Consider the following 115,343-nt stretch of genomic DNA (forward strand, 5'->3'; position numbering starts at 1 on the left):
GGGTATTGAAAGAATTGGCTACAAAATTCTCGCACATGAATGTAATGCAAGCCCCGGAATTTTAACAATGGTTTTGAAGCAAGGGGAATCCTCACAGCATCTGGGCGAAGATTTATTTTTGAATGGGTACAGGACACATTATGAGAGTAAGTATTTACGGGAAAGAAATTGGTTGCAGCTTGCTTCGATGAATGAGATGAACGAAACTGATATAACGCGTTTTTTGGACATACTAAAAGGCCTGACATCGTTTACTAGTGAACTCAAAGGGGAATCCACTATATATAACTAAAAGGAGAGGATTTACATGCAAGAACTTCATACAAGAGAAGACTGGGAAAAGGCAGTGAAACAGTCGGATAATGATCCAGTGCTTATCATCAAGCACAGCACGACATGTCCAATCAGTGCCGCTGGCTATCGAGAGTTTCAATCATTCAATACAGACACGACAAAATACTGCGTGATTGTTCAGACTAGCAAAGAATTATCCCAGCAAATTGCAGCGGATACCTCAGTAAAGCATGAATCTCCACAAGCACTTCTATTGAAAAATGGTAAAGCTGTTTGGCATGCATCTCATTATGATATCCAACAAGCTGCACTTGAAAAAGCAATCAATTCAAATTGAAACTTCCAACAGACACTCGCAAATAGCGGTGTCTGTTTTGTTAAACTATGGTACGATATCAGTAATTATATAGTCTAAAGGAAAGAGGGTGTAGCGCTTGGGAGTGTCTGGAAAAATAGCTGTCATCACTGGTGGAGCTAAAGGTATTGGAGCGACAGCTGCACGATCTTTTTGTGAACAGGGAGCACAAGTTGCAATTATTGACATGGATGAAAAAGCTGGAGAAACACTTGCTGAGAAACTTCATGGAGAGGGATACGATGCAGCTTTCTTTAAAGCGGATGTTTCGAACGAGCAGGATGTTAACGCTGTGGCCTCAACAATTATTGAACAGTTTGGTAAAGTAGATATTCTTATTAACAATGCCGGTATTACGATGGATGCAATGACGTTGAAAATGGAACTGTCTGCATTCCGTAAAGTCCTAGATGTGAATGTAACAGGCGTGTTCAATTGTACAAAAGCATTTGTACCAAGCATGATTGAAAGTGGATCAGGTCGTATTATTAGTACTTCATCTGTAGCAGGAACAGGCGGGAATGTAGGCCAAGCCAATTACGCAGCATCTAAAGCAGCAATCATCGGGATGACGAAGACATGGTCAAAAGAGTTTGGTCCAAAAGGGATTACTGCAAATGCAGTTGCCCCTGGTTTCATTGAAACAGAGTTAACGAAAACAATTCCAGATAAGATTGTGGCTCAACTTCGTCAGCTAACCCCCTTTCCGCGTTTTGGCACAGCCGATGATATAGCAAATGCTTACTTGTTTTTAGCTTCAGATGAAGCATCGTTCATCAATGGTACCGTATTGGAAGTCGATGGTGGAATGCTGAAATAATACAAGGATATTTGTGAAACTATTCACATGATATGACACTTGTCATATGAAACTCATGACATTCATGCCTGTTAAGGAGCTTTCTTTCTTTATAAGATGAATGTACTAAGTAACGGCCGAGCAATCGACCGCTTATCAGGAGGCTGTCATGAGTAAAGAAAAAACAAAACAGCTACACAAAAATGTTGCACCATTTGCAAAGTCAGATTTAAAGAAAAGTGTGATTCAACTTGTCAATACCGTACCACCGCTACTCATTCTATGGTTTGCAGCGTACCAAGCGTTGTCAGTATCCATATGGCTAACACTAGCGATTTGTGTGGTAGCTTCAGGATTTGTCGTGCGGACATTCATTATTTTCCATGATTGCACACACGGTTCTTTCTTTAAAAACAAAAAAGCGAATGATATTGTTGGCACTATTACTGGAGTTCTAACATTGTTTGCTTATGAAAAATGGAAACGCGAACACGCAATTCATCACGCAACAAGTTCCAATCTCGACAAACGCGGCGTTGGTGATATTTGGGTCATGACGATTCAAGAATACCAAGCAGTATCGTTCTGGAGACGTTTAGCTTATCGTATTTATAGAAATCCACTTGTTATGTTTGGGTTTGGACCTCTGTATCTTGTCCTAATTACTAGCAGATTTAATAGAAAAGATGCGCGCAAGAAAGAACGTATGAACACGTATCTCATTAACGCTTGTCTAGTAGTTCTCTACACTGGAATGATTTTGCTTGTAGGATGGAAAGCATTTGTAATTGTTCAAGGTACTACGATGTTTACTGCTGGCGCACTCGGTATTTGGCTATTCTACATTCAGCACACATTTGAGGATTCTTATTTCGAAGAAGAAACTGAATGGGATTATGTGAAAGCTGCTGTTGATGGTAGTTCTTATTACAAATTGCCAAAAGTTCTTCAGTGGGCTACGGGCAACATTGGGTTCCATCATGTACATCATTTGGCACCCCGAGTCCCTAATTACAATTTAGAGATGGCACATGAATTGACGCCGCCACTTCAACAAGCGACGACAATCGATATTAAAAAGAGTTTTGAATCATTACGTTATAAATTGTATGATCCAGAACGTAAGACGTTTGTGACATTTCGCGGGATTGCAAAAGCAGCTAACTTAAAAAATGTGTCTATTGAATTAAAACCTAAAAAGACATCGTTCGATTCAAAATAAGCAAGTTCAGATGCCATCTCATGGGGAGATGGCATTTTTGTTTTTTAACCGGTACACTATAGAGAAATGGAATGGAATGGGAGGGATATCGGTGAATAGTTGGTACAATTTATTACCTCGGAATCCGTGGCTGAGCGTATACATATGGGTGATCTTTTGTGTGTTGCCCTTCTTTTTCATCTTTCGAACTTCAGAACCAATCAATATTGCAATTGGTATCCTAATGGTTTTTCTTTTTTTACTTTGTTATCGTTTTTCTTTCAAGTCCCAAAGCGGACTAGTGTACATGTGGCTTTCGTTTGAGATGGCCATTAACGTTGGGTTGACACTATTATTCGGTTATGTATATTTAGCATTATTCACAGCTTTTTTCATAGGTAATATCCGGCGTCCAGTTGGTTTTTTCATCATGTACGGGATTCATATTGCATTGACTATTGGAGCTATTGTCGCAGGGTTTTTCATTGAAATTAATTTGTTTTTACCACAAGTTCACTTCTTGATTCTTACACTAATTGGCGTTGTTTTGTTGCCTTTCAACTTATACAACCACAACAAACAAGAAAAGTTGGAGGGGCAATTGGTGTATGCGCAAGAACGTATATCAGAACTGACTATTGTGGCAGAACGCCAGCGGATTGCTCGGGATCTTCATGATACACTTGGACAAAAGTTGTCTCTGATCGGATTGAAAAGTGATTTGGTTGGGAAGCTGATTACGCGTGATCCGGAACGCGCAGCTAAAGAGCTGCAAGACATTAGACAAACTGCCAGCGTCGCTCTCAATGAAGTGCGAGAACTCGTTTCGAATATGCGTACAGTTCGTCTGACTGAAGAAATGTCACGTGTTGAACAAGTGTTGCGGGCAGCAGAGATTAACTTGACAGTAGATGGCCACCCTGTCTATCACGACATTCCTCCTATTATTGAAAATGTATTAAGTATGTGCTTGAAGGAAGCTGTTACAAACTTAGTGAAACACAGTTTTGCCACATGCTGTACAATCACTTTCCATCCATCTTCTGAAGTGTATGCCATCACCGTATCAGATGATGGAATTGGTTTACTCGAAGGTGCAGATGCATTACCTGGGAATGGATTGAGTGGAATGAGAGAACGTTTAGACTTCGTAAATGGAACCCTTCAAATCCAACAATTAGCAAGTGGCGGTACTGCACTGACATTTGAAGTGCCTTCTATATTAAAACATATCGTAAAGGAGTGATTGGCCATGATAAGAATTGTATTAGCCGAAGACCAAGGAATGCTATTAGGTGCACTCGGTTCGCTGCTTAGTTTAGAAGATGATATGGAAGTTGTTGGACAAGCAAAGAATGGCGAAGAAGCTGTTCACCTTGTAAAAGACTTGCAACCAGATATTTGTATAATGGATATTGAAATGCCTGTTTTGACAGGACTGGAAGCTGCCGAACAATTACGTGCCGAGGCATGTAAAATTATAATCTTAACTACGTTTGCTCGTGCGGGCTATTTTGAGCGTGCACGAAAAGCGGGTGTCCGAGGATACTTGTTGAAAGACAGCCCTATTGAAGAGCTCGTCAATTCAATTCGAACAATTATGGCTGGACGACGTATTTACGCACCTGAACTTGTAGATATTGCATATGGTGAGGACAGTGAAATCGAGAGCCCATTGACAGATCGGGAAGCAGAAGTGCTCGAACTGATTGCTGAAGGTAGAACGACTAAGCAGATTGCGGGGGTATTACACTTAACACCAGGAACCGTGAGAAACTATATCTCAATTATTTTGGATAAAATGTCAGCAGGAAGCCGAATAGAAGCTGTAACCCGCTATAAAGAAAAAGGGTGGTCTAAAGGGAAGTGAAACCGGGAAATTTAGATAGGGGGATGTATATGCCGAAATTTAACGAATTTAAAACTGATTTCCCGCTCGTCACGCAACTGGCAAATGAGGAAGAGGTTCTGTGGATGAACCCACAATGTACTGACTCTGAAACCGGACTGCATTATTCGGGTATGTCGACTGGAGATGTGAAAGATGCATCTGATCGGTTAAAGCGATTTGCACCGTTTTTTGCTCAAGAATTTCCCGAAACAAAGAAAAACGGAGGGGTAATTGAATCTCCATTGACAGCAATTCCGCATATGCAGGAGCGTCTTAGCCATTCTGCAGGAATTGAACTCAATGGTAAATTGTTCATCAAACAGGATAATGCACTTCCTGTATCAGGTTCAATTAAAGCACGCGGCGGCTTCCACGAAGTACTAAAACACGCCGAGTCGCTTGCTGTCCAGCACAATCTTATAGATCAGGATAAAGACTATACACAATTTGGAGAACCCGCGTTTAAAAGGTTATTTAAAGCACATAAAATTGCGGTTGGATCAACGGGGAATCTAGGGTTAAGTATTGGAATAATAAGCGCTGCATTAGGCTTTAAAGTGACAGTTCATATGTCTGCAGATGCAAAGCTTTGGAAAAAAGATCTGTTGCGTCATAAAGGGGTCAATGTGATCGAATACGAAGATGATTACAGTAAAGCAGTCAAAGAAGGCCGGCAAGAAGCAGAGAAAGATACTTCTTGTCACTTTGTAGACGATGAAAACTCTAAAGACTTGTTCCTGGGATATGCAGTGGCAGGTGAGCGTATTGCAGCGCAGTTTGCTGAACAAGGAATCCTCATCGACACTGAGCACCCTCTGTTTGTCTATTTACCTTGTGGGGTAGGAGGGGGACCAGGCGGGGTAGCATTCGGTTTGAAGTTAGCTTTTGGGGATGCAGTTCATTGTTACTTCGCAGAACCCGTCAGTGCACCATGTATGTTATTAGGAATGATGACAGGCTTGCATGAAAAGATTAGCGTTGAGGAAATTGGACTTACTAACCAAACAGCTGCGGACGGCCTTGCCGTAGGCCGTGCTTCGGGTTTTGTCGGGAAGGTTATGACGCCGTTACTGGAGGGAAGCTATACAGTTAAAGATTCCGCCCTCTTTGGATTGCTCCGCATGTTAGCAGATACTGAATCCATTGCTGCAGAACCATCTGCCCTTGCAGGAATGATGGGACCCATTCACACTATATCGTCAGACGTCGTGGGTTCCCGCTCTTCTGCTTCACGTCATCTTATTTGGTCAACAGGGGGCGGAATGGTGCCTGAAGAAGTCATGAAAGAGTACTATAACCAAGGGTTAAATGTCGAATTATTTCCTGGGAAATCGACAAAAAACGCGAAATAATTTTTTCAGTTAGCGTTCATTTGAAACGTTAACTGTTTTTTTATGCACTAAAATGGATGGTTATTATAGGTGTTTAACCGTTTGAAAGACGATAGCAAAGGGAATAAATAGTTACATACTTATCAACTCTAATTGGAGGATGAACAATTATGAACTCGCCTCTCACTGAAGCATTGGACAATCAAAAAGAACGACACTCGATGATGCCGCCAGCAAAATGTCTAACAGAATACGATACATTGCGCAGAGTCATTTTGTGCGAACCGAAATATATGGCTATTGAAGATATCATTAACGATGTACAAAAGAAATACAAAGATGAAAATATTGATCGTGAAAAAGCTATGAAGCAACATAAAGAATTTGAAAGAAAGTTAAAAGAACACAGCGTAGAAGTCATTAAACTCCCATCTTCTGAGCGTTACCCAGAGCAAGTCTTTACACGCGATGTAGGCTTTACGGTAGGAGACCGACTATTTCTTGCGGACATGGCAAGTGACATTCGTAAAGGGGAAGAAGCCGCTTTGCAGAATTGGTTGTTACAAGAAAATATTCCGTTTCGCATTTCTGAAAGCCGGGTCGAAGGAGGAGATGTAATCGTCGATGGTAATCGGGTATTTGTGGGGATTAGCAGCAGAACGAGTGAAGAGTCTGTACAGCATCTTGAAAAAAGCTTGCCTGACCACAAAGTCATCCGAGTACCATTTAACGAAAAGTATTTACATTTAGATTGTGTTTTTAATGTCTTGTCTGAGGATAAGGGATTATATTTTCCTGAAGCATTTGATGCGGAAACACGCAAAAAACTGGAGTCCATGTATAAACTTATCGAAGTCAATAAACAAGAGCAGTTCACGATGGGGACGAATGTGCTATCTATTGGCGACGGTCAATTATTTAGTTTGCCTCAAAACCCTGAGGTGAATGCTGCAATGCGTAATGAAGGGTTTAATGTAATTGAAGTCGATTTCTCAGAAATTATAAAATCAGGCGGTTCATTCCGCTGTTGCTCGATGCCAGTTGTCCGAAATGATTGATTGTTTAAAACCGCATTGTTATAGGTGCGGTTTTTTTGAATTTCACGAACAGGTGGAACACAATACAAGAAATTTTAATTTGAAGGAGGATGTTAGGTGAAGAAAATTATTTATCTGGTCAATCATGGAGAAGCTGAAGGGTTTACCGCACATGATGGACTAACTGCTAAGGGCATAGTGCACGCATCTCAACTTGCAGAGTTTTTAGAACGGCGTTCAATTGATCGGATCATTACGAGTCCGCTCATGCGTGCACGTCAGACTGCAACTGAAATTGGTGAAAAGCTTGGTATTCATATAGAAGAGGACAGCAGATTAGCAGAACGCCAAATAAGCTCACAAGTATTTGATGATTGGCTGCTGAAAGTTGAGGATACGTTTCTAGATTTGAACTTATCTTATGAAGATGGAGAAACTTCGAATGAAGCGATGCACAGGGCTTGTGATGTCATTGAGGAACTTTCTGACAACAGTCACACCGTATTGGTGACACATAGCCTGCTATTGGTGTTGCTAATGCGCTGTTTTAATGATCGAATCGGTTTTGATGATTGGCAGGCAATCCGGCATCCAGACGTGTATGAGTTGGAAATCACGGATACCGGAACGGAAATTACACAACTGATGGAATCTATATAAACAAAAGCAGCCACAAAATTTCGTGGCTGCTTTTTCATTTAAACGCTTCTAAACCTAAAGAAGTGCTCATAAGAGTATCGTTTATAAGTCCCCATACCCTGAAACTTACAATTGTTGCAGCCGCCTTCCGATTGGATGATGCAGCAAACGGCTTGCTAATATCCCACCGATAACGGCTCCGCTCATACTTGAAACCAAAAAGGGAGGGAGGAAAAAGAAAGCACCTACGGATGTCCCCATTAAAACTGCGGCATAGGGGACCGCGAGTAATGAAGCGATGAGTCCGGTTCCAATCATCTCTCCGACAGCGGCTGTCCAAATCCTGCCCGTTTTTTGAAACAAGATTCCTGCGAAAGCCGCACCAATCATCCCGCCAGGAAAAGCCAGTAATGAGCCAGTCCCTGTCAGTACTCGTATAACTGCCGTTACACCTGCAATCATCATTGCAGGGACTGGGCCAAGAAATACAGCGGCAGCTACGTTCACGGCATGCTGAATCGGATATGCCCGTGCAATTCCTGCAGGGAAAGAGACAAATGTGGATCCTGCAACCGCAATTGAAACGAGCAGCGCCATAATTGCAAGCTTCCGTGTACCCATTAACTACTTACCTTCGTATTCTCAACAGAGTCTAAAATTGAACGAGCAGCTATTTCGGGATTTTCCGCACTTGCAATTGCAGAAATGACTGAAATCCCCGAAGCACCGCTTTTCATCACAACATCCAAATTGTCAGCTGTAATGCCGCCAATCCCAACAATCGGAAGGTCGGGAATAAGTGAAACTACTTCTGAGATTCGAGTTGTACCTGCGACTGGTTTTGCATCTGCTTTGGAGTCGGTCTTGAAAACTGGGCCCATCCCTATATAGTCCGCACCCGCACTAACCGCGGCGGTTGCCTCTCCGACGGAATGTACAGAAACACCTAATAATTTTTGTTTCCCTATTTTGTTGCGCACTTCAGAAGCACATCCGTCATCTTGTCCAACATGTACGCCATCCGCGTCAATTTGAATAGCGAGTTCTACATCATCATTTACAATGAATGGCACTCCAAAAGTCTCACACAATCGCTGACAGCTTTTTGCGAACGCCAGCTTTTCATCTCCTTGCAGCGCATCTGGTCCTTTTTCACGTAATTGAAAGCAAGTGATCCCTCCACGCAATGCCTGTTCTAGCACTTTTAATGGATCTCCATTCTGGACGTTAGAGGAACCCATGATGAAATACACTCGCAAGTCAATTTCTCTCAATGAGTTCTACCTCCTTAGTTTTCAGCTGGCCGCTTTTTCGGTAGGCAGCATGATTAGTAGGTCCATGACCGTTCCCTAATTCAATGCCATCTTCAATGGCAGCGTGAATGAAGTGCTTCGCTGTCACAACCGCATCTTCCAAGGAATGACCTTTCGCCAACTCTGCTGTAATCGCCGCAGCAAATGTACAGCCAGTACCATGAGTATTAGGGGTAGCAATCCGCTTTGACCGCATTAAAAAGTGTTCTCCATCCGCAGTCATGAACAAATCTTCCGCAAAAGGAACGTCTTCGCGATGCCCGCCTTTTAAAAGAATCGCTGAAGGTCCCATGGACAAAAGAGCTTTTGCAGCAACTTCCATGTCTTCCTCTGAATGTATGGATTGCCCTGTTAATACTTCCGCTTCAGGAATGTTGGGTGTGATTAACGTAGCAATAGGAAGCAATTGTTTACATAGCGCTAGAACTGCTTCGTTTTGCAGCAAAGACGCCCCGCCTTTAGCAATCATTACTGGATCAATAACTAGTGGAATAGAAGGGAAGCTTTTTAATTCTTCTGCAACGATTCGAATGATTTCATCAGAAAACAACATTCCAGTTTTAATAGCTGTAACCGGCAAATCATCGAGCACTGCACGTATTTGAGCTGCAACCGTCTTTGGATCTACAGGCTGGACAGCATGAACACCCAGTGTGTTCTGCGCAGTAATGGCTGTGAGGGCGGATGTGCCGAATACGCCAAGCTCCTGGAAAGTTTTCAAATCGGCTTGAATGCCAGCACCGCCACCGCTATCTGAGCCGGCAATCGTTAACGCAACAGATGTCATGAATGCACCTCCTGCACATAGTGGAATTGATCGTCAGTAACGTCTTGAGCTTCTATGGAATGAAGTGTATTTAAAAAATTCATAGAAAAATCACCAGGACCAAATGATTGCTCGGCTGCAATTTCTCCGGACTTCTTATAAGAGGCAAGACACTCAGCTACAGAATGAAGCGCATCACTGCTGTCTGTAGCAAGGAAGGCTCCAGCAACTGCGCTCAGAAGACATCCTGAGCCTGTTATAAGTGACATGAGTTCATGTCCGCCTGAGATTCGAATTACACGTTCTCCATCGGTGACAATATCTGTTTCACCTGTGACTGCAACTAAACAGCTATTCTGTCGGGCAACTTGCTTCGCAGCATCTGTTATATCCGCATCACCACTTCCAACGTCAACGCCTTTAGCTTGCCATGCAACACCTGCAATCGCTGCAATCTCTCCAGCATTTCCACGAATTAGCGTGAAATCTAAACTGTCTAACAAGTGGACTATTGTTTGCTTACGAAACGCCGTGGCTCCCGCGCCAACTGGGTCTAGAATTAGTGGGCGACCGTTTGCTGAAGCACTTTTTCCGGCAGCAATCATGGCATCGACGGTGAGTGGATTCAAAGTACCTATATTCAAAAGGGTGCACGATGAAAGTGCTGCGACGTCCGCTGCTTCTTCCAAGGAATCCGCCATAATCGGAGAGGCGCCGAGAGCCAGCAAACCATTCGCTTGGAAATTCGCCACCACTATATTTGTGATGCAGTGTACTAATGGATTTGCTTGACGCAGTTCTTTAAGTATTGTTTGACGTCGCATCATACTTGAATCTCCGTTTCTGAAACTGCTTGCCATTGTTGTTGAGTCCATGCCATTTCCCAGAATTGAAGCTCATAGTGACTGCTCTTGACGAAGTGTGCTTTTAGCTCTTCACGTCGCTCTGCCGACACAGCTCCTGCCAGTGTATTCATGCGGTCAATTTGTTCACGTGTCGCTTTCTCAAACCATTCGGACCCGTAAGTCGCAATCCATTTATCATAGATTGGATGATCTGGTTTAGCGTTCTTTAACCGCTCACCGATTTCGTAATACAGCCAATAGCAGGGCAGTAGTGCAGCTAATGTATCGGCAAGATCACCGTTCATCGCAGTCCTATATAGATGGGAAGTGTAGGCGTACGCTGTTGGCGCAGCCTCAAATTCTGTAATGTCTGCTTCCTTAACACCAAGTAATTCAAAAAATCCTTCATGCAGTGAAATTTCAGCTCCGCAAGTCTCTTCCGCATGTTGCGCAAAGCGCTGTGTCGTTGCTAAGTCTTTTGCCTGTACAGCGGCCAATGCATGAACTTTTGCGAAATGCTTCAAATAATAAGAATCCTGAAGTACGTAAAACCTGAATATATCTTCAGGCAACGTACCTGCTGCCAAGTGTTGAATAAATGGATGATTGAAACTAGCCTCCCAGCTTTCATTACAAATCGTACGAACTTCTTCACAAAACGTCATCTAAAACCGCCCCTTTCGCTGAATGAACTAAAAAAGCCGCCCCTGTCGACATAACAGTCGAAGGGGCGGCTCGCGTTATAGGAAGTTTTCAAGAATCCATCAGAAAAATAGACTCATCCATTTGCGATCCACTTCCCTCCGCTGGTATGAGCCAGATCAGGTTCCAAGGGTCCGCATATGCATACACGTCTCAGTCTTTTACAAAGACTCCCCCAGTGGGCGATCATTTTCAGTTTTCCATCCAACTATACCATAGTTTTAAAAATTGGCAATAAGGGCAAAATACTAGTATTACGTAAAAGGAGGCAGTGTATATGCCGCAACGATTTGAAATAAAGTCTGTTACACATGAACCGAACAGAATTATGTTTGAATGGAATGACACGGGAGGGATGTATCATGTGTACAAAGATGGGAATCATATCTATGAAGGTACATCGGCTGACTTTCAAGACACTGATTTGACTCCGAACAAACTGTACAACTATACAATCGAACGACATGCTGAAGATGTTGTGAAAGACGTGATTGTCATGCAGACATCCGCTTTGTCTATTGAAAAGAACTTGGAAAATTCATTGCAATCCCTAGTCTTTACAACGATCATTGCAAAGTCACAGATAGCATTGTCATGGGAGTGTTTGAAAGATGTAGAAATGTATACGATTTACCGGGATGGAGAAGAGCTTGCCCAAGTGGAGGCAAACCGATTCATTGACAGGGATTTCCCGACCCATGCTCCAGTAACGTATGCCATATACTGCGAACGCTCTATTGCAGAATCAGAAGAGACATTTAATAACGCCCGATCCCTTGTTGCAAAAGTCCTTGGAGTCTTCTATCCGAAAACAAGTCAGAAAAAATCATCTGTTGAAGGATACACGATGATGAAGACGATTCAAGCTCCTTCAAAGCTATTAATTCCGGTTTCAGATTATAGAAATCCGGATTCAATCAATTCATGGCGCTTCCTTTATAAAACTTTCTTGGAAGACGAAGTTTTGGAAAATCCAAATGTACTTTCTCCGAATCGGTATTTTGAAGGTGATAATCGTAAGTTTGACCCTGAATCAAGAGACTTCCGTACATTTGTTGAAGTTGAAGTAGATTACCGGAACACGAACAATCCGCTGAAATTTACAAAAGAAGTGGGAGAGAGTGTAGCTTTAGGTTTAGATAAGAAAGTCCGCGAAAGACAAACGGCATCTGACGAAGGGATTCAAATAGAACGATTAGAACACGGATCTGACGAAGTCGGTTTTAACTTGAAACATGCTGTAGGCAATCCGCTCACCACCGCTCCTGATATTAATTATGAAGTCCAAGCAGTATTTCGAAAAAATGGGGTATTTGATATTTCAGGTTTCCATGACCAATCTCCTGATCACGAAGTCTATTTGCGTTCAGACAAAGCGTCAGAGTGGGTGCCTGTTCATCAAAGCAGAAGCGAAGGGCTTGCCTATATGGCAGGTGTAACTGCTTATCAGTATTGGCGTTATTCAAATATGTAGAAATTACTGCATCTGAATGTTGAAAGGTTGAGCAAGTGTTTTGACAACGTAACGTGATTCAATTATATTTATCTTGAATTCAAGACAATGAAGGAGAGGGATACACATGACAAAAACGGCAATCGTCTATTATAGTTCAACAGGTACAAACCATCAGTTAGCACAATGGGCAGCAGCTGCTGCAGAGGAAGCAGGATCCGAAGTAAAGTTGTTGAAAGTAAAAGAGACGGCACCTGCTGCTGCAATTGAATCGAATGCTGCTTGGAAAAAGCATCATGAAGCGACCCAAGACATACCGGAAGTAACACCTGAAGATTTGGAATGGGCAGACGCGATTATTTTTAGTATCCCAACCCGCTTCGGTAACATCCCAGGACAAGTACAAAGTTTCATCGACACTGTTGGCGGTCTGTGGGCGCAAGGTAAACTTGCCAACAAAGCAGTCAGTGCGATGTCTTCCGCACAGAACGAACACGGCGGGCAAGAAGCGACGATTTTGTCACTGTACACGACGATGTACCATTGGGGAGCGATTGTTGTCGCACCTGGTTACACCGATCCAGCATTATTTGCAGCCGGAGGAAATCCTTACGGGACGAGTGTAGCAGTTGACCAAGACGGCGAAATGAAGACCGACCGGAAAGCGATTCAAGCGGCAGTGGATTATCAAGCAAAGAGAACCGTTGCCGTGGCCAAAGCGCTTCAGCATATGGAGTAATTTAGATAGTGCAATACTAATAGAAAAACCGCCACCCAATTGTGGGCGGCGGTTTTCTTATTTGATGAGCAGAACAGGACAGTGCAGTCGCTTCATTACTTTATGACTGACGCTTCCCAGAATCATTTCTTGGAATGAATTGAGCCCGCGACTGCCAATGACAACGAGGTCAAACAACTCGGCATGTGCAAAGTCAATCAGTACTGGTGCAGGGTCCCCGTGTAAGATTTTGATTTCGTAAGGCACATCATACTCACGTAAAATCAGTTCGACAGGTTTGAGTTGTTTTCTCCGCTTCAGTTCGAGGGAATCTTTACTTTCTGCATGGAGTACAGATTCCTTTGCTTTGTCAAAGTCTGCGACAAAAGCAATGGTTATTATGGAGTCGTCTGAACAGTTTGCAAGTCGTGCAGCTTCTCTAGCTGCCCGAATAGAGTTTTCGGAACCATCTGCTGCAAGCAAAATCTTCTGATACATCTTTGCCACCCCATTTATCCTTAAAGTCAGGCCATAAGCTCATTGAGCAGCCGCCTGCTGGACTCTCCTAAGCCTATTATCGATACGTCCTTGCCTTTACTCTTGTAAGCTTCCGTCACTTTGGTGACTGCGACCACAGCCGAGTCATCCCAAACTTGAGAATCCGTGAAATCGAGAATGATTATATGGGCTGTTTCATCCATTGAAAATGACTCGTGAAACTTTTCAACAGACGCGAAGAATAATTGTCCCCGTACAGCGTAACGGATTGCATCCTCTTCAATAATTCGATCGACATGAATTTTAGAAATTTTAGCAACGAATAGAACCGCACTCAACACGACTCCTGAAATTACTCCCTTAGACAAGTCATTCGTCGCGACAACAATAATAACGGTTGTCAGCATCACCAATGCGTCTGCTTTAGGTGCTTTTCTAATATATGAGAACGAACCCCAGTCGAATGTCCCAATGGATACCATAATCATAATCCCCACTAGAACTGGCATCGGAATTTGAACAACAAAATCTCCTAATACGATTATCAAAAACATAAGAAATGCGCCTGCGACAAACGTTGATAGTCGCGTTCTGCCTCCTGATTTAACGTTAATAACAGATTGGCCAATCATCGCACAGCCAGCCATGCCTCCGAAAAATCCGTTGATGAAATTAGCAATTCCTTGTCCGCGTGCTTCTCTGTTTTTTTCACTATCCGTAGCAGTCATATCATCTACGATAGTTGCAGTAAGTAACGTCTCCAGTAAGCCTACAATCGCCAAAGCCACTGAATAAGGCAAGATAATCATCAAAGTCTCTAACGTGAATGGGACATCGGGAATTAAGAAATTAGGTAATGATTTAGTAATTGTACCAAGATCCCCGACAGTCCGTAAATTCGCTCCAGAGTAGATTGCAACGATACTTAAGATGACAATCGCAATAAGCGGTGCAGGAATTGCAGTGAAAAATCTAGGTAAAATATAGATAATAAGCAATGTAATCGCAACGAAAACGTAAGTCATGGTTGAAATGCCAAGGAAATGCGGAACTTGTGCCATAAAGATTAGAATCGCTAAGGCATTTACAAATCCAATCATGACTGCATTGGGAATGAATTTCATCAGCTTGGCTACTTTAAAGACGCCAAAGATCACTTGTATCACACCCGTTAGTATCGTCGCAGCGAGTAAGTAATCAAGACCATACTCACGAATGAGCGGTGTCATTAGCAAGGCCATCGATCCAGTGGCTGCTGAAATCATTCCTGGACGTCCTCCTGTAAAAGAAATTACCACAGCAATGATGAAAGAAGCATATAATCCGACCATTGGGTCGACGCCTGCGATAATCGAAAAAGCAATGGCTTCAGGAATGAGTGCGAGGGCTACAACAATTCCAGCCAGCACATCGGCGCGCACGTTCGAGAACCAATTTTGTTTTAAATATGATGCCATTTTTATAGACTCCCTTAGAGAAAAAGTTGCAGGTTCGTTTCGACGTACTGCATCGCTTTAGTGTATCACGAGGGTCTACTACAATAAATGGCTGGCGCTGAATTAGTTAAAAATCACATCGCAGAATCCTAGAGGTACGATAGGGAGGCGGATTGTGAATAACGCACCGTGACCTTTCTCACTTGCAACCTCTATCGTCCCGCCATGCATGGCCACAAGTTGGCGCACAATGGAAAGACCAAGCCCGAATTCACCATAAGGATTAGAAGTACGTGAATCGATTGCTTTATAAAAACGGCTCCAAATTTTTTCAACTTCTTCAGCGTCCATGCCGATTCCGCTATCTTGGATTTCCAGTATGACGTGTTGGTTATCTGTTTTCGCCAATAACGAAATTTCTCCTCTTTCTGTAAACTGGATACTGTTTTTCGTAATATTGAGTAAGATTTGAGTAAGTCGATCATAGTCAGCATGAACAGTCAATGTGTCGGGCGCTTGGATACGAATTGTTGTCCCGCGCGCTTCAGCTGCAGGTTCCAATTGTTCACGAATGACTTCGAATAATTCCAGAACACGAATCGGCTGCTTGATAAGCGTGATTTGGTTAGATCTGATTTTTTCATAGTCCAAGTTCTCATTGACGAGACGCAACAATCGTTTCGTTTCTCCACTGGCCAGTTGTAATGCTTTACCTTTTTCGTTCTCAGAGATTAAATCACTGCGCAGACCTTCAATCGTTCCTCGGATGGTAGTTAGAGGCGTTCTGAGTTCATGGGAAACATCCGCCATGAACTGGCGTCTGCGATTTTCCAGATTCTCTATTTCTTCGTGTGAACTATCTAAATCATGAACCATCGTATTAAAATCAGATGCGAGTGCATCGATTTCATCCCGGCCGCTTTCAGGAATTCGAACGGAATAGTCCCCTTCAGACACTGCCGCAGTTGCCAATCGTAAACGCTTAATGCGGCGTCCATGATAGATGGAAAGTAAGCCGCTCAAAATGACAGCAACAGCAAGTGCAGTCAATGCAGCGTAAATTAAGTATCGATTCATCTGTGAAATAATTTCACGAGGACCTTCAATAGGGGAGGTAAGCAGAACACCGCCGACAAACTGTGGTCCTTGAAAGTAAGGAAGCAGTACAAACGTAACGGATTGGTCAAAACGGCTTTGTTCTTGCCGTACTGAAACAGTTTTGCCGCTTTGTAGTTGTGTCCATTCCGATTCATTGAGTTCAATTAAGGGAGTTTTTAGCCCAGTTGAATAGATGATTTTCGAGTTTTCATCGAACAAACTATATTGAATATCACGGCTATTGAGCACTTGTCCGAAAGATTGAAGTGTTTGTTGAGAAGGCTTCGGTCCGCGGTCGATGTCAGTGAGCAATGCATGGCCATATTGTGCGAGCTCATCGGTTTTCGTATCGTAAACGTACTGTTCGAAGAAATGTGAAAAGAGTAGCCCAACTAGAAGGACAGCAGCAACAATCACACTGACGTGACTGACTAACTGCTGAGTAAAGTAATTCACTTTCATGAGGAGGCCCCTTCCGATTCGTCAAACTTATAACCGACTCCCCAAACGGTGTGCAGCACTGACGCACCAATACCAGAAACTTTAGTTCGCAACCGTTTAATATGAACATCCACAGTCCGATCATCCCCATAAAAATCGAATCCCCAGACACGTTCAAGTAATTGGTCTCTTGAGAAAACTTGTTTAGGATGGCGGATGAAAAATACGAGCAAGTCATATTCTTTCGGAGTTAAGTTTTCTACAGCAGTACCATCGACAAATACCTCGCGGGCGTTTTCATTCACACGAAAGTGAGCCGTTTGAAGTATTTGATTTGCCTCCGATTCCGATTCCTTTGCAGTTCGTCTGCGGGTAACCGCTTTAATACGCGCCATTAACGCAAGGGGACTGAAAGGCTTCGTCACATAATCATCTGCTCCCATCTCTAAACCAAGCACCTGATCAGATTCGCCGTCTTTTGCAGTAAGCATAATAATTGGTACGTCATTTCCTTCTTTTCGTAGGGCCCTGCATATCGTCACACCATCCATAGAGGGAAGCATCCAATCGATAATTAGGCAGTCCCATGTATGTTGTTGTGCCCGTTCCAGACCCTCTTTCCCGTCCAAGACGAACTCGCCATCAATGCCTTCTTTTTCAAAAAACAACTCGATCATTTGTGACACACTTTCGTTATCTTCAATTACAAGAATCTTCAACGAAGTTCGCCTCCTTTGCTTTAAAGCTATCGGGAAATGTCTGTTCATGCAACACATTTGTCCAATGAAAAAGCTGTCCAGACCCTGAATGGCAGGTATCTGAACAGCGGACCTCAAACTTATTTCTCGACATCGGCATTACTAGAAAGAGTCACACTGATCACTTGTTGTTTGCCGTCACGATAAATCGTGAATTTCGCTTGATCGCCTACTTTTAGATCTGTGTACAGAAGTTTGCGCAAAGCAGTCGAAGAGTTGATTTCTTTACCATTCACTTCAGTAATAACATCTTTTTCTATAAATCCAGCTTTTCCAGCAGGGGAAGCAGAATCGACATTGCCGACCATTACACCGCCTTTTACACTATCCGGTATATCTTGCACGTACATTTCAGGCACTTCAGCAAGATCGATAAGACCAACACCGATATACGGTCGAGTGATTTTACCATCCTCCAACAATTTCTCAGCAAGTGGCTGTACGTCATTGCTTGGAATGGCGAAGCCTAATCCTTCAACGCCATTTTGGGAGATTTTCAAGCTGTTAATCCCAATCAATTCTCCGGCAGAGTTTAATAATGCGCCGCCGCTGTTTCCTGGATTAATGGCTGCATCTGTCTGAATGACATCCATCTCCCATTTACCTGCAGATGTTTCTACATCGATTGAACGCGTCGGTGCGCTCACAATCCCTTGGGTCACTGTACCCGAGAAGTCCAGACCCAGTGGGTTCCCGATTGCAACGACTGCATCACCGGCACGAAGTTTTGAAGAATCTCCGAATGATAATATCCCTTCAGCATACTTTTTGTCCATCTTAAGGACTGCCAGATCCGTAAGTGGGTCTGTTCCAACAAGGGTAGCTTCTGTTTCTTCACCGCTTGCTGTCGTAATCCCTAACTTAGAGGCATCTTCAATTACGTGGTTATTTGTGATGATATAAGCTACTGATCCTTCTGTTTTAAAAACGACACCAGATCCTGTTCCTACTTTTTGAGATTCAGAAGAACCTGCAAAACGATTCCCTGCGGATTGATAATTATCGATACCCACGATAGCCTTCGAAGCATCTGCCACCATATCAGATAACGAAGTTTGAGAAGTTGCGCCTGTAGTTTGGACGTTGTAAGGTGTAGTAGTTTCCGACTGTGAAGCTGCCTGAATCCCGCTGTCTTGTTTTAAAACATCTGTATTCATAACTGTGCCAAGCGTTAACGCTGAACCAAGCACGCCTGCTCCTACTGTAGATAACAACCATTTACTCTTAGATGTATTCATTGTCTCTCGCTCCTTTACGTTTTGTTGATAAAGTAAGTGTAAATCGAAATTATGAACAAATTATTACCGAGCCGTTAACAAGTTATTAATGTTAAGAATAGATTTCTATAGTAGAATAAAATTGTAATAGTCCGATTAGTCAGATATAATTGTAATGACAGAATTTTTTTATTTCCAAATGAAAGCGCATATATCACTCATGCTCGTGAGCACCACGACATAGAGTGTTCTTGTGTGCAATGTACATGCATCGATTTTCTACTAAACTTGCAGAAATGGGAGGAATGGAAATGGTACAACAAGTTGAGAACCAAATTTACGCAAACCCGAATACAGAAGGTGCAAAGGTGAATTTCAAGGAACGATACGATAATTTCATAAATGGTAAATGGACAGCTCCTGTCAACGGACAATACTTTGACAACCCGACACCAGTTACAGGAAAAGTGTTTACGCAAGTAGCACGTTCCACTGCGGAAGATATTGAACTTGCACTCGACGCAGCACATGCTGCAAAGGATGCTTGGGGGAAGTCATCAGTAACGGAACGTTCTAACATTCTATTAAAGATTGCTGACCGGATGGAAGAAAATTTGGAAATGCTTGCGGTAGCAGAAACGTGGGAGAACGGGAAGGCTGTTCGTGAAACGTTAAATGCCGACTTGCCATTGGCGATTGACCACTTCCGTTACTTTGCATCAGCAATCCGTGCTCAAGAAGGCGGCGTCAGCCAGATCGATAATGATACAGTTGCCTATCACTTCCATGAGCCTATTGGCGTTGTTGGGCAAATTATTCCATGGAACTTCCCAATTCTTATGGCGGTTTGGAAGCTTGCACCAGCACTTGCTGCAGGGAACTGTGTCATCCTGAAACCAGCTGAGCAGACACCATCCTCCATTCTCGTACTCGTTGAATTGATAGAGGACTTATTGCCGGCGGGCGTATTGAACGTTGTGAATGGATTCGGTCTGGAGGCAGGAAAGCCGCTGGCGTCTAATCCGCGAATTGGTAAGATCGCATTTACTGGAGAAACGACTACTGGCCGCATGATTATGCAGTATGCTTCACAAAATATCATTCCAGTTACACTTGAGCTGGGTGGAAAATCACCGAATATCTTTTTTGAAGATGTCATGGCAGAAGACGATGACTTCCTCGACAAAGCAGTAGAAGGATTCGTGATGTTTGCATTGAACCAGGGAGAAGTATGTACATGCCCATCGCGTGCGCTTATCCAAGAATCCATTTACGAACAATTCATGGAAAAGGCATTGGCACGGGTCGAGGCAATCAAAGTCGGAAATCCACTTGATCCAACAGTGATGATGGGTGCGCAAGCGTCCACTGAACAGCTGGAGAAGATTTTGTCGTACCTTGACATCGGAAAGCAGGAAGGCGCCGAGTGTCTGACTGGCGGCGAGCAAAATAAGTTGGAGGGCGACTTGGCAGAAGGATATTACGTCAAGCCAACAGTCTTCAAAGGTCACAATAAGATGCGCATCTTCCAAGAGGAAATCTTTGGGCCAGTTGTCGCAGTGACAACGTTCAAGACAAAAGAAGAAGCGCTCGAAATCGCAAACGATACTCTGTACGGACTTGGATCGGGTGTCTGGACACGAGATATGAATACGGCGTACCGTTTTGGACGTGGTATTGAAGCAGGTCGCGTATGGACGAATTGCTACCATGCTTACCCAGCACACTCAGCGTTTGGCGGGTATAAAGCTTCTGGAATCGGACGAGAAAACCACTTGATGATGCTTGAGCATTATCAGCAGACGAAAAATATGCTCGTCAGCTACAGTGAACAAAAGCAAGGATTCTTTTAAGCAAACGAGTGAGGTGAGCAACAAATGACAGAGCGGGTTATTGCGACAGAAGCGACGCTGGCGTTGATCAAGCAGCTTGAACAAAAACACGGTCCGTTGATGTTTCACCAATCAGGAGGCTGCTGTGACGGTTCATCGCCTATGTGTTATCCGGAAGGGGACTTAATCGTAGGGGACCAAGATGTGCTTCTTGGAACGATTGGCGGTGTTCCGTTCTATATGTTGCGGAGTCAATTCGAGTACTGGAAGCATACGCAGCTGATTATAGATGTCGTGGATGGAAGAGGCGGCATGTTTTCACTTGAAAGAGTAGAAGGCAAAAGGTTTCTTACCCGTTCACGTGCGTTTACCGATGAAGAGGTTGCGCAGCTACAAACGTAACAAAGACGGCACCCTGATAATGGGTGCCGCCTTTGTTATGTTAACAGGGAAATCAAATGAACCTTTTCCGCTCAGCAGGTGTTGGAAGCATACAAGCTTCTTCTTTTTTACCGAACCACTTGTATCGATTGCGAGCTACAAAATCATACACAACGTCTCGGATAGGCGAGGGCACGAGGATAAACAAAAACGCAAGATGCCAAAGTCCATCCAGTTTCTTTGCGATCCGAAGCGCTGCCCCTGACTTTGTATAGGCCTTGCCTTTTTCAATAAGAACTAAGCTGTCTACATCTTCGGGGATTCCGAAGTCCTTGGAAAGTTGCTGTCCTGTTTCACTTTGAAGGGAAGTAAACTGGAAGTGCTCGTAGGGATCACGTTTTATGATGAATTGAACACTTGCATCACAAAAGTTACATTCACCATCGAATAACACCGTTCGTTTCATAAATGATCCTCCTTATTATGGTTACTATCCTTACTATAACCGAAATCAAATTAGCTGAAACAAATTCTGAAGTTCTGAATAGATATAGTAAACAGAATAATCTTTACATTCTAGTGCGAACATGATAGAATATAGCTGAGAAAATGTTGTCTGTTTGGCTGTATTACTCTTTTCGCCGTTGATTGTCCCCCTCTGTGATTACATTAAGGGAAGGTGATCGAAGTGGAACGTCACAACATTCATCCAGATGAAATGAACTTACGCACCGACATGGATTACATCGCTATGTTGCACATGATTGGGGAAGGGGCTCCAGACTTTAGCAGATTCCTTGACCATAGTCCGGAACTTCCTTTAGAAAAAGGGTTCGATGAACACGAACTACCAAGAGACTATCAGTAAAAACCTTCCCTCTGGAAGGTTTTTTGTGTTGAAACACCAAACTTCTCCATCAATTTTTCCCTCTTCAAGGCGAGAGCCCGTTCTCTAGATGCTAACTTGCATGTAATGGAGGGAGGAGGTGATGAAGATGATGCAACAAAATCACAACCGCTGCATGAAGCCACAGCCAATGCCGCCGATGCAGCCTTGTAACAATCAGGCACAACCAGTTATCTGCCCAACTCAATACCGTTTCCACGATACGTTCTCGCCACAGGAGTTGCCAGTAGTTCATCCGTTCGTCAACGTAAACCGCCAACATACAGTTCAAATCCCACGCCATTACTACACAGAAGTGAATGAAACAATGGCAGGACAGACGGTTCAAGCAATGCCTGGTTACGGACCAGGAATGGGGCAATGGGGTCCTCAACGACCTCCGATGGGACCTGGACCAATGCCTTGGGGAAGACGATAACGTAAGAAAAGATCCTGCAGCAGAGTAACTTCACTCTGCTGCAGGATCTTTGTAACCTCATTATTCGACATTGAAATAACGGGCATCAGGGTGTGCAAAAACGATTGCGGACACGGATGCTTCCGGTTCCATCATGAACTCTTCTGTTAAGTGGACGCCAATTTCTTCTGGCTTTAATAACCCAAACAGTTTCGCTTGATCTTCCAAGTTTGGACAGGCTGGATACCCGAAAGAGAATCTTTGTCCCTGGTACTTTGCCGCGAATCGATCTTTCATCGTAAAGTCAGTCGCATCCGGGAAGCCCCATTGATCGCGGATTTCTTGATGAACCCGTTCCGCAAAACCTTCTGCAAGTTCTAATGCTGTCGCTTGGAACGCATGACTCTCCAAAAACTTTCCTTCTGCTTTCAACCGTTCCGCTTCAGCACGAACACCATGACCCGCTGTCACTTGCATAAACGCAACATAATCCATTTCTCCGCTATTTACAGGCTTTAAATAGTCAGCCAAGCATAGGAAAGGATGCTGTTGCTGGCGCGGAAACGTAAACCGTTCAATTTCTGTTATCCTATTTTGCGGATCATATAGGATAACATCATCTCCGTCTGCTTGAGCAGGGAAGAATTGATATAAACCAGATGCACCCAATTTTCCGGACTCTAAAAATCCAGTTACCATGTCATGCAGTTCAACTGCTCGCGGCTCTTGCTTTTGCAATGTTGAATCCGTATACCCACGAAGTCCAAGATGATGCCCAATCAGTGTACGCATATTTACGTATGGAGAGAGGTGGGAAATAGAGTAATCCCGCAGCACCCTTTTCCGGAAATCGCTCGGAACAAAAACGGGAGCATCAGTACGAACTGTTTTCACAGGGCGTGTGGCAACTGCAACTGCTGTATCTGTCTTTTCCGCCGCTTTAGCCGCCTTGATGGCATCATTTGCAGCGCGCTTTTCGAGTTGCTGGTCAAGTTCAAGGAGCAAGACATCTTTTTCACTGCCTTGCAGTCTATTTGCTAGATCTAACCCTTGCATCGCGTCTTTGGCATAGATAACGGGCCCATCATACTCAGGGGCGATTTTTGTATCGGTAAAACGGCGAGTAAGTGCAGCACCGCCCACCATGACGGGTAAATCGATTCCCGCCGATTTAAAATCTTGTGCAGTCAACACCATTTGCTGTGCGGATTTTACAAGTAACCCGGAAAGTCCGATAATATCCGGTTTTTCTTTGCGGATGACTTCGATCAATTGCGCGGGGGTTACTTTAATACCAATATCAACTACTTTGAAACCATTGTTGCTTAGTATAATCTCGACTAAGTTTTTTCCAATATCATGGACATCGCCTTTAACTGTGGCGAGGACGATTTTCCCTTTACCGTTATCATCTTCCTTTTTCTCCATGAACTGTTCTAAATAGGAGACGGAAGCTTTCATGACCTCTGCGCTCTGAAGTACTTCAGCTACAATAAGCTGGTTTGTATTGAACAATCGTCCTACTTCAGCCATGCCGGTCATCAGTGGACCGTTAATAATATCTAACGGTTCGTCAAATTGAACCATTGCGGCATCCAAATCAGCAATCAATCCTTCTTTTGTCCCCTCCACAACGTAATAAGCAAGACGTTCAGGCACAGTTTTCGGGATATCATCTTCTGTCTTCTCTTTCTTCTTTCCGCGGTAAAACTCAGTGAATGCTGCCAATGTTTCGTCGGTCGTTGTAAATAATAATGCGTTCGCCATATCGTTTTCTGCCTGGGGAATGGACGCATAACGTTCTAACTTTTCAGTATTCACAATCGCATAGTCGAGTCCAGCTTGTGTGCAGTGATACAAATACACGGCGTTTAATACTTCGCGCCCTACAGGAGGAAGACCAAACGAGACATTACTGACGCCGAGAACCGTTAGAGCCCGAGGAAGGTGCTCTTTAATAAGACGTATTCCTTCTATTGTCTCTACCGCAGATCCAATGTACTGTGCATCTCCTGTACCCACAGGAAAGACAAGGGGATCGAAAATTATATCTTCAGGCGCAAGCCCCCACTTGTTTGTTAACAAATCATACGAACGTTTTGCAATCTCAAGCTTGCGTTCTCGAGTAACAGCCATCCCGATTTCATCGATTGTACCGACAACAACGGCCGCTCCGTACCTTTTCACGATTGGCATCACAGCGTCAAAGCGTTCTTCACCATCTTCTAAATTTATAGAGTTGATAATCGCTTTTCCTTGGGAGTATTTCAATGCTTCTTCAATAACATTCTCATCGGTCGAGTCAATGACCAGTGGCGCTTTAATCTTTTTCACAACTTCTTTCATGAAATCGGTCATATCCTTCAACTCATCACGATCCGGATTAGCGAGACAAACGTCAATAACATGAGCACCGTTTTTCACTTGAGCCCGGGCAATTTCTGCTGCTTCTTCTACTTTTCCATCGACAATAAGCTGTTTGAATTTACGTGATCCAATTACATTTGTACGTTCACCGATCAATATAGGACGCATACTCGGATCATACAACAGGGGTTCAATACCTGAAACAGTATGTCCGTGCGTTTCAGCAGGTAATGGACGAGGAGTTATCCCTTTCACTGCTGTGCGAATCGCTTGAATATGTGCAGGTGTCGTACCACAACAGCCACCGACAATATTCAGCCAGCCTTTCTCGGCAAATCCTTTCAGCTTTTTCGAAAGCGATTCAGGAGATTCATGATAGTGTCCTTCTTCGTCCGGCAAACCGGCGTTTGGATAACAACTGACAAATCCAGTAGCAAGGTCTGACAAAGAACGTAAATGATCTGTCATGAATTCAGGCCCTGTTGCACAATTCAATCCGACTGAAAGTGGTTTAATGTGCTCGATAGAAACGTAAAAGGCTTCAATACTTTGTCCGGCTAACGTCGTTCCCATCGGTTCAATCGTTCCGGAAATCATCACTGGGAGTTCCCGGCCTGTTTCTCTAAAGGCGCGACGTATCCCGACGGAACCCGCTTTGACATTCAGCATGTCTTGGCTAGTTTCCAATAAAAGAAGATCCGAACCTCCGTCGATTAACCCCTTTGCCTGTACATAGAAATCGTCTGCTAACTGGTCGAACGTAATTCCGCCTGTTACAGACAGTGTTTTAGTCGTTGGTCCCATTGCTCCTGCAACGAACCGGGGATAGTCAGCTGTCGAAAACGCATCAGCTGCTGCTCGTGCGAGTTCTGCTCCTCGGCGGTTAATAATGTCTGCTTCACTGCCTAAATCGTAATCATCTAATACGATAGGCGTGCCACCGAACGTATTGGTACAGATGATATCAGCACCGGCCTCTAGATATTCTTTATGGATGCATGTCAGAACTTCTGGCTTGGTGAGATTCAAATACTCATTGCATCCTTCATACGCTTCACCGCCGAAATCTTCTGCCGATAAATTGGCATTTTGAAGCATCGTGCCCATTGCCCCGTCCATAACGAGAATACGCTGTTTGAGTTGTTGTTCAATTTGTGCTTGTGGCATGGTGCACCTCTCTTTCTGCTGTAGCGTCAATCTGGTTAATATAATGCACAAGCTCTACTGTCATGTCGTATCTTAAAAATGGAGTGATCAGGTAAATGCCGTTAAACAGTGAAGCCGCTGTATCAATTAGTTCCTGAGCGATTAGAATGCCTTCCGCAGTGGCTGCTTCCCAATTATCTCCGCAAGCCCGCATCCGTTCGAGCACTTCATCAGACAACTTAATGCCAGGGACCTCGTGGTGGAGGAATTCGGCATTACGAATAGTTGTCAGTGGCATAATGCCGATGAAAATGGGAGTATCCAAATGTTTGACAGCTTCATGGATTTCAATAATTTTCTCTTTCGTATAGACCGGTTGTGTGATGAAATAATCTGCACCGCACTCGATTTTCTTTTCAAGACGCTTAACAGCGCGGTCTATAACTCTAACGTTAGGATTGAATGCACCAGCAACCGAAAAACTCGCTTTTTTACGTAAAGGGCGGCCTGAGAAAGAAATCCCATCATTCAGTTTTTTTATAAGTTGGAAGAGCTCAAGACTAGAAACATCGTAAACATCAGTGGCACCGGGGAAATCACCGATTTTGGTTGGATCTCCTGTAACCGCTAAAACATCATGAATGCCAAGTGCATCAAGACCCATCAAATGAGATTGCAGACCAATCAAATTATGATCCCGGCATGTAATGTGGACGAGTGGTCGAATGTCGTCTTGATGTTTCACGAGAGACGCCATCGCCAGGTTACTAATCCGGGGAGAAGCAAGAGAGTTATCGGCCATCGTTACAGCGTGTGCTCCTGCTTCTTGAAGCTGGCGCGCGCCTTCGAAGTAGTTTTCAGTTTCCAAGTGCCGCGGTGTGTCTAATTCCACAAGTATTGTACGCTCACGTTTTGCTTTTAAGTATAAAGGTTCATAACGAGGCGGTTCTGCATCACGAATAACAATCGGTTTATGTGGAACTACAACTTTTTGTGTAACGGGTGCGAGATCAGCCAATTGAGATTTTACTGCAACAATATGCGCAGGTGTTGTTCCGCAACATCCGCCAATCAGCCGGACACCTTCATCCCGTAATAAGCGGGCAGCCCGCCCGTAATAATCAGTTTCAGATACATAGACAATCCGTCCGTTTTCTACATCTAACAAACTGGCGTTTGGAAAGGCGGATAAAAATGCCTTCTTAGGAAGTTCAACACCTTCAAATGCTTGAATTGTATGATACGGACCAAGGCGGCAATTAACTCCTACAACATCAGCACCTAGGTCTTCCAATCGATGTAATGCATCATTCAATTGCAGTCCATTCTGCAGAACACCAGGATCATGCATTGAAACTTGTGCGATGAGAGGAATGTCGGTCTGTTGTCGCAGGTGCTTAACAACTGCAGTTAGCTCTTCAAAGTCGTAATACGTTTCAAGTAATAAGCCGTCCGGATTCCCCGCGAGTAATGGATCAGCCTGCTGTTGAACAATCGATAAGACTTCATCAATCGTTGCGTCGCTTTTCCGGATACTCCGAATGCCACCAATTGTGCCAAGCACGAATTGACCGCCCGGCGCGGCTGCACGCTTAGCAATTTCAATCCCGGCTTCATTAAATTCTTTAACCCGATGCTCTAATCCATAACGCGCGAGTTTATAAGAATTAGCGCTATACGTATTGGTCTGGATGATATCCGCCCCTGCATGAATATATTGTTCGTGGATTTCCTGAATGGTATCTGGCTTTTCTATATTTAATTGTTCATAACAGAAGTCCAGACCCTCGGCGTAAAGCAGTGTTCCCATGGCGCCGTCAGCAGTCAACACTTCTGTTTTCAATCGATCGAGTAATTTCATTAGACATCATCCTTTCTTACGGCAGAGCAATGAAGTAGAGAAAAATAAAAAAGCCTTCTTTTAAATACGAAGAAGGCTTTGTCATATAAATGATTGTCTCCTTCTCATCTGCCGGACATACGAATCCGCTGGAAGTAGCACCTGACCTAATGGCTGGTTGCTGAAGCATCGACGGGCCAGATCCCTACGCTTCTCTTGATAAGAATGATTTATTGAGTTGTGTGAATAATTTAACATATCATACCGTTGTTTGAGAGTTCCGTCAATACACATTGTGAATAGTGAACTGTGAGTTACCTAACGTATGTGGTAAACTGGGAGGACATGCAAGGAAAGGAGATTGCTATGAGAGCGTTTAAATTTGTCATCCCGATGGTACTATTAGTTGGCGGGATTGCCTGGGTTATGCTTAACAAAAACTTTACAGATGTGCCTGTCATGTCTAGATTTTATATTACACTGGGTGCTATGGTTTTAAGTGGCGTCATCTCATTTTTCTTATTTCCGAAAGATGAAGGAAAAAGACGTTAAACTGACAGAGACCCAAATGTCAGTTTTTTTATAATTAAATTTGAGTTAACTATCTTAAAAAATAAGTTGACACAATGTCAAATACCTTTTAATCTATAACTATATAGTTAAAGGGGTGTTATTAATGGGGACAACGGCAACTATGAAACCGAATCGATCGAAGACTATGACTGGAACTCTGGGGCTTGTCTATTCAGCGATGTTTGCAGCGTTAATGATGATTGGAGCAAATATTACATACTTTTTACCCGCGTTATCAGTAAGTGGCGTGCCAATTACCCTGCAAACGTTCTTTGCGGTGTTAGCAGGACTTTTACTTGGAAGCCGTTATGGAGCTGTCTCAATGACCGTATATATGGCAATTGGATTAGCCGGAGCACCGGTGTTTGCGAAGTTCAGCGGCGGATTCAGTGCAATTGTCAGTCCGACCTTCGGATTTATTCTATCTTTTATTTTTGTAGCATATGTTGTCGGATTAATCATTGAAAGGAACAGCTCAGTGGCAAGCTTTGTGATTGCAGCGTTAGTAGGATGCGCAGTCAATTACGTAATCGGAACTAACTGGATGTATATCGCGTACAAGCTGTGGGCAGCAGCACCGGATGCGTTCACGTACAAAATTGCATGGATTTGGATGTTGCCGCCATTGCCAAAAGATATTATTCTGTCTGTGTTGGCAGGAGTTTTCGGTCATCGTATGGCTAAAATCTTAAGAACAAGACGTTCTATTTAATGTGTTGAACCGATATCCCTTTATGAAGGGGTATCGGTTTTTTCTATGTCAGGATTAAACTAATTGAAACATTTTTATCTTCTTTCCGTATATAGAAATAGATACTCAACAAATGGAAGGAAGGAATACAAATGATTCACTTACTCTTATTTTCTTTGATTGCAGGTATTATCGCTGCTGTATTAGCTGTACCTTTGCACAAACGCAGCTTTGCTGATGAAAAAGAAAGCAGTTCCGGCTTCAGGGGGGTACTTCTGATCACGGCTGCCGTTGTAATCGCGATAGGTATCTCTATATTTTACTATTCAACGAATCTTGACCAGCATTGGTCTTCGTTATGGATTGTGTTGTTAGCTGCCGCTATACTAGGAGCTATTTTAGATGATGGTGCATTTAGAAAAGTGAAAATTGCCGTTGCTGGAATCGCTGTAATGGCAGGTGTTTACATTTTATCTGCACCTTTATGGAATGCGAACACGAAATACCAAGCGGTTGAAATGGATCAGCAAGTAGAAATCGAAGCGTTCGATGAAACGCAGACGCCTGCCAGCGTGCCGCCTAAATTTGCGAGAAACAAAATGAAAAAAGCATTCGGGCAAGTACCGAATACCAGTTACTACGACTTAGGTCATCTGCAAATTCAAAAAGTGAAGGACGATTATGTATATATTGCTCCTGTTGAATTTTCTGGATTCTTCAAATGGTGGAATGGCAAGACGACGCCAGGCTACTTCCGAATGAGCGCAACGGACTCTGCAGACAATCCGAAATTTGTAGCGTCTGAAATGACGTACACGGAGACTTCTTACTTTAACAAACAAGTGGACCGTCATATGCGCTTGCAATTTCCTGAACTGATTTTTTATGGGGATGTTCAGTTAGAAATCGATGATGAAGGAAATCCTCACTATATCCGCTCTTACGGAGAATTCATCACTGCACGAAATGGATTTGATGTGAAAGGGATTGTTATGACGGATCCGATGACGGGAGCGGTTGAGAAATTTGCACTCGCGGATATTCCAGATTATATCGATGGTGCGGTTTCGCCAGAAGCAGTCAGTTTGCAAAACAGTTATTTCGGTAAGTATATCCATGGATTCTGGAACTCCATTGTCGGCAAGAAAGACGTCAAACTTCCATCTGATGAGGGAACAGAAGCAAACGTCAGCCCCATTTTTGATGAAAATGGACATATGTACTACTTTACTGACTTCACAAGTCCGAAAGAAGGCGTCGATTCTATGATCGGCTATGCGCTGACAGATGGACGTACGGGTAAAGCAACCTATTACACGGGCGATTTAGAGGAATCTTATATGGATTCACAAGGGGCACTGCAAATTATCGAAAAGAAATTCATTGAGAAAAAGTGGTCGGGTGAAATGCCTGTCCTCTATAACTTCTATGGGGAAGCAAGCTGGTTAACACCTGTGCTGGATTCCAATGGTTTCCTCCAAAACTACTTCATTGTCTCAGCAGCGAATCCGGAAATTTCGGTATTCGGTAATTCACCGAATGATGCGCTGAAACTATATAAAACTGCGCTGCAGCGCGGCGGCAGTACAGTGGACGGCAGCTCAGGTGCCGAAGAGACGAAAGGAGCAATCACTGTCAAACGTGTCTATAAAGAACCTTCAGGCGACTTTACCTTGGTATCTGTAAAAGCGGATGACGGACGAAACTTCCTGATTTCTACAGAGACAATTCCCGAGGCTGTCTATATCCAAGAAGGTGATAAGTTAACAATAACTTATCTTGAAACAGGCGAGTTGTTCTTACCCGTGAAAGAAATGGCTAATATTTCACTCGCTGAATGAGATATATAAATGAATATAAGAAAAGCAGAAGCTAGGAAAGTCGCTTCTGCTTTTCTTATTTATTAACACGCTGCTGTCTGCATTATGCTCCGACAGATGCGAACGGTTTTAAGATGTTTGTTTTGCCTTCTGTACTGTACGTTAAAACTTTTTCAATAGGGTCGTATGATTCACCGTAGAATTCATCATCCTTATACGTGTGGATCTCTTCATACGTCATCTTCATTGCATCATATACTGACTCTTCATCGGCATCTTCAGGAGACCAGAAAAGGATTTCGAGGTCGGTTTGTTCTCCCGTTGCGAGTGAGCGGCGGCTATAGCCGATGCGAGATGCGTGATGGAAGTTCTCACGGGCATAAAAGCGCAAGCGTTTTTCTGTATCCGTATCTTCATAATTGACGGGTTCAACTTCCAGCAAAATCGGCTTGCCTTTTTCTTTTAACTGCGTTAATAACTTCTTTCCAAGGCCTTCGCCGCGCGAAGCAGATGAAACAAACAAATAATCTACAAAAACAAATGATTCTGTTTCGACGTACATAAGTACGTGTTTAGGACCTTCATCTTTTCTATAGACATTATGCTTGTCTTTCAGTAAAGCATCCATGTGTTCCTTTGACTTCATCTCTTCGATTGGAAAGTATTCGCTTAATTTCTCGTACCAGTTCATTGTGTAAATCTCCTCCGTCGGTATGGGTGTACCCGGAGCTTTTTGTTTGGGGTTCAAACATAGGGAGAGGAAAAAAGAGGTCAGAAAAAAATCCTCGACTTCATTCTATACCTTTAATATAAACATACTAAACCTAAAATGTTCAACTTTTTTATCTTTTTTTATGAATTTGTCTGATTGCAAATTTCTTGCACGCCTTTAGTTTAATGCGGTACAATTAAGTCAAAGATAGTCAAAGTCAGCGAAAAGACTGTGCTGAAAAAGAGGTGAGAAGATGCGTAATATTTCCGACATCATAGAAGGGTATTTGAAATCGATTCTCGAACATGAAGATAATGGAATCGTGGAAATCAAGCGCAATGAAGTGGCGGAAAAGTTTCAATGTGTCCCCTCTCAAATCAACTACGTCATAAAAACACGATTTACACTGGAGCGAGGTTATGCAGTGGAATCTAAACGTGGCGGAGGGGGATATATCCGTATTTACCGGGTCCAAACGAATTCTCGAAAAGAGCTGCTTGACCATGTGTTGGATAGTCTGCAAGAAGGGGCGTCGTATACGATGGCCGAAGATGTAGTCTATAGGCTTTTAGCTGAGCAAGTAATATCTAAAAGAGAGGCTGGCCTTATGCTTTCAGCAGTGGATCGTTCTGTTTTACATTATCCGTTGCCAGAAAGAGATAGAATTCGCGCGCGAATTCTGCAAGCGATGTTATTTTCGTTATTATATGAGCAATCTGAGTAACTAGATTTTAAACGATGGGGTGTTAAAAGATGCTTTGTGAAAACTGTAAAGAACGACAGGCCACCGTCATATTGTCACAGGACACACAAAACGGTCCGATTGAGCGCAATCTTTGTGAGAAGTGCGCATTCAATTTGCAGTCGTTTTCATTTAGTCCGAATCAGGAACCGCTGTCCATTCAGCAATTTCTTTCTCAATGGCTCAGTGGAGAGTCGGTGCAAGCCCAGCCAAGAGAATTTCAAACGATGCCTGAATGCCCTGAATGCGGACTGACGTTTACTCGCTTTCTAGACATTGGGAAATTCGGATGTCCCACTTGCTATGATACCTTCCGAGAACGGCTTCCAAGAGTCTTTGGAAAGCTTCATAACGGAAGTACGGTCCACACGGGCAAAGTTCCGGCATCATTTAATGAAAAGATGACGATTAAAAAGAAAATAGAAGAACTCCGTTCAGATATGCAGGAAGCCATACAAGGTGAGCAGTTTGAGCAAGCAGCCGTTATACGAGATGAAATAAAAGATTGGAAGCAAAAACTCACAATCGAAACAGCGGAAGGGGGCGACGGCAGTGGGCAATAACCGCTATATGCATGATGCCGTGACAGGCTGGATGGTCCCCCATGGTGAACATTCCGATATTGTGATGTCTACACGTATCCGACTTGCCCGGAATCTTCGTGGGTTTAGATTTCCGATAGCGTTCTCTGACGAACAAGCTGACGAGGTAGGACGAATTGTTTCAGATGCATTGCTTAGTGAAGGAAAAAAAGGGTATTCCTTTACGAGAATGAATGATTTGGAATCACTTGAACGACAAACGTTAGTGGAAAAGCATTTAATCAGTCCCCAGCTGGCTAAAGCGGAACAATTTGGGGCAGTATTGCTTTCAGATGATGAAACAATCAGCATTATGGTCAACGAAGAAGACCATTTGCGCATTCAGTGTATCTACCCAGGTATGCAACTTGAAAATGCCTACAATAAGGCGGATGAAACAGACAATTTACTTGAGAATAAGTTACCTTACGCGTTTGATGAGCAGTTTGGATACTTAACGAGCTGTCCTTCGAATACAGGAACGGGATTGCGTGCGTCAGTGATGCTTCATCTTCCTGCCCTTACAATGACGCGGCAAATTAACCGGATCATTCCTGCTATATCTCGATTAGGAATGGTTGTCCGCGGAAGCTATGGAGAAGGAAGTGAGGCGCCGGGGAATGTTTATCAGGTTTCCAATCAATTAACCCTCGGGAAGACCGAGAAAGAAATTTTAGCGGAACTTGCAAATAGTGTCTCGCGACTGATTTCTCTTGAACGAAAGGCTCGGGAACTTCTTGTGGAAAAGTCTCGCATTGCGCTTGAAAATCGGGTGTTTCGAGCACTTGGTACAATTTCGTATGCAAGATTACTGCCTTCTTCAGAAGCCGCGAGATGTTTATCTGATGTACGGCTAGGTATAGACCTAGGGTTAATCGAAGATGTTGATATGAATATATTGAACGAGTTAATGATCTTTATGCAAACAGGATTTTTGCAGCATTATGAAGGAGAAGAACTGACTTCTGAAGAATTAGATATTAGTCGGGCTAAACTATTTAGAGAAAGGCTGGAACGAAGATCATCTGAAACAGAAGCAGAGTCAGATACAGATGATTGCTAAGCGTCTCTTTTGCGTCATTGTCTCTAGTTCGGTAAAATAGTCAAAGATGGTCAAAGTCAATTCTTCAAGAAACCGGTTGTTTGAAGGTCTGGTCGAATATAGATAAGTAGAAGAAGGAAATTATTTTTTTGCAGAAGGAGAGGAATGTTAATGATGTTTAATCGATTCACACAACGAGCACAAAAAGTACTTCAGCTCGCTCAAGAAGAAGCAATTCGTTTGAAACACGAAGCAATCGGAACTGAACATATTTTACTTGGGTTAATCCGTGAAGGTGGCGGCATCGCAGCAAAGGCTCTTGAAGCAATAGGTGTCAGCTTTGAAACGATAGAAACTGGCGTAAATACACTTGTTGGAACGGGGAGTAAAGAAGTGGGGCCAATAGTCCACTATACTCCGCGTGCTAAAAAAGTAATCGAATTGTCTGTAGATGAATCACGTAAGTTGGGACATTCTTATATCGGAACAGAACATATTTTACTTGCTTTGATCCGTGAAGGAGAGGGCGTAGCAGCGCGTGTACTTAATAACGCAGGCGTCAGCTTAAACAAGGCACGTCAACAAGTACTTCAGTTATTAGGCAGCAATGATTCTTCAAGCACTGCTGGTCAAAATGCGTCCGCCACTGCAGCAACACCAACATTAGATGGGTTAGCTCGGGATTTGACGGAAATTGCACGTGAAGGAACGCTGGATCCTGTAATTGGCCGCAGCAAAGAAATTACGCGTGTAATAGAGGTGCTGGCCCGCCGCACGAAAAACAATCCTGTTTTAATCGGCGAACCGGGTGTTGGTAAAACGGCGATTGCGGAAGGGCTTGCGTTGCAAATTGTAAATAACGAAGTCCCGGAAATCTTACGCGATAAGCGGGTTATGACACTAGACATGGGAACAGTTGTAGCAGGAACTAAATATCGCGGTGAATTTGAAGACCGCATGAAAAAGGTTATGGAAGAGATTCGCCAAGCAGGGAATATCATTTTATTCATCGACGAATTGCACACACTTATTGGTGCAGGCGGAGCAGAAGGTGCAATCGATGCATCCAACATTTTGAAGCCGTCACTCGCTCGAGGAGAACTGCAATGTATTGGTGCAACGACACTTGATGAGTATCGTAAGTATATTGAAAAAGATGCGGCACTAGAGCGTCGTTTCCAGCCGATTCAGGTCGATGAGCCTTCTGTTGATGAAACCATTCAAATCATTAGCGGCTTACGTGATCGCTATGAAGCACACCATCGCGTGAAAATTACGAATGAAGCAATTGAGGCAGCGGCAAAAATGTCAGACCGTTACATTTCGGATCGATTCCTACCTGACAAAGCGATCGATTTAATCGACGAGGCAGGTTCAAAAGTTCGTTTACGTTCGTATACAACACCTCCGAATCTTCGCGAGCTTGAGAAAAAGCTTGAAGCGATTCGTTCAGAGAAAAATGCTGCAGTTCAAAGCCAGGAATTTGAGAAAGCAGCATCCTATCGTGACAAAGAGCAAAAGATGAAAGAAGAGCTTGAGAAGACGAAAACAGAGTGGAAAGAAAAACAAGGCAAGACGGAATCTGAAGTAACTGTAAACGACATCGCTGAGGTCGTTGCAATGTGGACTGGAATTCCTGTAGCCCGTATCGCAGAAACAGAGTCATCGAAGCTGTTGAATATGGAAGAAGAGCTGCACAAACGTGTTATCGGTCAAAAAGAGGCGGTTACTGCAATTTCCAAAGCAATTCGTCGTGCGCGTGCTGGACTGAAAGATCCCAAGCGTCCAATCGGTTCATTCATTTTCCTAGGTCCGACGGGTGTCGGTAAGACAGAGTTGGCAAGAGCTCTTGCAGAAACAATGTTCGGCGATGAAGATTCCATGATTCGTATTGACATGTCCGAGTATATGGAGAAACACGCTACGTCGCGACTAGTCGGTTCACCTCCAGGGTACGTGGGATACGAAGAAGGCGGTCAGTTAACGGAGAAAGTTCGCCGCAAACCGTATTCTGTAATCCTTCTCGATGAAATTGAAAAAGCGCATCCAGATGTGTTCAACATCTTATTGCAAGTACTTGAAGATGGACGTCTGACAGACTCTAAAGGCCGGACAGTGGACTTCCGTAATACCGTCATTATTATGACGTCTAACGTAGGTGCGCAAGAGTTGAGAAAGAATAAGTATGTCGGTTTTAATCTTCAAGATGGGGAACAAGATTACGACGATATGAAGAAGAAAATGCTGGAAGAACTGAAAAAAGCATTCCGTCCTGAGTTCCTGAACCGTGTGGACGAAATGATTGTCTTCCACTCACTTGAGAAAGACCAGCTAGAAGAGATTGTAACCTTGATGGCGGATGAGTTAAGCAAACGACTCGCTGAACAAGATATTGAATTGGAACTTACTCATGAAGCGAAGCTCAAAATTGCGGATGAAGGATTCGATCCTGAATACGGGGCACGTCCACTTCGCCGTGCGCTTCAAAAACATGTGGAAGACCGCTTATCTGAAGAGTTGTTAAAAGGAACCGCTCTATCCGGAAGAAAAGTCACAGTTGACTATACAGACGGTGAGTTCACAGTGGAAACTGAACGAGCAGAGATGGTAAAGAATTAATAAGAAACAGACAAAAAGGATAGCCTGCCCCGAAGTGCGAATCTTGGGGAGGGGCTGTCCTCTTCGTCGTTTGGAGGACAAGTATGGCGAAAAAGAAAACGAAATTCATGTGCAGATCCTGCGGATATGAATCTCCGAAGTGGATGGGAAGGTGTCCGGGCTGTGGTGAGTGGAATACAATGGATGAGGAAACAGAAATCGTTCAAAAGGGTCCGAGAGGCGCATTCCAGCATTCTGATGCGGTAAAGCAAAAAGCGATGCCTATCAATTCCGTGAAAATAGAAGATGAGCCCCGTGTCCGTACGGAAATGGAAGAGTTGAATCGTGTATTAGGCGGAGGGATAGTGCCTGGTTCACTTGTATTGATTGGCGGAGACCCCGGGATAGGTAAGTCCACGCTGTTGCTGCAAGTTTCTGCCTTATTAGCGAACCAACAGCAGCGGGTTTTATATATTTCAGGTGAAGAATCCATTCGACAAACAAAACTTCGTGCGCAGCGTCTTGGCGTGTTATCTGATGAGCTGTACATATACGCAGAAACAGATCTTGCGCTAATTCACAATACGATTGATAACGTGAAACCGAAATTCGTTATTGTGGATTCAATTCAAACTATCCATCATCCGGAGGTGGCTTCTGCACCAGGGAGTGTGTCGCAAGTTCGGGAATGTACAGCAGAGCTGATGAAAATAGCAAAGACACAAGGAATTGCAATTTTCCTAGTTGGCCATGTCACGAAAGATGGTCAAATTGCGGGTCCCCGCTTACTTGAACATATGGTAGATACGGTGCTGTATTTTGAGGGGGAACGTCATCATACTTATCGGATTTTACGGAGTGTGAAAAATCGGTTCGGTTCAACGAACGAGATTGCCATATTTGAAATGCTGCAAGCGGGACTGAAGGAAGTTCTGAATCCATCCGAAATGTTTATAGCTGAACGCTCCCAAGGAGGGGCCGGCTCGACAATTGTTGCCTCTATGGAAGGGACACGCCCGATCCTTGTTGAAATTCAAGCGCTCGTTACACCTTCCAGTTTTAATTATCCAAAAAGAATGGCGACAGGACTTGACCAAAATAGAGTGTCGTTACTGATGGCGGTATTGGAAAAAAGAATGGGAATGCTATTACAGGCACAAGATGCGTATATTAAAGTGGCAGGCGGGGTGAAGCTTGACGAACCTGCTATTGACTTGGCGGTATTGATGAGTATTGTTTCCAGTTATCGTGATACAGCTCCTAAAGGCACGGATTGCTATATTGGTGAGGTTGGTCTGACGGGTGAAGTGCGGAGAGTCTCGCGGATTGAACAACGCGTTGGGGAAGCCGCAAAGTTGGGATTTGAGCGTGCTGTTATTCCGGCATCTAATATTGGCGGATGGGAATTTCCGGAAGGTATTCAGGTCGTTGGGGTCGAAACAGTACGGGATGCCCTAGAGTTATGCCTGCCTCAATAAATGCTTTCACTTTAGAAACTTTTACTAGATTTCGGGAGTCCTGTTAAATAGGTACAGGATTCCTTGCTTTTTATGTTCGAAAAAGCTATCAACAGGGAATACAGGTATACTAGACTTACTAAAAGGAGGTGGATCGAATGCTAAAACGAATGGTGCAAATTATGTTTCTGTTAGTTGGCGGGACGCTGGGTGTATTATTTCTTCCGTACTTATTTGACTTATCTTCTTTCACATCATCGCCATTTATAAATAACCCATATGTCGCAGCTGTTTTAGGAGCACTTTTCTTATTTGTGTTCAGTACATTTTTAACAGATCCCATAGTCAACTTTATAAAGTGGTTAGAGGATTTGCTGATGAATGCACCGATATTAGATTTATTATTTGGTTCAATAGGATTGATCGTAGGATTGTTCGTCGCGTTTTTGGCTGGGTGGGGGTTAAGTAATAGTCAAATTCCTGGATTTACTTCAGTTATACCGATTTTGTTATCGGTCTTGCTCGGATATTTGAGTTTCCAAGTCGGCTTCAAAAAACGAGATGAGTTTTTAACAGCAATATTTTCTATGCGGAATCTAGGTAGAAAAAGAGACTCTGAATCCGATGCAGTTGACTCACCTGATGCTGTCTACAAAGTACTGGATACAAGTGTCATTATCGACGGCAGAATTGCAGACATAGTAGATACTGGGTTTCTTGAAGGTGTTTTAGTAGTCTCTCAGTTTGTATTGACGGAATTACAGCATATTGCCGACTCTGCAGATACCTTGAAGAGGACTAAAGGAAGACGAGGGTTAGATGTTTTACGCCGTCTGCAAGAAGGTGACGGGAAAAAGATTTTAATTACTGATGAAGACTTCCCAAATGTAGCTGAAGTAGACTTGAAGTTAGTGAAGCTAGCAAAAAAGATGAACGGCCTCGTTGTAACAAATGATTTCAACTTAAACAAAGTTGCAGATTTACATGGTGTGGATGTGCTGAACATCAACGATCTGGCAAACGCCGTCAAACCTGTTGTTATCCCTGGTGAAGAGATGCACGTAGTAGTTATTAAAGACGGAAAAGAGCACAACCAAGGTGTCGCTTATTTAGATGACGGTACGATGATTGTTATAGAAGATGGCCGTAATTATATCGGGACGGCAATTGAAGTGGTCGTAACAAGTGTCCTTCAAACATCAGCAGGCCGAATGATTTTTGCAAAACCTAAAAACAGCAAACAATCCAAAATCCACTAATTATCGAGAGTGGTAAAGGAGTCAAGATGAATTACACAGTCATGATGCCTGCTGCCGGAAGTGGAACGCGGATGGGGGCAGGGCATAATAAACTTTTCTTAGAGCTTGAGGGACAAACGATTTTAGCTCATACTCTATCCGTATTTGAACGAGACCCATGGTGTGAAGGGATCATTTTAGCGGTCAAAGAATCTGAAAGATCTAAAATTGAACAAATTATTAAGCGCGCACAGATTACCAAAGTTAAATCCCTGCCTGAAGGCGGAACCGAACGACAGCATAGTGTGGCTGCGTGTTTAGCGGCCCATAAAACGAGAGGCATCGTGCTTGTCCACGATGCAGCCCGTCCATTCATCGCACAGCATGTGATTCATAAACTTGCTGACAGTGCCTATGAGTTTGGAGCGGCAGTCGCAGGGGTGAAAGTGAAAGATACGATGAAATACGTTAAAGATGGCATAATAGAGGAAACGGCGGATCGCGAGCGGTTATGGGTGATTCAAACACCACAAGCATTCCGCTATGAACTTCTGGAACAAGCCTCCCGTAATGCTGAACGGGCAGGATTTTTAGGGACTGACGAAGCGATGCTTGTTGAACACGATGGAAAAGAAGTTCGAATTGTAGAAAGCACATACGATAATATAAAAATGACAACGCCAGAAGATCTTGCTTATGGCGGATACTTATTGAAAAAACGGCTTGAGGAGACGGTATGATGATAAGAATAGGACAAGGTTTTGATGTACATGAATTTGCAGAGGGGCGACCGCTCATTATCGGCGGTATTACAATCCCCCATTCAAAAGGGTTAATCGGTCATTCAGATGCTGATGTATTGCTCCACACAGTTACAGACGCAGCGCTTGGCGCAATTGGTAAAGGAGACATCGGCCATCATTTCCCTGATACTGATGAGGCGTTTAAAGATGCAGACTCAGCTGTCCTGCTTCAGAAGGTTTGGGCACTTGTTGAAGAAGAAGGGTATCAATTAGGCAACATCGATTGTACAATCATGGCCCAGCAGCCTAAGATGGCACCACACATTGAAGAGATTAAAAATCGAGTTGCGTCACTATTGAATGCAAAACCAGAGCAGGTCAATATCAAAGCAACGACCACAGAGAAGTTAGGATTTGTCGGCAGAGAAGAAGGAATCGCAACTCTTGCAGCAATCCTATTGGTGAAAGCATAATTTTTTGGTAAACTAACCTATACAATAAAAATTTTTGAACTAACAGAACGGAGATGTCTAGTGATGACAGCAGAAGTACGTGTGCGTTATGCACCGAGCCCGACAGGCCATTTACATATTGGAGGTGCTCGAACTGCATTATTTAACTATTTGTTTGCCCGTCACCATGGCGGGAAATTCATCGTACGAATCGAGGATACAGATACAGTCCGCAACATCGAGGCTGGAGAGTTGTCTCAGTTAGATAATTTGAAATGGCTCGGCATTGAATATGATGAGTCAGTTGATATCGGAGGACCATATAGCCCGTATCGCCAAATGGAACGTCTGGATACGTACAAGAAGTACTCACAGGAGATGCTTGAAAAGGACGCTGCTTACAAGTGTTTCTGTACAACTGAAGAACTTGAAGAAGAGCGTGAAAAGCAAAAAGAAGCTGGAATTGCAGCACCAATGTACAAAGGGACATGCCGTCATTTGAGTGCGGAAGAAGTTGCACAAAAAGAAGAAGCGGGCATGCCGTATACAATCCGTATGCGTGTTCCTGAAAATGTGACATACACAATCGACGATCTCGTTCGTGGCAGTGTTCAATTTGAATCGAAAGATATTGGAGACTGGGTCTTAGTGAAAGCGAATGGTATCCCAACGTATAACTTTGCCGTTGTCATTGATGATCATATGATGAAGATGTCTCACATTTTCCGCGGAGAAGAGCACTTGACGAATACACCGAAACAACTGATGGTATTCGATACTTTTGGATGGGAGTCTCCACGTTACGGTCATATGACACTTATCGTGAACGAGGACCGTAAAAAACTTTCTAAACGTGATGAATCCATCATTCAGTTTATATCCCAGTATAAAGAGCTTGGGTTTTTACCGGATGCGATGTTCAACTTCTTTGCTTTACTCGGCTGGTCACCTGTCGGGGAAGAGGAGCTATTTACAAAAGAACAGCTCATCGAGCAGTTTGATGAAAGCCGTCTTTCAAAATCACCTTCAATGTTTGATAAGCAAAAGTTAACATGGATGAACAATCAATATATTAAAAAGCTCAGTCTCGATGAGGTAGTCGCATTAGCGCTGCCGCATCTCGTAAAAGCAGGCCTGGTGAGTGAGGATATGACAGCAGAAGAAAGTGCGTGGATTCACGATTTAATCGCTCTTTACCATAGTCAGCTTAGTTACGGTGCTGAAATTGTTGAGCTTTCTGCCCAGTTCTTTAGTGAGACAATCGAATATGATGAACAATCAAAAGAAATCTTGGCAGGAGAACAAATTCCTGAAGTAATGGCTTCATTCAAGCAACAGCTTGAGAACTTGGAGACATTCGATCCCGCTTCGATTAAAGCAGCAATTAAAGCCGTTCAAAAAGAAACGGGTCACAAAGGTAAAAACTTGTTCATGCCAATCCGTGTCGTCGCAACAGGTCAAGCGCACGGGCCGGAATTGCCTGAGTCCATTGCATTGCTGGGGCGAGAAAAAACAATTGCACGCGTTGAAAAGTTCGTTCAGTAAGCCATTGTTGACAAGCTGAAAAGGCCGTGTACAATTAGGATAATATTAGAACGTATCGTATATAAGAAAGCGTTGAAAAGGAGAAGTATGTAAAACGTACCCTTCAGAGAAGATCTTCATCGGCTGAAAGAGATCTGGGTTACTCGTTTTACAGAAATGCACCTTTGAGCGCCGGGCTGAAATTTAGTAAGCCGGACGTATCGTCTGCGTTATAGACGTCGAGTGTTAGGTGCTTTTACCGCCTATCGAAAAAGAGTGGAACCACGCAAAATGCGTCTCTGTCATTAGACAGGGGCGTTTTTTATTTTCTCAGGAAGGGGGCTCGCCGTGTTTTCTAAAATGAAAGAAGACATTCGCTGTATTTTTGAACAAGACCCCGCAGCCCGAAGTACGTTTGAAGTCGTATTAACTTATTCAGGGCTTCACGCCATTTGGGCGCATCGAATCGCCCATTCATTATTTAAACGGAATTTCCATTTTGCAGCTCGCGTAATATCTCAACTAAGCCGTTTTTTCACAGGAATTGAAATTCATCCGGGTGCCCAAATTGGGAGACGTTTATTCATTGACCACGGTATGGGGATTGTAATTGGTGAGACGTGTGAAATTGGTGATGATGTCACACTTTATCAAGGGGTTACATTAGGTGGAACGGGTAAAGAAAAAGGGAAGCGCCACCCCACTCTGCAGAATAACGTGCTCGTTGCAACGGGGGCGAAAGTACTTGGTAATATTATTGTTGGGGAAAATAGTAAAGTCGGCGCTGGTTCAGTCGTTTTAAAAGACGTCCCTTCAGATTCAACGGTTGTAGGAATTCCAGGAAAAGTCGTTATTTCAAATGGAGTCCGAGTGAAGGATAGACTGAACCACACAATGCCGGATCCAGTTTCTGATAGATGCGCACGTATGGAAGGGCGCATTACCCAATTAGAACAGCAACTGAACGAGTTACTCGTTCAGCAACAAAATAAGCATGAAAAGGATGAAAAATGATGACAATCCAGTTATATAATACGTTGACGCGTAAGAAAGAACCGTTCGTTCCGATTACTGAAGGAAAAGTGAAAATGTATGTATGCGGACCTACTGTTTACAACTACATTCATATCGGGAACGCACGTCCTGTCATCGTTTTTGACACAGTACGAAGATACTTGGAATATCGCGGATACGAAGTGAAGTTTGTTTCTAACTTTACAGATGTGGATGACAAAATCATAAAAGCAGCGAATGAATTGGGAGAAGAGGTACCTGAGCTGACAGAGCGCTTTATTCAAGCGTATTTTGAGGATGTTGGCGCACTTGGCTGTAAGAAAGCGGATTTGCATCCCCGTGTTACGGATCATATCCAAGATGTAATTGATTTCATTACCCTATTAATCGAAAAAGGATTTGCTTATGAATCTGAAGGGGATGTCTATTTCCGAACGCGAAAGTTTGATGGATATGGAAAGCTTTCACACCAATCGATTGATGAGCTGAAAATCGGTGCGCGTATTGAAGCAAGTGAACGTAAACAAGACGCCTTGGACTTCGTGTTATGGAAAGCTGCAAAAGAAGGAGAAATTTCGTGGAGCAGCCCTTGGGGAGAAGGACGTCCGGGCTGGCACATTGAGTGTTCTGTAATGGCGCGTCAACTGCTTGGTGATACAATTGACATTCACGCAGGAGGCCAAGACTTAACATTCCCTCACCACGAAAACGAAATTGCCCAGTCGGAAGCACTCACAGAAAAGCAATTTGCGCGTTATTGGATGCATAACGGTTATATTAATATTGATAATGAAAAAATGTCTAAGTCACTTGGGAACTTTGTATTAGTTCACGATATTATTCAGCAGATTGACCCACAAGTGTTGAGGTTCTTCATGCTTTCTGTTCACTATCGGTCACCGGTCAACTTCGCACAAGACCTTGTGGAAAGCGCTGCAAATGGATTGGACCGAATTCGCACAGCGTATCAAAATACCGAACATCGTCTAGCTGTATCTGCAAATAATGGAGATCAGCATGATATTTGGCTACACAAAATTCAAGAGCAGAAAACGGCTTTTGAAGAAGCGATGGATGATGATTTTAACACTGCAAACGGGATTGCTGCCATTTTTGAATTAGCGAGCCTGGCGAACGTCTACTTGATGGAAAAAAACACTGAAAAAGCAGTATTGGAATCCTTCTTGAAGACATTCAATCAGTTAATGGATGTACTTGGATTGCCGTTTAAGGAAAAGGAAGAATTACACGATGAAGCGATTGATCAGTTAATCGAAGAGCGTTTAGAAGCTCGCAAAAATCGTGACTTTGCACGTGCTGATGCAATCCGAGACGAATTGAAAGAGCAGGGGATTATTCTAGAAGACACTGCACAAGGCGTGCGGTGGAAGCGATCATGAGTGAGTATAGTTTACGCCCTAGTGATGTGCGTCAGCTAAAAGCTCTATCCCTTGCCTATATGGGAGACGCTGTCTATGAGCAGGCGGTGCGGGAGCACCTCCTGCGTTCTGGGCGGGTTAAGCCGAATATTCTCCACAAAGAAGCGACCCGATTTGTTTCTGCGAAAGCACAAGCTGCTATTTTGTACGCAATGATCGAAAAAAACTTTTTAACGGAAGAAGAACTGGCCGTAATGCGGCGAGGCAGAAACGCGAAATCAGGTTCTGTACCGAAAAACACAGATGTTCTTACGTATAATCACAGCTCTGCATTTGAAGCGGTCATCGGTTATTTATACTTGTTAGGCGAAAGTGAACGTACAGATGAATTCATTCGGAAGGCAATTGAATTTATCGAAGGAGGAGAAGAGAATGTCGGAAACTGAAGAAACTGAATTGATTGGCGGTAAAAATCCGGTCGTTGAAGCGTTGCGTTCAGGTCGGGAGCTCAATAAAATTTGGATTGCAGAAGGCTTGAACAAACAAAGCATTGGTGAGATTACGACGCTCGCTAAAAAAGCAGGCGTTATTGTACAAGCAGTTCCTAAAAAGAAACTAGACCAACTGTTGGATGTGAATCATCAGGGAATTATTGCTTCTGTTGCGGCGTATGAATATGCAGAACTTGATGATATTTTTGCCATCGCAGAACAACGTGGGGAAGATCCGTTCATATTGTTGTTAGATGAGCTTGAAGATCCGCACAATTTAGGGTCGATTTTGCGGACTGCGGATGCGGTTGGAGTCCACGGGATTATTATTCCCAAAAGGCGTTCTGTTGGTCTCACAGGTGTAGTTGCAAAAGCTTCAACGGGTGCAATCGAACATGTCCCTGTTGTACGTGTTGTGAATTTAGCGAAAACTGTGGATGAGTTGAAAAAGAAAGGCGTTTGGGTGGCGGGGACAGATGCAGCGGGGTCTGCTGACTATCGGACGATGGATGCAACATTACCTCTCGCCGTGATTATCGGCAGTGAAGGTAAAGGAATGTCGCGATTATTAAAAGAGAAATGCGATTTTCTTTACCATTTGCCTATGCGCGGCCATGTAACATCACTCAATGCTTCCGTTGCTGCTTCACTTCTCATGTACGAAGTTTTGCGCAAACGGTTGCCTAATTCCACTGCGCCATGAAAAAAGATATCCTGCTAGTTGATGGATATAATATTATCGGTGCATGGCCAGAATTACGTGAGTTGAAACGTCTTAAACTTGCGGAAGCGCGGGACCGCTTAATTGAACAGCTAGCAGAATACCAGGCATACAAAGGGTGGAAAGTCATACTTGTATTTGACGCATACTTAGTGCCGGGAATTGAAAACAAACAGCGTCGTGCTAACGTGGAAGTGGTGTTTACTAGAGAGAATGAGACGGCTGATGAACGGATAGAAAAGTTGGTTTCTGAATTACTGGGCAGAAGAGTGGAACTTCATGTGGCAACCTCGGACCTGACAGAACAATGGATGATTTTTGGACAAGGTGCACTGAGAATTTCTGCGCGTGAGCTGGAAATTGAAATGAAGGAAATAGAGAAGATTATTTCTGCAAAAGTTCGTAAGATTCAAGAGGAACGTCCTTTTTCTAAAATACAATTGTCGCAGGAAGTTGCGGAAGTTTTTGAGAAGTGGCGGAGAGGGAACAGGTGAGCGGTTGACTCGAAAAAAATTAATGAGTTATAATTGACGGACTAGTATGACAGACCGGAGTGATGGGGAATGGCGGAAAAGATAGCTTATGCACCTAGAACAATAGACTTCAGTACCTTTTCTGATGAACAGCTAATTGGAATCATTCAAGAAGGAAATACCGATGCATTGGACTTTCTCATTACAAAATATCAATCTTTCGTCCGGATGAAAGCACGTTCCTACTTCATGATGGGCGGAGACAAGGAAGATATTATCCAAGAAGGAATGATTGGATTATATAAGGCCATCCGCGACTTCCGGGAAGATCGGCTAAGCTCCTTTAAAGGATTTGCAGAGTTATGTATTAAAAGGCAAATCATCACTGCCATTAAAACCGCGACTCGTCAAAAGCATATTCCGCTTAACTCCTCTGTATCTTTAGACAAGCCCGTTTACGATGAGGAATCGGATCGTACTCTGTTAGATGTGTTGACAGGCTCAGCAAATGACGATCCCGAGGACTTAATGATTTACAAAGAAAATTTCACACAAATGGAAGTTGAAATGAATAAAGTTTTAAGCAGTCTTGAGAAGGAAGTGCTTGGTCTGTATCTCGATGGTCAATCGTATCAAGAGATTTCTGAAGTGCTAAATAGGCAAGTGAAATCAGTTGATAATGCGTTGCAGCGCATTAAAAGGAAATTGGAACGTTATATGCAAGTTGACGTTGTAACTTAAAGCATTCCAATTTTCTGACTATCCTTGCATTGACATAGGCATGTAGAAAGTGGTACTCTTTATCAAGACTATGGAAAGACTAGGTGTTAACTAGATATGTCAAAAAAAATTGTAGTAAGCTGTGAGAAATGCGGCTCCAGGAACTATTCACTTCCAGCTAGCAGTAACAAAACAACAGAGCGGCTGGTTCTGAAAAAACACTGCAGTCATTGCAATGAACATACATTACACAGACAAACAGCGTGAGGGTCTGGCTAGACTTTAGGCCGTCATATCTACTATTCGGAGGTTTGCAAAAGAATGGGTAAGATAACAAGTTTCTTTAAAAATGTTGTCACGGAAATGCGGAAAGTCAGCTGGCCAAAACGCAAAGAACTGACGCGTTACACAATCGTAGTTATTAGTACTGTAGTTTTCATGGCCGTCTATTTCGGACTCGTGGATCTAGGCTTATCACGGGTAATGGAATGGTATGTTGCGTTATAATAGAGCACAATGAATAGCAATTTGAAAATATCCCGTCTATTTGAAAGAACGGGTTTTTTCATTTGAACAAAAAAGGAGGGACGGACGCACAGTCCTCATCGTTATGGAAATGGAAAAAAATTGGTACGTCGTCCACACGTACTCTGGGTACGAAAATAAAGTGAAAGCCAATCTTGAGAAACGTGTTGAAACGATGGGAATGGCGGATAAGATCTTCCGTGTCATCGTTCCGGAAGAAGAAGAAACGGATTTCAAAGAAGGTAAAAAGCGCACTGTGATGCGTAAAACATTCCCTGGATATGTCCTTGTCGAAATTATAATGACAGATGATTCTTGGTATGTTGTGCGTAATACTCCGGGTGTGACAGGGTTCATCGGTTCTTCAGGCGGCGGAGCGAAACCGACACCTCTATTACCGGAAGAAGTTACATTCATCCTGAAACAAATGGGCATGAAAGATCGTAAATTGGATGTCGACTTCGACATCGGCGAAATGGTAGAAGTGCTAGAAGGACCATTTGCTGGCTTCCAAGGTAAGGTCGAAGAAATTGAGCTCGACAAAGGCAAGGTCAAGGTTTCGGTGGACATGTTTGGACGCGAAACAAATATGGAGCTGGACTTTGAACAAGTAGAACGAACTAGCTGAAAAAATAATTCGTTCCTACTTGCAAACTGAGCTAAATAGTGATATTATTTCAAAGGTCAGACATAGAAATGTCTGAACGTATTAACAAAATTCTACCGGCATTGCCGGCAGGCACATATGAGTGGGAGGGGCAACCCAAATACCACATCACGGACTTAAGGAGGTGTGTCTCGTGGCTAAAAAAGTAATCAAGCTTGTGAAATTGCAAATTCCAGCAGGAAAAGCAAATCCAGCACCGCCAGTCGGACCGGCGCTCGGTCAGGCAGGTGTCAACATCATGGGATTCTGTAAAGAATTCAATGCGCGTACATCTGACCAAGCAGGACTTATTATTCCTGTTGAAATCACTGTATTCGAGGATCGTTCATTTACATTCATCACTAAAACTCCACCAGCAGCAGTATTGTTGAAGGTTGCAGCTAAAATCCAAAAAGGATCAGGCGAACCAAACAAAAACAAAGTTGCTGTTGTGAAGCGTGACGAAGTTAAAGCAATTGCTGAACAGAAAATGCAAGATTTGAATGCTGCATCTGTTGAAGCAGCGATGGCAATGGTTGAAGGTACTGCTCGCAGTATGGGAATCACGATCGAAGACTGATCTGATTATCAATTCATTGTATGGTTATCTGGGGGTTGCGGTTGTTCACTAGAACACGGCAACCCTTAATCGTGGGAGGTTCATTCCGTTAAAACCACAATCGAGGAGGAAATATCTGATGGCTAAAAGAGGTAAAAAGTTCGTAGAAGCTGCAAAGCTTATCGACCGCACAGCGGCATACGACTTCAAAGAAGCGATCGAACTCGCTAAAAAATCAAGCACAACAAACTTTGATGCAACAGTAGAAGTTGCTTTCCGTCTAGGAATCGATACACGTAAAAATGATCAGCAAATTCGTGGCGCAGTTGTACTGCCAAACGGAACTGGTAAAACACAACGTGTACTCGTTTTCGCTAAAGGTGAAAAGCTTAAAGAAGCTGAAGCAGCAGGCGCTGACTTTGTTGGCGACGCAGAGTATATTACTAAAATCCAACAAGGATGGTTTGACTTCGATGTAATCGTTGCGACTCCTGACATGATGGGTGAAGTCGGTAAAATCGGACGTGTATTAGGACCAAAAGGTCTTATGCCGAACCCGAAAACTGGTACAGTAACATTCGATGTTACTAAAGCAGTTCAAGAAATCAAAGCAGGTAAGGTAGAGTACCGTGCGGACAAAGCTGGAATCATCCACGCTCCAATTGGTAAAGTTTCTTTCGATAACGAAAAACTTGCAGAAAACCTTGCTACTGTATTTGAAGTTATTCAGAAGGCGAAACCAGCTGCATCAAAAGGTACTTACATGAAGTCTGTTAACCTAACAACTACAATGGGACCTGCAGTGAAAATCAACCCTTCTTCAGTAACAGTAAAATAATTAGTTGACATACGCCCTGCCTTTTGGTAGGATAACGTTTGTTGTAATATACGATTTGTACCGCAGACAGTAGGGGTGGGCGACCACTTAATTATCCTGCCGAGGGACAAGACGCTCTTTTTGAAAAAAGATGACGACTTTCCAGCCCTCCGTCTGTTCTGCAGATCGGAGGGCTTTTTATGCATATGGTATAAATGCCCCTAAACTAAACAGGAGGTGTCAAGATGAGCAAAGTATTAGAAGCGAAAAAAGCAGTCGTAACAGAAATCGCGGACAAGATGAAAGCATCTGCTTCGATGGTGGTTGTTGACTATCGTGGTCTTAACGTTGCACAAGCAACTGACCTACGTAAACAACTTCGTGAAGCTGGCGTTGAATTCAAAGTCTACAAAAACTCGATGGCTCGCCGTGCGGCTGAAGCATCAGGTCTTGAAGGGCTTAATGAACATCTTACAGGACCAAACGCAATCGCGTTTTCAACTGATGATGTCATCGCACCTGCAAAGATCATCAACAACTTCGCTAAAGATAACGAAGCTTTAGAAATTAAAGCTGGTGTCTTCGAAGGTACACTTGCTTCTGTTGAAGAAGTAAAGGCAATGGCGACTCTTCCTTCACGCGAAGGACTTCTCTCTATGCTACTCAGCGTGCTTCAAGCACCAATGCGCAACTTCGCATTGGCTACAAAAGCCGTTGCAGACCAAAAAGAAGAACAAGGCGCGTAATATCGCATCTTGAAAAAACCGCGAGGTAACTCGTAAAAACATACCCATTAGGAGGAACTATAATGACTAACGAACAAATCTTAGGCGCTATCAAAGAAATGACAGTTCTTGAACTTAACGACCTAGTAAAAGCAATCGAAGAAGAATTTGGCGTAACTGCTGCAGCTCCTGTAGCTGCTGCTGGTGCTGGTGCTGGAGAAGCAGCTGCTGAGCAGACTGAATTCGACGTAATCCTTAACGGCGCTGGAGATCAAAAAATCAAAGTCATCAAAGTCGTTCGCGAAATCACTGGCCTAGGCTTGAAAGAAGCGAAAGAAGTTGTTGATAACGCACCAAAAGCTATCAAAGAAGGCGTAGATCAAGCAGAAGCTGAAGAAATCAAAGGCAAACTTGAAGAAGTTGGCGCATCTGTAGAAGTTAAGTAATTACTAATTAACGGAGAAAAGCTCGTCTTTGCCGACGGGTTTTTCTTCGTTTTTTTTATACCCTGATTTAATAAGTGAACTAATGGAGGTCTTGATATGACTGAGCATTACTATTCGAAGAATCCTCATGTAAAAAGTGAACCTAGACAATGGCAAACGACATTAAGAGGGAAAAACTTCAACTTTACAACGGATGCAGGTGTATTCAGTAAGGGAGAAGTCGATTTCGGATCAAGGCTTTTAATCGACACATTTCAAGTGCCGTCAATTGAGGGGGATATTCTTGATGTGGGTTGCGGGTATGGTCCGGTAGGTCTCTCTTTGGCCGCGTTATGCGTGGATCGCACTATTCAAATGATAGATATCAATGAGCGTGCTATATCGCTGTCCCGAAATAATGCCGAAAGAAATGGAATTGAAAACGTGATTGTCTATTCGAGTGATGCGTTGAGTGATGTGAAGGCTGGTAATTTCGCATCGATTTTAACGAATCCCCCCATTCGAGCAGGAAAAGAAACGGTCTTTAAAATATACAATCAATCATACGAGAAACTAGCTGCAGAAGGTGAGCTTTGGGTAGTAATACAGAAGAAGCAAGGAGCTCCTTCGACGATTGAGAAGTTAGAGGAATTGTTTGGTAATGCAGAGATTGTGGAGAAAAACAAGGGGTATTATATCATAAAGTCAAAAAAACATTGACGTCGCATGGTCATTATGATAGCATTATAAAATGCAACAATAAATATACTGCATTCGTATGCCTATTTATACATTTGCATAAGTAATGGTAATGATAGGTATACTGACGTTGGATAAAAGATTGGTAAATCGAAAATGAGCTCTAGCCGGAACTCGTTTTCTTTTTGTTTTTTCGATATCATACACTATTTTTTTGATTTCGGAAAGACTTATTATGAGACGTTTGGTCAAATTTGACGTAAATTTCGGACCGGCCCGGGATTGTCATAGGAGCCAAACTAGCTCTATTAATGTCTTATGAGGGGTGAAAGAGTTGACAGGTCACTTAGTTCAGTATGGTCAACACCGTCAGCGCAGAAGTTTCGCGAGAATTAGCGAAGTACTAGATCTGCCGAATTTGATTGAGATCCAGACGGCATCTTATGAATGGTTTTTGGAAGAGGGATTGCGTGAAATGTTCCACGACATCTCGCCGATTCAAGACTTTACCGGAAATCTTTCATTGGAATTCGTCGATTATCAACTTGGCGAGCCTAAATATCCTGTGGATGAATCAAAAGAACGTGACGTAACATTTGCTGCGCCACTTCGAGTGAAAGTCCGTTTACACAATAAAGAAACAGAAGATGTCAAAGAGCAAGATGTCTTTATGGGAGACTTCCCTCTGATGACAGAGAACGGTACTTTTGTCATCAACGGGGCTGAACGAGTTATCGTTTCTCAGCTAGTTCGTTCACCTAGTGTCTACTTCAACGACAAGACGGACAAGAATGGTAAGCGCGGATTTGGAGCAACAGTGATTCCGAACCGTGGTGCGTGGCTCGAATACGAAACGGATGCAAAAGATGTTGTACACGTTCGAATCGATCGCACACGTAAATTACCGATTACAGTTCTCTTACGCGCACTTGGTTTTTCAAGTGACCAAGAGATTATCGACTTAATCGGTGATAATGAGTACCTTCGAAACTCTCTTGAAAAAGATAACACAGAGAACTCGGAAAAAGCGCTGCTAGAAATTTATGAGCGTCTTCGTCCGGGTGAACCACCGACGTTAGAAAGTGCTAAAAACTTGCTGTTCTCGCGTTTCTTTGATGCGAAACGGTATGACTTGGCAAATGTCGGTCGATATAAAATGAACAAAAAGTTGCACCTTCAGAATCGTCTGTTCAACCAAACGATTGCAGAAACAATTGCAGATCCTGAAACAGGGGAAATTCTGATTGAAAAAGGACAGTTAATCGATCGTCGTATGCTCGATAAATTACTTCCTTACTTCGAAAAAGGTGTGGGAGTAGAAGATTTACAGCAGATGGGCGGAGTGTTGGAAGACGACATTCGAATCCAATCTGTAAAAATCTATGCGCCAAAAGGTGAAGAAGGACAAATCATTAATGTTATTTCAAATGGCGTTATTGATGATTCCATCAAACACGTAACACCATCAGATATCATTGCTTCAATCAGCTTTTTCTTCAACTTGCTGCATGGTGTCGGAAGCACAGATGATATTGACCACCTGGGTAACAGACGCCTTCGTTCGGTCGGTGAGCTTCTGCAAAACCAATTCCGTATCGGATTATCCCGTATGGAACGAGTTGTTAAAGAGCGGATGTCTATTAACGACACACAATCGATTGTGCCGCAACAACTGATTAACATTAGACCTGTAATTGCATCTATTAAAGAGTTCTTTGGTAGTTCACAATTGTCTCAGTTCATGGACCAAACAAATCCACTTGCTGAGTTAACACACAAGCGCAGACTGTCTGCCCTTGGACCTGGTGGTTTAACGCGTGAGCGTGCTGGAATGGAAGTACGTGACGTTCACTACTCTCACTATGGCCGTATGTGTCCGATTGAAACTCCGGAGGGACCGAACATTGGTCTCATTAACTCACTTTCTACGTTTGCCAAGGTAAACCGATTCGGATTCATCGAAACCCCTTACCGTAAAGTAGATCCTGATACGGGCAAAGTAACTGCACGTATCGACTATTTAACAGCAGATTTAGAGGACAACTACATTGTCGCACAAGCGAACGCTCCGTTAAATGACGATGGAACGTTTGTGAATGAAGAAGTAGTTGGACGTTTCCAAGGTGACAACACCGTATTTAAACGTGAACAGATTGACTACATGGACGTTTCGCCGAAACAAGTTGTTTCAGCAGCAACGGCATGTATTCCATTCTTGGAAAATGATGACTCAAACCGTGCCCTAATGGGAGCAAACATGCAGCGTCAAGCAGTTCCGCTTCTTAACCCGAAAGCACCTTTCGTAGGAACGGGAATGGAACACGTTTCAGCACGTGATTCAGGAGCCGCTGTCGTATCCAAATTTGAAGGAATTGTTGAGCACGTCGAAGCGAAAGAAATCCGCGTTCGCCGTATTAACATGGTTGAAGGAAAAGAGGTTAAGGGTGACCTTGACATCTACCGTCTTTCAAACTTTATTCGTTCGAACCAAGGGACATGTTACAACCAGCGACCAATCGTACGTGTTGGGGATCGTGTAACTGAAAAAGAAATTCTTGCAGACGGACCATCTATGGAAAAAGGGGAAATGGCTCTTGGCCAAAACATCCTGATCGCTTTCATGACTTGGGACGGCTACAACTACGAGGATGCCATCATCATGAGTGAGCGTCTTGTAAAAGACGACGTATTTACATCAGTTCATATTGAAGAGTATGAATCGGATGCTCGTGATACTAAACTCGGACCAGAAGAAATCACTCGTGATATACCAAACATCGGTGAAGATGCGCTTCGCAACTTGGATGATCGAGGTATTATCCGCATTGGTGCCGAAGTCCATGATGGAGATATTCTTGTTGGTAAAGTTACACCTAAAGGCGTGACTGAACTAACAGCTGAAGAACGTCTTTTACATGCAATCTTCGGTGAGAAGGCGCGTGAAGTTCGTGATACATCACTCCGTGTTCCTCACGGTGCGGGTGGTATCGTACTAGATGTTAAAGTGTTTAACCGTGAAGACGGAGACGAGCTGGCTCCAGGTGTAAACCAACTAGTTCGTGTTTATATCGTTCAGAAGCGTAAAATCTCTGTTGGAGATAAGATGGCTGGACGTCACGGGAACAAGGGTGTTATTTCTCGTATTCTCCCTGAATCTGATATGCCGTTCATGCCAGACGGAACACCTGTAGATGTCATGTTGAATCCTCTTGGTGTACCATCACGTATGAATATCGGACAGGTACTTGAAATGCACCTTGGAATGGCTAGTCGTACACTAGGCGTCCATATGGCTTCACCAGTATTTGATGGTGCAAATGAAGAAGACGTATGGGATACGATGGAAGAAGCGGGAATGGATCGTGACGGAAAGACTGTTCTATATGACGGTCGTTCTGGTGAAACATTCGATAACCGTGTTTCTGTCGGAATCATGTACATGATCAAACTTGCGCACATGGTCGATGACAAACTGCACGCCCGCTCAACAGGACCTTATTCACTTGTTACTCAGCAGCCGCTTGGTGGTAAAGCTCAGTTCGGTGGACAGCGTTTTGGTGAGATGGAAGTTTGGGCACTTGAAGCTTATGGTGCCGCATATACACTTCAAGAAATCTTGACAGTGAAATCGGATGACGTTGTGGGTCGAGTGAAGACGTATGAAGCGATTGTTAAAGGCGACAGCGTCCCTCAACCAGGAGTTCCGGAATCATTTAAAGTTCTAATTAAGGAACTGCAAAGTCTTGGTTTGGATGTAAAAATGCTTTCTGAGGACTTTGAAGAAATTGAGTTACGTGATTTGGAAGAAGACGATGATATGCAGCCAACGGATGCGTTAAACCTTATGAAGGAAGACCAGCCAGTCTGATTCATAAGTGCAAAATAAGATATAGGGGGCACTGTCCCCCTTTTTTGAGTGTTACAACAGGGCCGAACAAGGCAGCGACTAGACTAAAGGGAGGTAGGCTCCTTGGTAGATGTTAATAATTTTGAGTATATGAAAATAGGGTTGGCTTCACCAGATAAGATACGTTCATGGTCTTATGGAGAAGTTAAAAAACCAGAAACAATCAATTACCGTACATTGAAGCCTGAAAAAGATGGGTTATTCTGCGAGCGTATTTTTGGACCTACAAAAGACTGGGAATGTCATTGTGGGAAATACAAGCGTGTTCGTTACAAAGGTGTAGTCTGTGATCGTTGTGGCGTAGAAGTTACACGACAAAAAGTTCGTCGTGAACGTATGGGGCACATTGAACTTGCAGCACCTGTTACTCACATTTGGTATTTCAAAGGGATTCCTAGCCGAATGGGACTTATTTTGGACATGACACCACGCGCATTAGAAGAAGTTATTTACTTTGCTTCTTATGTGGTTGTAGATCCAGCAGATACACCACTTGAACGGAAACAGCTGCTCTCTGAAAAAGAGTATCGTCTGTATCGTGAAAAGTATGGTACGAAGTTTACGGCGTTGATGGGTGCTGAAGCAATTGAGCAGCTTTTAGCGGCTATTGATTTAGATAAAGAAACAGAAAGTCTTAAAGAAGAACTCAAAACTGTACAAGGACAACGTCGCACACGTGCGATTCGTCGTTTGGAAGTTGTAGAGTCATTCCGTAACTCAGGAAATCATCCTGAGTGGATGGTGCTTGAAGTACTTCCTGTGATTCCACCTGAATTGCGTCCGATGGTTCAGTTAGACGGCGGTCGCTTTGCGACGTCTGATCTAAACGATCTCTATCGTCGCGTTATTAACCGGAATAACCGTCTGAAACGCCTATTGGATCTTGGCGCACCTGGAATCATTGTTCAGAATGAGAAACGTATGCTTCAAGAAGCTGTCGATGCTCTAGTGGACAATGGTCGTCGCGGACGTCCGGTAACAGGACCAGGTAATCGTCCATTGAAATCTCTTTCGCATATGTTGAAAGGTAAACAAGGACGATTCCGTCAAAACCTTTTAGGTAAGCGTGTTGACTATTCTGGCCGTTCAGTAATCGTAGTAGGACCCAACTTGAAAATGTATCAGTGTGGTCTTCCGAAAGAAATGGCAATTGAATTATTCAAGCCGTTCGTAATGAAGGAACTTGTTGAACGCGGTCTTGCACACAATATCAAGAGTGCAAAACGAAAAATTGAGCGTCTGCATTCTGAAGTTTGGGACGTGCTGGAAGAAGTTATTAGGGAACACCCAGTTCTTCTAAACCGCGCACCAACACTTCACCGTCTTGGTATCCAAGCGTTTGAACCGATGCTGGTAGAAGGTCGCGCGATTCAGTTGCACCCACTTGTATGTACAGCTTATAACGCTGACTTCGATGGTGACCAAATGGCTGTGCACGTACCTCTTTCTGCTGAAGCACAAGCGGAAGCTCGTCTTCTAATGCTAGCAGCGCAAAACATCTTGAACCCTAAGGATGGTAAGCCGGTTGTAACACCTTCACAGGATATGGTACTTGGTAACTATTACTTAACTCTTGAGCGCAGTGGAGTTGTTGGGGAAGGTAAAACATTCAGTAATGTGAATGAAGCGTTGATCGCTTATCAAAATGGGCATGTGCACTTGCACTCTCGTATTGCGATCCTAGCAAGTTCCCTTAAAAACCCGACGTTTACTGAAGAGCAGAATAGCCAGATGTTGATTACTACGGTCGGTAAAGTAATCTTTAACGAGATTCTTCCTGAATCGTTCCCGTATATCAACGAGCCGACTATGAATAACCTGCAAGTTGAAACACCTGCTAAATATTTTGTGCCAGGTACGACTAACATTCGTGAGCACATTCAGAATGCGGAAATCATTTCACCATTCAAAAAGGCTATTCTAGGAAATATCATCGCTGAGATCTTCCGTAGATTCCACATCACGGAAACTTCGAAGATGCTTGACCGCATGAAAAACTTAGGATTTAAATATTCAACTCGTGCCGGGATTACTGTTGGTATCTCTGATATTGTCGTTCTTCCTGATAAGCACGAAATTTTGCAAGATGCACAAGAGAAAGTAGACAAAGTTACCCAGCAATTCCGTCGTGGTTTGGTAACAGAAGAAGAGCGTTATGATCGCGTTATTTCTTACTGGAGCCATGCGAAAGACGTCATTCAGGATAAGCTGATGGGCTCTCTTGAAAACACGAACCCAATCTTCATGATGAGTGATTCGGGTGCCCGTGGTAACGCATCTAACTTTACGCAACTTGCGGGAATGCGTGGATTGATGGCCAATCCGGCAGGTCGAATTATTGAATTGCCGATCAAGTCATCGTTCCGTGAAGGACTAACAGTACTCGAGTACTTCATCTCCACACACGGTGCACGTAAAGGTCTTGCCGATACAGCCCTTAAGACAGCCGACTCTGGTTACTTGACACGCCGTCTCGTAGACGTTGCACAAGATGTAATCGTCCGTGAAGATGACTGTGGAACAGACCGCGGTCTTGAAATTAGTTCCCTTACTGAAGGTGCGGAACTAATTGAAGGTCTAGATGAGCGTATTGAAGGCCGTCATTCGAAGAAAAAAGTTCTTCATCCTGAAACTGGCGCAGTATTAGTGGAGAAAGATGAGCTAATCACAGCGGATATCGCAAAGACTATTATCGATGCTGGCATTACATCTATGTCGATTCGTTCTGCATTTACATGTAATACAAAGCACGGTGTTTGTAAGAAATGTTACGGCATTAACTTGGCGACTGGTGAAACTGTCGAAGTGGGTGAAGCAGTGGGAATCATTGCGGCTCAATCGATTGGTGAACCAGGAACTCAGCTTACAATGCGTACATTCCACACAGGCGGTGTAGCCGGAGATGATATCACTTCAGGTCTTCCGCGTATTCAAGAAATCTTTGAGTCACGGAATCCTAAAGGTCAGGCTGTTATCTCAGAAATTTCAGGTGTGATTACTGAAATCGATGAAATCCGTGAAGGACAAAAAGAAATTACTATTAAAGGTGACGTGGAAACACGTAAATACCTTGCACCATATAACGGTCGCTTGAAAGTAGATGTCGGCGCAACGATTGAACGCGGCCAGGCACTAACTGAAGGTTCAATTGATCCGAAAGAATTGATTGTAGTTAAAGACGTTTCAACAGTTCAGGAATACCTATTGAAGGAAGTTCAAAAAGTATACCGTATGCAGGGTGTTGAAATCGGAGATAAACACGTCGAAGTAATGGTTCGTCAAATGATGCGTAAAGTCCGCGTTATTGAAGCAGGAGATACAGACTTGCTACCGGGCTCACTACTCGACATCCATCAGTTTGCGGACGCTAACGCAGCCGTGTTCAAGTCTGGTAAGTTACCAGCAACAGCTCGCCCTGTAATTCTAGGTATTACAAAAGCATCACTTGAAACAGAATCATTCTTATCTGCTGCTTCATTCCAAGAGACAACACGTGTATTGACGGATGCTGCTATTAAAGGGAAAACAGATGAACTTCTCGGCTTGAAAGAGAATGTTATTATCGGTAAACTCGTTCCAGCAGGAACTGGTATGCAACGTTATCGCGGGATTGAAATGGATCATGAAGAAGAATTAGTAGAAAACGCTGCTTCTGCAGAGTAAGTAAATAGAGAGTACGGAAGGAGAAACCTTCTTCCGGCTCTTCATTTTTATGGTTGACAAGAAGTTTTACAAATGGTACTATACAAAAGGTTGATAGTTGAATGTCTGCACTTTGGAGGATGACGTAATGTCTTATGATAAAGTTACTCAGGCAGAGAAACTGATCATCGGTACAAAGCAAGCAGTGAAAACGATTCGCTTGAATAAAGCGCATGAAGTCTTCATTGCACAAGATGCAGAAGATAGGGTAACCAGTCCCGTAATTGAAGAAGCAGCTCGTCAAGGAGTCCCGCTGACATATGTCGATTCGCGAGAAGAACTTGGAAAAGCGTGTGGCATTCAAGTAGCTGCATCAGTGGTCGTCATCACTGATTAATGGTTTTTGCACTAAAAAATGTGCAAAGCCTTTGTTTTTACCCAAAAAATGAACCACCTGGATGTGTGGTCTTAAAAGAAGTTGGAAGGAGGAAAAACCGATGCCTACAATTAACCAATTGGTCCGCAAACCTCGCCAGTCGAAAACTAGCGGTTCAAAAGCTCCGGCACTTGGAAAAACGTATAACAGTTTCAAAAAGTCAATGACTAATGTCAACTCGCCACAAAAACGAGGTGTATGTACTCGTGTGGGTACAATGACTCCGAAGAAGCCGAACTCGGCACTTCGTAAATATGCTCGTGTACGTTTGACAAACACATTGGAAGTTAACGCTTATATCCCGGGTGAAGGCCACAACCTTCAAGAGCACAGTGTTGTTCTAATCCGCGGAGGTAAAGTAAAAGACTTACCGGGTGTTCGTTACCATATCGTTCGTGGTGCGCTTGATACTGCTGGTGTTACTGGCCGTATGCAAAGCCGTTCACACTACGGTGCGAAAAAGCCAAAAGAGAAAAAATAATAAATCAGCAACTATTTTGAAAGGAGGAACACAATATGCCTCGTAAAGGTCCAGTAGCAAAACGTGACGTTTTGCCAGATCCTATTTATAATTCGAAGCTAGTCAGCCGCCTCATCAACAAAATGATGGTAGACGGTAAAAAAGGTACTTCTCAGAAAATTTTATACGGTGCGTTCGAACTTGTTAAAGAACGTTCTGGAAATGATCCACTAGAAGTATTTGAAGCAGCACTTAACAATGTAATGCCAGTTCTTGAAGTTCGCGCACGCCGTGTAGGTGGAGCAAACTATCAAGTACCAGTTGAAGTTCGTCCTGAGCGACGTACTACTCTTGGTCTCCGTTACCTCGTGAACTATTCACGTACTCGCGGTGAAAAGACGATGGAAGAACGTCTTGCTAACGAAATTCTTGACGCATCTAACAACACAGGCGCATCAGTTAAGCGTCGTGAAGAAATGCACAAAATGGCAGAAGCGAACAAAGCATTCGCTCACTACCGCTGGTAAAATACCGTCTTTCGTTAATTCGTTATTCCTATATGGAGGGAGCAATACAAAATGGGTAGAGAGTTCTCCTTAGAGAATACTCGTAACATTGGTATCATGGCTCACATCGATGCTGGTAAAACAACAACGACTGAGCGGATCCTTTATTACACAGGTCGTATCCACAAAATCGGAGAGACGCACGAAGGTGCATCTCAGATGGACTGGATGGAACAAGAGCAAGAGCGTGGAATTACGATCACTTCAGCTGCTACAACAGCAAGCTGGAAAGGTCACCGCGTAAACATCATTGACACACCAGGACACGTAGACTTCACAGTTGAAGTTGAACGTTCACTTCGTGTACTTGATGGGGCTGTAACAGTACTTGATGCACAATCAGGTGTTGAGCCGCAAACTGAAACAGTTTGGCGTCAAGCGACAACATACGGCGTTCCGCGTATCGTATTTGTTAATAAGATGGACAAAACTGGAGCTGACTTCCTTTATTCAGTAGGTACACTCCACGACCGTCTTCAAGCTAACGCTCATCCGATCCAGATGCCAATTGGCGCTGAGGACGACTTTGAAGCAATCATCGACCTAGTGGAGATGAAAACAAACTTTTATGCTGATGATACTGGCATGAACGTTGAGCAAGGTGAAATTCCAGAAGAATATCGTGCGGATGCAGAGAAAGCTCGCGAACGCTTAATCGAAGCTGTTGTAGATTTCGACGAAAACCTAATGGAAAAATACCTTGGTGGAGAAGAACTTTCAGTTGATGAACTTAAAGCTGCTATCCGTAAAGCAACATTGGCTGTAGAATTCTACCCAGTTGTTTGTGGTACGGCGTTCAAAAACAAAGGAGTTCAGCTTGTACTAGATGCTGTTATCGACTACTTGCCAGCTCCAACTGATGTACCACCAATGATGGGCTTCAACCCTGAAACTGAAGAAGACGAAGAGCGTAACCCGAGCGACGAATCACCATTCTCAGCTCTAGCGTTCAAAGTTATGACTGACCCTTATGTTGGTAAGTTAACATTCTTCCGTGTTTACTCTGGTGTACTACAATCAGGTTCTTACATTAAAAACTCAACAAAAGATAAGCGTGAGCGCGTAGGTCGTATCCTGCAAATGCACGCGAATCACCGTGAAGAAATTTCCGAAGTTCACTCAGGCGAAATCGCTGCTGCAGTTGGACTAAAAGATACAGGAACTGGTGACACGCTATGTGACGACAAAGCGCCAATCATTCTTGAATCTATGGAATTCCCAGAGCCGGTTATCTCAGTTGCGATCGAGCCTAAAACTAAGGCAGACCAAGACAAAATGGGACAAGCTCTAGGTAAACTTCAAGAAGAAGATCCAACGTTCCGTGCACACACTGACCAGGAAACTGGTGAAGTCATTATCGCAGGTATGGGTGAGCTCCACTTGGATATCATCGTTGACCGTTTGCGTCGTGAATTCAAAGTGGAAGCAAACGTTGGTGCTCCTCAAGTATCGTATCGTGAAACGTTCCGCAAAGGCGCTGAAGTCGAAGGTAAATTCGTACGTCAGTCTGGTGGACGTGGACAATTCGGACACGTTTGGATCGAATTCGAACCAAACGAAGAGGGCGCAGGATTTGAATTCAAAAACAATATCGTTGGTGGAGTTGTTCCTCGTGAATATATTCCAGCAATCGAAGCTGGTGTACGTGACTCACTAAACAATGGTGTGCTCGCGGGTTATCCGTTAATCGACATTAAGGCTCGTCTATTCGACGGTTCTTACCATGATGTTGACTCAAACGAAATGGCCTTCAAAATCGCCGCTTCAATGGCTTTGAAAAACGCAGCATCTAAATGTGATCCAGTACTTCTAGAACCAACGATGAAAGTAGATGTTATCATCCCAGAAGAATACATGGGAGATATTATGGGTGACATCACTTCACGTCGTGGACGCGTAGAAGGAATGGAAGCACGTGGTAATGCACAAGTCGTTCGTGCAATGGTTCCATTGGCAGAAATGTTCGGTTATGCGACATCTCTCCGTTCGAACACGCAAGGACGCGGAGTCTTCTCAATGTCTTTCGACCACTACGAAGAAGTGCCGAAATCTGTTGCTGAAGAAGTCATCAAAAAAAATAAAGGTCAATAATTGAAATTTACCTTTATATAAAGTATAACTACTTTGTAAGCTATGAAATTAGAGGTCCGCGGCCTCTAATTCATATCTATAAAACTAAAATTACACTCAATTTAGAGGAGGAACTCCAAAATGGCTAAAGAAAAATTCGATCGGTCCAAAACACATGCCAACGTTGGTACAATCGGACACGTTGACCATGGTAAAACAACTTTAACTGCTGCAATCGCAACAGTACTTGCAAAAAAAGGTGGCGGTACAGCTCGCTCTTACGCTGACGTTGATAACGCTCCTGAAGAAAAAGAACGCGGAATCACAATCAACACTTCACACGTTGAATATGAAACTGCAACTCGTCACTACGCACACGTAGACTGCCCAGGACACGCCGACTATGTTAAAAACATGATCACAGGTGCTGCTCAAATGGACGGCGGAATCCTAGTTGTATCTGCAGCTGACGGCCCAATGCCACAAACACGTGAGCACATCCTTCTTTCACGTCAAGTTGGTGTACCTTACCTAGTAGTCTTCATGAACAAATGTGACATGGTAGACGACGAAGAGCTTCTTGAGCTTGTTGAAATGGAAATTCGTGATCTTCTTTCTGAATACGACTTCCCTGGCGATGACCTACCAGTTATCAAAGGTTCAGCACTTAAAGCACTTGAAGGCGAAGCAGAGTGGGAAGATAAAATCGTTGAGCTTATGGACGCAGTTGACGAGTATATCCCAACTCCAGAGCGCGACACTGACAAGCCATTCATGATGCCAGTTGAGGACGTATTCTCAATCACTGGACGCGGAACAGTTGCTACTGGCCGTGTTGAGCGTGGAGTAGTTAAAGTCGGCGATACTGTTGACATTATCGGTTTGACAGACGAGCCTAAGTCTACAACTGTAACAGGTGTAGAAATGTTCCGTAAGCTTCTTGACTATGCTGAAGCTGGCGACAACATCGGAGCATTGCTTCGCGGTGTTGCACGTGAAGACATCGAGCGCGGACAAGTTCTTGCTAAGCCAGGAACTATCACGCCACACACCAACTTCAAATCTGAAGTTTATGTTCTATCAAAAGAAGAAGGTGGACGTCACACTCCATTCTTCTCAAACTACCGCCCGCAGTTCTACTTCCGTACAACTGACGTAACTGGAATCATCTCTCTTCCAGAAGGCGTAGAAATGGTTATGCCTGGCGATAACGTTGAAATGACAATTGAACTAATCTCACCAATCGCGATTGAAGAAGGTACTAAATTCTCAATCCGTGAAGGTGGACGTACAGTTGGAGCTGGCGTTGTAGCTACAATCGTTAAGTAAAACCTTTAAAACCCGCCCTTGAGGCGGGTTTTTTTATGTCTTCTTGAGATTGGGTACTGAGCAAATAAAATGATTCGTTTGATGTCTAGTTTTTATATGTGAACTTCAATTAACGTAAGAATTGATCATAAAGCAGGAAAAACGCTCATAAAGCATGAGAAGTGATCATAAAGCAGGAGAACCGCTCATAAAGCATGAGAAGTGATCATAAAGCAGGAGAACCGCTCATAAAGCATGAGAAGTGATCATAAAGCAGGAAAACCGCTCATAAAGCGTGAGAAGTGATCATAAAACAGGAAAACCGCTCATAAAACGTAAGAAGTGATCATAAAGCAGGGAAACCGCTCATAAAGCGTGAGAAGTGATCATAAAACAGGAAAACTGTACCCATAACATATTAAAATCCAGTACAACCAATAACGTCAACAACAGAGCAAAATGCAGCAAGACCAATTCCCTTATCACATTAATTTATCATTAGCTACTCACTACGAAGAAAAGTTCGCTACATATTACAACTCCGAACCACCCCAAGACTTTTTAAAACTTACAGCATTACTTTCCTTAATACAAATCCAGCCACCAGCAAACAAAGCACTATCAAAATCGCCACTAAACAAATTAACAAATAAACTCGTTATCTAATAAATAATCACAACAAATTAGTTGCATCTGAACTCATTTCGTTCTATACTATAAAAGTTGTTAAAGAATATCGCTAAACCTATTGCGACATTCTTTTTTTATGTGTATAATGTTTAGTGTTGGTCTTTGACTGCGATGAAGCGGGAGGTTACCGACACACCCGGCCGCTTTGCCATGGCATGTGTGTGGGAAAATTTCCGTGGAGAATGTCTAGAAAATAGGCGAGAAGGAGGGAAAATAATGGCAAAACAAAAAATCCGTATCCGTTTGAAAGCATATGATCACCGCGTGCTTGACCAATCGGCTGAAAAGATTGTTGAAACTGCAAAGCGTTCCGGAGCTAGTGTATCAGGTCCGATTCCATTGCCGACAGAACGTTCGGTGTACACAGTTCTTCGTGCGGTCCACAAATACAAGGACTCACGTGAGCAGTTCGAAATGCGTACTCACAAACGTCTGATTGACATCGTCAATCCTACACCACAAACTGTTGACGCATTGATGAAGCTTGACTTACCATCTGGCGTAGACATTGAAATCAAACTTTAATGGCAAAAAATAAACTATAACAATTATTAATCAGGAGGTGTGACAAATGACCAAAGGAATCTTAGGGAGAAAAGTCGGTATGACGCAAATTTTTGCTGAAAACGGCGATTTAATCCCCGTAACTGTGATTGCAGCTGCTCCAAACGTTGTTCTTCAAAAGAAGACAGTTGAAACAGACGGCTACGAAGCAATCCAGCTCGGATTTGATGACAAACGTGAAAAGCTTTCAAACAAACCAGAAATGGGACATGTTGCAAAAGCTAATACAACACCTAAGCGCTTCATTCGCGAAATTCGCGGAGTCGACGTTACAGGGTACGAAGTTGGTCAGGAAGTCAAAGTCGATACATTCGCAGAAGGCGATATCATCGATATTACAGGAGTTTCAAAAGGTAAAGGTTTCCAAGGTGTTATTAAGCGCCACGGTTTCTCACGTGGGCCAATGAGCCACGGATCTCGTCACCACCGCGCACCAGGTTCAATCGGTTCGGTTGATGCACAGCGCGTATTTAAAGGTAAAAAGATGCCAGGCCGTATGGGTGGCAAAACTGTTACAATCCAAAACCTTGAAGTTGTACGAGTTGACACAGAGCGCAACTTGTTGCTAGTAAAAGGTAACGTTCCAGGATCGAAGAAATCACTTGTACAAGTGAAAAGCTCGATTAAAGGGAACTAATTAACGAAGGAAGGAGGAAACACTAATGCCAAAAGTATCCGTAGTGAATCAAACAGGATCTGCAGCAGGCGAAATCGAATTGAACGAACTTGTATTCGGAATTGAGCCGAATGAAGCAGTCCTATTCGAAACATTGGTTCAACAGCGTGCGTCATTACGCCAAGGGAACCATAAAGTAAAAACTCGTGCTGAAGTAGCAGGCGGTGGTCGTAAACCATGGCGCCAAAAAGGAACAGGTCGTGCTCGTCAGGGCTCAATCAGATCTCCACAATGGCGTGGAGGCGGTATCGTATTCGGACCAACACCACGTAGCTATAGCTACAAGTTGCCGAAGAAAGTCCGTCGTTTAGCTCTACGTTCTGCTTTATCTTCTAAAGTACGTGACGAAGAGATTATCGTATTAGAAGCATTAGCTTTTGATGCACCAAAAACAAAAGAATTTACAAAAGTGCTGAAAGACTTATCAATCAGCAAAAAAGCATTATTCGTAACTGCTGACCTAGATGAAACAGTAGCATTGTCTGCTCGTAACATCCCTGGAATCAGCGTCGTTACAGCTAACGGTATCAACGTTTTAGATTTAGTTGGTCATGATCAGCTAATCGTAACTAAAGATGCTGTCAAAAAAATCGAGGAGGTGCTTGGTTAATGGAAGCACGTGATGTATTGAAGCGTCCGGTCATTACCGAGCGATCTTCTGAAGCAATGGAATTCAACAAATACACTTTCGAAGTAGACACTCGCGCTAACAAGACACACATTAAGCAAGCTGTCGAAGAAATCTTCGGAGTAACAGTGGAAAAAGTGAATGTCCAGAATTACAAAGGTAAATTCAAGCGTATGGGTAAGCATGCTGGTTATACTAACAAGCGCCGTAAAGCTATTGTTACATTAACTGCTGATTCTAAAGATATCGAACTTTTCGAGATCTAATCACAATAAACGAAGGAGGGAACTCAAATGGCGATTAAGAAATACAAACCTACCTCCAACGGACGCCGTAACATGACGACTTCAGATTTCGCTGAAATCACTGCAAGTAAGCCTGAAAAGTCTTTGCTTCAGCCAGTCAAACGTAAAGGTGGACGTAACAACCAAGGTAGGATTACAGTTCGTCACCAAGGTGGAGGCCACAAGCGCCAATACCGTGTCATCGACTTCCAACGCCGGAAAGATGGCATACCAGGACGCGTTGCTACGATCGAATACGATCCAAACCGTTCTGCTAACATCGCATTAATCAACTATGCTGATGGAGAAAAACGTTACATCCTAGCTCCTAAAGGATTGACAGTTGGAACGACAATTATGTCAGGACCTGAAGCGGACATCCGCGTAGGGAACGCACTTCCACTTGAAAACATCCCTATGGGTTCTACAATCCACAACATCGAGATGAAACCTGGTAAAGGCGGACAATTAGTTCGTTCAGCTGGTACATCTGCACAATTGCTCGGTCGTGAAGGTAAATACGTAATCATCCGTTTGCAATCTGGTGAAGTTCGCATGATCTTGTCTGCTTGCCGTGCTACAATTGGTCAAGTTGGTAACGAACAGCACGAACTCATCAACATCGGTAAAGCAGGACGTTCACGCTGGATGGGTAAACGCCCAACTGTACGTGGATCTGTCATGAACCCGAACGATCACCCACACGGTGGTGGTGAAGGACGTACACCAATCGGTCGTCCAAGCCCAGTTACACCTTGGGGCAAGCCGACTCTTGGATACAAGACGCGCTCTAAGAAAAACAAATCCGACAAACTTATCGTTCGTCGCCGCAAAAAATAATGTGATTGCACTGCGGTTCAATGAATGGGCCGTAGTACGAGCACAAAGGGAGGTAACAAAATGGGCCGCAGCTTGAAAAAAGGACCTTTTGCAGATGATCATTTGCTTAAAAAGGTTGATGCTCAAAAAGATGCACAAAAGAAACAAGTCATCAAAACTTGGTCACGCCGTTCTACAGTATTCCCTTCCTTCATCGGATTGACAATCGCTGTATATGACGGACGCAAACACGTACCTGTCTACATCACTGAAGATATGGTCGGCCATAAATTAGGTGAGTTTGCACCTAGCCGTACTTATAAAGGCCATGGTGCCGACGATAAGAAAACGAAACGCTAATTGAGAGGAGGAATTTCTGATGCAACAAGCTAAAGCATCTGTCCGTACAGTCCGTATTGCTCCTCGTAAAGTCCGATTAGTCGTTGATCTTATCCGGGGCAAGAAAATCGGTGAAGCTGTCGCGATTCTACGTTTGACGCCGAAAGCGGCATCACCAGTCGTAGAAAAAGTATTAAATTCAGCTATCGCTAATGCTGAGCACAACTACGAAATGGATCTAGAGAACCTAATCGTTAGCGAAGTATTCGTTGATGAAGGTCCTACTATGAAACGTTTCCGTCCACGTGCGCAAGGCCGTGCGAGCGCAATCAACAAACGCACAAGCCACATCACTGTAGTGGTATCTGAAAAGAAGGAGGGATAATTCGTGGGTCAAAAAGTACATCCTAACGGTCTGCGGGTCGGTATAATTCGTGACTGGGATTCGAAATGGTATGCAGAAAAAGACTATGCGACTCTCTTGCACGAAGACCTTAAAATCCGCAAATACATCGAAACTCGTTTAGTAGACGCATCAGTTTCTAAAGTAGAAATCGAACGCGCTGCGAAAAAAGTTAACATCACAATCCACACAGCTAAGCCTGGTATGGTTATCGGTAAAGGTGGTACTGAAGTCGAAGCACTTCGTAAATCACTTAACGAAATCTCTGGCAAGCGTGTACACATTAACATCGTTGAAATTAAGCGTGCTGACCTTGACGCAAAATTGGTTGCAGAATCAATCGCTCGTCAACTAGAAAGCCGCGTATCATTCCGCCGTGCTCAAAAGCAGGCTATCCAACGTACAATCCGTTCTGGAGCTAAAGGTATCAAAACTCAAGTTTCCGGACGTCTTGGTGGAGCCGACATCGCACGCGCAGAACATTACAGCGAAGGAACTGTTCCACTTCATACACTTCGTGCAGATATCGATTATGCACATGCTGAAGCCGATACAACATACGGTAAACTTGGAGTTAAAGTATGGATCTATCGTGGAGAAGTCCTTCCAGTGAAGAAGAACTCTGGGGAAGGAGGCAACTAATCATGTTAGTACCAAAGCGAGTAAAACATCGTCGTGTATTCCGCGGCAAAATGCGCGGACAGACAAAAGGCGGCGCAACGGTTCAATTCGGTGAGTTCGGCCTTCAGTCTCTTGAGGCTGCATGGATCACGAATCGTCAAATCGAATCAGCACGTATCGCAATGACACGTTACATGAAACGTGGCGGTAAAGTTTGGATCAACATTTTCCCACACAAATCTTATACTAAGAAGCCTCTCGAAGTTCGAATGGGTTCTGGTAAAGGTGCTGTTGAGGGATGGGTAGCAGTAGTAAAACCTGGTCGAGTTATGTTTGAAATCGCAGGCGTTTCTGAAGAAGTCGCTCGTGAAGCACTCCGCCTTGCAGCACACAAACTTCCTGTTAAGTGTAAGTTTGTAAAACGTGAAGAAATTGGTGGTGAATCTAATGAAAGCTAATGAAATCCGTGACTTGACAACTGCAGAGATCGAGCAAAAAGTGAAATCACTGAAAGAAGAGCTTTTCAACCTTCGCTTCCAGTTAGCGACAGGACAATTAGAAAACACTGCACGCATCCGTGAAGTACGCAAATCGATTGCGCGCATGAAAACTGTAATACGTCAAAGAGAAATCAGTGCAAATAACTGATGAAGGAGGTTGCACCCATGAATGAGCGTAACCAGCGCAAAGTATACACAGGCCGCGTAGTATCCGACAAAATGGATAAAACGGTAACGGTAATGGTAGAAACACACAAAAAGCATTCTTTGTATGGCAAGCGTGTAAAGTATTCTAAGAAATATAAAGCACATGATGAAATGAACGAAGCTAAAATCGGCGATGTAGTCCGCATTATGGAAACTCGTCCGCTATCAGCTACAAAACGTTTCCGCCTTCTAGAAGTAATCGAAAAAGCGGTCATCATCTAATAACGTTCGGAACTCAGTATCCGAGGGGAGGTAACCAAATTGATTCAACAGGAATCCCGCATGAAAGTGGCAGATAACTCTGGCGCACGTGAAGTTCTTACAATCAAAGTACTTGGCGGTTCAGGCCGTAAAGTTGCAAACATCGGCGACATCGTCGTTGTTACAGTTAAGAAAGCAACACCAGGTGGCGTTGTCAAGAAAGGTGAAGTCGTTAAAGCGGTTATCGTTCGTACTAAGAGCGGTATGCGTCGTAAAGATGGATCTTATATTACATTCGATGAGAATGCTTGTGTCATCATCAAAGACGACAAGAGCCCTCGTGGAACACGTATTTTCGGACCAGTTGCACGTGAATTACGCGACAGCAACTTCATGAAAATTATTTCCCTTGCTCCAGAAGTACTTTAATTTAAGAGCAGTGCCAATCAAGGAGGTGCGACAGAATGCACATTAAAAAAGGCGATAAAGTAAAAGTTATCTCTGGGAAAGACAAAGGAAAGACAGGTGTCATCCTTACAGTTTTCCCTAACAAAGAACGAATCCTCGTTGAAGGCGTGAACATCGTTAAAAAGCATACAAAGCCAAACCAAGCGAATCCGCAAGGTGGTATTGTAAGCCTTGAAGCTGCAATTCACGTTTCTAACGTAATGTTCGTTGATCCTAAGTCTGGCGAACCTACACGTATCGGTTATAAAATCGAAGAAAAAACTGAAGGCGACAAAACGTATCGCATTAAGTCACGTGTTGCGAAAAAGTCCGGCGAAGTTATCGACGAAATTAGCAAAAAAGAACTCAAAAAATAACTCTCTAAGAAGGGAGGTTCTTCTGAATGAGCCGATTAAAAGAGAAGTTCCAAAAAGAAATTACGCCTGCTCTTATGAGCAAGTTCAACTATACATCTGTTATGCAAGTGCCTAAAGTTGAAAAGATCGTTATCAACATGGGTGTTGGCGACGCGGTTCAAAACACAAAAGCACTCGATGCTGCTGTGGAAGATCTGACAATCATCTCAGGTCAAAAACCAGTTGTTACTAAAGCGAAAAAATCTATCGCTGGATTCCGTCTTCGTGAAGGAATGCCTATCGGAACGAAAGTAACTCTACGTGGAGAACGCATGTATGAGTTCCTGGATAAATTGGTTGCCGTATCACTTCCACGTGTACGTGACTTCCGTGGTGTCTCGAAGAAATCATTCGACGGACGCGGTAACTACACACTTGGTGTGAAAGAACAACTAATTTTCCCGGAAATCGACTTCGATAAAGTGTCTAAAGTACGCGGAATGGATATCGTCATCGTTACGACTGCAAACACAGACGAGGAAGCTCGTGAGTTGTTAACGCAGTGCGGCATGCCGTTCCAAAAGTAAACATAAGGGAGGCGTAAAACGTGGCTAAAAAATCAATGATCGCAAAACAGAAACGTACGCCAAAGTTCAAAGTGCAAGACTACACACGTTGTGAACGTTGTGGCCGTCCGCACTCCGTATATCGGAAATTCAAACTTTGCCGTATTTGTTTCCGCGAACTCGCATACAAAGGACAAATTCCTGGCGTTAAAAAAGCAAGCTGGTAAACCCCATTCTGGGAAGGAGGTTAATGTAATGACAATGAGTGATCCGATCGCAGATATGCTTACTCGCATTCGTAACGCCAATATGGTTCGTCACGAAAAGCTAGAAGTACCTGCTTCAAACCTTAAAAAAGAGATCGCAGAAATCCTCAAACGTGAAGGTTTCATCCGCGACGTAGAATATGTGGAAGACAGCAAACAAGGCATCATCCGCATTTTCCTCAAATATGGTAAGAACGAAGAACGCGTAATCACTGGACTTAAGCGTATTTCTAAGCCTGGTCTACGTGTATATGCAAAGTCAACAGAAGTGCCAAGAGTGTTGAACGGACTAGGCATCGCACTAGTTTCAACTTCTAACGGTGTTCTAACTGACAAAGAAGCTCGCGCTAAACAAGTAGGCGGAGAAGTAGTCGCATACGTTTGGTAATCTGTAACAAATGAATGGAGGTGCACACTAATGTCCCGAATTGGTAAACGTCCGATTGAGGTGCCAGAAAACGTAACAGTTACTATCGATGATAATAACTTCGTTACTGTTAAAGGACCGAAAGGCGAACTTACAAATACACTTAGCAAAGATATGAAAATCGTTCAAGAAGGTAACGTGATCACATTGACACGTCCATCTGAATCGAAAGAACACCGTTCGATGCACGGAACTACTCGTTCGCTTCTAGCGAACATGGTTACTGGAGTATCTACTGGTTTCGAGCGCTCGCTTGAACTAGTTGGTGTCGGGTATCGTGCTTCAATGCAAGGAACTAAACTTGTATTGAACGTTGGTTACTCACAGCCGGTAGAATTCACGCCGGAAGAGGGCATTCAAGTTGAAGTGCCTGCTAACACTAAAATTATCGTTCGCGGTATTAATAAAGAGCGCGTTGGTGCTCTTGCTTCTAACATCCGTAAAGTACGCCCGCCTGAGCCGTATAAAGGTAAAGGTATTAAGTACGAAGGCGAAGTTGTACGCCGCAAAGAAGGTAAAACAGGTAAATAATGCCGCTTAGGCATCTGGAAGGAGTGACCTGGAGTGATCACAAAACAAGACAAGAACGCTGTCCGCAAGAAGCGTCATGCACGTGTGCGCACAAAGATCAACGGAACTGCTGAGCGTCCTCGCTTGAACGTATATCGTTCAAACAAGCACATTTATGCACAACTAGTTGACGATGCAAACGGTGTGACACTTGCTAGTGCATCTACAATGGACAAAGAATTCTCAGCGGATTCTTCTTCTAATGCAGACGCTGCTAGTAAAGTCGGCGAATTGATTGCGAAAAAAGGTGCAGAAAAGAATGTCAAAGTTGTCGTATTCGACCGCGGAGGCTATCTATACCACGGCCGCGTTAAAGCACTTGCAGACGCTGCACGTGAAAATGGACTTGAATTTTAATTAAGAAGGAGGGACATATTCCATGCGTCGTAATGAACAAAACAAAAGTGAATTCGAAGAACGCGTAGTTACCATCAACCGCGTAGCTAAAGTTGTAAAAGGCGGACGTCGTTTCCGTTTTACTGCTCTAGTCGTTGTTGGTGATAAAAACGGTCGCGTTGGTTTCGGTACTGGAAAAGCACAAGAAGTTCCAGATGCAATCCGTAAAGCAATCGAAGATGCGAAGAAGAACCTAGTCGAAGTACCAATGGTCAAAGGCACAACGCCTCACGAGATCATCGGACGTTTCGGAGCTGGCCAAATTCTCATCAAACCGGCTGCACCAGGTACAGGAGTTATCGCCGGCGGACCTGTCCGTGCGGTACTTGAACTTGCAGGAATCACGGATATCCTTTCTAAATCACTTGGATCTAACACACCAATCAACATGGTGCGTGCTACTATCCAAGGATTGACGAACTTGAAGCGTGCTGAAGATGTAGCACAGCTACGTGGGAAATCTGTAGAAGAACTGTTAGGTTAAGGGGGGAAACACAATGGCAAATAAACTTGAGATCACCCTTACTAAAAGCGTGATTGGCGCTAAGCCAGCACAACGTAAAACAGTTGAAGCTCTTGGACTTCGCAAAATGAACCAGACGGTTGAGCACCAAGATAATGTCGCAATTCGCGGCATGATCAACAAGGTCAGCCATTTGGTTACTGTCAACGAACAATAATCAGTTATTCTTTAATAAGGAGGTGCCGAAAGATGAAATTACACGAAATGAAACCTGCACAAGGTGCTCGTAAAGAACGTAAGCGTGTTGGTCGTGGTATGGGATCTGGATCAGGTAAAACATCTGGTAGAGGTCATGACGGTCAAAACTCACGTTCAGGCGGCGGTGTACGTCTTGGATTTGAAGGTGGACAACTTCCACTATTCCAACGTCTGCCTAAGCGCGGATTTACGAACATTAATCGTAAAGAATATGCCATCGTTAATCTTGAAACGTTAAATCGTTTTGAAGAAGGCACAGAAGTAACACCAGAATTGTTGATTGAAACTGGAATCGTGAGCAATGAGAAATCAGGTATTAAGATTCTTGGTAATGGGACTCTTGAGAAAAAGATTACTGTCAGAGCTCATAAATTCTCTGCTTCTGCTAAAGAAGCGATCGAGAAAGCGGGCGGGCAAGTCGAGGTGGTTTAATGTTTCAGACAATCTCAAACTTCATGAAAGTGAAAGAGATACGGTCTAAAATTATTTTCACACTGCTTTTGCTCATCGTATTCCGCCTCGGAACGTTTATAACGGTACCGAACGTGGATGCGACTGCGCTCCAGCAATCAGACAATCAATTCATTGGATTCTTGAATATCTTTGGTGGAGGAGCGCTTTCCAAGTTCTCAATCTTCGCCATGGGAATCATGCCGTATATCACAGCGTCAATCATCGTACAATTATTGCAGATGGATGTTGTGCCGAAGTTTGCTGAGTGGGCGAAACAAGGGGATGTCGGAAGACGTAAACTTGCACAATTCACTCGCTACTTTACGATGATTCTTGCGTTTATCCAAGCGATTGCAATGTCATTTGGATTTAACCAGATGTTCCAAGGAACACTCGTTGCAGATAACGGAGTTTCGACGTATATCGTCATTGCTCTAGTATTAACAGCGGGAACTGCTTTTCTTCTCTGGCTCGGTGAGCAGATTACAGCGAAAGGTGTCGGTAATGGTATTTCAATCATTATCTTCGCTGGTATCGTTGCTGCTATTCCGAATGCAGTGAACCAATTGTTTGTGTCTCAGATCCAAGATGCAGGGGATGCGTTATTTATCCGTATTGCGATGATGGTTCTGTTACTAGTTGCAGTTCTTGCAATTACAGTTGGCGTTATCTACTTCCAGGAAGCATTGCGTAAAATTCCAATTCAATATGCAAAACGGGTAACGGGCCGCGGGCAGAGTTCTGCCGGACAGCAAACGCACCTACCACTGAAACTGAACGCTGCAGGGGTAATCCCGGTCATCTTTGCGGTTGCGTTCTTTACAACACCGCAATTACTTGGCACGTTCTTCAGTGACAACAGTACTACTGCTACTATTGCGCGAGTTCTAAACTACTCGCACCCAGTCGGCATGGCACTGTATATCGGACTGATTATCGCTTTCACATATTTCTATGCGTTTGTTCAGGTCAATCCTGAAAACGTAGCAGATAACTTGAAGAAGCAAGGGGCTTATATCCCAGGTATCCGCCCTGGTCAGAACACTCAGGACTACTTGACAAGCACGCTCTATCGACTGACATTTGTCGGTGCGATCTTCCTTGCAACTGTCGCAGTTCTTCCGATTATTATTATTGAAATTGCAAATCTTCCGCAGTCCGCTCAAATTGGTGGTACTAGCTTACTAATCGTTGTCGGGGTTGCCCTTGAAACGATGAAGCAGCTTGAATCTCAATTGGTTAAGCGTCACTACAGAGGATTTATGAAATAAATTTAGGTGTAGATCTTTCTCCACTTGAATATCGATGGAGGGCAAGGCGTATGAATATCGTATTAATGGGTCTGCCTGGTGCCGGTAAAGGAACTCAGGCCGACAAAATTGTCGAAAAGTACGGAATCCCTCATATTTCTACAGGCGATATGTTCCGTGCTGCGATTCAAGAAGGCACGGAACTTGGAGTCAAAGCCAAATCGTATATGGACCAAGGTGCACTTGTACCTGACGAAGTTACGATTGGAATTGTCAGTGAGCGTCTAAGCAAACCTGACTGTGATAACGGTTTTCTATTAGACGGGTTCCCAAGAACAGTACCTCAAGCCGAAGCGCTTAATGGTATACTCGAAGGAATGTCTCGGAAAATCGAACACGCACTCAACATCCAGGTAGACAAAGAACTCCTTGTTGCTCGTTTGACAGGTCGCCGGATCTGTAAAGTTTGCGGAACTTCTTATCACTTAGAATTCAACCCGCCAAAGGTTGAAGGAGTATGTGATAAAGATGGTGGCGAACTGTATCAAAGAGCTGATGACAATCCGGAAACTGTCACGAACCGTCTGGAAGTAAATATGAAACAATCTGCACCGCTGCTTTCGTTTTATGACGAAAAAGGCGTGCTGACAAATATTAATGGTCAGCAAGACATTAATGACGTATTTCACGACGTGGATGCTGTGTTAACTACTCAGGTCCACTAAACCTTTCCGGAGCATGCAGACGTCAGGGCATCATGTCCGGCAGCGTTTGCTGTGCGGAAAGATCATTTGATTAGATTGAGCTGCAAAGGCAATTGATGCCCAGCAGAAAATCGCTAACATACGATGTGTTCGCTCAGTTCTCTGCACATGCATTTCCATGACAAATGGAGTATAATATGCAAGGTGTTTGAGTTTGTTGTCATTCGACTAACGAATCTGATGCAAGCTGTCGGTCATGTTTGAACCGATTTAAAGTTCCAAACAACATTTCGGGACGGTTTAACTGGCATGAATTGTGATTTGCGTCTTTTCGAACATCACTCGCGCATACCGGACATATGTTGAAGGAGCTTGTAAAGCGACTTATGGCGCTTGATGGTGAGGGCCTTTATAGGATATAGAAGGGAGACTGAGCTGATGGCGAAAGATGACGTAATTGAAATTGAAGGTACTGTAGTAGATACGTTGCCGAATGCGATGTTCAAAGTGGAACTGGAAAACGGACATACTGTGCTTGCACATGTATCCGGTAAAATCCGTATGCACTTCATCCGTATTCTGCCTGGTGATAAAGTGACGATTGAATTGTCACCTTATGACTTAACACGTGGTCGAATCACATACCGTTTCAAATAAACTTTTGCACTCCGGACTAATGAAGGAGGTTGGGTAAGATGAAAGTAAGACCATCTGTAAAACCGATCTGCGAAAAATGCAAAGTTATTCGCAGACGCGGCCGAGTAATGGTAATCTGTGAAAATCCAAAGCACAAACAGCGTCAAGGATAATATAAAGGAGGTGCGCAACCTATATGGCACGTATTGCTGGTGTAGACGTACCGCGCGATAAGCGCGTTGTAATTTCATTGACTTACATCTACGGAATTGGAAAAACGACAGCACAAAAGGTTCTTGCAACCGCTGGAGTTTCAGAAGATACACGCGTTCGTGATTTGACCGACGCGGAATTGGACAAAATCCGTGAACAACTAGATTCACTTAAAGTAGAAGGGGATCTTCGCCGTGAAACTTCTCTTAACATCAAACGTTTGATGGAAATCGGAAGCTTCCGTGGAATCCGTCACCGTCGTGGTTTGCCTGTACGCGGACAAAACACAAAGAACAATGCACGTACACGCAAAGGTCCTAAGCGGACTGTAGCTAACAAAAAGAAATAATAGGTAAAGGAGGTATTTTCGAACATGGCACGTAAACAACAAACTCGTAAACGTCGTGTAAAAAAGAATATTGAATCTGGGATTGCACATATCCGTTCGACGTTCAACAATACAATCGTAACGATTACTGACACTCACGGGAACGCACTTTCATGGTCAAGCGCTGGTGCACTTGGTTTCCGCGGTTCACGTAAATCGACTCCTTTTGCGGCTCAAATGGCTGCAGAAACTGCTGCGAAATCTTCAATGGAACACGGTCTTAAGACATTGGAAGTTACTGTTAAAGGACCTGGTGCTGGACGTGAAGCTGCAATTCGTTCACTACAGGCTGCTGGACTTGAAGTTACAGCAATCCGTGACGTAACCCCTGTTCCGCACAACGGATGCCGTCCTCCAAAACGTCGTCGTGTGTAACAATTTCTATTCCAATTGATTGAGAAACACAATTTTTGGTAAGAATGAATTGTGCGATTGCATTTTGCTGTCTATAAAAATCGATTTCAATAAGGAACGGTTCCACACAGACGTTTTGAAGGAGGGTACATGAATGATCGAGATTGAGAAACCGAAGATTGAAACCGTTATGGTTGCTGAAGATTCCATGTTTGGTAAGTTTGTTATCGAACCTTTGGAACGAGGGTATGGAAACACCTTAGGGAATTCATTGCGCCGCGTTCTGTTGTCTTCTCTACCTGGAGCTGCCGTAACATCGATCCAAATCGATGGCGTTCTTCACGAGTTCTCAACAGTTGAAGGCATTGTAGAAGATGTTGCCACTATTATCCTGAACGTGAAGCAACTAGCCCTTAAAATCTATTCAGATGATGAAAAAGTTATCGAAATAGATGTTAAAGGAGAAGGCCTGGTGACTGCTGCTGACATTACTCATGATAGTGATGTAGAAGTATTGAACCCTGAACTTCATATTGCAACACTTGGTAAAAATGGCCACCTTCGTATGCGTATGTATGCAGTGCGAGGAAGAGGTTATGCCCCTTCTGACCAAAACAAACGTGATGACCTTGCAATTGGTGTAATTCCAATTGACTCTATCTACACACCGGTATCTCGTGTAAACTTCCAAGTTGAAAATACTCGGGTTGGTCAAAGTACTAACTTTGATAAGTTGACATTAGATGTTTGGACAGATGGTAGTATTGGTCCTAAAGAATCTGTTTCGCTTGGAGCTAAAATCCTTACGGAACATTTAAATATTTTTGTTGGTATGACAGATGAAGCACAAACTGCAGAAATTATGGTAGAAAAAGAGGAAGACCAAAAAGAAAAAGTTCTGGAAATGACGATTGAAGAACTAGACCTTTCTGTTCGATCTTACAACTGCCTAAAGCGTGCAGGCATCAATACCGTTATGGAACTTGCTAACAAGTCCGAGGACGAAATGATGAAAGTGCGAAATCTTGGACGAAAGTCACTTGAAGAAGTAAAGCTGAAGTTGGATGAGTTGAATCTCGGATTACGCTCTGAAGATTGATAGCAGAATTAGATTGAAGGAGGGAATCTTCTATGGGTTACAGAAAACTTGGACGCACAAGTTCACAACGTAAAGCGATGTTACGGGACCTGGCAACAGACCTAATCATCCACGAACGCATCCAAACAACGGAAGCACGTGCGAAAGAGCTTCGTTCAGTTGTTGAAAAAATGATCACACTTGGTAAGCGTGGGGACTTGCATGCACGCCGTCAGGTAGCTGAATTCATCCGCCGTGAAGTTATTCTTGGCACTGATGATGAAGGTAAAGAAACAAAAACTTTTGCTATCCAAAAGTTATTTGATGATGTTGCACCGCGCTACGCAGAACGCCAGGGCGGATACACACGAATCATGAAGATGGGACCGCGCCGTGGAGACGGAGCACCTGTTGTAGTCATCGAACTCGTGTAAGGAACTTGAGGGTGTGACTGGCGACAGCCACACCCTCTTTCCACATAATGATTTATACGACAATATGAAAAGCTGAGTGTTACGATCGACAGGGATTCTCTGCTCGGTCTAGCTCTACGCATCTCATCCGCGATGACGGCTTGAGCACCCGGCATCGAAACATTTTGCTGCGCATTCTTCGGATGAGATGCGCGCTTTTTTTATTTATAAAAACTCTTGATACGTAAATGATTTTTTTATACATACATATGTTCAGTTAGAAGAAAAGAGGTGTTTGTAAATGCGCGAAGTATTGTCTTTGGATGGAGTATCGTTCGCTTATGAGACGGATGAAAATGTTTTTGTGCAAGCTGTTCAAAACGTTTCGCTAACCGTTCATGACGGGGAGTGGATTTCGATTGTCGGTCATAATGGTTCAGGTAAATCGACACTTGCGAAGTTAATGATCGGACTGCTTTTTCCGTCTGAAGGAGTAGTAAATGTCTTTCTGGAGCAGCTGACGGATGAAACCCTGTGGGAAATCCGTTCAAAACTTGGTGTTGTATTCCAAAATCCGGACAATCAGTTTGTCGGGGCCACTGTGCAAGACGACGTTGCATTTGCATTGGAGAATAACGGAATTCCCTATGATGAAATGCAGAGAAGGGTAAGTGAAGCTCTTTCAGATGTTGGCATGGCCGACTATGGAAGTCACGAACCTCATCATTTATCAGGCGGCCAAAAGCAGCGAGTGGCAATTGCCGGGGCACTTGCTATGAATCCTAGAATCTTAATTCTAGATGAGGCTACCTCTATGTTAGATCCTCAAGGACGCAGTGAAGTGATCGAACTGATTACCTCACTACGACAGACAACAGGACTTACAGTCATTTCTATTACACACGACCTGGAAGAGGTACTTCTCGCTGATCGTGTTTTCGTCATGAATAACGGAAGTGTCGCCGCTACAGGAACACCAACTTCAATCTTTGAACAAGGAACAAAATTGCAAGAACACGGACTCGATTTACCATTCGCACTTCGGCTCTCTCAATTATTGCGGAGTGCAGGTCTGCCGTTGATCGGGGATTATATGTCAGAAAGAGAGTTGGTGAATGAGTTATGGACATCTCATTTCAGCGAGTAAGTTTTGCATATGCCCCGAACACGCCATTCGAGAAAAAAGCGCTTCACAATATAGAAGCTGAAATCCCATCCGGTTCTTATACAGCGGTGATTGGTCATACAGGATCAGGAAAGTCTACCTTGCTATTACATTTAAATGGCTTACTGAAGCCGACAGATGGGACTGTACGCATTGGTGACACACTGATTACTTCTGAGACCAAAGGCAAGGCACTACGGGATGTACGCAGAAATGTGGGGATCGTTTTTCAATTTCCTGAACACCAACTATTTGAAGAAACTGTAGAGAAGGATATTATGTTCGGTCCTCTCAACTTTGGAATACCGGCAGAGGAAGCGAGAGCCCGTGCACATGAACTCATTGAAATGCTCGGATTGCCGGCAGATGTTGCGGACAAATCACCCTTTGAGCTTTCAGGTGGTCAAATGCGACGTGTCGCAATTGCGGGGGTGTTAGCTTTCAAACCATCCGTTTTAATACTCGATGAACCGACAGCTGGGCTTGACCCGCAAGGCCGACGAGAAATTATGGACCTTTTTGATCGTTTTCATCGTGAAGAGGGACTTACCACTATTTTAGTAACTCATAGTATGGAAGACGCTGCACGATATGCAGAGCACGTGATTGTCATGCATGAGGGGCACGCCGTTCTTTCGGGTTCTCCTGAGAGTGTGTTAACAAATGCTGAAGAACTTGCAAGATATCGCCTCGAATTGCCCAGGACCGTTAGATTCCAACGAGATTTCGAACGTTTGGTTGGACGCGAACTGCCATATGCAGCTTTGACTGAAGAGCAGCTGGCTGAGATGATTGCTGAACTTGCTAGAGAGTCAGGTGATAACTCATGATGGAGAAGATGATTTTCGGGCGATTCTTACCTGGAGATTCCGTGACGCATCGACTTGACCCTCGATCTAAGCTTGTTTTCATATTTCTATTTATATTCGCAGTCTTTTTGGCGAATAACACCATCACTTATGCAATACTGCTTGGTTTTACAGTTTTCGTTATTGTTATTTCAAAAATCCGATTTGGATTTTTATTAGGCGGATTAAAGCCGATTTTGTTTCTGGTTGTATTTACACTCTTTATGCACTTGTTTCTCACACGTGAAGGAGTGGTACTGTTCAACTGGAAGTTCATCACGATTTATGAAGAAGGATTACGACAAGGTATTTATATTTCCTTGCGGTTCTTAATCTTAGTCTTAATGACAACAGTTCTGACACTGACAACTTCACCAATTTCAATCACTGATGGTGTGGAGACACTTCTCAATCCATTGAAAAAGTTAAAGCTCCCTGTCCATGAACTCGCCATGATGATGTCAATCGCCCTTCGATTTATACCTACATTAATGGATGAAACTGACAAGATCTTGAAAGCTCAGCTTGCACGCGGATCAGATATTAGTTCCGGGAGTATTCAACAACGTGTAAAAGCGGTCATTCCCTTACTTGTCCCATTATTCGTCAGCGCCTTTAAACGTGCAGAGGATCTTGCGGTTGCCATGGAAGTACGCGGCTATCGCGGAGGGGAAGGCAGGACACGTTTTCGTAAATTGCAATGGCAGATGAATGATACCTTAGTACTCGTCGTATTGGGTATACTCTCAGGCGTCATGCTCTATTTTAGAGGATAAGGAGGCGCGCATGATGCGGATAAAAGCTACGGTTGCCTATGATGGGACTAACTTTTCCGGTTACCAGTCTCAGCCGAATATGCGTACTGTTCAGTCGGACATCGACAAAGCACTGCGGAAAATGCATAAAGACGATACGATCCATAGTGTTGCAAGCGGTCGTACTGACGCAGGAGTGCATGCTTTTGGACAAGTCATTCACTTTGACACACCGCTTAGCATAACTGAGGAGAGCTGGGTGACAGCACTAAATGTACTATTGCCTAAGGACATACGGATTCTAACCGCAAAGCAGGTTAGTGATGAATTTCACGCACGGTATTCTGCAAAAGGGAAGACGTATCAATATCGCTGGTCAAGAAAACCGATACACAGTCCGTTTGAACGTAACTATTCGGTTCACTTAGGAAAGTGGAATCCGGATATTGAACGGATGAAAGAAGGGGCAGTGCGGCTGCTTGGTACACATGACTTTACGAGTTTCTGTTCGGCAAAAACAGCAACATCGTCCAAGGTACGGACGATTCGTTCCCTTGAAATCAATGAAGAAGGTCATGAGCTTGTACTTACGATTGAAGGCGATGGCTTTTTATATAATATGGTTCGTACAATTGCCGGTGTTTTATATGCCGTTGGAATCGGTTGGGATGAGCCGCGCGACGTTACTGAGATTCTCCAAGCCCGTGATCGAAAAAGAGCTGGCAAAACGGCTCCAGCACACGGCTTGTACTTGATGAGCGTGACTTACGATCAGTAAAACAACTTTTCCAGGTGTTTATAACAAAATCTCTTGACTTTACAGACGAGAACAGGTAAGATAATCTTTGGTATTTCAATAACCCCACAAAAAGCCCCGAAAGTTTATTTGTGTTTAGGGATAGAGAAAACGGAACAGACTGATATTCATTTAGGAGGATATGAAACTATGCGTACAACATTCATGGCTAAAGGCCACGAAGTAGAGCGGAAATGGCTCGTTGTCGACGCTGAAGGCCAAACGCTTGGACGTCTTGCTTCAGAAGTCGCTACATTACTTCGCGGTAAACATAAACCGTCATTCACACCAAACGTTGATACAGGTGACCACGTGATCATCATCAATGCCGAAAAGATCCAATTGACAGGAAACAAATTGAAAGACAAGAAATATCACCGTCACTCAGGTTACACTGGTAGCCTTAAAACTCGTACAGCGCTTGAAATGCGCACGAACTACCCTACGAAAATGCTAGAATTGGCGATCAAAGGAATGCTTCCAAAAGGTCCACTTGGTCGTCAAACAGCTAAAAAGCTTCACGTATTCGCAGGACCAGAGCACACTCATGCAGCACAAAAACCTGAAGCGTTCGAGCTTCGCGGGTAATTAAGAGGAGGAAACACTTTTGGCACAAGTACAATATATCGGCACTGGCCGACGTAAAAGTTCAACAGCTCGTGTACGTTTAGTTCCTGGTGAAGGTAAAATCATCATCAACAAACGTGATGCAGAAGATTACGTACCATTCGAAACACTTCGCGAAATCATTAAGCAACCACTTGTAACAACTGATACACTTGGTAGCTATGACATTCACGTTAACGTAAATGGCGGAGGATACACAGGTCAAGCAGGCGCAATCCGTCACGGCGTAGCTCGTGCATTGTTGACTGTAGATCCTGATTTCCGTCCAGCTTTAAAAGCTGCGGGTCTACTTACACGTGACCCACGTATGAAAGAGCGTAAGAAGCCAGGTCTTCGCGGCGCACGTCGTGCACCACAGTTCTCGAAGCGCTAATTTTCAAATTCAAACAGTCCATTCCCAATCGGGGATGGGCTGTTTTTGTGTTTCATAGCTCCTCCTCTTTCAGCAATCACCTGTCCCCTCTACCTTCAGTGCTAAAATCTGTTCGATCATTTTAGTGCCGCCTTCAGTACAATACGATTTACTTAACGAATTTGCCAATCGGATTGGATCGCCAAAAAAGAATCGCTCATATTGTGTTTGTCTCGTTCCAAATGGACTCATCGTTAGGTCCCAAGCAAGACGGAAAATTTTCACTCTGTCTTCAGCTGATGTAGTTGCAGCTTGCAAATAATGATTCAAATCGTCGCCGATTTCGGAAAGGAAATCATTTTTTGTTGGGAGTGTAATCATCCCGCTTGCGCCAATAAGTTGAATGATTTCCGAAAAACGTGGATAGATTGCAGGGAAGATGTTGCTCGCAACTTGAAGAGGGATTATACTGGGCCGCATGTATCCCCATTTGTCCAGTGAGGCATCCTGTTCGGATTTATCGAGCAGTGCTTTCATAGTTTCTAGTCCTACTATAATTTCCGCCAATTTTCCTTGGATGTGTTGGTATTCACCCACGTTAATGGTATTGACTAACTGCTTAGCAACACTTAAGACAAATTCGGTTTTAACGACTTGCCGTGTAATAACTTGGTGGATGGCAAACGGATGAAAGGAGCTGACTGAAAAAAAGTTGGAAGCAACTTCAGTATTTCGGTAAAAAAACACACGCTCCCACGGAACGATTACATGGTCGAATACCACAATCGAATCCATCTCTTCAAATCGTGAGCTTAGCGGATAATTGAAAGTGGCTTCGTTTTTTGCAAATGATTCCCTGCAGATGAAACGCAACCCTTTTGTATCAGAAGGAATCGCAAAAGCGAAGGACTCGTTTGGATCTGAAAATAAGGTGGGGGTGCTGAAAACAAGCACCTCGTCTGTTAGACCGCCTTGCGTCGCCAGCAACTTTGCTCCTTTTATGATGAGGCCTTCGTCAGATGTCCCTACGATTTTGGCGGAAATAGGTTCATCTGCGGATTCAAAATAGAAGGATGACCGATTTACTTGTGGGGCGATGAAGGTATGGGTGAATGTTAAATCCTGTTCTCTTGCCCTTTCGTACAGAGATTGGACATGCTCAGGAAAGCAATTTTCTTTTTCGTTTAAGTAAGATGAAGAACTCGCAAAACTCATAAGTACAGTATTCAAATAATCGGGACTCCTGCCCATAAGGCCACATGTTTGTCTCGCCCATTGTTCAATCATCTGCCGGCGTCCTTGAAGATCTTCCTTAGAAATAGGCTGTAAAAAAGATAGTCCCACCCTTTCGTCGGTTAAAGGGGAATTGTATGTCATGTTCATCAGATGATCGGGAGACAGCTGATAATCATATAATGCGGCTTTGGTAGTTAATAGACCACGAAAGGCGGCATGTTCGGTAATTGGGGTTTCTATAGCTTCTCCATTCAGCCAAATCTCCGGTGTTAGTCTGCCAATTCGGTTAAGGAAATCCTTCCCGTTAATTGCTCCCACGGTAATCCTCCTGTTTTGGTTAGTTTTTCTAGTGTATTAGTAAAGTGATAAATATGATTACACCAAATGAAGTTAAATGGAAAAAGGACACTGATTTGCTAGCCCTTTGAACCGCCTGCTATATGCAATTCACTGACTTCTTAATTGAGCATCGGATTGCTTGAAAGTATGATTTCATATGCGTTATGCTATTGCAATGTAATGGAATGAAAGTGAGGTTCTGCTGTGTCATGGAATTATTTGGAGTGGATATCCCTATTAATTTTGAACTTTTACTAGGAAAAGTTATTAAGTTGGCAATTTTAATTGTTGCGTTTTCTATTGCTGTTCCTTTAGGGAAGAAAATGATCAGCGCAACCATAAATAAAATGTCACTTACTAGAAAAACAAAACCGGGTCGTATTAAAACGCTGGATAAGCTTCTATTGAATATTTTTTCATATATGATGATATTCATCTTTATCGGAACGATGTTATCGATATTTGGCGTGAACATCGGTCCGCTAATCGCGGGTGCAGGTGTACTAGGTTTGGCTATCGGGTTTGGTGCCCAGGGACTTGTCAGTGATGTTGTAACTGGGTTCTTCATATTACTGGAGCAACAGATGGAAGTAGATGACTACGTCACAGTGGCAGGTATAGATGGTATTGTAGAAGAAATCGGTCTTAGAACTACCAAAGTTCGCGCATTTGACGGTACGCTGAATTACCTACCGAATCGAATTATTGAAAATGTAGCGAATCATACTCGAGGGAATATGCGTGCTTTGGTCGATATTGGTATTAGTTATTCCAATGATGTGGACCAAGCCATCAGTGTCTTAGAAAGAGTGTGTGAAGTCTTTCAATCAGATGAACGATTTAAAGATGGTCCGAATGCCATTGGTGTCCAAAGTATCGATAGAACGGACGTCATACTTCGTGTAATTGGACAAGTTGAAAATGGATTACAGTGGGAATGTGAACGCGATCTTCTTAAAGCCATTAAGACGGCATTTGATGCAGCCAATATTGAATTGCCTTTAAATTATCAAGTGATTCAGGAACAGCCACAAATAGGCTAAAGCATGGACGCAATTCAATAAGACGTATATGATACCTATGTCGATTGTACAGGAGGCGTTACATTATGAAAGAAATTACAGCGAGTGAATTAGAAAAACAACTGGATGAGGGTCAACATATAAATATGGTCGACGTTCGAGAAGCAGATGAAATTGCAACTGGTAAAGTCATTGGCGCGATTCACATTCCGCTTGGAGAAATTCCTGCCCGTCTAGATGAGCTTGACAAAACAAAGCCGTATACGCTCATTTGTCGCTCTGGAGGCCGCAGTGGCCGTGCAGCCGAGTTCCTAGAAGAAGAGGGGTATGATGTGACCAATATGACTGGCGGTATGCTTAGCTGGCAGGGTCCAATCGAATAACAGAACGGACACGACGTCTTCCATTTGCGGAAGGCGTCTTTTTACGCTTGGTCATATTGCCGTCATCTTTTACGTATAGTGGATGAAAAAGGCGGTGTCATATGAAGCGCGTGATGATTATTGGATTGCTATTATTATGTTCTTTAAGTGTTGTGTGGTACGGAGTGAATGCTTCGGATCGAGCGTTTTTCATGCCAGCAGAGCTCGCAGGTGTCAAAGTGCTGCTTGACGCAGGACATGGCGGTGAAGACGGAGGGGCTTCAACAGCAGAGCTGATTGAAAGTGATGTCACACTTGCTATTACTAAAGAAGTGGAAAAGAAGTTAAAACAAAAAGGTGCAACGGTTGTCATGACGCGGACAAAATCAGGAGATGCCATTGCTGAGCATGCACCAGACAAAGAGTTTTCATCTATGCGGGAACGTAAATTCGAAGATTTGAAAATGCGCGTGAAGCTTGCGGAGACGGAAGAACCGGACTTGTTTTTAAGTGTGCACGTAAATGCGATCCCTGAGACGCAGTGGCGAGGCGCTCAAGTGTTTTATCATCCAGAGGGTCATGAAGGCGGAGAAGCCCTTGCTAAATCGATTCAAGGCGCGTTTAAGGAGCATCTTAAGAACACAGATAGGGAAGCGATGAAGATTAAAGGAGTTTACCTCTTAAAAAATATCCAAGTGCCATCAGTTATCGTTGAAACTGGCTTCATATCCAATCCGGAGGAGCACAAGTTACTAGGGGATCCTAAATATCGTAAAAAGGTAGCGGACGCGATTGTTGAAGGCGTTGTGACGCATCAGCTCATGGACCAAAAGTGATAAGCGCATCGCCTTACTACGAAGAGAGACTGTGCTATACTTGGGGGTGAATGTACTAAACCTCTAAGGAGTGTTCCGTTGTGATGAATGAAGAAACAGTACGAGAATTACTTGGCGGCATGAGCGATCCATTTTTACATAAAACATTGGCTGAAACAGAGGGAATCGTTGGGGTTACCATCAAGCCCGAAAAAGCGCATGTGAGTGTGAAATTAGCGATTGCTAAAGTGAATACAGCTGAGCAAATGACGCTTCAAACAAAGGTTGTGGAAGTCTTGAAAGCTGCGGGTGCTGATTCAGTCGGCATTCGATTTGAAGAATTACCACAGGAGACTTTAGAGAAGTTCCGCGGCACTGCGACTGCTGCTGAAGCACAGGACTTACTATCTCCTATTAATGATGTCACTTTCATTTCCATTGCGTCTGGTAAAGGCGGCGTAGGGAAATCTACAGTTTCAGTTAACTTGGCAGTGGGTCTGGCTCGTCTTGGGAAAAAGGTAGGTCTGATCGACTCAGATATTTATGGCTTTAGTGTTCCCGATATGATGGGAGTTACGGAATCCCCGGTAATTCGCGGAGATCGGATTATTCCTGTAGAACGTAAAGGTGTTAAAGTGATCTCGATGGGCTTTTTCGTCGAAGATAATGCACCAGTCGTATGGCGCGGACCGATGCTTGGTAAAGTGCTCGATCAGTTCTTTAGAGATGTCGAGTGGGGTGACCTTGATTACATGATTCTTGACTTACCTCCAGGCACAGGGGATGTTGCGTTAGATATCCATCAAATGATCCCTGCTTCTAAAGAAATTGTTGTCACAACTCCTCACCCGACAGCGGCTTTCGTTGCAGCACGTGCAGGCGCGATGGCACTGCAGACAGATCATGCGCTGCTTGGTGTAATTGAAAACATGTCATGGTTCGAATCTAAAGTAACAGGTGAAAAAGAGTATGTATTCGGTTCTGGCGGAGGAAAACGGCTTGCTGAAGAACTTCGTACAGAATTACTTGGTCAAATTCCATTAGGTCAACCTGATTGGGATGAAGAGGATTTTGCTCCTTCTGTGTATGCAGAAGATCATCCAATTGGAAAGACGTATCTGGAAATTGCGCAAAATGTGATTGATAAAATCAATAAATAACAAAAAGCGGAGTGGGTTATTGTCCCCCTCCGCTTTCTTGTTTGTCTTCTTCTTTTTTCTTCTTATCGTCTTTCTTCTCAACAGGTTTGACTTCCCCTGCTTTTAAAATCAGTTCTTGCCACTTTGCTTGAAGTAAGGGGCTGCTAATTGTTTCCTCAATTGCTTTTTGGAACTCCTTTTTTAAAGATCCGGAATGCAGGATGTTCTCCAATTGCTTTTGCATGTCTGGAGTTCCGAAGAATTCTTCAAGTTCTTTTTGAAACGAGGCATCGTTCATGAGGGCTTTCATAATGTCTTGCTGTTGTTTTTTCATGCTAGTGGCAATGGTCTTTTGAAATTTCGGATCGTCGAACGTTTCTTTCCAAAAGTCTTCTCCTTCTTTTGACAACAGCGTGGACTCGATGGCGGCAGTTACTTCGGGCTGTTCAAGTACAAGGTGTTTCCGGAATTCTTCTTCAGAGAGAAGCTGCCGTATGGCTTTTTTTCCTTCCTCCGTTTGGATAGCATCGGTCATCATCTTTTTCGTTTCATCGTAAGAAGGGGCGGTACTTGACGCGTTGCTGCATGCGGATAGAACCAATAGGGCAGGGAGCAGAAATATAATTAGTTTTTTCATGGATTTGAAATCCCTCCACTGGCTTTTCAATTATTGTTCACAACTTCCCGCGGATTATGCACAGACAGTGAAATGAAATAGATTTTTATGCAAATCACTGTTACACTAGAACGAGTAAAAAAAACGGAGGAACGTTGCTGTGACTATACGAAATTGGAGTAAATTCTTCTTCCACGCCCTGCTTCTAGGCGGTGGAATTACAGGTCTTGTCGGATTGATTGTACGTTGGGAATTTTTCTACTCTTACTTATCAACAGGAGAATATTTTCAATTTATCGGCGCAATGCTATGGATGATATTCTTAGGATTTACGATGAGTGTAATCGCCCAAATGGGATTTTTCGCATATTTAACAATTCATCAATTCGGAGTTAACCTATTTAGAACATTAACTTTGTGGAATTGGATACAACTATTATTGATCGTTGTGGTACTCTTTGACCTTGTCTTTTTCAGATTCCGTTTAACTTCGGGAGACACTTCACGGACCGTTCTTTATATGGTACTGCTCGCGATATTAGTAGGTACTGCTGCAGTTACCGCGTGGTTTAAGGCAAAGTGGACAAAAAAGCATATTTTAATTTCTGCATTGTTTTTCATGATCGTGATAACTACCCTGGAGTGGCTGCCTGCGTTAATGGTGCGCAAGGGAGAAGTCGATACTTGGGTAACTATTATGCTATTCCCGCTCATCTCAGTGAATGCTTATCAACTTTTAGTTCTTCCAAAGTACAACCGGAAGTCTGATGAGGATAAGGAAAAGTTAGATGCGCGTAAAGAGCAGCGTAGAAAACAAAAAACTGCGAACGTAAAATAACAAAAGACACACAACTAGGTTCAATTGCCAAAGTTGTGTGTCTTTTGTTATTCTGGTATCTTTTTTGTTTTTGCATTGGTTGCAAATAAGACATCTTCTACTGAATGGAACTCGCGACTTTCTATTAGGCGATCTATATCCTCGAGTTTTGCCTGCCCTTTACGTTCCAATGCAACGGATAGAATTTCACCCTTAATGACTGATGGTAATTTCCCTCCCTTCCATCGTACTGTCGACCCTAGAGTGTTTACTTCTTGTTTCCAAAGTGTTTCTTGCAGAACTTTAGGGAATACTTCGTCACGTGTACGGAACCATAGAGGCTTATTATTGAATATGAGTTGAAACTCTTTTAAGTGTTTATCAATAAGTGCTGGATTGTCTTCATAAACAACACCTTTTTCACCAAGCAGGGCGACTGGGATATTCTTTTTTTGTATGTGTTCAATCGAATCGGGGAAACGTTTTGCCCATCCGATATCAACAAATAATAGCGGATAGGGGGCTTCCATCTTTGCAATCCAATTTTCCAGTGCGGAATCACCAAACGAAATATCTACTGTTAATGCTGAACCAGAAGTGCCTCGTACAATTACATCGGGTTCGTCTGTCAGTTTAAAGACATTGAGAATCTTCGGAGCTGAGAGAGAAGTAGGTAACAACAAGAACAAAAGTGTGCATAGAACGGCAAACCATATAATCTTTTTTAGCACAAAAAGCTCCTTTCGAATGGACATACAGTACTTTATGACGAGGGCTTGACCATTATGCGTACCTCGTGCTATTATGTAAAAGTCGTCAACGGGTGATTGAAATCATCATAGAAAACTTCTTGCTTTCCTCTGAAGGTATGGTATAATTTCGGTTGTCCGACGAAAGCTAAATTTCATTATTCCGCAGTAGCTCAGTGGTAGAGCAATCGGCTGTTAACCGATCGGTCGTAGGTTCGAGTCCTACCTGCGGAGCCATTTTCCATGCCTATGCTTCCATAGCTCAGTAGGTAGAGTGCTTCCATGGTAAGGAAGAGGTCACCGGTTCGAATCCGGTTGGAAGCTCCAGCACATTCATGCTGAACAATAGGCGACAGTTTAGCAATTGTATGGCCCCTTGGTCAAGCGGTTAAGACACCGCCCTTTCACGGCGGTAACACGGGTTCGAATCCCGTAGGGGTCACCATGTTTGTTCCAAAGTACATAACAGATAAGCGGTGTCGCCATGCACGCTTATCCTATAAAACCTATGGTGGGGTAGCGAAGTGGCTAAACGCGGCGGACTGTAAATCCGCTCCCTCCGGGTTCGGCGGTTCGAATCCGTCCCCCACCACCATTTTTATGTATAATTCTTCTACTAGTGGTTATAATAACAGTAAGATCCCGGCGCAGAGATGAGCCGATTTTTTTAATTATTGGGGTATAGCCAAGCGGTAAGGCAACGGACTTTGACTCCGTCACTCGTTGGTTCGAATCCAGCTACCCCAGCCAAATTTTCAAACTTTGTTTGAAAATTTTGCGAGAAATACCGTAAAGTATTTGGAGCAATACAAGGCGAGAAAAGTAAACCAATATAAGACCAATCCCAGATCGAAGAACTATGCATGCAAACTTTGTTTTAAAAAATTCGCAAGAAATACCGCAGACAGTGCTGTTAATTGATTAAAACATTCGCAGATTAAAATGACTCTATGCATTGAAAATCATGTACATGAGCCGATACTATAAATAGAACTTCTACAATCCTTCTCTGTTTAACGGAAAGGGTTTTTTATATTGTTTTAACTTAATGAAGAACGATGAAGCTACGATTGGATTTAAGATGAAAGAGGTGCTCCATGCCCAATCATGAGGACATGATACATAACTTAGTTAACTTGCAGCAGCAAAGAAATCTGACGGATGTGTTAAATGACATTGTTTATGCCCTTGATAGTTCTGCAATTGTGGCAGTAACAGACAGGGTGGGAACTATAATCTATGCAAATGAGTTTTTTACAAAACTTTCACAATATCCTCAAAGCGAATTAATCGGAGCCAATCAACGAATTGTAAACTCTGGTTTTCATTCTTCTGCGTTCTTTAAAGAGATGTGGAGAACTATCGGTACAGGAGAAATATGGCGCGGGGAAATTTGCAATCGTGCAAAGGATGGCTCTATTTACTGGGTAAATACGACAATTGTTCCTTTCTTAAATGAACACGGAATACCTTATCAGTATATTTCTATTCGTCATGACATTACTGAAAAGAAAAAAATCGAATCAGCTTTACGAAAACAATTAGAATTGTATGAGCTGCTGACGGAAAATGCAGATGACTTCATTGGCGTTCTAGACATCGATGGAAAAATTCACTATCAGTCTCCATCGATAGAAAGACTGATTGGCGGAACAAACCCTAATTTGATGGAGGCGATTCCAGAAGAGGATCGTGTGTTGATAATGGAAGCTCTTCAGCGTTCAGATCAAAAGTGTTCTAGAGGGTCAGTACTCGAATTCAGGTTGAAAGTACGTGGCAGTCAAGTTCTTCAAATGAGTGGAAGTTTATCGCGGATTACAACAGCGGGTGAATTTTCCGGATACAATGTCTTGGTAATGCAAGATAACACCGAGGCCAAAGAGCGGGAACAACTCATATTAGATTTGTCTTCCATTGATCAGCTGACGGGACTGCTGAACAGACGGTCCTTCTTAAAAGAATTATTTAATGAAGTAGAACGTGCTAAAGAGACAGGAATGTTGCTCGGACTTGTACACCTCAATATTGATAAATTAAGATATGCGAATGAAACGTTCGGTCATGATCGTGGTGATGAAATTCTTAAAAAGATTGCAGAACGACTGAGTGTGCAGCTTAAAGGAGCATTATGCGGGAGAACCGCAGGAGATGAGTTTGCGTTTGTGATGACAAGTGAAAGGTCTGCTGATGAATTATTGGAATGGACTAAAGGTTTGCAACAAATGATTGAATTACCATTTGAAGTAGCTGGACAACCCTATAACCCTTCCGTCAGTTGTGGATTGTCTGTATATCCTATACATGCCACTGAAGTTCCAGGATGGATTACAACCACTGAACAAGCGATGCAGTTTGTAAAAAAACAAGGCGGGTCAGGGAGCGCTATTTTTGTCCCTGATATGTATTCAAAATCGTTGGATCGGATTATCCTTGAAAACGAACTGCGCAAAAGTGTTAAAGAGCAACATTTTATACTTGAGTATCAACCAAAAGTGAATTTGAGGGAAGGAAGTGTAGTTGGTTTTGAAGCTCTAGTTAGATGGCAGCACCCTGACTTGGGCCGAATTCCGCCCGATAAATTCATTTCATTATCAGAGGAAACCAAAATTATCATTCCTCTAGGGGAATGGATTTTAAAAGAAGCATTTCTAAAGGCGCAACAACTGCAAAAAGATAACCAGAAGCCTTTAACGATTGCTGTTAACTTATCTGCTGTGCAATTGGAAAGTCCAGATTTGCTCCCTTATATACGTTCATTAGTGGAGACAATGGAGATTGACCCGCAAATTATTGAACTGGAAGTGACTGAAAGTGCATTTGCTGATCGCCTGGAAATGGGATCTGCTTTAAGACAATTGCAGGAATTGGGTTTTTTGGTTTCCATTGATGATTTTGGTACAGGGTTTAGTTCGTTTAGTTATATTAAAGAGTTCCCGGCTGAAACGTTAAAGATAGATATGTCATTCGTGCGTGATATTGAAACAAGTGAAAATAGCCGGGCGATTATTAAAGCGATTGTCACGATGGCTGACACAGCTGGGATGAATGTAATTGCTGAAGGGATTGAAACTGCTGAACAGGCTCGGATAGTAAAACAAATCGGATGCAGGGAAGGTCAAGGATATTATTATAGCCGTCCGCTTTCTGCTGACAAAGTATCAGAATTTCTTGTGGAATTCACTTCCAATTAACTGAATAATTATTCGCGAAAATGTCTGGTTGAGCCAAAAGAATTAAGCAGATACAATGGAAAAGTCAGATAATGAAAGTGTCAGGGGGAATACAGATATGAAAAACCAATTAAATATTTCGTTAGTAGGAGTTCCGCTTGATTACGGACAAAGCCGCAGAGGTGTAGATATGGGACCGAGTGCAATTCGTTACGCTGGGGCAGTAGCTCGTCTTGAGGCTATTGGTCATCAAGTAACGGATACAGGCGATATTGCTGTACCAACTGGAGAACGTGTTGGACAAGACAATGATGGGTTGAAAAACTTAGATGAAGTGACGAATGCTTGTACTGAACTTGCAGAACGTGTGGCGGACTTAACGAAAACAGGTCAATTCCCGTTAGTCTTTGGCGGAGACCATAGCATGGCCATTGGTACACTCGCGGGTCTTTCCGAGAAATATGATAACTTAGGTGTCATTTGGTATGATGCACATGCAGATATGAACACAGAAGAAACATCACCCTCAGGAAATATTCACGGTATGCCGCTTGCAGTCAGTCTTGGATTAGGACACGACCGTCTTGTAAGTATCTATAAAGCAGGTCAAAAAGTTAAACCTGAAAACATAGTAATCATTGGCGCGCGCTCGGTGGACCCAGGAGAACGCGCATTAATAAGAGAATTAGGAATTAAAGTTTTCACAATGCATGAGATTGACCGTGACGGTATGACGTCCGTCATGAAGCAGGCAATGGACTATTTAACTTCAAGAAACATTGACGGGCTGCATCTTTCTCTAGATTTAGATGGATTGGATCCGCTGTATACTCCAGGTGTTGGGACCCCAGTTCCGGGTGGCATTAGCTATCGCGAGAGTCATTTGGCGATGGAGATGCTGCAGGACTCCGGTTTAGTCACATCTGCTGAGTTTGTAGAAGTGAATCCGATATTGGACGACAAGAACGCGACTGCTGATGTTGCCGTTGGATTGATCGGATCATTATTTGGCGAAACACTTTTGTAAGAAGCGATAACGACAACATGTATCTTAAATAGGTTAAAAAAGGGGCTGGCATGTCAAATGCTGGCCTCTTTTTTACAGGAATTTCATAAATCCAAGAATTTACTTCGGGAATTTGGTAAAATGAATTTATATTTAATGAAACCTGTAGACCCCTTCATTCGTATAGAAGGGACAGCCGCAGCAGAAGCGGAGGATGAGAGTCTTTGGATGAATTGATCAATAAACGAATAAATGAAGTGTTAGCAGGGAATCGAGATTCCTTTGAGGAAATTGTACTGCTGTTTCAGCACCGTTTGTATCATGTCTGTTACCGAATGCTCGGTAGTAAAGAAGAAGCGCAGGACATTGCGCAAGAAGCTTTTGTGAGAGCGTACACCAATTTAAGTACATTTGACCAAAAGCGTAAGTTTTCTACATGGATTTTTAGGATAGCGACGAATCTCTGCATCGATAGGATTCGGAAAAAGAAACCGGATTATTCACTCGATGCGCAAGTTCCCGGTACGGATGGACTTGATATGTACTCACAAATTGCCGCCGCTGATGATCTTCCTGAAGAGGAAGTCCAACGGATGGAGACGCAAGAGCGTGTGCAGTACGAAGTCGGCCGGCTGCCTGAAAAGTACCGGGCTGTCATAGCACTCAGGTACATGGAAGAATTGCCGCTCCAAGAAATTGCAGACATATTGGATATACCGCTAGGCACAGTGAAAACACGTGTTCACCGCGGGCGAGATGCTTTACGAAAACAGATGGGTACAATGTAGGAGGGGTAAGGATGACTAAATGTTCTGATGATGTTGTCCAGTATATGCATGAATACCTGGATGGAGAAAGTAATCCGGAACAGGAGCGAGTATTAAAAGAACACCTGGATAGTTGTGGTGAATGCCGCGAGTTATTTGAAGAATTGAGCGAGGCTATTGCGTTTCTTGAACTCGCAGAACCTATAGAGGCACCCGTTGGATTTGCAGAAGGTGTAATGGCTAAATTGCCGCATCATCCGAAGCAAAAAAAGACAGGCGGAGTGAACCGCTGGCTGCGTAAACATCCGATGTTATCTGCAGCAGCATTGTTTCTCATTCTAATGAGCGCAGCACTATTTTCAAGTTACAATACAAATGAGCAATTTTCAGTAACGATGCAGCCTAATCTTATTATTGAAGGTGACACCGTAGTGGTGCCTAAAGGTGAAGTGATTAAGGGAGATCTTGTTGTGAAAAATGGTGATTTGCGTATTGAAGGTCAGGTTGATGGCAATGTGACGGTGATTAAAGGCGAAAAGTACATGGCTTCAACAGCAGTCGTTACTGGGAATATTGAAGAAATTGATGAAATCTTTGACTGGCTCTGGTACAAGATGAAATCGACTTTCAAAAATCTAACGCCGGACAAAACTGAGAAACAAGATACAGATTGAAAGCGACGGGCATTCATGCCAATCGCTTTTTAGTTGGTTGTGGGAACTTCAAATACTTTTGTACCGTCTAAGTCTCAGCATGAAAATAGTGCACTATGTTATACTTGAAAGTAAATTAGAATTTGTCTGTAAAGGTAGGGGAAGCGCATGCCGGATTGGGGAATATTTACAAATATGAATGCTGTTGAAGTCTTGAAGGCCATTTTGGATGTGCTTCTCGTTTGGTTTGTGGTATACAAACTAATCACCATTATTAAGGGAACAAAAGCAGTTCAGCTATTAAAAGGGATCTTTGTAATACTCATTGTCAGGATTCTAACTGAACTTCTAGGACTGGACACCTTAAAATGGATGGTTGAGCAAGTTCTGACTTGGGGTTTCTTGGCGATTATCATTATCTTCCAGCCCGAACTACGCCGGGCACTTGAACAGCTTGGACGTGGCCGCTTATTCGCAAGGACACAAATGCAAGAAGAAGAAGAGCGGGATCGTTTGATCAATGCGTTTACGAAGTCTGTCAGTTATATGGCGAAACGGCGAATTGGTGCACTTATAACGGTTGAGAAAGAGACCGGATTAAGTGAATATATTGAGACGGGTATCGCGATGAATTCAGACATATCTTCTGAATTGATCATTAATATCTTTATCCCCAATACACCATTGCACGATGGTGCCGTAATTGTTCAGAAAAACAAAATTGCAGCAGCGGCCTGTTACTTACCACTTTCGGAAAGCCCGTTCATCTCAAAGGAATTGGGAACGCGTCACAGGGCTGCACTGGGAATTAGTGAAGTTACAGATGCTTTCACAATTATTGTTTCTGAAGAAACCGGGGCAGTTAGTGTCACAATCGATGGAGACATTAATCGCAATGTCACGATGGAAGAGTTCGAACGAATTGTTCGAATTGCCTGGTTCGGGGACACTACAGCAGTAAGTGCTGTAAACTCCATTTGGAAATGGGGGAAGCGAAAAGATGGATAAATTCATGGACAGTCCTTGGTTTTTACGGCTGACAGCATTAGCACTTGCGCTATTTCTATTTTTTTCAGTACGTGCAGAACAAGACAAATCCTCACTTGCTAACGTAGGCGATTCAATGGAAATTATTCAGGATGTCCCAATAGAAGTGTACTATGACAACGAAAATTACGTTGTGACCGGTGTACCGGAAACTGTCAATATGAAAATCAAGGGACCTTCTAATTTAGTACAAAGAACTAAACTTTTAAAGGACTTTGCGTTAAAAGTAGATTTGCGAACAATGCCGATGGGCAGTCATACAGTTCAAATTCAATCTGAAAATATTTCAGATAAGATCGATGTCCAATTAGATCCTGCAACTATCGAAGTGAACATTGAAGAAAAAATCACCAAATCTTTCAAGGTCGACCCTGAATTGAATGACCAGCTTATCGCGGATGATTTTGAATTAGTAAGAATGGAAGTTGAACCGTCAACCATTGAAGTCACTGGCGGCAAGAGTATAATCGACGCCATTAACTTTGTGAAAGTCTCTGTCAGCGGAGAAGAGGGCATTAACAAATCATTTGAGCAAAAAGGTCGAGTGAGGGTGCTGGATCGAGAGTTGAATAAGTTAAATGTTGATATTGAACCGGAAGAAGTAACTGTCAAAGTGGAAGTAGAAGCGTATCATAAAGATGTGCCGCTTGTAGTGAAACCTAAAGGTAAACCAAAAGCAGGAATTACGGTCAACTCTTTAACTTCCGACGAACGTACAGTGACGGTCTACGGTACACGTAAAGCAGTTGATGAAATCCAGCAGTTGACTGTAGAAGTGGACGTTAGCGATATATCCGGCAATGGAAAACAATCTATTGAGATAGTGAAACCAAAAGGGATTTCGAAAACTTCACCTGACAAAGTGAATGTCAATGTCGATGTGACAGTTTCTCCGGATGCGAAAAAAGATAAATCAGATGAGGAAAACTCAGATGACGAAGCCAGTGCATCCTCGGATGATGAATCGACAGACTCAGAAGTAGCATTTGAAGAACCTTCATCTGATGAGCAGAATAGTGAGAATACGTCTGACGTACCAAAAAAAACACGTAAATTCTCCACTCTAGAAATTGGATTACAAGGATTAGACAAACAATATAACGGAAAAGTAATTAAGCCTGCAAATGGGTTAGCTGAGCTAACAGTTTCAGGTGAAAGGGAAACGATTGATGCGCTGACTGAATCAGATATTGCGATTTATGCTGAAGGCAGTGCGATAAAGGAGCCAGGAGATCACATACTTCCGATTTTCGTGAAGGTGCCTCCTGGAATCCAATACGAACTCAATTTTAAAGATGTTACGGTAATGGTAGAACAAGCGTGACAGTGAATGAAGAATGGATAGGATCGAAAGGGAGAATGAAAATGACTAAGTATTTCGGTACAGATGGTGTAAGAGGCGTTGCAAATAAAGAATTGACTCCAGAACTCGCATTTAAATTAGGACGTTTTGGAGGACATGTCCTCACACAACATTCTACGGATGGAGCACGTGTTCTTGTAGGGAAAGATACTCGAATTTCTGGTCAAATGCTGGAGAGTGCATTAATCTCAGGTCTTCTGTCAACAGGCGTTGAGGTCATGACATTGGGTGTAATCAGCACACCGGGAGTGGCATACCTAACGAGAGCTATGAATGCGCAAGCCGGTGTTATGATTTCGGCTTCTCATAATCCTGTTGAAGATAACGGCATTAAATTCTTTGGAGCAGATGGCTTTAAGCTTTCTGATGATCTTGAATCTGAAATTGAAGAACTTTTAAATGCGGAAACAGATACATTGCCTCGACCAACGGGAGGCGAAGTAGGAACCATTACGGAATACTTCGAAGGTTGTCAGAAATATAACCAGTATGTAAAACAAACCATAGATGGTGATTTTGAAGGAATGCATGTTGTACTCGATTGCGCGCATGGAGCAACTTCGACGATTGCTACACATGTATTCGCTGATTTAGAAGCGGATTTGACGACAATGGGCGCTTCTCCTAATGGGCTTAATATTAATGACGGTGTGGGCTCCACTCATCCAGAAGAACTTGCAAAATTAGTTCTTGAGAAGAATGCACAAATTGGACTCGCATTCGATGGTGATGGAGATCGGTTAATAGCGGTTGATGAAACAGGAACGATTGTAGATGGAGATCAGATTATGTATGTTATTGGAAGTTACATGCATTCAAAAGGTGCATTGAATTCTGATACGATTGTCTCTACAGTTATGAGTAACCTTGGTTTTTACAAGGCTTTAGAAGACCAGGGCATTCAAAGTGCTCAAACAGCAGTAGGTGATCGATATGTTGTGGAAGAAATGCGTAAAGGTAATTATAACGTAGGCGGAGAACAGTCAGGACATATTGTCTTGCTCGACTATAATACAACGGGCGACGGCCTTATAACTGGACTGCAATTGGTCAATATCATGAAACGCACAGGTAAGAAACTATCAGAGTTAGCAAGCGGAATGACGATATATCCGCAAAAACTTGTAAATATCCGGGTAACAGATAAGCACGCGGTTACTGACAATGCAAAAGTGGCTGCAATTATTAGTGAAGTGGAAGTAGAAATGGCTGGAGAAGGCCGTGTTCTAGTCCGCCCTTCTGGTACGGAACCATTAGTACGAGTAATGGTTGAAGCACCAACACAAGAAGCTTGCGAAAGTTACAGTGCTCGCATTGTAAATGTAGTAACTCAAGAAATGGGATTGTAATAAGCAGTTAATGAAGAACTGAAGTTCCTTAAAGTAAAGGACTTCAGTTCTTTTTACAAAAACAGAAAACATCATTACACTGTTTAAGAGATGAGGAGGTGCGTAGATGGATTACGACAAGTATCGACAGTTGCTAGCCGAAAAAGTTGAGACTTCTTTTACGCAATGGGATGAAAAGAAAATTATCCAAGAATCGGAGTTATATCGATTCCTTCATACGCTGAAGGGGACTGCAGGAACAATTGGTCTTCGTGACTTGGCAGAGTTTTGTAGTGCACATTTAGAGATATTGTCTTCTGATGATGACGGGGGTATTCCTGTTTCCTCATTAAAGAATTTCAAAAAAAGTATTAGATCGCTTGCGAATGGAAATCAAACAAAGAGTCAAGAAGTTCTTGTACCCGATGTGTATGTGAATCATTTTGATGAAGAAACCTTTATTCTGCTTATTGATGACGATTTGGAGTTTGTGTCCTTCGTAAAAGAATTACTTGAACAGCTCGGGGCCCAAGTCTTGGTTGCCATGAACGGTACACGAGGTATTCAGCAATTTTATGATATGCAGCCCGATATGGTCATCATCGATATGTACTTACCGGATATGACAGGTCTCGAAGTTTTTAAAAAGATTGGCGACACTGCAAGTGACCGTCATGTAACGTCTATCCTAATAAGCAGTGAGAATAATAATGAAATTATCAGCAGCGCGTATGAAGCAGGAATGATGGATTTCATCGCTAAACCATTAGATCTAGAACTGTTTCTCCCTTATCTGTTTAACAGGGATAAGTTAAGAAAAGCAATCAGTCAATCGATTACCACGGATGGCTTAACTGGTGTAGGAAACCGGAAGCGTATGAACGAAATGCTGAAGTATTCTGAGAAACTATTTCAACGCTCTGGCGTTCCTTTTTCTGTAATTATGATTGATTTAGATCATTTTAAGAGTGTCAACGATACATATGGGCATCACACAGGTGATGAAGTTCTGAAAGCGTTTAGTAAGATGGCAACAGAAGCAAAAAGAGAGACGGATTACATCTTTCGGTATGGCGGAGAAGAATTTGTTTTACTAATTTCAGGTGATAAAGAAGAAGCCTATTTGTTTGCTGAAAGACTGCATAAAACTTTTAATGAAATGATATTCAAAGAAAGTGAAAGGTCGTTTTCGGTGACGTTCTCTGCAGGCATTACGGAATTCGAAGGCAGACTCAGTATGCTTCTTAATGAAGCCGACCAGGCCCTCTATCAAGCAAAACGGACTGGACGCAATCGAAGTATTGTGTTCGATAAGGACATTGTTGAAGTAAAACGTAAGTTACAAGTAATTATAGTAGATGATGATCTGCTCATTCGAACAATGCTGGAAGAAGAACTAACAGGTTTGGATGTGCCGGATATCGAGTTATCTGTTAAGTCATTTCAGGACGGTATTTCTTTCTTAGGTGCGGATTGGTATGATCCAGATACGAATTTCATCATATTATTGGATGGGATTATGCCAGGCATGGATGGGTTAGAAGTGCTAGAACGACTGAAGCGCAGAGAGGATGCTAATAATATACTAGTTTCGATGATGACGGCGCGTACGAGTGAAGAAGACATTAAGTCGGCGCTTTGGCTAGGCGCGGACGACTATCTTATGAAACCGTTCCAAAACAATGAAATAGCATCTCGGATTCGAAACTTAGCATCCCGTATGTTTTAACAATAACTTATCTAAACGAGGAGGCTTATATATGGAAGGAAGCAAAAGGATCTTAGTAGTCGATGACGAAGAAATATTGCGCATGCTCATCGCGGATACGCTTTCTTTCGAAGGATATATGGTAGAAGAAGCACAAAATGGACAAGAAGGTTTCGACAAAGCTTCATCTGGAAACTTCGATTTGGTCCTTCTCGATTATATGATGCCTAAATTGACAGGTCCTGAAGTATTAGAACGCTTGCAGCCACTCGATCTTGGGTTTCCCATCATTATGCTGACTGCGAAAGCGCAACAGTCCGATCGTGACCTGGCGGCTAGTCTAGGTGCAGACTATTTCATGCCCAAACCATTTAGTCCATCAGAGCTGGTAGCACTTGTTGAACAAGTTTTTAAAGAATCTAGCTGACACAGAGTAAAAAATGCTAGTCCCTTCAATTCAAGGGACTAGCATTTTTGTGTGTCAGGATTGAATACTGTACTTGTTTCGTAAAAAGATTGCACTTCCGTTTAGAATGAACAAACTGACAAGTAATACGATGCTCGTTGCGGCAGCTAGTTGAGCATATTCCGCAACTAGAGCAGAGTCTAATGTCCAATAATAGATTTGCATCGGCAGTACAGTGAATCGATCGAAAATGCCACCTGGAAACGGTATGAGCAGCGCAGGGATACCCAGAACTACAAGCGGTGCTGTTTCTCCGATCGCTCTCGATAAGGCCAAAATAGCACCGGTCATAATAGAAGGAAAGGCCACTGGCAAAATAACAGATTGTATCGTCTGCCATTTGGAAGCGCCAAGCGCATCAGATGCATCGCCAAGTTGCTCAGGTACGGACCGAAGCGATTCTTGCGCAGCAACGATGACGATAGGCAGAATGAGAAGCGACAACGTTAAGCCTCCTGCAAGAACAACACCTCCGAACTTGAGTGCGCGTACGAATACGGTCAATCCAAGAATTCCGTATACAATCGAAGGGATGCCAGCCAGATTACCAATATTGGTTTGGGTGAATGCTTTCAATTTGCCATTCTTCGCATAGAGTTCCAGATAGATGGCGGAACCGATTCCTACAATCATGGTGACTGGAACGACCACAGCAAGTAACCAAAATGTCCCTAAAATAGCACCCATAATTCCGGCTTTTTCAGGAGAAGTTGAAAAACGTCCTGTGAGAAAGTCGAGTGAAAGGGAACTAGCTCCTTCAGAAGTGATACGTATGAATAAGATAATCAGGATGAGCAGTCCAAACAAAGCTGCAGATGCAAAAGCCAGCTTAGCGAATCGGTCTTTGAGAAGCCGAAAACGAATTCTGGACTGACTTGAAACTTGTAACGGCTTTTGCATATTAGTATACCTCCCGGAACTTCCGCGCGATCTTTCCAGCAATTAGATTCATAATAAGTGTAAGAGCGAAAAGCGTCATGGCAACTGCATACAGACTGTAGTAAACAGTAGAACCTGCAGCAGCATCGCCACTAGTAACTTCTACAATATAAGCTGTCATCGTTTGCATGGATTCAGTAAGATCGAACGAAAAGTTTTTAGAGCTGCCGCTTGCAATCGCTACAATCATCGTTTCCCCAAGTGCCCGGGATATGCCAAGAACAAATGAGGCAATGATTCCTGAAAGGGCAGCCGGAACTACAACATTTAAAGAAGTTTCAAGTTTAGTTGAACCGAGGGCTGCAGAACCTTCCCTCATGACTTCCGGTACAGCACGCATCGCATCCTCAGACAAGGAAGCGATCATAGGAATAATCATTATGCCCATTACCAGACCTGGGCTTAAAATATTGGTCGCTTCTAGACTTGGTACCCACTCGCGCAGCAATGGCGTTACAAAAGTGAATGCGAAGAAACCATAGACAATTGTCGGGATACCTGCGAGTAATTCAAGGGCGGGTTTGAGTACACTTCGGACACGTCGCGATGCATATTCGCTTAAGTAAATTGCAGCCATGAGACCAATTGGACCTGCAACTAAAAGAGCAATCCCTGACGAAACGAGTGTCCCCATCACAAGTGGCAATATTCCAAAGGCAGGTGTTTGACTGAGAGGTTTAAGAACAGTACCTGTGAAGAAGTCTATAAGTGGTACTGCTTTAAAAAACTCTATTGTCTCAGTCAAAAGAATAACTACAATCCCTACTGTTGTTAGAACCGATAGAAACGCAAGCAGAAACAGTACACGCGGTATCCAGGACTCCAGCGACTTTCTGAACGTCTTCTGACTTTGATTGTGCCGGATGAGTGCTCGAATCTCACTGCTTGAGCTGACTTGTGATGCAGGGGGCATAGGTCAGTCCTCCAATACTTCGGATAGTGGTTTACCTTTACTCGTTTCCTAGTTCCTCCAGATAATTCAGGTTTTCTTGACTCTCTGTTTCTGGAATTGGGGCGAAGCCGGTTTCACCGGCCATCTTATTTGCGTTCTTCAAAATATACTTTGCATAGTCGAGTACTTGTGGCTTTTCTTTCGCGTGCCCCACATTCAAATACGTAAAGACAGGGCGGGTAAACGCTGCGTAGTCACCATCTTCTGCAATGGTTTCCAGGGAAGGTTCAACCGGGCCCTCACCAAAGTCTACAGGCACTGCTTGTAATTTCTCCTGGTTGCCCGCGTAATAACCAAATCCGAAAAATGCAATTCCATACTGATCATCTGCAACAAGTGAGACGAGTGTAGAGTAGTCTTGTTGTAGATTCACAGAAGTTTTCAAGTCCTGCTCTTCTAATACTTTTTCATAGAAGAACTCGTACGTTCCATGGTTTTCGTTAGGTCCCATTGCTTTAATTTCTTCTTTTGGCCAAGCAGGATCGAGGTCAGACCATTGCGTAACTTCACCGTCAGCTGTGAAAATCTGAATGAGTTGTTCTGGCGTTAGCTCATCGACCCAGTCGTTCTCTTTGTTGACAACGAAAGTGAGGCCGTCCAGGGCTAGTTTAAGTTCTTTTACTTCAATTCCTTCATCTTTTGCTGTTTGTGTCTCTTCTTCTTTTATAGTACGAGAGGCATCATTGAAATCCGTTCCATCTTTCACTAAGAACTTTTTAAACCCAGCACTTGTTCCAGCGCGGCTCACTTCTACAGATACATCTTCTTGTTCTTCTATCATGTAAGTCTCAGCGAGTTTCGCCATAAGCGGATAGACTGTGCCGGAACCGTCTACCAGAACGCTTCCTTCGAGTGAAGAAGTTTCATTGGCAGAAGCTGTACCACTTTCTTCTTTCTCTTGACTGCAAGCAGAAAGTGCAAATACAGCAGCGCTAACTAGGATTGTCTTACGAATCATTTTCATCAATGAACGTTCTCCCCTTTATAGGTGTTTTTGTTTGAGTGCCTTACAACTCTTAGTATAGGGACGGATTGTAAAGGGGATATGCGTTGTATGTAAAGACTATGTAAAGTTCTCAAGAGGATCCATAACAAAAAAGCAACTAAGTAAGGCAGGCACTACTGGCCATGCTTTACTTAGTTGCTTAAAAGTTATAAGTTAGTCATTTGTTGGATACAGAATTCGACCATCTTCTGCCTGCAATGTATCAGCTACGGTCTCAGACAGCGTACGTAATGGATAAGGTTTTGTCATGTAATGACTAATTCCAAATTTTCGCGTCAACTCTTCTTCGCGTTCCAGTGCGGAAGAAATGATAATTGGGATTTGACGGGTTTTCTCATCACTTTTTAGCATTTGTATGAGGTCCCAGCCGGTTAGTTCTTCTTTTAACATCAGATCGATCACCATACAATCGGGCAGGTGTTCTTTAGCATAAGTGAAAGAGCTTGCGACATCTTGGAAGTGATAGACTTCGTATTCTTGCGACTTTAGTTCTTCTCCCAACAGAAGAGCGATACTTGGGTCATCTTCCACAACGGCAATGGCAGGCAAATTGGAACGCTCTGGCAGCTGTGCTTTAGACGGCTTTAACGGGATGGTGAAGCTTACAGCGGTGCCAATATTTTCTTCAGATTCAACAATAATTTCCCCGCCGTGCTTTTCGACAATCTTTCGGCAAATGGCGAGTCCGAGTCCAGTTCCCCCAATTTTGCGACTATACGTATTGTCAAACCGGTAAAACTTTTCAAACATATGTTTTAGCTCATCTGCCGGAATTCCAATTCCTTGGTCTTGGATGGTGACTTTTAAACTCCCTCCGAGCTTTGTTAGAAGCACAGTTACATCGCCGCCATCTGGTGAAAACTTAGTGGCGTTGCTAAGCAAGTTCGTGAACACTTGAATGAGACGATCGGGATCTGCCAAACAAATCGTATCTGGTGTCTTGGAATCCAGTAAAATTGAATGGTGTTCCCTTAAAGTGAAGTTCTCGATTGTTCGCTCGGCAATTTCCATGACATCCACTTCTTGCATCATATACTCCTGATTCCCAGATTCCATACGCTGCACGTCCAAAAAGTCATTGATGAGTGAAGTCAGGCGCATTGCTTCTTTATAAATGGCATCCAGATAACGGGATTGTCTGTCATTGTCCATTTTTTTCCCAATGAGCAGCTCAGTAAATCCAAGAATGCTTGATAATGGCGTACGAAGTTCATGGCTAACTGTAGAAACGAGTTCTGTTTTCATTTTATCCACTTCGAATTCCTGGGTAATATCACGATGGACAAATAATGTCCCAATTCGTTTTCCTTCGTAGTGGACAGGTGATCCGTAAAGCGCGATCACTTTCGCTTTAGTTCCTTCAATCGTATAGACAGTCTCGGAAAGTCCAGTAGTTTCCTTATCCAGCGCTATATCCATAAAACTTTGAAGTGCGTGTGGATCAGACGTGAGACTGGATAGCGATTGTTTCCAGTTGTCGTTAGAAAGCAGAGCCGACGGTTGGTTCACTAAAATGGAAAGAGCTTGGTTAACTTGAACAGGTGTGCCTTCAGGTGAGATGAATTGAACGCCTTCTTCTAGATTATCTAAAATCATTTGACTTAACTGTCTTTCCTTATTAATGAGTTCATGTTGGTCGATACGGTCAATCGCAAGAGATACACGATTTGCAAGGCCAAATAAGTCTGCCTGATCTTCTGTTGAAAACTCATGTGAAGAGCGACTCAGAACAAATAATGCTTTATAGGACTCAGCCGTGACATGCGGTGCTGCAAAGAAATCATAGACCTTAGTACCGTCTTCAAGTATTCGTGTCAGTTGAAAATAAGGTTCGCTTTTTAAAAGGTCAACAACGTTTGTGATTCGATCTAACGGATAAGAGGCATACTCTTCCTCCGTAATCCCTTGCAATACGTGAAGTTCGTTTGAAGGGATATAAAGAATTCCTTTGTCGATTAAGAACAGGCTGTCCAAATAGGTAAGTGTGGCATCCGCAATTCCTTTAATATCATCTGAAAAAGAAATCTGATGACTCAATCCGTTATAGCGTTCCAAACGGATTTTAGCGTATCGTGCTTCGGTGAGTGCGTCTTCTAATTTTCGCTGGCGAGAATACAACTCTTCTTGTTGAGAGAGCAATTCTTCTTGCTGAGACAAAAGTTCTTCGTTTTGTGCAAGAAGCTCTTGTTCTTTAACCTGAATTGTCTGCATCATTCCGGCAAACGAACTCGACAGGGTACCAATCTCATCTTGGCGACTTTCCGGTTCGTAATTAACATCCTGATCTAACAAGTAACGCTCTGTTGCTGATGTCATGGATTCAATCGGTGAAATTAGTTTTCTTACCACACGCCAACTCAAGAAAGCTAAAAATAGTAACGCTCCTAGACCTACAACAAAAATAGCGAGATACAGAATATTTAGTTGCTGCTCTAATTTACGATCAAACTGGTTCCGTGCTTTTTCTGCGTTTTGTCCATATTGTTCGGCATAGTTTATAAATTGATTGACGGCTAAGTTAGTACCTCCGCCAGACAAATTTCGCAAAGACTCATAGTCATCCTGTTGTACATAAGAAATCGCTTCAGGAAAAATATTGTCTTCATAATTGTCAATGAACGCGCTGATTTGATCTGTGAATTGAATTTCTTTTTCAGTCAACTGCATACTAGTCAACTGATCATTTATTGTCCGGATATTCCGGATTTCCGAGTAAGCTGACTTTAGCTCATGGTCTTCTTTGAATGCATAAAATCCGCGCGCTCGAAAAAAGAGGTTCGAGATGCTATCTGAAAGTTTTCCGATGACTTGTGCTTTACTGTCTTGCATTTCAAGTTCAGCACTGCGTTCTTCAAACATAGAGGTACTATAAAAATATCCTGCGCTAAGCAACAACAGCAAACCAATCGATAGTACTGCGATATTTCGAACGAAATAGGTACGAATGCTCTTTTTGCGCACGGTACACCTCATTATCCTATGAATTTGATATACCTATTCTATCATGCTATGTAACTGTACGTAGTAGTTTTTTCTGCACAATCAAAAATAATAGCAGGCCATTTCCTCTGTAGAGTAGGAAATGATCTGCTAGTTATTTAACCGAAACGTCCATTTACATAGTCATCGGTTAATTGGCTGGATGGTTGTTTAAAAATCGATTCAGTTTGAGCATATTCCACAACTTCTCCGTGTAAGAAAAAAGCGGTTCGGTCTGAAATCCGTGCAGCTTGCTGCATATTGTGCGTGACGATGACAATGGTGACGTCTTTTTTCAATTCGTTCATCAGTTCCTCTACTTTGTTAGTCGACACAGGATCGAGTGCAGAAGTGGGTTCATCCATAAGTAATACAGTAGGTTCAATTGCGAGTGAGCGTGCGATACAGAGACGCTGCTGCTGTCCGCCGGATAACCCGAATGCGCTGGAAGACAAGCGGTCTTTTACTTCATCCCACAGAGCAGCTTTTTTTAGGCTGTTTTCAACGATTTCGTTCAATATCGCTTTTTTTCGGATTCCATGCAGCCGAGGTCCATAGGCAACATTGTCGTAAATCGATTTTGGAAAAGGATTTGGCTTTTGGAATACCATACCAACTTCAGATCGTAAGCGTTCGACAGTAGCATTGAGCAAATCCGTCCCTTTAAATTGGGCAGTTCCGGATATCCGAACCGCCGGGTTGGTTTCCACCATTCGGTTTAGTGTTTTTAAATAGGTCGATTTCCCACATCCTGAAGGGCCGATGATTGCAGTCACTTCGTTTTCAAGAATAGTCAGATTAATATTTTTAAGTGCGTGAGTTTTTCCATACCAAACGTTCAACTCTTCTGTTTTGAAAATCGCTGCGGGGGATTCGGTTCGTGCGACGACCCGCAATCGAGTAGTCGGTCGGTAATTCGTTAAGGTAGTCATGCGCGCTGCCCCTCTCTTGTAACTTCTTCCTCAGTATATGGAAGAAGTGTTGAGGGCATATGAAGGCAATGTAAAGATTGTGTAAAGTTGAATTACTCGAAAATGTATTTAAGAGCTTTTAACGCTTGGTCTGGAGTTTCCACTGTTGCATGTGCTTTTCTGGACAGTTCCTTGAGCGCATGATGATGCTCATGAGGGCGTATCAATATCATAGGCTTGTTCAATGCAACAGCTGTGCTTGCATCCATTGCGGTGTTCCATTGCTTATACTTTTCGCCGAACAATGCGATGACAAGGTCGCATTTCTTAAGGAGCAATTCAGTCCGCAAGTTATTGAAGCTAGAAGCTGCAGCATCTTTCGCAACTGCATCGTGTTGTTTACCGAGAATTTCCTCGCCGATGTTGTCAGAACGATCGTGGTCTTCCATAGGACCGTAGAATGTAACAGGCAAGCGGAGTGCTGCCGCTTTTTCTTTGATTTCATCACGCCAAGAACTGTGAATTTCACCTGCTAGATATACTGCCAATTCCATTTCGTATCTCCTCCTCAATTCTATTGATTTCATTGTAGCAGAATATTGCCTCAAATTGTCGAGGCGAGTACACTAAGTAAAAGGAGTGCGATGGGGATATGAAAACAATCTGGCATAATGGTATTATTTACACGATGGAAAGAGAGAATGAGACAGTAGAAGCTGTGTTGACTGAAGCAGGAACTGTTCTTGAAACAGGCTCTTATGATGCACTGCAGCAGCTAGCGGATAATGAAGTCGATTTGAGAGGTGCAGTCATGTATCCAGGATTTATAGACAGCCATATGCATATGATAGGACACGGTGACCGACTCCTGCAATTGGATTTGTCATACGCCACTTCGGCAGAAGATATGCTTGGGCGTCTAAGAGTGGCTGCTCAAAACCACCCTGAAGGTGAATGGTTTACAGGGGACGGATGGAACGAAAACAATTTCGCAGATCATCGGATTGTAAGTAAATTTGAATTGGATGCAATTAGTACATCCCCAATGTATTTAAAGCGCACCTGTCGTCATGCTTCACTTGCAAATTCGAAAGCATTGGAGTTGGCAGGCATCGCAAAAGATACACCTAATCCGGACAACGGCACGATTGTAAGAGATGAATCAGGTGAAGCAACGGGACTGTTATTGGAAGGTGCTGCGGATTTAGTGGAAGCTGTCATTCCTGTACCCGATGAAGCGTCGCTCACACGTGCCTTACAAGCATCTGTGGAAGATTTGCTGTCACGAGGTATTACGGGTGCAGTGACGGATGATCTTGGCTATTATGGAGATTACTCCAATCCGCTTCAAGCATTCCGCAACGTCATTGGTGAAGACAAATTGAAATTTCGTGCCCATTTGCTGCGTCGCTCCACGGTGTTTCAATCATTGATGGAAAATGGAGCAACCTATGACGAACCTTGGATTCATGGGGGGGAAATGAAATTCTTCATAGATGGAGCTCTGGGAGGAAGAACGGCACTTTTAAGTAAACCATACTCAGATGACCCAGGGAATTCAGGGATGGCAGTTCTTACCGATGAAGAAATTGACAAGAACGTGAAACTTGCAAGAAATTATGGCGAAGCAGTTGCTGTACATACTATCGGCGACAAAGCATTAGAAAAGTTATTGGATGTACTAGAAGTGAATCCGCCAGCAAAAGGAAAAAAAGATAGAATCATTCATGTTAACGTCCTAAGTGATGAATTAGTCGATCGCATGGAAAAACTACCCGTTATTCTCGACATCCAGCCCGTATTCGTACCATCTGATTTCCCTTGGGCTAAAGAGAGACTTGGTGAAGAACGGATGGATTGGGCGTACGCGTGGAAAAAACTGATTGATAAAGGCTTTGTATGTGGCGGAGGATCGGACGCACCCGTAGAAGAAGTAGATCCGCTGCTAGGAATCTATGCTGCAGCCACACGTCGAAAACCTGGAGAAAGTCATGAAGGCTATTTACCAGACGAGAAGTTAAGCCGCTATGAATCTGTTGCTTTGTTTACATCAGGCAGCGCAGCAACGATGGGAAAAGCAGATAGTCGCGGAAAGATCTTCAAGGGGTTTGATGCAGATTTTACTATCCTGGATCGGGACTTGATGACTGTTGATAGTGAGGCTATGCTAAAAGCTCAAACGGTCATGACGGTAGTAGCAGGAGATATTATATATAAGAGGTAAACAAAAAGACATCCTGCACAATATAATTCGGCTTCTAATCCCATGATTCAAACAAGGGGTTAGAAGTTTTTCTTATAGTTAAAAATTCAAATTATAGCTCGATAATACTTTTATGGAAATGGTATGATATGAAGACAGACTCTCCTCTGCAGCTAGGGTATGTATACTCATTTAAAAATATAATACCTTCCCACTTCGACGAGATTTAATCTCCTTGCTAATTTTAAAAAATTTTTAATTACTTCGACCGCTCCCACTACTGTTTGACCACAAATATAAAACATGCAGGTGATACATTATGGCAAAGGAATTAGAAAAATTTGAAGAAAATCCACGCCTCTATACAATAGACCAACGTATTTATAAAGTAAGCGAAAGCTTCTTACACTTAACCGGTTATGAAAAACGTGACCTAATAGGGAAATCTTTTAAAGAAGTAAACTGCTTACTGAAATCAGAATTCCAAGCACCCCTTCAAGACAACAAAGAGATTCGGATAATATACATCTTCACGATTGGTAATGTACCAATAAAAGTTAAAGTAAGGGTGGATATTTTAGGGAATGAAGGACATTACGTAGTTCACTATGAAGAGAAGGAAAGCCCAGCTCTAGACTTTTTGCTAACTAATTTTATAGAAGACGGCACGAATACTAGTGGATCTACAGCAATCTATAGTTATCCCGAATGTTTGTTACTAAGCTACGATACGAAGTATATTGCAACTTTACGCTCCATGGAAATCAGCAGTGACAATTTGTTAGGAAAACAACCTTCGTTTTCCGAGGATATACAGAGCTTAATGGAACAAGGAACATCCGTTCATGAATTTGGAGTGAAATCAAAGGGAGCCAAGGGTGTCTCCTTTTGGGATATAAATGTAAAGATGATCGTGGAAGATGGAACAAGTTGCTACTTGCTAACTTCTTTTTATGACGTTACAGCGAAGACTAAGGTAAAAACACTTTCTTGGAATCAAAGCAAAGAACTCCATCAACTATTAAATAATATGTCAGATGTCGTAATCGTTTTAGATAAAAACGGAAAGTATACTTATATTAACGAAGTGGGTAAGCAAGTGCTAGCTCCATACATTCCGCGCGATATTCAGGATATAGATGCGGTAACTAGTCATCAGGCATATAATTCTTTTGCTCTAAGTAATACAGATGGCCGCAAACTGGCATTTGAAGAAATTCCTGAACAAAAAGTATTAAGGGGAGAGACACTTTCGAAGTTTAAGATAATAGGGACGAGTGACTTGCCGACGGCTTACTACGAGTGTGACGGAGTACCAATCTATAACGAGCAAGGAACTATTGATGGAGGTATCCTTGTATACAGAAATATAGAACCTGCATATAAAATGGAAGAATTTACAGCTTTGCAGGAGAGTGTTGATAAAATTTCTATGTATTATGCGTCATTTTCCCACAAAGATTACAAAATTAATTACCTCAATCAATTTGCATTTAAAAACTTTAAAGAGGAATGGCCAGTAATAAAAACTGAGGCGGATATAATCGGGAAAAACTTTTTCAATTATTATAGAGCTGGGGATTTAGAGCAGCTGATACAACATATTGATGAAGCGATTGAAACACAATCCTCCTATCTGCACAAACTAGAGTTTACTAAGGACGGAATCACCTATCATACGAAAACGATGTTTCAACCGATTCTCAATCAAAATAATGAGGTCGAGAAGATAATTGCTTTAGGTGTCGATATATCCGATGAAGAGATGGCTAACAAATCGATGGCCAAGCTTCTTAAAGCCCAAGAAGAACTCTTCATCAACACTTCCCATGAATTGAAAACGCCACTAACTGTAATATTTAGTGGTGCGCAGTTATTAAATTTATATTTAGAACAGGATTCTTTAGAAGATCACAAAGAAGATATTCTAAATATTAATAAAAGAACGTTCAGAAATTGTTACAGGCTGACTAGGCTTGTCAATAATATATTAGATATTTCTAAAATAGAATCGGGAATGTACGAGTTGAATTTATCGAATTTCAATATCGTGGGAATTATAGATGACATTGTTGAATCGGTGTCCGAATACACGAAATCGAAAGGCGTCAAAATCATATTTGACCCGGATATGGAAGAGCTGTTTATGGCGGTTGATGTTTCTAAGTTTGATCGCATTTTACTTAATCTAATTTCAAACGCAATTAAATTTTCGATACCAGGTGAAACTATATTGATTAGTCTCGCGGAGAAGGATAAAGATACCGTCAGTATCTCAGTAAGGGATGAAGGTATAGGAATAGATGAAGAGGACATAGATGCGATATTTGAGAAATTCACGCAATTGAATAGGAATTTAAATCGTATTGCTGAAGGAACTGGACTTGGATTACCTATAGCTAAATCTTTAGCGGAGCTGCATGGGGGCAATATTAGCGTGAAGAGCATTATAGATAAAGGCAGTACATTCACTATAGAACTTCCTATCAAAAAAATAGACAATGAACACAGTAAACAGTTTCATAACGGAAACATGGATAGAGATGAGTTGATAAAGTATGAATTTTCTGATATATATTTGTGAAGGACATCTAATCCGTGTTAAGAGATCGGATTGCAATGAAGTTGTTATAAGCGTACCTGTGTAGGATCATCCGTGAGAGCGGCTACATTTTTTACGTCGGATAGTGCAGCAGCTATGGACAAAGCCCATGGAATTGGATGATTACCATGGGGAATATTCTAAGTAATGTTAACTAGTGAGTTGCTGAAACGAAATGAGTTGTCTGCTTTTTGGCTCGAACACATTCATACCTAACTCATAATAGGGAGCGTGGTTACGATGTTATTATCGGAAGCATGGCAAAAATACAAATCCGATAAAAGAATTGAAGGTTATTCATCTTTAACATTGAAAACATACGGGTACCAATATGATCTGTTAATGCGTTATTTGGGAGATGCGAACATGGAAGAAATCACAACAGATAACCTGAAACAGTATTTAGGGGAAGCAGCGGAATATTTAAAACCATCCAGTTTAGGTCATCGTGTCCGATTTGTAAAATCACTATTCAGGTGGACTCATGAAGAGGGATTTATATTAAAAAATCCAGCTTCCAAATTGAAAGAGCCAAAGATAGGAAAAAGTGTTCCTAGATTCCTCACTAAACATGAAATTGAGCATCTTAGAGAAAGCTGCCAGACATCCAGGGAGAATGCCTTGTTTGAATTTTTCTACTCGACCGGCTGTCGAATCGGTGAAGTGGCAAAATTGAACCGGGATGATATTGACTTCGCGGGAAACTCAGTCATTGTCCATGGAAAAGGGGATAGGGAGAGGGAAGTGTATTTTAATGTGCGCTGTTCCATCTGGTTGAAGAGATATTTAGACGAACGCAAAGACGAGAATCCCTGCCTATTTGCTACAGAACGGAATCCGATTAAGCGCATGAGCATAGATTCGTTAAGATACGTAGTGAAGCAAATATCGAATCGGGCGGACATCAAAAAATCGATTCACCCCCATCAGCTGCGCCATAGCTATGCGACGCATATGATCGATAACGGAGCCCCGCTTGAAGTGATTCAAAGTTTACTGGGTCACGAAAAAAGTGAAACAACGAGAATTTATGCTCAACTTAGCGGGAAACTGAGATACGATCTCTATACCAAATACTTTTAAAGGGTATTTTTACCTGGAATGTATTTCAATTACTGGCGGATATGTTAAAATTGAATAAATAGTTAAACGGCTGTTGCGGTGTAGGATTGAATAAGTCACTATACCGCAAACGGGCCATTTAATTGAATACAATAGGGGCGTCACTGCAACAAATTTCTATGAGAAAAGGGATAGGGAAATGAAAAGGTATGAAGAAGTTGAGTACTGGGATTTGACAGATAATCCCAAAAATGAAATTTACAAGGGTCTTATAAAAGTGCTATGTAATAATTCAGATAGGTTTTATTTTATCACAAGGAAAGAACTTAAATACAATAAAGAAATAATTGCACAATTTGTGCCTTATGTTACAGAGACTTACAAAACGAAAAAATGGGCGGGAACAGAAACAAAAGGTCCTGCTGCAACTGTTTTTGTTATGGAATCCAACGAAGAAACCTATAAGTTATTAGTAAAATATGCAAATAGCTTATATGACTGGGTTGCTCCAGAATTACCTGAGGACTTAACATTTATAAAAAATAACTTTATTTGGTTTTCTTGTACGACACACGAGGAATTTGCAGGTTTTTCAATACGCTCAGATTATTACAAGAATCTAATGTTTGGAATTGAAGGTTTGAAGTTGGAACACATAGAATAAAATTTCTTCCACAATCGGGCACAGTTGTGGAAGAAGCACTGTGCCTGAATCGGGCCAGTTTGTTGAACAAAAAAGCTGTTAAAAACCTTAATATTAAGGGTGAAATAATGGACATTGATGTTAAACTCGTTGAGGAATTGGTGGATACTCAATTCCCAGAATGGGCTAATCTGACAATAAGGCCGGTTAAACATGGAGGAAATGACAATCGGACTTTTCACTTAGGCGACGAAATGGCGATTCGCCTGCCTAGCCATAAATCATATGAACCTCAGGTAGAGAAAGAAGCAA

124 protein-coding genes, 5 tRNA genes, 1 pseudogene, 2 riboswitches and 2 other annotated features (2 of these 134 cut by a window edge) are annotated in these 115,343 nt (G+C 43.0%); of the genes and pseudogenes, 107 read left to right on the forward strand and 23 right to left on the reverse strand.

Features of this window, described 5'->3' with window-relative positions; genetic code table 11:
* The 9 genes from QT716_RS07700 to QT716_RS07740 form a co-directional block, all read left to right on the forward strand.
* Positions 1-292 carry the final stretch of an aminotransferase class V-fold PLP-dependent enzyme gene (locus QT716_RS07700; RefSeq protein WP_317935482.1) on the forward strand. It extends 1,319 nt beyond the left edge of the window, so 292 of the gene's 1,611 nt are visible here — the last part of the coding sequence; the start codon falls outside the window, past its left edge; it ends in the stop codon at positions 290-292.
* 15 nt (positions 293-307) lie between these two features.
* Entirely contained in the window at positions 308-631 is a 324-nt protein-coding gene (gene ytxJ, locus QT716_RS07705) for a bacillithiol system redox-active protein YtxJ (RefSeq protein WP_317935483.1), read from the forward strand.
* A gap of 97 nt (positions 632-728) precedes the next feature.
* The gene (locus QT716_RS07710) at positions 729-1,469 is read left to right on the forward strand and encodes an SDR family NAD(P)-dependent oxidoreductase (protein WP_317935484.1); all 741 of its coding nucleotides are present in this window, start codon (positions 729-731) and stop codon (positions 1,467-1,469) included.
* A 148-nt stretch (positions 1,470-1,617) separates the two neighbouring features.
* Entirely contained in the window at positions 1,618-2,670 is a 1,053-nt protein-coding gene (locus QT716_RS07715) for a fatty acid desaturase (RefSeq protein ID WP_317935485.1), read from the forward strand.
* Between the two features lie 76 nt (positions 2,671-2,746).
* Positions 2,747-3,895, forward strand: coding sequence for a sensor histidine kinase (locus QT716_RS07720; RefSeq protein WP_455431224.1), 1,149 nt, complete (start codon positions 2,747-2,749; stop codon positions 3,893-3,895).
* Between the two features lie 6 nt (positions 3,896-3,901).
* Positions 3,902-4,519, forward strand: a complete 618-nt coding sequence (locus QT716_RS07725) for a response regulator transcription factor (protein WP_317935487.1) — start codon at positions 3,902-3,904, stop codon at positions 4,517-4,519.
* A gap of 29 nt (positions 4,520-4,548) precedes the next feature.
* Positions 4,549-5,892 carry a D-serine ammonia-lyase gene (locus QT716_RS07730; protein ID WP_317935488.1) on the forward strand — a complete coding sequence of 448 codons (1,344 nt, stop codon included), beginning with the start codon at positions 4,549-4,551 and terminating at the stop codon, positions 5,890-5,892.
* Between the two features lie 200 nt (positions 5,893-6,092).
* Complete coding sequence (locus tag QT716_RS07735; RefSeq protein WP_317935721.1) at positions 6,093-6,929, forward strand: dimethylarginine dimethylaminohydrolase family protein; 837 nt, start codon at positions 6,093-6,095, stop codon at positions 6,927-6,929.
* Between the two features lie 96 nt (positions 6,930-7,025).
* Entirely contained in the window at positions 7,026-7,568 is a 543-nt protein-coding gene (locus QT716_RS07740) for a histidine phosphatase family protein (protein ID WP_317935489.1), read from the forward strand.
* 105 nt (positions 7,569-7,673) lie between these two features.
* On the opposite strand, the gene thiW is transcribed toward QT716_RS07740, so the two are convergent.
* The 5 genes from thiW to tenA are packed head-to-tail and all read right to left on the reverse strand — an operon-like array spanning position 7,674 to position 11,136.
* Entirely contained in the window at positions 7,674-8,168 is a 495-nt protein-coding gene (gene thiW, locus QT716_RS07745) for an energy coupling factor transporter S component ThiW (protein WP_317935490.1), read from the reverse strand.
* Entirely contained in the window at positions 8,168-8,821 is a 654-nt protein-coding gene (gene thiE, locus QT716_RS07750) for a thiamine phosphate synthase (protein ID WP_317935491.1), read from the reverse strand. Before thiE ends, thiW begins: the two co-directional genes overlap by 1 nt.
* Positions 8,808-9,647 carry a bifunctional hydroxymethylpyrimidine kinase/phosphomethylpyrimidine kinase gene (gene thiD, locus QT716_RS07755; protein WP_317935492.1) on the reverse strand — a complete coding sequence of 280 codons (840 nt, stop codon included), beginning with the start codon at positions 9,645-9,647 and terminating at the stop codon, positions 8,808-8,810. The genes thiE and thiD overlap by 14 nt, the downstream gene beginning before the upstream one ends.
* Positions 9,644-10,453 (reverse strand): hydroxyethylthiazole kinase, encoded by an 810-nt coding sequence (gene thiM / locus QT716_RS07760; RefSeq protein WP_317935493.1) that lies wholly within the window; start codon positions 10,451-10,453, stop codon positions 9,644-9,646. Before thiM ends, thiD begins: the two co-directional genes overlap by 4 nt.
* Entirely contained in the window at positions 10,450-11,136 is a 687-nt protein-coding gene (gene tenA, locus QT716_RS07765) for a thiaminase II (protein WP_317935494.1), read from the reverse strand. Before tenA ends, thiM begins: the two co-directional genes overlap by 4 nt.
* Positions 11,137-11,252: 116 nt before the next feature.
* A riboswitch (TPP riboswitch) is annotated at positions 11,253-11,360 on the reverse strand.
* 90 nt (positions 11,361-11,450) lie between these two features.
* Between tenA and QT716_RS07770 the strand changes: the two genes are divergently transcribed.
* Together QT716_RS07770 and wrbA are read left to right on the forward strand one after the other, a co-directional pair.
* Positions 11,451-12,647 carry a DUF3238 domain-containing protein gene (locus QT716_RS07770; protein ID WP_317935495.1) on the forward strand — a complete coding sequence of 399 codons (1,197 nt, stop codon included), beginning with the start codon at positions 11,451-11,453 and terminating at the stop codon, positions 12,645-12,647.
* A gap of 106 nt (positions 12,648-12,753) precedes the next feature.
* Positions 12,754-13,365, forward strand: a complete 612-nt coding sequence (wrbA, locus tag QT716_RS07775; RefSeq protein WP_398292817.1) for an NAD(P)H:quinone oxidoreductase — start codon at positions 12,754-12,756, stop codon at positions 13,363-13,365.
* A 57-nt stretch (positions 13,366-13,422) separates the two neighbouring features.
* Here wrbA and QT716_RS07780 read toward each other — a convergent pair whose 3' ends face one another.
* The 5 genes from QT716_RS07780 to QT716_RS07800 form a co-directional block, all read right to left on the reverse strand.
* The gene (locus QT716_RS07780; protein WP_317935496.1) at positions 13,423-13,842 is read right to left on the reverse strand and encodes a universal stress protein; all 420 of its coding nucleotides are present in this window, start codon (positions 13,840-13,842) and stop codon (positions 13,423-13,425) included.
* A 26-nt stretch (positions 13,843-13,868) separates the two neighbouring features.
* Positions 13,869-15,299 (reverse strand): SulP family inorganic anion transporter, encoded by a 1,431-nt coding sequence (locus tag QT716_RS07785; protein WP_317935497.1) that lies wholly within the window; start codon positions 15,297-15,299, stop codon positions 13,869-13,871.
* Positions 15,300-15,401: 102 nt separating this feature from the next.
* Complete coding sequence (locus QT716_RS07790; RefSeq protein ID WP_317935498.1) at positions 15,402-16,838, reverse strand: sensor histidine kinase; 1,437 nt, start codon at positions 16,836-16,838, stop codon at positions 15,402-15,404.
* Entirely contained in the window at positions 16,835-17,536 is a 702-nt protein-coding gene (locus QT716_RS07795) for a response regulator transcription factor (RefSeq protein ID WP_317935499.1), read from the reverse strand. The genes QT716_RS07790 and QT716_RS07795 overlap by 4 nt, the downstream gene beginning before the upstream one ends.
* Before the next feature lie 119 nt (positions 17,537-17,655).
* Complete coding sequence (locus QT716_RS07800; protein ID WP_317935500.1) at positions 17,656-18,813, reverse strand: S1C family serine protease; 1,158 nt, start codon at positions 18,811-18,813, stop codon at positions 17,656-17,658.
* A gap of 290 nt (positions 18,814-19,103) precedes the next feature.
* Here QT716_RS07800 and adh point away from each other — a divergent pair, with 290 nt between their 5' ends.
* Together adh and QT716_RS07810 are read left to right on the forward strand one after the other, a co-directional pair.
* Positions 19,104-20,645, forward strand: a complete 1,542-nt coding sequence (gene adh, locus QT716_RS07805) for an aldehyde dehydrogenase (RefSeq protein WP_317935501.1) — start codon at positions 19,104-19,106, stop codon at positions 20,643-20,645.
* A 24-nt stretch (positions 20,646-20,669) separates the two neighbouring features.
* The gene (locus QT716_RS07810; RefSeq protein WP_317935502.1) at positions 20,670-21,026 is read left to right on the forward strand and encodes a DUF779 domain-containing protein; all 357 of its coding nucleotides are present in this window, start codon (positions 20,670-20,672) and stop codon (positions 21,024-21,026) included.
* Between the two features lie 52 nt (positions 21,027-21,078).
* Here the strand turns inward: QT716_RS07810 and QT716_RS07815 are convergent, their stop codons facing one another.
* A complete protein-coding gene (locus QT716_RS07815) occupies positions 21,079-21,471 on the reverse strand; it encodes a thiol-disulfide oxidoreductase DCC family protein (RefSeq protein ID WP_317935503.1) in 393 nt (130 codons plus the stop codon).
* A gap of 222 nt (positions 21,472-21,693) precedes the next feature.
* Between QT716_RS07815 and QT716_RS07820 the strand changes: the two genes are divergently transcribed.
* Together QT716_RS07820 and QT716_RS07825 are read left to right on the forward strand one after the other, a co-directional pair.
* Complete coding sequence (locus QT716_RS07820) at positions 21,694-21,873, forward strand: hypothetical protein (RefSeq protein WP_317935504.1); 180 nt, start codon at positions 21,694-21,696, stop codon at positions 21,871-21,873.
* Positions 21,874-22,000: 127 nt separating this feature from the next.
* Entirely contained in the window at positions 22,001-22,330 is a 330-nt protein-coding gene (locus QT716_RS07825) for a hypothetical protein (RefSeq protein WP_317935505.1), read from the forward strand.
* Between the two features lie 60 nt (positions 22,331-22,390).
* Here QT716_RS07825 and metH read toward each other — a convergent pair whose 3' ends face one another.
* Complete coding sequence (gene metH / locus QT716_RS07830) at positions 22,391-25,843, reverse strand: methionine synthase (RefSeq protein WP_317935506.1); 3,453 nt, start codon at positions 25,841-25,843, stop codon at positions 22,391-22,393.
* Entirely contained in the window at positions 25,824-27,683 is a 1,860-nt protein-coding gene (locus tag QT716_RS07835; protein WP_317935507.1) for a bifunctional homocysteine S-methyltransferase/methylenetetrahydrofolate reductase, read from the reverse strand. The genes metH and QT716_RS07835 overlap by 20 nt, the downstream gene beginning before the upstream one ends.
* Positions 27,684-27,784: 101 nt before the next feature.
* A riboswitch (SAM riboswitch) is annotated at positions 27,785-27,888 on the reverse strand.
* 140 nt (positions 27,889-28,028) lie between these two features.
* Between QT716_RS07835 and QT716_RS07840 the strand changes: the two genes are divergently transcribed.
* The 3 genes from QT716_RS07840 to QT716_RS07850 all read left to right on the forward strand — a co-directional run bounded on the left by QT716_RS07840 (position 28,029) and on the right by QT716_RS07850 (position 30,767).
* On the forward strand, positions 28,029-28,214 hold the full coding sequence (locus tag QT716_RS07840; protein ID WP_317935508.1) for a histidine kinase: 186 nt from the start codon (positions 28,029-28,031) through the stop codon (positions 28,212-28,214).
* A 124-nt stretch (positions 28,215-28,338) separates the two neighbouring features.
* Positions 28,339-28,947 carry a biotin transporter BioY gene (locus QT716_RS07845; protein ID WP_317935509.1) on the forward strand — a complete coding sequence of 203 codons (609 nt, stop codon included), beginning with the start codon at positions 28,339-28,341 and terminating at the stop codon, positions 28,945-28,947.
* A 131-nt stretch (positions 28,948-29,078) separates the two neighbouring features.
* A complete protein-coding gene (locus tag QT716_RS07850; protein WP_317935510.1) occupies positions 29,079-30,767 on the forward strand; it encodes a hypothetical protein in 1,689 nt (562 codons plus the stop codon).
* An 82-nt stretch (positions 30,768-30,849) separates the two neighbouring features.
* Here the strand turns inward: QT716_RS07850 and QT716_RS07855 are convergent, their stop codons facing one another.
* On the reverse strand, positions 30,850-31,437 hold the full coding sequence (locus tag QT716_RS07855) for an N-acetyltransferase (RefSeq protein ID WP_317935511.1): 588 nt from the start codon (positions 31,435-31,437) through the stop codon (positions 30,850-30,852).
* Positions 31,438-31,711: 274 nt separating this feature from the next.
* Between QT716_RS07855 and QT716_RS07860 the strand changes: the two genes are divergently transcribed.
* The 65 genes from QT716_RS07860 to rpsI all read left to right on the forward strand — a co-directional run bounded on the left by QT716_RS07860 (position 31,712) and on the right by rpsI (position 83,152).
* The gene (locus QT716_RS07860) at positions 31,712-32,182 is read left to right on the forward strand and encodes a CtsR family transcriptional regulator (protein ID WP_317935512.1); all 471 of its coding nucleotides are present in this window, start codon (positions 31,712-31,714) and stop codon (positions 32,180-32,182) included.
* A gap of 29 nt (positions 32,183-32,211) precedes the next feature.
* Positions 32,212-32,763: a UvrB/UvrC motif-containing protein gene (locus tag QT716_RS07865; RefSeq protein ID WP_317935513.1), complete on the forward strand. Its 552-nt coding sequence runs from the start codon at positions 32,212-32,214 to the stop codon at positions 32,761-32,763.
* A gap of 7 nt (positions 32,764-32,770) precedes the next feature.
* The gene (locus QT716_RS07870; protein ID WP_398292955.1) at positions 32,771-33,844 is read left to right on the forward strand and encodes a protein arginine kinase; all 1,074 of its coding nucleotides are present in this window, start codon (positions 32,771-32,773) and stop codon (positions 33,842-33,844) included.
* Positions 33,845-33,994: 150 nt separating this feature from the next.
* Complete coding sequence (gene clpC / locus QT716_RS07875) at positions 33,995-36,442, forward strand: ATP-dependent protease ATP-binding subunit ClpC (RefSeq protein ID WP_317935515.1); 2,448 nt, start codon at positions 33,995-33,997, stop codon at positions 36,440-36,442.
* Between the two features lie 83 nt (positions 36,443-36,525).
* Positions 36,526-37,899, forward strand: coding sequence for a DNA repair protein RadA (gene radA / locus QT716_RS07880; protein ID WP_317935516.1), 1,374 nt, complete (start codon positions 36,526-36,528; stop codon positions 37,897-37,899).
* Between the two features lie 137 nt (positions 37,900-38,036).
* Positions 38,037-39,137: a PIN/TRAM domain-containing protein gene (locus QT716_RS07885; protein ID WP_317935517.1), complete on the forward strand. Its 1,101-nt coding sequence runs from the start codon at positions 38,037-38,039 to the stop codon at positions 39,135-39,137.
* Between the two features lie 26 nt (positions 39,138-39,163).
* Positions 39,164-39,856: a 2-C-methyl-D-erythritol 4-phosphate cytidylyltransferase gene (gene ispD, locus QT716_RS07890; protein WP_317935518.1), complete on the forward strand. Its 693-nt coding sequence runs from the start codon at positions 39,164-39,166 to the stop codon at positions 39,854-39,856.
* Positions 39,856-40,332 (forward strand): 2-C-methyl-D-erythritol 2,4-cyclodiphosphate synthase, encoded by a 477-nt coding sequence (gene ispF / locus QT716_RS07895; RefSeq protein ID WP_317935723.1) that lies wholly within the window; start codon positions 39,856-39,858, stop codon positions 40,330-40,332. Before ispD ends, ispF begins: the two co-directional genes overlap by 1 nt.
* Positions 40,333-40,395: 63 nt before the next feature.
* Positions 40,396-41,856: a glutamate--tRNA ligase gene (gene gltX / locus QT716_RS07900; RefSeq protein ID WP_317935519.1), complete on the forward strand. Its 1,461-nt coding sequence runs from the start codon at positions 40,396-40,398 to the stop codon at positions 41,854-41,856.
* Between the two features lie 63 nt (positions 41,857-41,919).
* Positions 41,920-42,139: a binding site (T-box leader), on the forward strand.
* Positions 42,140-42,183: 44 nt separating this feature from the next.
* The gene (cysE, locus tag QT716_RS07905) at positions 42,184-42,849 is read left to right on the forward strand and encodes a serine O-acetyltransferase (RefSeq protein WP_317935520.1); all 666 of its coding nucleotides are present in this window, start codon (positions 42,184-42,186) and stop codon (positions 42,847-42,849) included.
* Positions 42,849-44,249, forward strand: a complete 1,401-nt coding sequence (gene cysS, locus QT716_RS07910) for a cysteine--tRNA ligase (protein ID WP_317935521.1) — start codon at positions 42,849-42,851, stop codon at positions 44,247-44,249. Before cysE ends, cysS begins: the two co-directional genes overlap by 1 nt.
* A complete protein-coding gene (locus QT716_RS07915) occupies positions 44,246-44,674 on the forward strand; it encodes a Mini-ribonuclease 3 (protein WP_317935522.1) in 429 nt (142 codons plus the stop codon). The genes cysS and QT716_RS07915 overlap by 4 nt, the downstream gene beginning before the upstream one ends.
* Entirely contained in the window at positions 44,661-45,422 is a 762-nt protein-coding gene (gene rlmB, locus QT716_RS07920) for a 23S rRNA (guanosine(2251)-2'-O)-methyltransferase RlmB (protein ID WP_317935523.1), read from the forward strand. Before QT716_RS07915 ends, rlmB begins: the two co-directional genes overlap by 14 nt.
* Positions 45,419-45,934, forward strand: coding sequence for an NYN domain-containing protein (locus tag QT716_RS07925; protein ID WP_317935524.1), 516 nt, complete (start codon positions 45,419-45,421; stop codon positions 45,932-45,934). The genes rlmB and QT716_RS07925 overlap by 4 nt, the downstream gene beginning before the upstream one ends.
* Before the next feature lie 69 nt (positions 45,935-46,003).
* Positions 46,004-46,654, forward strand: a complete 651-nt coding sequence (sigH, locus tag QT716_RS07930) for an RNA polymerase sporulation sigma factor SigH (protein ID WP_317935525.1) — start codon at positions 46,004-46,006, stop codon at positions 46,652-46,654.
* Between the two features lie 96 nt (positions 46,655-46,750).
* The gene (gene rpmG, locus QT716_RS07935; RefSeq protein ID WP_081759986.1) at positions 46,751-46,900 is read left to right on the forward strand and encodes a 50S ribosomal protein L33; all 150 of its coding nucleotides are present in this window, start codon (positions 46,751-46,753) and stop codon (positions 46,898-46,900) included.
* 54 nt (positions 46,901-46,954) lie between these two features.
* Entirely contained in the window at positions 46,955-47,140 is a 186-nt protein-coding gene (gene secE / locus QT716_RS07940; protein ID WP_317935526.1) for a preprotein translocase subunit SecE, read from the forward strand.
* 109 nt (positions 47,141-47,249) lie between these two features.
* Positions 47,250-47,786: a transcription termination/antitermination protein NusG gene (nusG, locus tag QT716_RS07945; RefSeq protein ID WP_317935527.1), complete on the forward strand. Its 537-nt coding sequence runs from the start codon at positions 47,250-47,252 to the stop codon at positions 47,784-47,786.
* Between the two features lie 172 nt (positions 47,787-47,958).
* The gene (rplK, locus tag QT716_RS07950; protein ID WP_317935528.1) at positions 47,959-48,384 is read left to right on the forward strand and encodes a 50S ribosomal protein L11; all 426 of its coding nucleotides are present in this window, start codon (positions 47,959-47,961) and stop codon (positions 48,382-48,384) included.
* A 118-nt stretch (positions 48,385-48,502) separates the two neighbouring features.
* Positions 48,503-49,201, forward strand: coding sequence for a 50S ribosomal protein L1 (gene rplA, locus QT716_RS07955; RefSeq protein WP_317935529.1), 699 nt, complete (start codon positions 48,503-48,505; stop codon positions 49,199-49,201).
* 42 nt (positions 49,202-49,243) lie between these two features.
* Positions 49,244-49,390, forward strand: a sequence feature (ribosomal protein L10 leader region).
* A gap of 35 nt (positions 49,391-49,425) precedes the next feature.
* Positions 49,426-49,926 carry a 50S ribosomal protein L10 gene (gene rplJ, locus QT716_RS07960; protein WP_317935530.1) on the forward strand — a complete coding sequence of 167 codons (501 nt, stop codon included), beginning with the start codon at positions 49,426-49,428 and terminating at the stop codon, positions 49,924-49,926.
* A gap of 62 nt (positions 49,927-49,988) precedes the next feature.
* Complete coding sequence (gene rplL / locus QT716_RS07965) at positions 49,989-50,351, forward strand: 50S ribosomal protein L7/L12 (RefSeq protein ID WP_317935531.1); 363 nt, start codon at positions 49,989-49,991, stop codon at positions 50,349-50,351.
* A gap of 96 nt (positions 50,352-50,447) precedes the next feature.
* Positions 50,448-51,050 (forward strand): class I SAM-dependent methyltransferase, encoded by a 603-nt coding sequence (locus QT716_RS07970; protein ID WP_317935532.1) that lies wholly within the window; start codon positions 50,448-50,450, stop codon positions 51,048-51,050.
* A gap of 304 nt (positions 51,051-51,354) precedes the next feature.
* On the forward strand, positions 51,355-54,897 hold the full coding sequence (gene rpoB / locus QT716_RS07975) for a DNA-directed RNA polymerase subunit beta (protein WP_317935533.1): 3,543 nt from the start codon (positions 51,355-51,357) through the stop codon (positions 54,895-54,897).
* Positions 54,898-54,999: 102 nt separating this feature from the next.
* On the forward strand, positions 55,000-58,599 hold the full coding sequence (gene rpoC, locus QT716_RS07980; RefSeq protein ID WP_317935534.1) for a DNA-directed RNA polymerase subunit beta': 3,600 nt from the start codon (positions 55,000-55,002) through the stop codon (positions 58,597-58,599).
* Positions 58,600-58,726: 127 nt separating this feature from the next.
* The gene (locus tag QT716_RS07985; protein ID WP_317935535.1) at positions 58,727-58,975 is read left to right on the forward strand and encodes a ribosomal L7Ae/L30e/S12e/Gadd45 family protein; all 249 of its coding nucleotides are present in this window, start codon (positions 58,727-58,729) and stop codon (positions 58,973-58,975) included.
* A 100-nt stretch (positions 58,976-59,075) separates the two neighbouring features.
* Positions 59,076-59,495 carry a 30S ribosomal protein S12 gene (rpsL, locus tag QT716_RS07990; protein WP_116018354.1) on the forward strand — a complete coding sequence of 140 codons (420 nt, stop codon included), beginning with the start codon at positions 59,076-59,078 and terminating at the stop codon, positions 59,493-59,495.
* Between the two features lie 35 nt (positions 59,496-59,530).
* A complete protein-coding gene (gene rpsG / locus QT716_RS07995) occupies positions 59,531-60,001 on the forward strand; it encodes a 30S ribosomal protein S7 (RefSeq protein ID WP_317935536.1) in 471 nt (156 codons plus the stop codon).
* Between the two features lie 51 nt (positions 60,002-60,052).
* Positions 60,053-62,131 (forward strand): elongation factor G, encoded by a 2,079-nt coding sequence (gene fusA / locus QT716_RS08000; RefSeq protein ID WP_317935537.1) that lies wholly within the window; start codon positions 60,053-60,055, stop codon positions 62,129-62,131.
* A gap of 120 nt (positions 62,132-62,251) precedes the next feature.
* Positions 62,252-63,439, forward strand: coding sequence for an elongation factor Tu (gene tuf / locus QT716_RS08005; RefSeq protein ID WP_317935538.1), 1,188 nt, complete (start codon positions 62,252-62,254; stop codon positions 63,437-63,439).
* A gap of 885 nt (positions 63,440-64,324) precedes the next feature.
* Entirely contained in the window at positions 64,325-64,633 is a 309-nt protein-coding gene (rpsJ, locus tag QT716_RS08010; protein WP_040285481.1) for a 30S ribosomal protein S10, read from the forward strand.
* A gap of 46 nt (positions 64,634-64,679) precedes the next feature.
* Positions 64,680-65,309, forward strand: coding sequence for a 50S ribosomal protein L3 (rplC, locus tag QT716_RS08015; protein ID WP_317935539.1), 630 nt, complete (start codon positions 64,680-64,682; stop codon positions 65,307-65,309).
* Positions 65,310-65,334: 25 nt separating this feature from the next.
* Entirely contained in the window at positions 65,335-65,958 is a 624-nt protein-coding gene (rplD, locus tag QT716_RS08020) for a 50S ribosomal protein L4 (RefSeq protein WP_317935540.1), read from the forward strand.
* Positions 65,958-66,242 (forward strand): 50S ribosomal protein L23, encoded by a 285-nt coding sequence (rplW, locus tag QT716_RS08025; RefSeq protein WP_191688676.1) that lies wholly within the window; start codon positions 65,958-65,960, stop codon positions 66,240-66,242. Before rplD ends, rplW begins: the two co-directional genes overlap by 1 nt.
* Before the next feature lie 27 nt (positions 66,243-66,269).
* A complete protein-coding gene (rplB, locus tag QT716_RS08030) occupies positions 66,270-67,100 on the forward strand; it encodes a 50S ribosomal protein L2 (protein ID WP_317935541.1) in 831 nt (276 codons plus the stop codon).
* 60 nt (positions 67,101-67,160) lie between these two features.
* The gene (gene rpsS, locus QT716_RS08035) at positions 67,161-67,439 is read left to right on the forward strand and encodes a 30S ribosomal protein S19 (protein WP_317935542.1); all 279 of its coding nucleotides are present in this window, start codon (positions 67,161-67,163) and stop codon (positions 67,437-67,439) included.
* A gap of 19 nt (positions 67,440-67,458) precedes the next feature.
* Positions 67,459-67,803, forward strand: coding sequence for a 50S ribosomal protein L22 (gene rplV / locus QT716_RS08040; RefSeq protein WP_317935543.1), 345 nt, complete (start codon positions 67,459-67,461; stop codon positions 67,801-67,803).
* A 3-nt stretch (positions 67,804-67,806) separates the two neighbouring features.
* Positions 67,807-68,463, forward strand: coding sequence for a 30S ribosomal protein S3 (gene rpsC, locus QT716_RS08045; RefSeq protein WP_317935544.1), 657 nt, complete (start codon positions 67,807-67,809; stop codon positions 68,461-68,463).
* Positions 68,464-68,465: 2 nt separating this feature from the next.
* Positions 68,466-68,900: a 50S ribosomal protein L16 gene (rplP, locus tag QT716_RS08050; protein ID WP_025783857.1), complete on the forward strand. Its 435-nt coding sequence runs from the start codon at positions 68,466-68,468 to the stop codon at positions 68,898-68,900.
* A complete protein-coding gene (gene rpmC, locus QT716_RS08055) occupies positions 68,890-69,090 on the forward strand; it encodes a 50S ribosomal protein L29 (protein WP_025783856.1) in 201 nt (66 codons plus the stop codon). Before rplP ends, rpmC begins: the two co-directional genes overlap by 11 nt.
* 17 nt (positions 69,091-69,107) lie before the next feature.
* Positions 69,108-69,371, forward strand: coding sequence for a 30S ribosomal protein S17 (gene rpsQ, locus QT716_RS08060; RefSeq protein ID WP_317935545.1), 264 nt, complete (start codon positions 69,108-69,110; stop codon positions 69,369-69,371).
* Positions 69,372-69,410: 39 nt separating this feature from the next.
* Positions 69,411-69,779: a 50S ribosomal protein L14 gene (rplN, locus tag QT716_RS08065; RefSeq protein ID WP_317935546.1), complete on the forward strand. Its 369-nt coding sequence runs from the start codon at positions 69,411-69,413 to the stop codon at positions 69,777-69,779.
* A 35-nt stretch (positions 69,780-69,814) separates the two neighbouring features.
* Entirely contained in the window at positions 69,815-70,174 is a 360-nt protein-coding gene (gene rplX / locus QT716_RS08070; protein ID WP_317935547.1) for a 50S ribosomal protein L24, read from the forward strand.
* 26 nt (positions 70,175-70,200) lie between these two features.
* Positions 70,201-70,740, forward strand: coding sequence for a 50S ribosomal protein L5 (gene rplE / locus QT716_RS08075; RefSeq protein ID WP_317935548.1), 540 nt, complete (start codon positions 70,201-70,203; stop codon positions 70,738-70,740).
* A gap of 20 nt (positions 70,741-70,760) precedes the next feature.
* Positions 70,761-70,946 carry a 30S ribosomal protein S14 gene (gene rpsN, locus QT716_RS08080; RefSeq protein ID WP_020062302.1) on the forward strand — a complete coding sequence of 62 codons (186 nt, stop codon included), beginning with the start codon at positions 70,761-70,763 and terminating at the stop codon, positions 70,944-70,946.
* Positions 70,947-70,974: 28 nt separating this feature from the next.
* Positions 70,975-71,373 carry a 30S ribosomal protein S8 gene (gene rpsH, locus QT716_RS08085; protein WP_317935549.1) on the forward strand — a complete coding sequence of 133 codons (399 nt, stop codon included), beginning with the start codon at positions 70,975-70,977 and terminating at the stop codon, positions 71,371-71,373.
* Positions 71,374-71,403: 30 nt separating this feature from the next.
* Positions 71,404-71,943: a 50S ribosomal protein L6 gene (gene rplF, locus QT716_RS08090; protein ID WP_317935550.1), complete on the forward strand. Its 540-nt coding sequence runs from the start codon at positions 71,404-71,406 to the stop codon at positions 71,941-71,943.
* A gap of 33 nt (positions 71,944-71,976) precedes the next feature.
* Entirely contained in the window at positions 71,977-72,339 is a 363-nt protein-coding gene (gene rplR / locus QT716_RS08095; RefSeq protein ID WP_317935551.1) for a 50S ribosomal protein L18, read from the forward strand.
* A gap of 22 nt (positions 72,340-72,361) precedes the next feature.
* Positions 72,362-72,862, forward strand: a complete 501-nt coding sequence (gene rpsE / locus QT716_RS08100) for a 30S ribosomal protein S5 (RefSeq protein ID WP_317935552.1) — start codon at positions 72,362-72,364, stop codon at positions 72,860-72,862.
* 13 nt (positions 72,863-72,875) lie between these two features.
* The gene (gene rpmD, locus QT716_RS08105; protein WP_039043304.1) at positions 72,876-73,058 is read left to right on the forward strand and encodes a 50S ribosomal protein L30; all 183 of its coding nucleotides are present in this window, start codon (positions 72,876-72,878) and stop codon (positions 73,056-73,058) included.
* 32 nt (positions 73,059-73,090) lie between these two features.
* Positions 73,091-73,531, forward strand: coding sequence for a 50S ribosomal protein L15 (rplO, locus tag QT716_RS08110; RefSeq protein WP_317935553.1), 441 nt, complete (start codon positions 73,091-73,093; stop codon positions 73,529-73,531).
* Positions 73,531-74,823 (forward strand): preprotein translocase subunit SecY, encoded by a 1,293-nt coding sequence (gene secY / locus QT716_RS08115; protein ID WP_317935554.1) that lies wholly within the window; start codon positions 73,531-73,533, stop codon positions 74,821-74,823. The genes rplO and secY overlap by 1 nt, the downstream gene beginning before the upstream one ends.
* 50 nt (positions 74,824-74,873) lie before the next feature.
* Positions 74,874-75,527, forward strand: coding sequence for an adenylate kinase (locus tag QT716_RS08120; RefSeq protein ID WP_317935555.1), 654 nt, complete (start codon positions 74,874-74,876; stop codon positions 75,525-75,527).
* 417 nt (positions 75,528-75,944) lie between these two features.
* Complete coding sequence (gene infA / locus QT716_RS08125) at positions 75,945-76,163, forward strand: translation initiation factor IF-1 (protein ID WP_317935556.1); 219 nt, start codon at positions 75,945-75,947, stop codon at positions 76,161-76,163.
* A gap of 38 nt (positions 76,164-76,201) precedes the next feature.
* Positions 76,202-76,315 (forward strand): 50S ribosomal protein L36, encoded by a 114-nt coding sequence (gene rpmJ / locus QT716_RS08130; RefSeq protein ID WP_076758849.1) that lies wholly within the window; start codon positions 76,202-76,204, stop codon positions 76,313-76,315.
* A 23-nt stretch (positions 76,316-76,338) separates the two neighbouring features.
* Positions 76,339-76,704 carry a 30S ribosomal protein S13 gene (gene rpsM, locus QT716_RS08135; RefSeq protein WP_317935557.1) on the forward strand — a complete coding sequence of 122 codons (366 nt, stop codon included), beginning with the start codon at positions 76,339-76,341 and terminating at the stop codon, positions 76,702-76,704.
* A 24-nt stretch (positions 76,705-76,728) separates the two neighbouring features.
* A complete protein-coding gene (gene rpsK / locus QT716_RS08140; protein ID WP_025783840.1) occupies positions 76,729-77,118 on the forward strand; it encodes a 30S ribosomal protein S11 in 390 nt (129 codons plus the stop codon).
* 133 nt (positions 77,119-77,251) lie between these two features.
* On the forward strand, positions 77,252-78,196 hold the full coding sequence (locus tag QT716_RS08145) for a DNA-directed RNA polymerase subunit alpha (protein ID WP_317935558.1): 945 nt from the start codon (positions 77,252-77,254) through the stop codon (positions 78,194-78,196).
* A gap of 32 nt (positions 78,197-78,228) precedes the next feature.
* Positions 78,229-78,609 carry a 50S ribosomal protein L17 gene (gene rplQ, locus QT716_RS08150; protein WP_025783838.1) on the forward strand — a complete coding sequence of 127 codons (381 nt, stop codon included), beginning with the start codon at positions 78,229-78,231 and terminating at the stop codon, positions 78,607-78,609.
* Between the two features lie 280 nt (positions 78,610-78,889).
* Entirely contained in the window at positions 78,890-79,735 is an 846-nt protein-coding gene (locus QT716_RS08155; protein WP_317935559.1) for an energy-coupling factor ABC transporter ATP-binding protein, read from the forward strand.
* On the forward strand, positions 79,711-80,583 hold the full coding sequence (locus QT716_RS08160) for an energy-coupling factor ABC transporter ATP-binding protein (RefSeq protein WP_317935560.1): 873 nt from the start codon (positions 79,711-79,713) through the stop codon (positions 80,581-80,583). Before QT716_RS08155 ends, QT716_RS08160 begins: the two co-directional genes overlap by 25 nt.
* Positions 80,580-81,377, forward strand: coding sequence for an energy-coupling factor transporter transmembrane component T family protein (locus tag QT716_RS08165; RefSeq protein ID WP_317935561.1), 798 nt, complete (start codon positions 80,580-80,582; stop codon positions 81,375-81,377). The genes QT716_RS08160 and QT716_RS08165 overlap by 4 nt, the downstream gene beginning before the upstream one ends.
* A 10-nt stretch (positions 81,378-81,387) precedes the next feature.
* On the forward strand, positions 81,388-82,134 hold the full coding sequence (gene truA, locus QT716_RS08170) for a tRNA pseudouridine(38-40) synthase TruA (protein ID WP_317935562.1): 747 nt from the start codon (positions 81,388-81,390) through the stop codon (positions 82,132-82,134).
* Between the two features lie 168 nt (positions 82,135-82,302).
* A complete protein-coding gene (gene rplM / locus QT716_RS08175; protein WP_317935563.1) occupies positions 82,303-82,740 on the forward strand; it encodes a 50S ribosomal protein L13 in 438 nt (145 codons plus the stop codon).
* A gap of 19 nt (positions 82,741-82,759) precedes the next feature.
* Positions 82,760-83,152, forward strand: a complete 393-nt coding sequence (rpsI, locus tag QT716_RS08180; RefSeq protein WP_317935564.1) for a 30S ribosomal protein S9 — start codon at positions 82,760-82,762, stop codon at positions 83,150-83,152.
* A 69-nt stretch (positions 83,153-83,221) separates the two neighbouring features.
* On the opposite strand, the gene hpaB is transcribed toward rpsI, so the two are convergent.
* Positions 83,222-84,685 carry a 4-hydroxyphenylacetate 3-monooxygenase, oxygenase component gene (hpaB, locus tag QT716_RS08185; protein ID WP_317935565.1) on the reverse strand — a complete coding sequence of 488 codons (1,464 nt, stop codon included), beginning with the start codon at positions 84,683-84,685 and terminating at the stop codon, positions 83,222-83,224.
* A 230-nt stretch (positions 84,686-84,915) separates the two neighbouring features.
* Between hpaB and QT716_RS08190 the strand changes: the two genes are divergently transcribed.
* The 4 genes from QT716_RS08190 to QT716_RS08205 all read left to right on the forward strand — a co-directional run bounded on the left by QT716_RS08190 (position 84,916) and on the right by QT716_RS08205 (position 88,065).
* Positions 84,916-85,749 carry a mechanosensitive ion channel family protein gene (locus QT716_RS08190; protein ID WP_317935566.1) on the forward strand — a complete coding sequence of 278 codons (834 nt, stop codon included), beginning with the start codon at positions 84,916-84,918 and terminating at the stop codon, positions 85,747-85,749.
* Positions 85,750-85,814: 65 nt separating this feature from the next.
* The gene (locus QT716_RS08195; protein ID WP_317935567.1) at positions 85,815-86,111 is read left to right on the forward strand and encodes a rhodanese-like domain-containing protein; all 297 of its coding nucleotides are present in this window, start codon (positions 85,815-85,817) and stop codon (positions 86,109-86,111) included.
* Between the two features lie 101 nt (positions 86,112-86,212).
* Positions 86,213-86,926, forward strand: a complete 714-nt coding sequence (locus tag QT716_RS08200) for an N-acetylmuramoyl-L-alanine amidase (RefSeq protein ID WP_317935568.1) — start codon at positions 86,213-86,215, stop codon at positions 86,924-86,926.
* An 83-nt stretch (positions 86,927-87,009) separates the two neighbouring features.
* On the forward strand, positions 87,010-88,065 hold the full coding sequence (locus tag QT716_RS08205; protein WP_398292958.1) for an Mrp/NBP35 family ATP-binding protein: 1,056 nt from the start codon (positions 87,010-87,012) through the stop codon (positions 88,063-88,065).
* Between the two features lie 16 nt (positions 88,066-88,081).
* On the opposite strand, the gene gerD is transcribed toward QT716_RS08205, so the two are convergent.
* Positions 88,082-88,681 (reverse strand): spore germination lipoprotein GerD, encoded by a 600-nt coding sequence (gene gerD, locus QT716_RS08210; protein ID WP_317935570.1) that lies wholly within the window; start codon positions 88,679-88,681, stop codon positions 88,082-88,084.
* A 139-nt stretch (positions 88,682-88,820) separates the two neighbouring features.
* Between gerD and QT716_RS08215 the strand changes: the two genes are divergently transcribed.
* Positions 88,821-89,498, forward strand: coding sequence for a KinB-signaling pathway activation protein (locus QT716_RS08215; protein WP_317935571.1), 678 nt, complete (start codon positions 88,821-88,823; stop codon positions 89,496-89,498).
* Between the two features lie 47 nt (positions 89,499-89,545).
* Here the strand turns inward: QT716_RS08215 and QT716_RS08220 are convergent, their stop codons facing one another.
* The gene (locus QT716_RS08220; protein ID WP_317935572.1) at positions 89,546-90,208 is read right to left on the reverse strand and encodes a hypothetical protein; all 663 of its coding nucleotides are present in this window, start codon (positions 90,206-90,208) and stop codon (positions 89,546-89,548) included.
* 180 nt (positions 90,209-90,388) lie between these two features.
* On the opposite strand from QT716_RS08220, the gene QT716_RS08225 reads away from it, so the two are divergent.
* The 14 genes from QT716_RS08225 to QT716_RS08290 all read left to right on the forward strand — a co-directional run bounded on the left by QT716_RS08225 (position 90,389) and on the right by QT716_RS08290 (position 101,695).
* A tRNA-Asn gene (locus QT716_RS08225) sits at positions 90,389-90,463 on the forward strand.
* Between the two features lie 14 nt (positions 90,464-90,477).
* Positions 90,478-90,553 (forward strand) — tRNA-Thr (locus QT716_RS08230).
* A 43-nt stretch (positions 90,554-90,596) separates the two neighbouring features.
* Positions 90,597-90,671, forward strand: a tRNA-Glu gene (locus tag QT716_RS08235).
* A 65-nt stretch (positions 90,672-90,736) separates the two neighbouring features.
* Positions 90,737-90,821: transfer RNA gene (locus QT716_RS08240), tRNA-Tyr, on the forward strand.
* 80 nt (positions 90,822-90,901) lie between these two features.
* A tRNA-Gln gene (locus QT716_RS08245) sits at positions 90,902-90,976 on the forward strand.
* Positions 90,977-91,323: 347 nt separating this feature from the next.
* The gene (locus tag QT716_RS08250; protein ID WP_317935573.1) at positions 91,324-93,417 is read left to right on the forward strand and encodes an EAL domain-containing protein; all 2,094 of its coding nucleotides are present in this window, start codon (positions 91,324-91,326) and stop codon (positions 93,415-93,417) included.
* 97 nt (positions 93,418-93,514) lie between these two features.
* A complete protein-coding gene (gene rocF, locus QT716_RS08255) occupies positions 93,515-94,423 on the forward strand; it encodes an arginase (protein WP_317935574.1) in 909 nt (302 codons plus the stop codon).
* Positions 94,424-94,626: 203 nt separating this feature from the next.
* Positions 94,627-95,190: an RNA polymerase sigma factor SigW gene (gene sigW, locus QT716_RS08260; RefSeq protein ID WP_317935575.1), complete on the forward strand. Its 564-nt coding sequence runs from the start codon at positions 94,627-94,629 to the stop codon at positions 95,188-95,190.
* 11 nt (positions 95,191-95,201) lie between these two features.
* Positions 95,202-95,843: a zf-HC2 domain-containing protein gene (locus QT716_RS08265; protein ID WP_317935576.1), complete on the forward strand. Its 642-nt coding sequence runs from the start codon at positions 95,202-95,204 to the stop codon at positions 95,841-95,843.
* Positions 95,844-95,990: 147 nt separating this feature from the next.
* A complete protein-coding gene (cdaA, locus tag QT716_RS08270) occupies positions 95,991-96,830 on the forward strand; it encodes a diadenylate cyclase CdaA (RefSeq protein ID WP_398292870.1) in 840 nt (279 codons plus the stop codon).
* Positions 96,823-98,193, forward strand: coding sequence for a CdaR family protein (locus QT716_RS08275; RefSeq protein ID WP_317935578.1), 1,371 nt, complete (start codon positions 96,823-96,825; stop codon positions 98,191-98,193). Before cdaA ends, QT716_RS08275 begins: the two co-directional genes overlap by 8 nt.
* Before the next feature lie 41 nt (positions 98,194-98,234).
* Positions 98,235-99,581 (forward strand): phosphoglucosamine mutase, encoded by a 1,347-nt coding sequence (glmM, locus tag QT716_RS08280; RefSeq protein WP_317935579.1) that lies wholly within the window; start codon positions 98,235-98,237, stop codon positions 99,579-99,581.
* Between the two features lie 106 nt (positions 99,582-99,687).
* Positions 99,688-101,289, forward strand: a complete 1,602-nt coding sequence (locus tag QT716_RS08285) for a GGDEF domain-containing response regulator (RefSeq protein WP_317935580.1) — start codon at positions 99,688-99,690, stop codon at positions 101,287-101,289.
* 31 nt (positions 101,290-101,320) lie between these two features.
* A complete protein-coding gene (locus tag QT716_RS08290; RefSeq protein ID WP_317935581.1) occupies positions 101,321-101,695 on the forward strand; it encodes a response regulator transcription factor in 375 nt (124 codons plus the stop codon).
* A 54-nt stretch (positions 101,696-101,749) separates the two neighbouring features.
* Here QT716_RS08290 and pstA read toward each other — a convergent pair whose 3' ends face one another.
* From pstA to QT716_RS08320, 6 genes are all read right to left on the reverse strand, one after another.
* Positions 101,750-102,634: a phosphate ABC transporter permease PstA gene (pstA, locus tag QT716_RS08295; RefSeq protein ID WP_317935582.1), complete on the reverse strand. Its 885-nt coding sequence runs from the start codon at positions 102,632-102,634 to the stop codon at positions 101,750-101,752.
* A gap of 1 nt (position 102,635) precedes the next feature.
* A complete protein-coding gene (gene pstC / locus QT716_RS08300) occupies positions 102,636-103,586 on the reverse strand; it encodes a phosphate ABC transporter permease subunit PstC (protein WP_317935583.1) in 951 nt (316 codons plus the stop codon).
* Positions 103,587-103,623: 37 nt separating this feature from the next.
* Positions 103,624-104,583 carry a PstS family phosphate ABC transporter substrate-binding protein gene (locus QT716_RS08305; protein WP_398292961.1) on the reverse strand — a complete coding sequence of 320 codons (960 nt, stop codon included), beginning with the start codon at positions 104,581-104,583 and terminating at the stop codon, positions 103,624-103,626.
* Positions 104,584-104,784: 201 nt separating this feature from the next.
* Positions 104,785-107,592: an ATP-binding protein gene (locus QT716_RS08310; RefSeq protein WP_317935584.1), complete on the reverse strand. Its 2,808-nt coding sequence runs from the start codon at positions 107,590-107,592 to the stop codon at positions 104,785-104,787.
* Between the two features lie 137 nt (positions 107,593-107,729).
* Positions 107,730-108,542 (reverse strand): phosphate ABC transporter ATP-binding protein PstB, encoded by an 813-nt coding sequence (gene pstB / locus QT716_RS08315; protein WP_317935585.1) that lies wholly within the window; start codon positions 108,540-108,542, stop codon positions 107,730-107,732.
* A gap of 92 nt (positions 108,543-108,634) precedes the next feature.
* Positions 108,635-109,075, reverse strand: a complete 441-nt coding sequence (locus QT716_RS08320; protein ID WP_317935586.1) for a YtoQ family protein — start codon at positions 109,073-109,075, stop codon at positions 108,635-108,637.
* 98 nt (positions 109,076-109,173) lie between these two features.
* On the opposite strand from QT716_RS08320, the gene QT716_RS08325 reads away from it, so the two are divergent.
* The 5 genes and pseudogenes from QT716_RS08325 to QT716_RS08345 form a co-directional block, all read left to right on the forward strand.
* Positions 109,174-110,745: an amidohydrolase gene (locus QT716_RS08325; protein WP_317935587.1), complete on the forward strand. Its 1,572-nt coding sequence runs from the start codon at positions 109,174-109,176 to the stop codon at positions 110,743-110,745.
* A gap of 298 nt (positions 110,746-111,043) precedes the next feature.
* Complete coding sequence (locus QT716_RS08330) at positions 111,044-113,308, forward strand: sensor histidine kinase (RefSeq protein WP_317935588.1); 2,265 nt, start codon at positions 111,044-111,046, stop codon at positions 113,306-113,308.
* A gap of 258 nt (positions 113,309-113,566) precedes the next feature.
* A complete protein-coding gene (gene xerA / locus QT716_RS08335) occupies positions 113,567-114,409 on the forward strand; it encodes a site-specific tyrosine recombinase/integron integrase (protein WP_317935589.1) in 843 nt (280 codons plus the stop codon).
* A 178-nt stretch (positions 114,410-114,587) separates the two neighbouring features.
* Entirely contained in the window at positions 114,588-115,052 is a 465-nt protein-coding gene (locus QT716_RS08340) for a hypothetical protein (RefSeq protein WP_317935590.1), read from the forward strand.
* A 107-nt stretch (positions 115,053-115,159) separates the two neighbouring features.
* A pseudogene (locus QT716_RS08345) lies at positions 115,160-115,343 on the forward strand (phosphotransferase); its annotated part runs 290 nt beyond the window's last position; the annotation flags it as partial.

Origin of the sequence: Sporosarcina aquimarina (genome assembly GCF_033253705.1) — a bacterium.
Lineage (GTDB): Bacteria > Bacillota > Bacilli > Bacillales_A > Planococcaceae > Sporosarcina > Sporosarcina aquimarina.

Coding starts and splice junctions, on each gene's coding strand:
- ytxJ (WP_317935483.1), top strand. CDS start 308: ATGCAAGAACTTCATACAAGAGAAGACTGGGAAAAGGCAGTGAAACAG.
- QT716_RS07715 (WP_317935485.1), top strand. CDS start 1,618: ATGAGTAAAGAAAAAACAAAACAGCTACACAAAAATGTTGCACCATTT.
- QT716_RS07720 (WP_455431224.1), top strand. CDS start 2,747: ATGGGAGGGATATCGGTGAATAGTTGGTACAATTTATTACCTCGGAAT.
- QT716_RS07725 (WP_317935487.1), top strand. CDS start 3,902: ATGATAAGAATTGTATTAGCCGAAGACCAAGGAATGCTATTAGGTGCA.
- QT716_RS07730 (WP_317935488.1), top strand. CDS start 4,549: ATGCCGAAATTTAACGAATTTAAAACTGATTTCCCGCTCGTCACGCAA.
- QT716_RS07735 (WP_317935721.1), top strand. CDS start 6,093: ATGATGCCGCCAGCAAAATGTCTAACAGAATACGATACATTGCGCAGA.
- thiW (WP_317935490.1), bottom strand. CDS start 8,168: ATGGGTACACGGAAGCTTGCAATTATGGCGCTGCTCGTTTCAATTGCG.
- thiD (WP_317935492.1), bottom strand. CDS start 9,647: ATGACATCTGTTGCGTTAACGATTGCCGGCTCAGATAGCGGTGGCGGT.
- thiM (WP_317935493.1), bottom strand. CDS start 10,453: ATGATGCGACGTCAAACAATACTTAAAGAACTGCGTCAAGCAAATCCA.
- tenA (WP_317935494.1), bottom strand. CDS start 11,136: ATGACGTTTTGTGAAGAAGTTCGTACGATTTGTAATGAAAGCTGGGAG.
- QT716_RS07770 (WP_317935495.1), top strand. CDS start 11,451: ATGCCGCAACGATTTGAAATAAAGTCTGTTACACATGAACCGAACAGA.
- wrbA (WP_398292817.1), top strand. CDS start 12,754: ATGACAAAAACGGCAATCGTCTATTATAGTTCAACAGGTACAAACCAT.
- QT716_RS07780 (WP_317935496.1), bottom strand. CDS start 13,842: ATGTATCAGAAGATTTTGCTTGCAGCAGATGGTTCCGAAAACTCTATT.
- QT716_RS07785 (WP_317935497.1), bottom strand. CDS start 15,299: ATGGCATCATATTTAAAACAAAATTGGTTCTCGAACGTGCGCGCCGAT.
- QT716_RS07790 (WP_317935498.1), bottom strand. CDS start 16,838: ATGAAAGTGAATTACTTTACTCAGCAGTTAGTCAGTCACGTCAGTGTG.
- QT716_RS07800 (WP_317935500.1), bottom strand. CDS start 18,813: ATGAATACATCTAAGAGTAAATGGTTGTTATCTACAGTAGGAGCAGGC.
- adh (WP_317935501.1), top strand. CDS start 19,104: ATGGTACAACAAGTTGAGAACCAAATTTACGCAAACCCGAATACAGAA.
- QT716_RS07810 (WP_317935502.1), top strand. CDS start 20,670: ATGACAGAGCGGGTTATTGCGACAGAAGCGACGCTGGCGTTGATCAAG.
- QT716_RS07815 (WP_317935503.1), bottom strand. CDS start 21,471: ATGAAACGAACGGTGTTATTCGATGGTGAATGTAACTTTTGTGATGCA.
- QT716_RS07825 (WP_317935505.1), top strand. CDS start 22,001: ATGATGCAACAAAATCACAACCGCTGCATGAAGCCACAGCCAATGCCG.
- metH (WP_317935506.1), bottom strand. CDS start 25,843: ATGCCACAAGCACAAATTGAACAACAACTCAAACAGCGTATTCTCGTT.
- QT716_RS07835 (WP_317935507.1), bottom strand. CDS start 27,683: ATGAAATTACTCGATCGATTGAAAACAGAAGTGTTGACTGCTGACGGC.
- QT716_RS07840 (WP_317935508.1), top strand. CDS start 28,029: ATGAGAGCGTTTAAATTTGTCATCCCGATGGTACTATTAGTTGGCGGG.
- QT716_RS07845 (WP_317935509.1), top strand. CDS start 28,339: ATGGGGACAACGGCAACTATGAAACCGAATCGATCGAAGACTATGACT.
- QT716_RS07850 (WP_317935510.1), top strand. CDS start 29,079: ATGATTCACTTACTCTTATTTTCTTTGATTGCAGGTATTATCGCTGCT.
- QT716_RS07855 (WP_317935511.1), bottom strand. CDS start 31,437: ATGAACTGGTACGAGAAATTAAGCGAATACTTTCCAATCGAAGAGATG.
- QT716_RS07860 (WP_317935512.1), top strand. CDS start 31,712: ATGCGTAATATTTCCGACATCATAGAAGGGTATTTGAAATCGATTCTC.
- QT716_RS07865 (WP_317935513.1), top strand. CDS start 32,212: ATGCTTTGTGAAAACTGTAAAGAACGACAGGCCACCGTCATATTGTCA.
- QT716_RS07870 (WP_398292955.1), top strand. CDS start 32,771: ATGCATGATGCCGTGACAGGCTGGATGGTCCCCCATGGTGAACATTCC.
- clpC (WP_317935515.1), top strand. CDS start 33,995: ATGATGTTTAATCGATTCACACAACGAGCACAAAAAGTACTTCAGCTC.
- radA (WP_317935516.1), top strand. CDS start 36,526: ATGGCGAAAAAGAAAACGAAATTCATGTGCAGATCCTGCGGATATGAA.
- QT716_RS07885 (WP_317935517.1), top strand. CDS start 38,037: ATGCTAAAACGAATGGTGCAAATTATGTTTCTGTTAGTTGGCGGGACG.
- ispD (WP_317935518.1), top strand. CDS start 39,164: ATGAATTACACAGTCATGATGCCTGCTGCCGGAAGTGGAACGCGGATG.
- ispF (WP_317935723.1), top strand. CDS start 39,856: ATGATAAGAATAGGACAAGGTTTTGATGTACATGAATTTGCAGAGGGG.
- gltX (WP_317935519.1), top strand. CDS start 40,396: ATGACAGCAGAAGTACGTGTGCGTTATGCACCGAGCCCGACAGGCCAT.
- cysS (WP_317935521.1), top strand. CDS start 42,849: ATGACAATCCAGTTATATAATACGTTGACGCGTAAGAAAGAACCGTTC.
- QT716_RS07915 (WP_317935522.1), top strand. CDS start 44,246: ATGAGTGAGTATAGTTTACGCCCTAGTGATGTGCGTCAGCTAAAAGCT.
- rlmB (WP_317935523.1), top strand. CDS start 44,661: ATGTCGGAAACTGAAGAAACTGAATTGATTGGCGGTAAAAATCCGGTC.
- QT716_RS07925 (WP_317935524.1), top strand. CDS start 45,419: ATGAAAAAAGATATCCTGCTAGTTGATGGATATAATATTATCGGTGCA.
- sigH (WP_317935525.1), top strand. CDS start 46,004: ATGGCGGAAAAGATAGCTTATGCACCTAGAACAATAGACTTCAGTACC.
- rpmG (WP_081759986.1), top strand. CDS start 46,751: ATGTCAAAAAAAATTGTAGTAAGCTGTGAGAAATGCGGCTCCAGGAAC.
- secE (WP_317935526.1), top strand. CDS start 46,955: ATGGGTAAGATAACAAGTTTCTTTAAAAATGTTGTCACGGAAATGCGG.
- nusG (WP_317935527.1), top strand. CDS start 47,250: ATGGAAAAAAATTGGTACGTCGTCCACACGTACTCTGGGTACGAAAAT.
- rplA (WP_317935529.1), top strand. CDS start 48,503: ATGGCTAAAAGAGGTAAAAAGTTCGTAGAAGCTGCAAAGCTTATCGAC.
- rplJ (WP_317935530.1), top strand. CDS start 49,426: ATGAGCAAAGTATTAGAAGCGAAAAAAGCAGTCGTAACAGAAATCGCG.
- rplL (WP_317935531.1), top strand. CDS start 49,989: ATGACTAACGAACAAATCTTAGGCGCTATCAAAGAAATGACAGTTCTT.
- QT716_RS07970 (WP_317935532.1), top strand. CDS start 50,448: ATGACTGAGCATTACTATTCGAAGAATCCTCATGTAAAAAGTGAACCT.
- QT716_RS07985 (WP_317935535.1), top strand. CDS start 58,727: ATGTCTTATGATAAAGTTACTCAGGCAGAGAAACTGATCATCGGTACA.
- rpsL (WP_116018354.1), top strand. CDS start 59,076: ATGCCTACAATTAACCAATTGGTCCGCAAACCTCGCCAGTCGAAAACT.
- rpsG (WP_317935536.1), top strand. CDS start 59,531: ATGCCTCGTAAAGGTCCAGTAGCAAAACGTGACGTTTTGCCAGATCCT.
- fusA (WP_317935537.1), top strand. CDS start 60,053: ATGGGTAGAGAGTTCTCCTTAGAGAATACTCGTAACATTGGTATCATG.
- tuf (WP_317935538.1), top strand. CDS start 62,252: ATGGCTAAAGAAAAATTCGATCGGTCCAAAACACATGCCAACGTTGGT.
- rpsJ (WP_040285481.1), top strand. CDS start 64,325: ATGGCAAAACAAAAAATCCGTATCCGTTTGAAAGCATATGATCACCGC.
- rplC (WP_317935539.1), top strand. CDS start 64,680: ATGACCAAAGGAATCTTAGGGAGAAAAGTCGGTATGACGCAAATTTTT.
- rplD (WP_317935540.1), top strand. CDS start 65,335: ATGCCAAAAGTATCCGTAGTGAATCAAACAGGATCTGCAGCAGGCGAA.
- rplW (WP_191688676.1), top strand. CDS start 65,958: ATGGAAGCACGTGATGTATTGAAGCGTCCGGTCATTACCGAGCGATCT.
- rplB (WP_317935541.1), top strand. CDS start 66,270: ATGGCGATTAAGAAATACAAACCTACCTCCAACGGACGCCGTAACATG.
- rpsS (WP_317935542.1), top strand. CDS start 67,161: ATGGGCCGCAGCTTGAAAAAAGGACCTTTTGCAGATGATCATTTGCTT.
- rplV (WP_317935543.1), top strand. CDS start 67,459: ATGCAACAAGCTAAAGCATCTGTCCGTACAGTCCGTATTGCTCCTCGT.
- rplP (WP_025783857.1), top strand. CDS start 68,466: ATGTTAGTACCAAAGCGAGTAAAACATCGTCGTGTATTCCGCGGCAAA.
- rpmC (WP_025783856.1), top strand. CDS start 68,890: ATGAAAGCTAATGAAATCCGTGACTTGACAACTGCAGAGATCGAGCAA.
- rpsQ (WP_317935545.1), top strand. CDS start 69,108: ATGAATGAGCGTAACCAGCGCAAAGTATACACAGGCCGCGTAGTATCC.
- rplX (WP_317935547.1), top strand. CDS start 69,815: ATGCACATTAAAAAAGGCGATAAAGTAAAAGTTATCTCTGGGAAAGAC.
- rplE (WP_317935548.1), top strand. CDS start 70,201: ATGAGCCGATTAAAAGAGAAGTTCCAAAAAGAAATTACGCCTGCTCTT.
- rpsH (WP_317935549.1), top strand. CDS start 70,975: ATGACAATGAGTGATCCGATCGCAGATATGCTTACTCGCATTCGTAAC.
- rplF (WP_317935550.1), top strand. CDS start 71,404: ATGTCCCGAATTGGTAAACGTCCGATTGAGGTGCCAGAAAACGTAACA.
- rpsE (WP_317935552.1), top strand. CDS start 72,362: ATGCGTCGTAATGAACAAAACAAAAGTGAATTCGAAGAACGCGTAGTT.
- rpmD (WP_039043304.1), top strand. CDS start 72,876: ATGGCAAATAAACTTGAGATCACCCTTACTAAAAGCGTGATTGGCGCT.
- rplO (WP_317935553.1), top strand. CDS start 73,091: ATGAAATTACACGAAATGAAACCTGCACAAGGTGCTCGTAAAGAACGT.
- secY (WP_317935554.1), top strand. CDS start 73,531: ATGTTTCAGACAATCTCAAACTTCATGAAAGTGAAAGAGATACGGTCT.
- QT716_RS08120 (WP_317935555.1), top strand. CDS start 74,874: ATGAATATCGTATTAATGGGTCTGCCTGGTGCCGGTAAAGGAACTCAG.
- infA (WP_317935556.1), top strand. CDS start 75,945: ATGGCGAAAGATGACGTAATTGAAATTGAAGGTACTGTAGTAGATACG.
- rpmJ (WP_076758849.1), top strand. CDS start 76,202: ATGAAAGTAAGACCATCTGTAAAACCGATCTGCGAAAAATGCAAAGTT.
- rpsM (WP_317935557.1), top strand. CDS start 76,339: ATGGCACGTATTGCTGGTGTAGACGTACCGCGCGATAAGCGCGTTGTA.
- rpsK (WP_025783840.1), top strand. CDS start 76,729: ATGGCACGTAAACAACAAACTCGTAAACGTCGTGTAAAAAAGAATATT.
- QT716_RS08145 (WP_317935558.1), top strand. CDS start 77,252: ATGATCGAGATTGAGAAACCGAAGATTGAAACCGTTATGGTTGCTGAA.
- rplQ (WP_025783838.1), top strand. CDS start 78,229: ATGGGTTACAGAAAACTTGGACGCACAAGTTCACAACGTAAAGCGATG.
- QT716_RS08155 (WP_317935559.1), top strand. CDS start 78,890: ATGCGCGAAGTATTGTCTTTGGATGGAGTATCGTTCGCTTATGAGACG.
- QT716_RS08160 (WP_317935560.1), top strand. CDS start 79,711: ATGGACATCTCATTTCAGCGAGTAAGTTTTGCATATGCCCCGAACACG.
- QT716_RS08165 (WP_317935561.1), top strand. CDS start 80,580: ATGATGGAGAAGATGATTTTCGGGCGATTCTTACCTGGAGATTCCGTG.
- truA (WP_317935562.1), top strand. CDS start 81,388: ATGATGCGGATAAAAGCTACGGTTGCCTATGATGGGACTAACTTTTCC.
- rplM (WP_317935563.1), top strand. CDS start 82,303: ATGCGTACAACATTCATGGCTAAAGGCCACGAAGTAGAGCGGAAATGG.
- QT716_RS08190 (WP_317935566.1), top strand. CDS start 84,916: ATGGAATTATTTGGAGTGGATATCCCTATTAATTTTGAACTTTTACTA.
- QT716_RS08195 (WP_317935567.1), top strand. CDS start 85,815: ATGAAAGAAATTACAGCGAGTGAATTAGAAAAACAACTGGATGAGGGT.
- QT716_RS08200 (WP_317935568.1), top strand. CDS start 86,213: ATGAAGCGCGTGATGATTATTGGATTGCTATTATTATGTTCTTTAAGT.
- QT716_RS08205 (WP_398292958.1), top strand. CDS start 87,010: ATGAATGAAGAAACAGTACGAGAATTACTTGGCGGCATGAGCGATCCA.
- gerD (WP_317935570.1), bottom strand. CDS start 88,681: ATGAAAAAACTAATTATATTTCTGCTCCCTGCCCTATTGGTTCTATCC.
- QT716_RS08250 (WP_317935573.1), top strand. CDS start 91,324: ATGCCCAATCATGAGGACATGATACATAACTTAGTTAACTTGCAGCAG.
- rocF (WP_317935574.1), top strand. CDS start 93,515: ATGAAAAACCAATTAAATATTTCGTTAGTAGGAGTTCCGCTTGATTAC.
- QT716_RS08265 (WP_317935576.1), top strand. CDS start 95,202: ATGACTAAATGTTCTGATGATGTTGTCCAGTATATGCATGAATACCTG.
- cdaA (WP_398292870.1), top strand. CDS start 95,991: ATGCCGGATTGGGGAATATTTACAAATATGAATGCTGTTGAAGTCTTG.
- QT716_RS08275 (WP_317935578.1), top strand. CDS start 96,823: ATGGATAAATTCATGGACAGTCCTTGGTTTTTACGGCTGACAGCATTA.
- glmM (WP_317935579.1), top strand. CDS start 98,235: ATGACTAAGTATTTCGGTACAGATGGTGTAAGAGGCGTTGCAAATAAA.
- QT716_RS08285 (WP_317935580.1), top strand. CDS start 99,688: ATGGATTACGACAAGTATCGACAGTTGCTAGCCGAAAAAGTTGAGACT.
- QT716_RS08290 (WP_317935581.1), top strand. CDS start 101,321: ATGGAAGGAAGCAAAAGGATCTTAGTAGTCGATGACGAAGAAATATTG.
- pstA (WP_317935582.1), bottom strand. CDS start 102,634: ATGCAAAAGCCGTTACAAGTTTCAAGTCAGTCCAGAATTCGTTTTCGG.
- pstC (WP_317935583.1), bottom strand. CDS start 103,586: ATGCCCCCTGCATCACAAGTCAGCTCAAGCAGTGAGATTCGAGCACTC.
- QT716_RS08305 (WP_398292961.1), bottom strand. CDS start 104,583: ATGATTCGTAAGACAATCCTAGTTAGCGCTGCTGTATTTGCACTTTCT.
- pstB (WP_317935585.1), bottom strand. CDS start 108,542: ATGACTACCTTAACGAATTACCGACCGACTACTCGATTGCGGGTCGTC.
- QT716_RS08320 (WP_317935586.1), bottom strand. CDS start 109,075: ATGGAATTGGCAGTATATCTAGCAGGTGAAATTCACAGTTCTTGGCGT.
- QT716_RS08325 (WP_317935587.1), top strand. CDS start 109,174: ATGAAAACAATCTGGCATAATGGTATTATTTACACGATGGAAAGAGAG.
- QT716_RS08330 (WP_317935588.1), top strand. CDS start 111,044: ATGGCAAAGGAATTAGAAAAATTTGAAGAAAATCCACGCCTCTATACA.
- xerA (WP_317935589.1), top strand. CDS start 113,567: ATGTTATTATCGGAAGCATGGCAAAAATACAAATCCGATAAAAGAATT.
- QT716_RS08340 (WP_317935590.1), top strand. CDS start 114,588: ATGAAAAGGTATGAAGAAGTTGAGTACTGGGATTTGACAGATAATCCC.